The organism is Mycobacterium pseudokansasii (genome assembly GCF_900566075.1).
Taxonomy (GTDB): Bacteria; Actinomycetota; Actinomycetes; order Mycobacteriales; family Mycobacteriaceae; genus Mycobacterium; species Mycobacterium pseudokansasii.
Genome location: NZ_UPHU01000001.1, coordinates 5,011,694 through 5,127,036, shown reverse-complemented (window position 1 = coordinate 5,127,036; position 115,343 = coordinate 5,011,694). Strand labels below are relative to the sequence as shown.

General features: G+C 66.0%; 100 protein-coding genes, 2 tRNA genes and 3 pseudogenes (2 of these 105 running past the window's edge). 53 read left to right on the top strand and 52 right to left on the bottom strand.

The genetic code is table 11. The annotated features are described in order from the left end of the window. The 6 genes from EET10_RS22975 to EET10_RS22950 form a co-directional block, all read left to right on the top strand. Positions 1-7,041 carry the 3' portion of a PPE domain-containing protein gene (locus EET10_RS22975; RefSeq protein WP_122502526.1) on the top strand. It extends 1,968 nt beyond the left edge of the window, so 7,041 of the gene's 9,009 nt are visible here — the last part of the coding sequence; its start codon lies off the left edge, out of view; the stop codon is at positions 7,039-7,041. 93 nt (positions 7,042-7,134) lie between these two features. Next, positions 7,135-7,314 carry an antitoxin gene (locus tag EET10_RS22970; protein WP_036402112.1) on the top strand — a complete coding sequence of 60 codons (180 nt, stop codon included), beginning with the start codon at positions 7,135-7,137 and terminating at the stop codon, positions 7,312-7,314. A 4-nt stretch (positions 7,315-7,318) separates the two neighbouring features. After that, the gene (locus EET10_RS22965; RefSeq protein WP_063467925.1) at positions 7,319-7,756 is read left to right on the top strand and encodes a type II toxin-antitoxin system Rv0910 family toxin; all 438 of its coding nucleotides are present in this window, start codon (positions 7,319-7,321) and stop codon (positions 7,754-7,756) included. 106 nt (positions 7,757-7,862) lie between these two features. Beyond that, positions 7,863-8,645 carry a VOC family protein gene (locus tag EET10_RS22960; protein ID WP_036402313.1) on the top strand — a complete coding sequence of 261 codons (783 nt, stop codon included), beginning with the start codon at positions 7,863-7,865 and terminating at the stop codon, positions 8,643-8,645. A 36-nt stretch (positions 8,646-8,681) separates the two neighbouring features. Then, a complete protein-coding gene (locus EET10_RS22955) occupies positions 8,682-9,101 on the top strand; it encodes a hypothetical protein (protein WP_036402109.1) in 420 nt (139 codons plus the stop codon). A 41-nt stretch (positions 9,102-9,142) separates the two neighbouring features. Further along, positions 9,143-9,880, top strand: coding sequence for a trimeric intracellular cation channel family protein (locus tag EET10_RS22950; RefSeq protein ID WP_063467926.1), 738 nt, complete (start codon positions 9,143-9,145; stop codon positions 9,878-9,880). Between the two features lie 5 nt (positions 9,881-9,885). Here the strand turns inward: EET10_RS22950 and EET10_RS22945 are convergent, their stop codons facing one another. From EET10_RS22945 to EET10_RS22915, 7 genes are all read right to left on the bottom strand, one after another. Further along, positions 9,886-10,344, bottom strand: coding sequence for a VOC family protein (locus EET10_RS22945; protein WP_036402308.1), 459 nt, complete (start codon positions 10,342-10,344; stop codon positions 9,886-9,888). Between the two features lie 101 nt (positions 10,345-10,445). Then, positions 10,446-11,960 carry a carotenoid oxygenase family protein gene (locus tag EET10_RS22940; protein WP_036402107.1) on the bottom strand — a complete coding sequence of 505 codons (1,515 nt, stop codon included), beginning with the start codon at positions 11,958-11,960 and terminating at the stop codon, positions 10,446-10,448. Between the two features lies 1 nt (position 11,961). Beyond that, positions 11,962-13,197, bottom strand: coding sequence for an acetyl-CoA acetyltransferase (locus EET10_RS22935; protein ID WP_036402104.1), 1,236 nt, complete (start codon positions 13,195-13,197; stop codon positions 11,962-11,964). Positions 13,198-13,471: 274 nt separating this feature from the next. Then, a complete protein-coding gene (locus EET10_RS22930) occupies positions 13,472-14,731 on the bottom strand; it encodes a PPE family protein (protein ID WP_122502525.1) in 1,260 nt (419 codons plus the stop codon). Between the two features lie 24 nt (positions 14,732-14,755). After that, complete coding sequence (locus EET10_RS22925; RefSeq protein ID WP_036402100.1) at positions 14,756-15,055, bottom strand: PE family protein; 300 nt, start codon at positions 15,053-15,055, stop codon at positions 14,756-14,758. A gap of 196 nt (positions 15,056-15,251) precedes the next feature. Continuing rightward, entirely contained in the window at positions 15,252-16,676 is a 1,425-nt protein-coding gene (locus tag EET10_RS22920) for an MFS transporter (protein WP_081260714.1), read from the bottom strand. Between the two features lie 155 nt (positions 16,677-16,831). Continuing rightward, positions 16,832-17,113 (bottom strand): hypothetical protein, encoded by a 282-nt coding sequence (locus tag EET10_RS22915; RefSeq protein WP_036402097.1) that lies wholly within the window; start codon positions 17,111-17,113, stop codon positions 16,832-16,834. A 910-nt stretch (positions 17,114-18,023) separates the two neighbouring features. Here EET10_RS22915 and EET10_RS29745 point away from each other — a divergent pair. Beyond that, entirely contained in the window at positions 18,024-18,257 is a 234-nt protein-coding gene (locus EET10_RS29745) for a hypothetical protein (RefSeq protein ID WP_218028483.1), read from the top strand. Positions 18,258-18,410: 153 nt separating this feature from the next. Here the strand turns inward: EET10_RS29745 and EET10_RS22905 are convergent. The 8 genes from EET10_RS22905 to EET10_RS22875 all read right to left on the bottom strand — a co-directional run bounded on the left by EET10_RS22905 (position 18,411) and on the right by EET10_RS22875 (position 21,907). After that, a tRNA-Arg gene (locus EET10_RS22905) sits at positions 18,411-18,483 on the bottom strand. A 200-nt stretch (positions 18,484-18,683) separates the two neighbouring features. After that, entirely contained in the window at positions 18,684-19,079 is a 396-nt protein-coding gene (locus EET10_RS22900; protein ID WP_036402091.1) for a type II toxin-antitoxin system VapC family toxin, read from the bottom strand. A 1-nt stretch (position 19,080) separates the two neighbouring features. Beyond that, positions 19,081-19,329 carry a type II toxin-antitoxin system Phd/YefM family antitoxin gene (locus tag EET10_RS22895; protein ID WP_036402089.1) on the bottom strand — a complete coding sequence of 83 codons (249 nt, stop codon included), beginning with the start codon at positions 19,327-19,329 and terminating at the stop codon, positions 19,081-19,083. Then, positions 19,271-19,588, bottom strand: coding sequence for a maleylpyruvate isomerase N-terminal domain-containing protein (locus tag EET10_RS32430; RefSeq protein ID WP_122502523.1), 318 nt, complete (start codon positions 19,586-19,588; stop codon positions 19,271-19,273). Before EET10_RS32430 ends, EET10_RS22895 begins: the two co-directional genes overlap by 59 nt. Before the next feature lie 18 nt (positions 19,589-19,606). Next, on the bottom strand, positions 19,607-20,398 hold the full coding sequence (locus EET10_RS22885; protein WP_122502522.1) for an SDR family NAD(P)-dependent oxidoreductase: 792 nt from the start codon (positions 20,396-20,398) through the stop codon (positions 19,607-19,609). A 51-nt stretch (positions 20,399-20,449) separates the two neighbouring features. Beyond that, positions 20,450-20,938 carry a Rossmann-fold NAD(P)-binding domain-containing protein gene (locus EET10_RS22880; RefSeq protein ID WP_246013679.1) on the bottom strand — a complete coding sequence of 163 codons (489 nt, stop codon included), beginning with the start codon at positions 20,936-20,938 and terminating at the stop codon, positions 20,450-20,452. Beyond that, entirely contained in the window at positions 20,935-21,144 is a 210-nt protein-coding gene (locus EET10_RS31160; protein ID WP_246013678.1) for a Rossmann-fold NAD(P)-binding domain-containing protein, read from the bottom strand. The genes EET10_RS22880 and EET10_RS31160 overlap by 4 nt, the downstream gene beginning before the upstream one ends. Positions 21,145-21,211: 67 nt before the next feature. After that, the gene (locus EET10_RS22875; RefSeq protein WP_246013677.1) at positions 21,212-21,907 is read right to left on the bottom strand and encodes an SDR family NAD(P)-dependent oxidoreductase; all 696 of its coding nucleotides are present in this window, start codon (positions 21,905-21,907) and stop codon (positions 21,212-21,214) included. On the opposite strand from EET10_RS22875, the gene EET10_RS31155 reads away from it, so the two are divergent. From EET10_RS31155 to EET10_RS22860, 4 genes and pseudogenes are all read left to right on the top strand, one after another. Further along, positions 21,806-22,207: a sigma factor-like helix-turn-helix DNA-binding protein gene (locus EET10_RS31155; RefSeq protein WP_246013676.1), complete on the top strand. Its 402-nt coding sequence runs from the start codon at positions 21,806-21,808 to the stop codon at positions 22,205-22,207. The genes EET10_RS22875 and EET10_RS31155 overlap by 102 nt on opposite strands. Continuing rightward, a pseudogene (locus tag EET10_RS31150) lies at positions 22,147-22,335 on the top strand (nuclear transport factor 2 family protein); the annotation flags it as partial. The gene EET10_RS31155 and the pseudogene EET10_RS31150, both read left to right, overlap by 61 nt. Before the next feature lie 212 nt (positions 22,336-22,547). Further along, on the top strand, positions 22,548-22,793 hold the full coding sequence (locus EET10_RS22865; protein ID WP_036402301.1) for an antitoxin VapB family protein: 246 nt from the start codon (positions 22,548-22,550) through the stop codon (positions 22,791-22,793). Next, entirely contained in the window at positions 22,778-23,182 is a 405-nt protein-coding gene (locus EET10_RS22860) for a type II toxin-antitoxin system VapC family toxin (protein ID WP_036402082.1), read from the top strand. Before EET10_RS22865 ends, EET10_RS22860 begins: the two co-directional genes overlap by 16 nt. A gap of 40 nt (positions 23,183-23,222) precedes the next feature. Here the strand turns inward: EET10_RS22860 and EET10_RS22855 are convergent, their stop codons facing one another. The 5 genes from EET10_RS22855 to EET10_RS22835 all read right to left on the bottom strand — a co-directional run bounded on the left by EET10_RS22855 (position 23,223) and on the right by EET10_RS22835 (position 28,545). Further along, positions 23,223-24,047 carry an LLM class F420-dependent oxidoreductase gene (locus EET10_RS22855; RefSeq protein ID WP_081260715.1) on the bottom strand — a complete coding sequence of 275 codons (825 nt, stop codon included), beginning with the start codon at positions 24,045-24,047 and terminating at the stop codon, positions 23,223-23,225. A 26-nt stretch (positions 24,048-24,073) separates the two neighbouring features. Then, positions 24,074-25,135 (bottom strand): poly-gamma-glutamate hydrolase family protein, encoded by a 1,062-nt coding sequence (locus tag EET10_RS22850; protein ID WP_122502521.1) that lies wholly within the window; start codon positions 25,133-25,135, stop codon positions 24,074-24,076. 133 nt (positions 25,136-25,268) lie between these two features. Next, entirely contained in the window at positions 25,269-26,525 is a 1,257-nt protein-coding gene (locus EET10_RS22845) for an Nramp family divalent metal transporter (RefSeq protein ID WP_244602063.1), read from the bottom strand. Between the two features lie 54 nt (positions 26,526-26,579). Then, complete coding sequence (locus EET10_RS22840; RefSeq protein WP_036402077.1) at positions 26,580-27,659, bottom strand: NAD(P)H-dependent amine dehydrogenase family protein; 1,080 nt, start codon at positions 27,657-27,659, stop codon at positions 26,580-26,582. A gap of 94 nt (positions 27,660-27,753) precedes the next feature. Beyond that, positions 27,754-28,545, bottom strand: a complete 792-nt coding sequence (locus tag EET10_RS22835; protein ID WP_036402074.1) for an SDR family oxidoreductase — start codon at positions 28,543-28,545, stop codon at positions 27,754-27,756. A gap of 292 nt (positions 28,546-28,837) precedes the next feature. Here EET10_RS22835 and pstS (EET10_RS22830) point away from each other — a divergent pair, with 292 nt between their 5' ends. The 3 genes from pstS (EET10_RS22830) to pstA are packed head-to-tail and all read left to right on the top strand — an operon-like array spanning position 28,838 to position 31,884. Next, positions 28,838-29,953, top strand: coding sequence for a phosphate ABC transporter substrate-binding protein PstS (gene pstS, locus EET10_RS22830; protein WP_036402072.1), 1,116 nt, complete (start codon positions 28,838-28,840; stop codon positions 29,951-29,953). Positions 29,954-29,965: 12 nt separating this feature from the next. Next, on the top strand, positions 29,966-30,940 hold the full coding sequence (gene pstC, locus EET10_RS22825; protein WP_036402069.1) for a phosphate ABC transporter permease subunit PstC: 975 nt from the start codon (positions 29,966-29,968) through the stop codon (positions 30,938-30,940). After that, positions 30,937-31,884, top strand: a complete 948-nt coding sequence (gene pstA / locus EET10_RS22820) for a phosphate ABC transporter permease PstA (protein ID WP_051490439.1) — start codon at positions 30,937-30,939, stop codon at positions 31,882-31,884. Before pstC ends, pstA begins: the two co-directional genes overlap by 4 nt. A gap of 24 nt (positions 31,885-31,908) precedes the next feature. Here pstA and EET10_RS22815 read toward each other — a convergent pair whose 3' ends face one another. From EET10_RS22815 to EET10_RS22800, 4 genes are all read right to left on the bottom strand, one after another. Continuing rightward, positions 31,909-34,029, bottom strand: coding sequence for a serine/threonine-protein kinase PknD (locus tag EET10_RS22815; RefSeq protein ID WP_099187674.1), 2,121 nt, complete (start codon positions 34,027-34,029; stop codon positions 31,909-31,911). 269 nt (positions 34,030-34,298) lie between these two features. After that, positions 34,299-35,426: a phosphate ABC transporter substrate-binding protein PstS gene (gene pstS / locus EET10_RS22810; protein ID WP_036402064.1), complete on the bottom strand. Its 1,128-nt coding sequence runs from the start codon at positions 35,424-35,426 to the stop codon at positions 34,299-34,301. Positions 35,427-35,474: 48 nt separating this feature from the next. Next, on the bottom strand, positions 35,475-36,365 hold the full coding sequence (gene ku, locus EET10_RS22805) for a non-homologous end joining protein Ku (RefSeq protein ID WP_036402062.1): 891 nt from the start codon (positions 36,363-36,365) through the stop codon (positions 35,475-35,477). Positions 36,366-36,519: 154 nt separating this feature from the next. After that, entirely contained in the window at positions 36,520-37,443 is a 924-nt protein-coding gene (locus EET10_RS22800) for a carbohydrate kinase family protein (RefSeq protein ID WP_036402049.1), read from the bottom strand. 22 nt (positions 37,444-37,465) lie between these two features. On the opposite strand from EET10_RS22800, the gene EET10_RS22795 reads away from it, so the two are divergent. From EET10_RS22795 to EET10_RS32025, 6 genes are all read left to right on the top strand, one after another. Then, positions 37,466-39,781, top strand: a complete 2,316-nt coding sequence (locus EET10_RS22795) for an ATP-dependent DNA ligase (RefSeq protein ID WP_036402047.1) — start codon at positions 37,466-37,468, stop codon at positions 39,779-39,781. After that, positions 39,778-41,706 carry a fumarylacetoacetate hydrolase family protein gene (locus EET10_RS22790; protein WP_063467936.1) on the top strand — a complete coding sequence of 643 codons (1,929 nt, stop codon included), beginning with the start codon at positions 39,778-39,780 and terminating at the stop codon, positions 41,704-41,706. Before EET10_RS22795 ends, EET10_RS22790 begins: the two co-directional genes overlap by 4 nt. 261 nt (positions 41,707-41,967) lie before the next feature. Further along, on the top strand, positions 41,968-43,887 hold the full coding sequence (locus tag EET10_RS22785) for a PE family protein (RefSeq protein ID WP_063467937.1): 1,920 nt from the start codon (positions 41,968-41,970) through the stop codon (positions 43,885-43,887). Between the two features lie 319 nt (positions 43,888-44,206). Then, positions 44,207-44,476: a PE family protein gene (locus EET10_RS32035; RefSeq protein ID WP_321191461.1), complete on the top strand. Its 270-nt coding sequence runs from the start codon at positions 44,207-44,209 to the stop codon at positions 44,474-44,476. Beyond that, positions 44,418-45,308 (top strand): PE-PPE domain-containing protein, encoded by an 891-nt coding sequence (locus tag EET10_RS32030; protein ID WP_321191460.1) that lies wholly within the window; start codon positions 44,418-44,420, stop codon positions 45,306-45,308. Before EET10_RS32035 ends, EET10_RS32030 begins: the two co-directional genes overlap by 59 nt. Then, positions 45,305-46,012 carry a PE-PPE domain-containing protein gene (locus tag EET10_RS32025; RefSeq protein ID WP_321191459.1) on the top strand — a complete coding sequence of 236 codons (708 nt, stop codon included), beginning with the start codon at positions 45,305-45,307 and terminating at the stop codon, positions 46,010-46,012. The genes EET10_RS32030 and EET10_RS32025 overlap by 4 nt, the downstream gene beginning before the upstream one ends. 118 nt (positions 46,013-46,130) lie before the next feature. Here EET10_RS32025 and EET10_RS22770 read toward each other — a convergent pair whose 3' ends face one another. Further along, positions 46,131-47,504 carry an HNH endonuclease signature motif containing protein gene (locus EET10_RS22770; RefSeq protein WP_122502520.1) on the bottom strand — a complete coding sequence of 458 codons (1,374 nt, stop codon included), beginning with the start codon at positions 47,502-47,504 and terminating at the stop codon, positions 46,131-46,133. A 266-nt stretch (positions 47,505-47,770) separates the two neighbouring features. Between EET10_RS22770 and EET10_RS22765 the strand changes: the two genes are divergently transcribed. After that, the gene (locus tag EET10_RS22765) at positions 47,771-48,577 is read left to right on the top strand and encodes an enoyl-CoA hydratase/isomerase family protein (RefSeq protein WP_063468186.1); all 807 of its coding nucleotides are present in this window, start codon (positions 47,771-47,773) and stop codon (positions 48,575-48,577) included. A 3-nt stretch (positions 48,578-48,580) separates the two neighbouring features. On the opposite strand, the gene EET10_RS22760 is transcribed toward EET10_RS22765, so the two are convergent. Further along, positions 48,581-49,450, bottom strand: a complete 870-nt coding sequence (locus EET10_RS22760) for an LLM class flavin-dependent oxidoreductase (RefSeq protein WP_036402044.1) — start codon at positions 49,448-49,450, stop codon at positions 48,581-48,583. Positions 49,451-49,640: 190 nt separating this feature from the next. Next, positions 49,641-50,405 carry an STAS domain-containing protein gene (locus EET10_RS22755; RefSeq protein WP_036402041.1) on the bottom strand — a complete coding sequence of 255 codons (765 nt, stop codon included), beginning with the start codon at positions 50,403-50,405 and terminating at the stop codon, positions 49,641-49,643. A gap of 84 nt (positions 50,406-50,489) precedes the next feature. On the opposite strand from EET10_RS22755, the gene EET10_RS32605 reads away from it, so the two are divergent. Beyond that, positions 50,490-50,825, top strand: a complete 336-nt coding sequence (locus tag EET10_RS32605; RefSeq protein WP_484201334.1) for a hypothetical protein — start codon at positions 50,490-50,492, stop codon at positions 50,823-50,825. A gap of 78 nt (positions 50,826-50,903) precedes the next feature. Here EET10_RS32605 and EET10_RS22750 read toward each other — a convergent pair whose 3' ends face one another. Then, entirely contained in the window at positions 50,904-51,890 is a 987-nt protein-coding gene (locus EET10_RS22750) for a DUF4873 domain-containing protein (protein WP_246013748.1), read from the bottom strand. 251 nt (positions 51,891-52,141) lie between these two features. Further along, positions 52,142-53,062, bottom strand: a complete 921-nt coding sequence (locus tag EET10_RS22745; protein WP_036402039.1) for an AurF N-oxygenase family protein — start codon at positions 53,060-53,062, stop codon at positions 52,142-52,144. 124 nt (positions 53,063-53,186) lie between these two features. Between EET10_RS22745 and cobF the strand changes: the two genes are divergently transcribed. The 6 genes and pseudogenes from cobF to EET10_RS22720 all read left to right on the top strand — a co-directional run bounded on the left by cobF (position 53,187) and on the right by EET10_RS22720 (position 58,615). Further along, positions 53,187-53,930 (top strand): precorrin-6A synthase (deacetylating), encoded by a 744-nt coding sequence (gene cobF, locus EET10_RS22740; protein WP_036402037.1) that lies wholly within the window; start codon positions 53,187-53,189, stop codon positions 53,928-53,930. Between the two features lie 136 nt (positions 53,931-54,066). Next, on the top strand, positions 54,067-55,776 hold the full coding sequence (locus tag EET10_RS22735) for a PE family protein (protein ID WP_099187672.1): 1,710 nt from the start codon (positions 54,067-54,069) through the stop codon (positions 55,774-55,776). A gap of 109 nt (positions 55,777-55,885) precedes the next feature. Then, positions 55,886-56,631: pseudogene (locus EET10_RS31795) on the top strand (PE family protein); the annotation flags it as partial. A gap of 354 nt (positions 56,632-56,985) precedes the next feature. Continuing rightward, positions 56,986-57,228 (top strand): annotated as a pseudogene (locus EET10_RS31790) (DNA-formamidopyrimidine glycosylase family protein); the annotation flags it as partial. 132 nt (positions 57,229-57,360) lie between these two features. After that, positions 57,361-57,849, top strand: a complete 489-nt coding sequence (locus EET10_RS31135) for a zinc finger domain-containing protein (RefSeq protein ID WP_244602057.1) — start codon at positions 57,361-57,363, stop codon at positions 57,847-57,849. Between the two features lie 16 nt (positions 57,850-57,865). Beyond that, entirely contained in the window at positions 57,866-58,615 is a 750-nt protein-coding gene (locus EET10_RS22720) for an SDR family oxidoreductase (protein WP_036402033.1), read from the top strand. Between the two features lie 89 nt (positions 58,616-58,704). On the opposite strand, the gene pgi is transcribed toward EET10_RS22720, so the two are convergent. The 3 genes from pgi to EET10_RS22705 are packed head-to-tail and all read right to left on the bottom strand — an operon-like array spanning position 58,705 to position 61,765. Continuing rightward, positions 58,705-60,369 (bottom strand): glucose-6-phosphate isomerase, encoded by a 1,665-nt coding sequence (gene pgi, locus EET10_RS22715; protein WP_122502519.1) that lies wholly within the window; start codon positions 60,367-60,369, stop codon positions 58,705-58,707. A gap of 55 nt (positions 60,370-60,424) precedes the next feature. Next, the gene (locus tag EET10_RS22710; protein ID WP_122502518.1) at positions 60,425-61,396 is read right to left on the bottom strand and encodes an esterase family protein; all 972 of its coding nucleotides are present in this window, start codon (positions 61,394-61,396) and stop codon (positions 60,425-60,427) included. A gap of 60 nt (positions 61,397-61,456) precedes the next feature. Then, the gene (locus EET10_RS22705) at positions 61,457-61,765 is read right to left on the bottom strand and encodes a chorismate mutase (RefSeq protein ID WP_051490458.1); all 309 of its coding nucleotides are present in this window, start codon (positions 61,763-61,765) and stop codon (positions 61,457-61,459) included. Between the two features lie 399 nt (positions 61,766-62,164). On the opposite strand from EET10_RS22705, the gene EET10_RS22700 reads away from it, so the two are divergent. Continuing rightward, entirely contained in the window at positions 62,165-64,195 is a 2,031-nt protein-coding gene (locus EET10_RS22700; protein WP_036402291.1) for a PPE family protein, read from the top strand. A gap of 76 nt (positions 64,196-64,271) precedes the next feature. After that, complete coding sequence (pcrA, locus tag EET10_RS22695; protein ID WP_036402022.1) at positions 64,272-66,599, top strand: DNA helicase PcrA; 2,328 nt, start codon at positions 64,272-64,274, stop codon at positions 66,597-66,599. Between the two features lie 111 nt (positions 66,600-66,710). On the opposite strand, the gene EET10_RS29740 is transcribed toward pcrA, so the two are convergent. Continuing rightward, the gene (locus tag EET10_RS29740) at positions 66,711-67,295 is read right to left on the bottom strand and encodes a hypothetical protein (RefSeq protein WP_036402019.1); all 585 of its coding nucleotides are present in this window, start codon (positions 67,293-67,295) and stop codon (positions 66,711-66,713) included. Between the two features lie 3 nt (positions 67,296-67,298). Continuing rightward, a complete protein-coding gene (locus tag EET10_RS22685; RefSeq protein ID WP_246013746.1) occupies positions 67,299-68,276 on the bottom strand; it encodes a M23 family metallopeptidase in 978 nt (325 codons plus the stop codon). A 379-nt stretch (positions 68,277-68,655) separates the two neighbouring features. Between EET10_RS22685 and sucC the strand changes: the two genes are divergently transcribed. After that, the gene (sucC, locus tag EET10_RS22680; protein ID WP_036402013.1) at positions 68,656-69,819 is read left to right on the top strand and encodes an ADP-forming succinate--CoA ligase subunit beta; all 1,164 of its coding nucleotides are present in this window, start codon (positions 68,656-68,658) and stop codon (positions 69,817-69,819) included. Positions 69,820-69,833: 14 nt separating this feature from the next. After that, entirely contained in the window at positions 69,834-70,736 is a 903-nt protein-coding gene (gene sucD, locus EET10_RS22675) for a succinate--CoA ligase subunit alpha (RefSeq protein ID WP_036402010.1), read from the top strand. 63 nt (positions 70,737-70,799) lie between these two features. On the opposite strand, the gene EET10_RS22670 is transcribed toward sucD, so the two are convergent. Further along, complete coding sequence (locus tag EET10_RS22670; protein WP_099187670.1) at positions 70,800-71,648, bottom strand: LLM class F420-dependent oxidoreductase; 849 nt, start codon at positions 71,646-71,648, stop codon at positions 70,800-70,802. A 211-nt stretch (positions 71,649-71,859) separates the two neighbouring features. Here EET10_RS22670 and EET10_RS22665 point away from each other — a divergent pair, with 211 nt between their 5' ends. From EET10_RS22665 to EET10_RS22635, 7 genes are all read left to right on the top strand, one after another. After that, positions 71,860-72,774, top strand: a complete 915-nt coding sequence (locus tag EET10_RS22665) for a DUF5336 domain-containing protein (protein WP_063468190.1) — start codon at positions 71,860-71,862, stop codon at positions 72,772-72,774. Positions 72,775-72,812: 38 nt separating this feature from the next. After that, on the top strand, positions 72,813-74,165 hold the full coding sequence (locus tag EET10_RS22660) for a cell division protein PerM (RefSeq protein WP_081260764.1): 1,353 nt from the start codon (positions 72,813-72,815) through the stop codon (positions 74,163-74,165). Between the two features lie 185 nt (positions 74,166-74,350). Continuing rightward, on the top strand, positions 74,351-75,751 hold the full coding sequence (locus tag EET10_RS22655; protein WP_122502310.1) for an IS1380 family transposase: 1,401 nt from the start codon (positions 74,351-74,353) through the stop codon (positions 75,749-75,751). 463 nt (positions 75,752-76,214) lie between these two features. Beyond that, complete coding sequence (purN, locus tag EET10_RS22650; RefSeq protein ID WP_036402008.1) at positions 76,215-76,844, top strand: phosphoribosylglycinamide formyltransferase; 630 nt, start codon at positions 76,215-76,217, stop codon at positions 76,842-76,844. A 7-nt stretch (positions 76,845-76,851) separates the two neighbouring features. Beyond that, positions 76,852-78,435 carry a bifunctional phosphoribosylaminoimidazolecarboxamide formyltransferase/IMP cyclohydrolase gene (gene purH / locus EET10_RS22645; protein WP_122502516.1) on the top strand — a complete coding sequence of 528 codons (1,584 nt, stop codon included), beginning with the start codon at positions 76,852-76,854 and terminating at the stop codon, positions 78,433-78,435. Positions 78,436-78,511: 76 nt separating this feature from the next. Then, a complete protein-coding gene (locus EET10_RS22640; RefSeq protein ID WP_063468191.1) occupies positions 78,512-79,906 on the top strand; it encodes a sigma 54-interacting transcriptional regulator in 1,395 nt (464 codons plus the stop codon). After that, positions 79,899-81,887: a VWA domain-containing protein gene (locus tag EET10_RS22635; protein ID WP_036402004.1), complete on the top strand. Its 1,989-nt coding sequence runs from the start codon at positions 79,899-79,901 to the stop codon at positions 81,885-81,887. The genes EET10_RS22640 and EET10_RS22635 overlap by 8 nt, the downstream gene beginning before the upstream one ends. Before the next feature lie 471 nt (positions 81,888-82,358). On the opposite strand, the gene EET10_RS22630 is transcribed toward EET10_RS22635, so the two are convergent. Next, a complete protein-coding gene (locus EET10_RS22630) occupies positions 82,359-84,200 on the bottom strand; it encodes a glycoside hydrolase family 15 protein (RefSeq protein WP_122502515.1) in 1,842 nt (613 codons plus the stop codon). 399 nt (positions 84,201-84,599) lie between these two features. Here EET10_RS22630 and EET10_RS22625 point away from each other — a divergent pair, with 399 nt between their 5' ends. Then, positions 84,600-85,535, top strand: coding sequence for a DUF5996 family protein (locus tag EET10_RS22625; RefSeq protein ID WP_036402000.1), 936 nt, complete (start codon positions 84,600-84,602; stop codon positions 85,533-85,535). A gap of 115 nt (positions 85,536-85,650) precedes the next feature. Here the strand turns inward: EET10_RS22625 and EET10_RS22620 are convergent, their stop codons facing one another. The 11 genes from EET10_RS22620 to EET10_RS22570 all read right to left on the bottom strand — a co-directional run bounded on the left by EET10_RS22620 (position 85,651) and on the right by EET10_RS22570 (position 98,463). After that, positions 85,651-86,316 carry an LppA family lipoprotein gene (locus EET10_RS22620; protein WP_036401997.1) on the bottom strand — a complete coding sequence of 222 codons (666 nt, stop codon included), beginning with the start codon at positions 86,314-86,316 and terminating at the stop codon, positions 85,651-85,653. 236 nt (positions 86,317-86,552) lie between these two features. Continuing rightward, positions 86,553-87,224 carry an LppA family lipoprotein gene (locus EET10_RS22615; RefSeq protein ID WP_122502514.1) on the bottom strand — a complete coding sequence of 224 codons (672 nt, stop codon included), beginning with the start codon at positions 87,222-87,224 and terminating at the stop codon, positions 86,553-86,555. Then, positions 87,221-88,921, bottom strand: coding sequence for an alpha/beta hydrolase family protein (locus EET10_RS22610; RefSeq protein WP_122502513.1), 1,701 nt, complete (start codon positions 88,919-88,921; stop codon positions 87,221-87,223). The genes EET10_RS22615 and EET10_RS22610 overlap by 4 nt, the downstream gene beginning before the upstream one ends. Then, positions 88,912-89,244: a WXG100 family type VII secretion target gene (locus EET10_RS22605; RefSeq protein WP_244602051.1), complete on the bottom strand. Its 333-nt coding sequence runs from the start codon at positions 89,242-89,244 to the stop codon at positions 88,912-88,914. The genes EET10_RS22610 and EET10_RS22605 overlap by 10 nt, the downstream gene beginning before the upstream one ends. Positions 89,245-89,332: 88 nt before the next feature. Beyond that, positions 89,333-89,935, bottom strand: a complete 603-nt coding sequence (locus EET10_RS22600; RefSeq protein WP_036401992.1) for a DUF1707 SHOCT-like domain-containing protein — start codon at positions 89,933-89,935, stop codon at positions 89,333-89,335. A 103-nt stretch (positions 89,936-90,038) separates the two neighbouring features. Then, positions 90,039-90,890, bottom strand: coding sequence for an enoyl-CoA hydratase family protein (locus EET10_RS22595; RefSeq protein ID WP_122502512.1), 852 nt, complete (start codon positions 90,888-90,890; stop codon positions 90,039-90,041). Then, entirely contained in the window at positions 90,890-92,056 is a 1,167-nt protein-coding gene (locus EET10_RS22590; protein ID WP_036401988.1) for an acyl-CoA dehydrogenase family protein, read from the bottom strand. Before EET10_RS22590 ends, EET10_RS22595 begins: the two co-directional genes overlap by 1 nt. Next, a complete protein-coding gene (locus EET10_RS22585; protein ID WP_036402279.1) occupies positions 92,053-94,038 on the bottom strand; it encodes an acetyl/propionyl/methylcrotonyl-CoA carboxylase subunit alpha in 1,986 nt (661 codons plus the stop codon). Before EET10_RS22585 ends, EET10_RS22590 begins: the two co-directional genes overlap by 4 nt. Before the next feature lie 5 nt (positions 94,039-94,043). Next, positions 94,044-95,639, bottom strand: coding sequence for an acyl-CoA carboxylase subunit beta (locus EET10_RS22580; protein WP_122502511.1), 1,596 nt, complete (start codon positions 95,637-95,639; stop codon positions 94,044-94,046). Continuing rightward, positions 95,636-96,784, bottom strand: coding sequence for an acyl-CoA dehydrogenase family protein (locus tag EET10_RS22575; RefSeq protein WP_122502510.1), 1,149 nt, complete (start codon positions 96,782-96,784; stop codon positions 95,636-95,638). The genes EET10_RS22580 and EET10_RS22575 overlap by 4 nt, the downstream gene beginning before the upstream one ends. Then, positions 96,781-98,463, bottom strand: a complete 1,683-nt coding sequence (locus EET10_RS22570; protein ID WP_122502509.1) for an acyclic terpene utilization AtuA family protein — start codon at positions 98,461-98,463, stop codon at positions 96,781-96,783. Before EET10_RS22570 ends, EET10_RS22575 begins: the two co-directional genes overlap by 4 nt. Before the next feature lie 299 nt (positions 98,464-98,762). Here EET10_RS22570 and rpmF point away from each other — a divergent pair, with 299 nt between their 5' ends. The 5 genes from rpmF (at position 98,763) to EET10_RS22540 (ending at position 103,362) form a co-directional block, all read left to right on the top strand. Beyond that, positions 98,763-98,936, top strand: a complete 174-nt coding sequence (rpmF, locus tag EET10_RS22565; protein WP_023367231.1) for a 50S ribosomal protein L32 — start codon at positions 98,763-98,765, stop codon at positions 98,934-98,936. A 113-nt stretch (positions 98,937-99,049) separates the two neighbouring features. Beyond that, positions 99,050-99,736 (top strand): two-component system response regulator MprA, encoded by a 687-nt coding sequence (gene mprA / locus EET10_RS22560; protein ID WP_036393573.1) that lies wholly within the window; start codon positions 99,050-99,052, stop codon positions 99,734-99,736. Continuing rightward, positions 99,736-101,283: a HAMP domain-containing sensor histidine kinase gene (locus EET10_RS22555; protein ID WP_122502508.1), complete on the top strand. Its 1,548-nt coding sequence runs from the start codon at positions 99,736-99,738 to the stop codon at positions 101,281-101,283. Before mprA ends, EET10_RS22555 begins: the two co-directional genes overlap by 1 nt. Positions 101,284-101,377: 94 nt before the next feature. Continuing rightward, entirely contained in the window at positions 101,378-102,817 is a 1,440-nt protein-coding gene (locus tag EET10_RS22545; RefSeq protein WP_122502507.1) for a S1C family serine protease, read from the top strand. Then, entirely contained in the window at positions 102,817-103,362 is a 546-nt protein-coding gene (locus EET10_RS22540; RefSeq protein WP_036401978.1) for a MogA/MoaB family molybdenum cofactor biosynthesis protein, read from the top strand. Before EET10_RS22545 ends, EET10_RS22540 begins: the two co-directional genes overlap by 1 nt. Positions 103,363-103,383: 21 nt before the next feature. Here the strand turns inward: EET10_RS22540 and mscL are convergent, their stop codons facing one another. The 4 genes from mscL to EET10_RS22520 form a co-directional block, all read right to left on the bottom strand. Beyond that, the gene (mscL, locus tag EET10_RS22535; protein WP_063468400.1) at positions 103,384-103,842 is read right to left on the bottom strand and encodes a large-conductance mechanosensitive channel protein MscL; all 459 of its coding nucleotides are present in this window, start codon (positions 103,840-103,842) and stop codon (positions 103,384-103,386) included. Between the two features lie 150 nt (positions 103,843-103,992). Next, positions 103,993-104,655 carry an SAF domain-containing protein gene (locus EET10_RS22530; RefSeq protein WP_036402277.1) on the bottom strand — a complete coding sequence of 221 codons (663 nt, stop codon included), beginning with the start codon at positions 104,653-104,655 and terminating at the stop codon, positions 103,993-103,995. A gap of 65 nt (positions 104,656-104,720) precedes the next feature. Beyond that, positions 104,721-105,032: an FmdB family zinc ribbon protein gene (locus EET10_RS22525; protein WP_036401973.1), complete on the bottom strand. Its 312-nt coding sequence runs from the start codon at positions 105,030-105,032 to the stop codon at positions 104,721-104,723. 69 nt (positions 105,033-105,101) lie between these two features. Next, positions 105,102-105,698 carry a 5-formyltetrahydrofolate cyclo-ligase gene (locus EET10_RS22520; RefSeq protein ID WP_036402274.1) on the bottom strand — a complete coding sequence of 199 codons (597 nt, stop codon included), beginning with the start codon at positions 105,696-105,698 and terminating at the stop codon, positions 105,102-105,104. 77 nt (positions 105,699-105,775) lie between these two features. Here EET10_RS22520 and EET10_RS22515 point away from each other — a divergent pair, with 77 nt between their 5' ends. The 5 genes from EET10_RS22515 to EET10_RS22495 all read left to right on the top strand — a co-directional run bounded on the left by EET10_RS22515 (position 105,776) and on the right by EET10_RS22495 (position 110,212). Then, positions 105,776-106,684, top strand: coding sequence for a UTP--glucose-1-phosphate uridylyltransferase (locus tag EET10_RS22515; RefSeq protein WP_063468401.1), 909 nt, complete (start codon positions 105,776-105,778; stop codon positions 106,682-106,684). Positions 106,685-106,769: 85 nt separating this feature from the next. Then, the gene (gene glp, locus EET10_RS22510) at positions 106,770-108,059 is read left to right on the top strand and encodes a molybdotransferase-like divisome protein Glp (RefSeq protein WP_063468402.1); all 1,290 of its coding nucleotides are present in this window, start codon (positions 106,770-106,772) and stop codon (positions 108,057-108,059) included. Positions 108,060-108,080: 21 nt separating this feature from the next. Continuing rightward, positions 108,081-108,734, top strand: coding sequence for a GNAT family N-acetyltransferase (locus tag EET10_RS22505; RefSeq protein ID WP_218028481.1), 654 nt, complete (start codon positions 108,081-108,083; stop codon positions 108,732-108,734). Positions 108,735-108,933: 199 nt separating this feature from the next. Beyond that, entirely contained in the window at positions 108,934-110,088 is a 1,155-nt protein-coding gene (sepX, locus tag EET10_RS22500) for a divisome protein SepX/GlpR (protein ID WP_122502505.1), read from the top strand. A gap of 51 nt (positions 110,089-110,139) precedes the next feature. Beyond that, positions 110,140-110,212: transfer RNA gene (locus EET10_RS22495), tRNA-Ala, on the top strand. A 25-nt stretch (positions 110,213-110,237) separates the two neighbouring features. Here the strand turns inward: EET10_RS22495 and EET10_RS22490 are convergent. After that, positions 110,238-111,032, bottom strand: coding sequence for an FkbM family methyltransferase (locus EET10_RS22490; protein WP_063468405.1), 795 nt, complete (start codon positions 111,030-111,032; stop codon positions 110,238-110,240). A gap of 417 nt (positions 111,033-111,449) precedes the next feature. Between EET10_RS22490 and EET10_RS22485 the strand changes: the two genes are divergently transcribed. The 3 genes in view from EET10_RS22485 to EET10_RS22475 are tightly spaced (each overlapping or abutting the next) and all read left to right on the top strand, a layout consistent with a single transcriptional unit that may run on beyond the window. Beyond that, entirely contained in the window at positions 111,450-112,844 is a 1,395-nt protein-coding gene (locus tag EET10_RS22485) for a tyrosine-protein kinase domain-containing protein (protein ID WP_063468406.1), read from the top strand. Then, positions 112,841-114,313 carry an O-antigen ligase family protein gene (locus EET10_RS22480; RefSeq protein ID WP_122502504.1) on the top strand — a complete coding sequence of 491 codons (1,473 nt, stop codon included), beginning with the start codon at positions 112,841-112,843 and terminating at the stop codon, positions 114,311-114,313. Before EET10_RS22485 ends, EET10_RS22480 begins: the two co-directional genes overlap by 4 nt. Next, on the top strand, positions 114,310-115,343 hold the 5' portion of the coding sequence (locus tag EET10_RS22475; RefSeq protein WP_122502503.1) for a glycosyltransferase family 4 protein. It continues 88 nt past the right edge of the window; 1,034 of the gene's 1,122 nt are visible here — the first part of the coding sequence; it begins with the start codon at positions 114,310-114,312; its stop codon lies off the right edge, out of view. Before EET10_RS22480 ends, EET10_RS22475 begins: the two co-directional genes overlap by 4 nt.

Here is a 115,343-nt window from a genome sequence, read left to right as displayed (position 1 = left end):
GGTGGGTTGAACCTGGGTCATGCCAATGTGGGTGATTTCAACCTGGGTGGCGGCAATGTGGGTGATCACAATGTGGGTGGGGCCAATGTGGGTGATGCCAATGTGGGGGTGGGCAACATTGGTGATCACAATGTGGGTGGCGGCAACGTCGGTAATGTGAATGTGGGGGGTGGCAATGCCGGGGATGGGAACCGGGGGTGGGGTAATACCGGCAGTTTCAACGTCGGGTTCGGTAATACCGGTGTCGGGAATTTCGGGTTGGCGAACCAGGGCAGCAATAATATTGGGATCGGGCTGAGTGGGGATAACCAGATCGGGTTCGGCGGGTTCAACAGTGGTGCCGGTAATGTGGGGTTGTTCAACTCGGGCAGCAACAATATCGGGTTCTTCAACTCCGGCACCGGTAATTTCGGGGTCGGTAACTCGGGCAGTTTCAACACCGGGATCGCCAGCACCGGGAGCACCAACACCGGGGTGTTCAACACCGGGCTGGGCAATACCGGGTGGGCCAATGCCGGCGACTTCAACTCCGGTGGGTTTAACGCCGGTGCCTTCAATACCGGCTCGTTTAACCCCGGCGACACCAATACCGGCTGGTTCAACATCGGTGACCTCAACACCGGAGCGTTCAACACCGGCGATATCAACACCGGCGCGTTCATCTCCGGCGACGCCAACAACGGCTTCTTCTGGCGCGGCACCGGCCAGGGCCTCATCGCCGCCGACTACACCCTCACCATCCCCCACATCCCCCTCACCCTCGGCGGAGGCGGCTTCTTCGAATTGCCCATCACCGGCTCCATCACCGGAATGACCGTGCAGTCTTTCATGGTGCATGGGATCGGCGACAGCAATACCGGCATACCGCTGAACCTCCAGCTCAACGTGCTTGGACAACAGACCGATGAGATCGGCGTCCAAGTCCACATCCCGGTGATCGACAAGGACGTCACCATACCGCTACCGGCCCTGCCGATCAGTTTGGGCATAACTGTCGACAATCAGATAGGCGCAATCCTCGTCCCGCCAATCACCATTAATCCGATTACGTTTAACAATGTTATGGTGGGCAATAACACGACGTCGTTGTCGGCGGATGTGGCGGGTGGTATTGGGCCGGTGACGATTCCGGTGTTCCAGCTGGCGGCGGCTCCGGGTTTTGGGAACATTACGGGTGTGCCGTCGTCGGGTTTCTTTAATTCTGGTGTGGGTGGCGGATCGGGTTTCGGCAATAGTGGTAGTGGCGTGTCGGGTTGGTGGAATGTTGCGTCGCTGAGTTCGGGTTATCAGAATTTGGGTAATCTGGTGTCGGGTTTCATCAACAAGGGTGAGCTGCTGTCGGGGATCAACAACAGCAATATGTTGGGTCTGTCGACCTCGGGTGTGGGTAATGTCGGGGACAACGTGTCGGGATTGTTCTTCCAGGGCGCCGACCGGGTGAGTATTTTTAATGCGGGGTTGGCGGATGTGGGGGTGGGCAATGTTGGGTTTGGGAGTGTGGGTGATGGGAATGTGGGTGCGGGGAATGTGGGTGGTAGTAATGTGGGGTTCGGGAATCTGGGGAGTTTGAATTTTGGGTCGGGGAACCTGGGGAGTTTCAATGTGGGGTCGGGGAATATCGGATTGTATAACTTCGGGCCGGGGAATCTGGGGTCGTACAATGTCGGGTTGGGGAATGCCGGGGACTACAACTTTGGTTTCGGGAATACCGGGATCGGTAATATCGGGTTCGGGAACACGGGTAGCCATAATATTGGGATCGGGTTGACCGGTGATGGTCAGGTCGGGTTCGGGGGCTGGAATTCCGGTAGCGCCAATGTGGGGTTGTTCAACTCGGGTGCCGGCAATGTGGGGTTGTTCAACTCCGGGACCGGGAACTGGGGGGTGGGCAACTCCGGTGAGCTCAATACGGGGTTGTTCAACCCGGGTCGGTTGAACACCGGGGTGTTTAACACCGGGTTGCTCAACACCGGGGTGGGTAATGCGGGTTCCTACAACTCGGGCAGTTTCAATGTGGGGGCCTCCAACACCGGCTCGTGGAATGCCGGGGACACCAACACGGGCTGGTTTAACCCCGGGGATGTGAACACCGGGATCGGCAATACCGGTGATGTCAACACCGGCGGGTTCAACCAGGGCAACCTCAACAACGGCTTCTTCTGGCGCGGTGACGGCCAAGGCCACGCCGGCTTCGACTACACCCTGACCATCCCGGCGATCGCACTGAACCTGGGCGTCAACGTCCCCCTCAACATCCCCATCACCGGCCACCTCGGCGACATCGTGATCGGCAGCTTCACGATCCCGACCTTGCATCTGAACGGTAGTAATTTGACCGGCACGATTGGGCCGATTGTGGTGGATCCGATCACGATTACGGGTCCGTCATTGGATTTGCATGTTGGGGGTCCGGGTGAGTCGTTGCAGTTGGATATTTCGGGTCCGGCGCTGGGTCCGGTGGTGATTCCGGTGTTGCAGGTGGCGGCGGGGCCGGGGGTGGGGAATTCGACGGGTGTGCCGTCGTCGGGGTTCTTTAATAGTGGTGTTGGTGGTGCGTCGGGGTTTGGGAATGTGGGTGGGGGTTCGGGGTGGTGGAATTTTGGTGGGTATTCGGGTGTGGGGAATGTGGGGGTGTTGGGTTCGGGGGTGTTGAACCTCGGTGATGGGGTGTCGGGGTGGTTTAACACGGTTCCGAGCATGGGTTCGGGTGTGGGGAATGTGGGGGAGCAGCTGGCGGGGTTGTTCTCGGCGGGTCCGGGTGGGCCGAGTGTGTTCAATCTTGGTTTGGGTAATCAGGGTGGGTTGAACCTGGGTCATGCCAATGTGGGTGATTTCAACCTGGGTGGCGGCAATGTGGGTGATCACAATGTGGGTGGGGCCAATGTGGGTGATGCCAATGTGGGGGTGGGCAACATTGGTGATCACAATGTGGGTGGCGGCAACGTCGGTAATGTGAATGTGGGGGGTAGCAATGCCGGGGATGGGAACCGGGGGTGGGGTAATACCGGCAGTTTCAACGTCGGGTTCGGTAATACCGGTGTCGGGAATTTCGGGTTGGCGAACCAGGGCAGCAATAATATTGGGATCGGGCTGAGTGGGGATAACCAGATCGGGTTCGGCGGGTTCAACAGTGGTGCCGGTAATGTGGGGTTGTTCAACTCGGGCAGCAACAATATCGGGTTCTTCAACTCCGGCACCGGTAATTTCGGGGTCGGTAACTCGGGCAGTTTCAACACCGGGATCGCCAGCACCGGGAGCACCAACACCGGGGTGTTCAACACCGGGCTGGGCAATACCGGGTGGGCCAATGCCGGCGACTTCAATTCGGGTGGGTTTAACGCCGGTGCCTTCAATACCGGCTCGTTTAACCCCGGCGACACCAATACCGGCTGGTTCAACATCGGTGACCTCAACACCGGAGCGTTCAACACCGGCGATATCAACACCGGCGCGTTCATCTCCGGCGACGCCAACAACGGCTTCTTCTGGCGCGGCACCGGCCAGGGCCTCATCGCCGCCGACTACACCCTCACCATCCCCCACATCCCCCTCACCCTCGGCCTGGGCGGCAAACTCGACATCCCCATCACCGGCCAGATCGCGGGCCTGACCGTCAACCCCATCACCCTGCACGGCATTGGGGGCAGCACCACCGGCATACCGGTGAATGCCCACTTCACCCTCCTCGGCTCCACCGGTGGCACCACCATCCACTTCAACATCCCGGGCACCGACCTAGGTTTCAGCTTCGACCTACCGTCCCTGCCGATTTCCATCGGAGTGGACATTGGTGATCAAATAGGTGCAATCACTATTCCGCAGATCACCATTAATCCGATTACGTTTAACAATGTTGTCGTGGGCGGTGATACGACGTCGTTGTCGGCGGATGTGGCGGGTGGTATTGGGCCGGTGACGATTCCGGTGTTCCAGCTGGCGGCGGCTCCGGGTTTTGGGAACATTACGGGTGTGCCGTCGTCGGGTTTCTTTAATTCTGGTGTGGGTGGCGGATCGGGTTTCGGCAATAGTGGTAGTGGCGTGTCGGGTTGGTGGAATGTTGCGTCGCTGAGTTCGGGTTATCAGAATTTGGGTAATCTGGTGTCGGGTTTCATCAACAAGGGTGAGCTGCTGTCGGGGATCAACAACAGCAATATGTTGGGTCTGTCGACCTCGGGTGTGGGTAATGTCGGGGACAACGTGTCGGGATTGTTCTTCCAGGGCGCCGACCGGGTGAGTATTTTTAATGCGGGGTTGGCGGATGTGGGGGTGGGCAATGTTGGGTTTGGGAGTGTGGGTGATGGGAATGTGGGTGCGGGGAATGTGGGTGGTAGTAATGTGGGGTTCGGGAATCTGGGGAGTTTGAATTTTGGGTCGGGGAACCTGGGGAGTTTCAATGTGGGGTCGGGGAATATCGGATTGTATAACTTCGGGCCGGGGAATCTGGGGTCGTACAATGTCGGGTTGGGGAATGCCGGGGACTACAACTTTGGTTTCGGGAATACCGGGATCGGTAATATCGGGTTCGGGAACACGGGTAGCCATAATATTGGGATCGGGTTGACCGGTGATGGTCAGGTCGGGTTCGGGGGCTGGAATTCCGGTAGCGCCAATGTGGGGTTGTTCAACTCGGGTGCCGGCAATGTGGGGTTGTTCAACTCCGGGACCGGGAACTGGGGGGTGGGCAACTCCGGTGAGCTCAATACGGGGTTGTTCAACCCGGGTCGGTTGAACACCGGGGTGTTTAACACCGGGTTGCTCAACACCGGGGTGGGTAATGCGGGTTCCTACAACTCGGGCAGTTTCAATGTGGGGGCCTCCAACACCGGCTCGTGGAATGCCGGGGACACCAACACCGGCTGGTTTAACCCCGGGGATGTGAACACCGGGATCGGCAATACCGGTGATGTCAACACCGGCGGGTTCAACCAGGGCAACCTCAACAACGGCTTCTTCTGGCGCGGTGACGGCCAAGGCCACGCCGGCTTCGACTACACCCTGACCATCCCGGCGATCGCACTGAACCTGGGCGTCAACGTCCCCCTCAACATCCCCATCACCGGCCACCTCGGCGACATCGTGGTGGACCCATTCACCATCCCGGTGTTGCATCTGACCGGGACCGGCGGGAATAGTCTGACGGGCACTATTGGGCCGATTGTGTCCGACCAGATCACGATTACCGGGCCGTCGTTGAACCTAACCCTCGGGGGTCCGGGTGAGTCGTTGCAGTTGGGTTTTTCGGGTCCGGCGCTGGGTCCGGTGGTGATTCCGGTGTTGCAGGTGGCGGCGGGGCCGGGGGTGGGGAATTCGACGGGTGTGCCGTCGTCGGGGTTCTTTAATAGTGGTGTTGGTGGTGCGTCGGGGTTTGGGAATGTGGGTGGGGGTTCGGGGTGGTGGAATTTTGGTGGGTATTCGGGTGTGGGGAATGTGGGGGTGTTGGGTTCGGGGGTGTTGAACCTCGGTGATGGGGTGTCGGGGTGGTTTAACACGGTTCCGAGCATGGGTTCGGGTGTGGGGAATGTGGGGGAGCAGCTGGCGGGGTTGTTCTCGGCGGGTCCGGGTGGGCCGAGTGTGTTCAATCTTGGTTTGGGTAATCAGGGTGGGTTGAACCTGGGTCATGCCAATGTGGGTGATTTCAACCTGGGTGGCGGCAATGTGGGTGATCACAATGTGGGTGGGGCCAATGTGGGTGATGCCAATGTGGGGGTGGGCAACATTGGTGATCACAATGTGGGTGGCGGCAACGTCGGTAATGTGAATGTGGGGGGTGGCAATGCCGGGGATGGGAACCGGGGGTGGGGTAATACCGGCAGTTTCAACGTCGGGTTCGGTAATACCGGTGTCGGGAATTTCGGGTTGGCGAACCAGGGCAGCAATAATATTGGGATCGGGCTGAGTGGGGATAACCAGATCGGGTTCGGCGGGTTCAACAGTGGTGCCGGTAATGTGGGGTTGTTCAACTCGGGCAGCAACAATATCGGGTTCTTCAACTCCGGCACCGGTAATTTCGGGGTCGGTAACTCGGGCAGTTTCAACACCGGGATCGCCAGCACCGGGAGCACCAACACCGGGGTGTTCAACACCGGGCTGGGCAATACCGGGTGGGCCAATGCCGGCGACTTCAACTCCGGTGGGTTTAACGCCGGTGCCTTCAATACCGGCTCGTTTAACCCCGGCGACACCAATACCGGCTGGTTCAACATCGGTGACCTCAACACCGGAGCGTTCAACACCGGCGATATCAACACCGGCGCGTTCATCTCCGGCGACGCCAACAACGGCTTCTTCTGGCGCGGCACCGGCCAGGGCCTCATCGCCGCCGACTACACCCTCACCATCCCCCACATCCCCCTCACCCTCGGCCTGGGCGGCAAACTCGACATCCCCATCACCGGCCAGATCGCGGGCCTGACCGTCAATCAATTCACCCTGCACGGGGAAAACGGCCCGGGAATTCCGCTGAACCTGTTGCTCGCTATTGACGCGGACTCGGGCGGAACGAGTATTCACGTCGGCATCCCGGACACCGATATCGGCTTCGACATACCTATAGACGGTCTCCCGATTACGTTGACCCTCCCCTTGAACTCTGAACTGAGCCCGATCGTCATTGAGCCAATCACTATCGGCGCAATCCCGCTCGACCTCACGGTCGGCGGCGACACCACACAGCTCGGCACAGCTCTGGCTGCCGGCATCGGACCCATTACCGCCACCCTCTTCCACGTGTCGCCCGTTCCCGGCTTCGGCAACTCCACCGGTAGCCCGTCGTCGGGCTTCTTCAACTCCGGTGCAGGTGGTTCGTCAGGCTTCGGCAATATCGGCGACACCCTCTCGGGCTTCTGGAACGTCGGCTCTGAGGGCTCGGGGTTCGAGAACTACGGCGGCAGCCTGCTGTCCGGCATCACCAACCTGGGTGGCTCGTTGTCCGGCATCGACAACACCAGCAGTCTCGGCCTCGCGCTGGCCGGCGTTGTCTCGGGTCTCGGCAACATCGGCAGCCAGCTCTCCGGCCTCTTCCTCAGCGGCTCGGTGCCATAACCGCAGGCCGAAGCTGGTTTGGGTGCCACCGGCACCGGCAAGTAGGGTTCCTGCAAGACGTTAAGGATCCCCCGCGGAAGGAAACGGTTGCGCATGGGAATCATGGACAAGGCAAAAGACCTGCTGTCACAAAACGCCGACAAGGTCGAGACGGTGATCGACAAGGCGGGCAAATTCGTCGACGACAAGACGCAGGGCAAGTACTCCGACGCCATCCACAAGGTGCAGGAGCAGGCCAAGAAAGTTGTCGACACGGGCGACCAGCAGAACTGAAGCCATGGCGAAACTCTCCGGATCCATCGATGTCCCGTTGCCCCCGGAGGAGGCGTGGCTGCACGCCTCGAATCTGTCCCGCTACCGGGAGTGGCTGACGATTCACCGGGTCTGGCGCAGCAAGTTGCCCGAGACGCTGGAAAGGGGCGCGGTTGTCGAGTCGATCGTCGAGGTCAAGGGGATGCCCAACCGGATCAGATGGACGATCGTGCGCTACAAGCCGCCGGAAGGCATGACGCTCAACGGCGACGGAGTCGGCGGTGTCAAAGTCAAGCTCATGGCCAAGGTCGCGCCCAAAGACGAAGGCTCCGTCGTGAGCTTCGATGTCCACCTCGGCGGACCCGCCCTGTTCGGGCCGATCGGCATGATCGTCGCCGCCGCGCTGCGCAGCGACATCAGCGAATCCCTGCAGAACTTCGTCGACGTGTTCGCCTCTGCCTGACGCCGACCCGCAACGGCGCCCGTCGCGGAACAGCTGACCTATCAGCCGATGAGTTTCCGGGCCGACCGCGGTCCATAACGGTGAAACCACACGGCAAGGAGGAATCATGCCCATCCGTCACGGCGCGCCACTGGGCGCCCCCTGCTGGATCGACTTGACCACATCAGACGTCGACCGCGCCCAAGATTTCTACGCCACCGTATTCGGCTGGACCTTCGAATCCGCCGGACCCGAGTACGGCGAATACGTCAATGCCGCCAAGGACGGTCATCCCGTCGCCGGGCTGATGGCCAACAACCCGCAGTGGCAGTCGCCGGACACCTGGACCATCTATTTCCACACCGCCGACGTCGCCGCGACCGCCGCCAAGGCCGGCGCCGCGGGCGGCTCGGTCTGCCTGGATCCCATGGAGGTACCCGCCAAGGGCTTCATGAGCCTGGCGAGCGATCCGACGGGTGCCGTCTTCGGCTTGTGGCAGCCGCTGGAGCATCGCGGCTTCGAGGTGATCGGTGAAGCCGGCTCACCCGTCTGGCATCAACTGACTACCCGCGATCACCGTGCGGCCGTCGACTTCTACCGCGAGGTCCTCGGGTGGCGGACCGAAGACGTTTCTGACACCGACGAATTCCGCTACACCACAGCGTGGTTCGGTGACGAGCGATTACTCGGCGTCATGGATGGCTCCGGTTGTCTGCCCGACGGCGTGCCATCGAACTGGACCACCTTCTTCGGCGCCCACGACGTCGACAAGACACTGCGGCTGATCACCGACAACGGCGGAGCCGTGCTGCGGGCGGCCGAGGACACCCCGTACGGGCGGCTTGCCGCGGCCACCGACCCGACGGGCGTCGCCTTCAATCTGTCTTCGTTGCAGACAAGCGTGGCGTGACTCGATGCGCGTTGGGGCCCTATTACGCTCGCATGCATGATTCGCCGGCTGCGCCCGGGTTGGCTGGTGGCGCTATTTGCCGTAATCGTGTCGGTCAGCACGTGGCTGCCGTGGTTGACGACGACGGTCGGCGGCGGAGGCTGGGCAAACGCGATCGGCGGCACTCACGGCAACCTGGCACTGCCGCGGGGGTTCGGCGCGGGCCAACTGATCGTGTTGCTGTCGTCGACGTTGCTGGTGGCCGGCGCGATGGTGGGACGGGATTTGTCGGCCAAGCTGTCTTCGATTGCCGCGCTACTGGTTTCGCTGCTCATCGTCGCGCTCACCATCTGGTACTACACGATCAACGTCAACCCGCAGGTGTCGGCCGAGTACGGCCTGTACGTGGGTGCGGGAGCGGCCGCGTGCGCGGTGGTTTGCTCGCTTTGGGCGGTGGTGTCGGCGACCCTGCAATAGACTTCACCATTCGTGGCGGACTGTGTTGAAAGCGATGCCCCGTGAGTCCGACGCTCGGCGAAGTATTCCGGGTCATCGATCTCGCCGGTGTCTTCGGCAATGCGGTGCTCGGTGGCATTGTCGCCACCGAGGAACGTCTGGACCCCATCGGGTTTGCGGCGTTGGCTATTCTGTCTGGCCTGGGCGGCGGGCTGATCCGGGACACCCTGTTGCAACACGGACCTCCGGTCGCGCTGACCGACTACCTGTATCTGGTGACGGCTATCGCCGGGGGCGTCGTGGCCTTTCTGGTACCGGTGTACGGCCGCACGTGGAACCTGGCGTTCCCCGCTATCGACGCGATCGCGCTGGGAACCTGGGCGGTCGCGGGAGCGCAAAAGACACTCGGGATAGGTCTGGGCTGGGCGGCGGCACTGCTGATGGGCACCATCACCGCAGTGGGAGGTGGGACACTGCGTGATATCGCGGTCCGCCGAACTCCGCAGATCTTCGGCGGTAACACGCTTTACGCGACCTGTGCGGTCATCGCCAGCGCTATGGTGGTGCTCTTCGCCCGCTGCGGGCAAGCCACCGTGGGGGCGGTGGTTGCCACCGTCGTCGGCGCTGTCCTATGCCTTGTCGCCCGCTGGCGGGGCTGGCAGCTGACAGAGGGGCCGGCGTGGCACTACGCCCTGCGAAGACAGCCGGGTAAGCGACTGCCCCGGGTTACGTTGCGGGTCAACAGCGACGACTCACCTCTTCCGCTGGTCAGCAAAAAACGCGCGCCGCGCAAGCGCTGACGGTCTCAGCTCGACGGGAACTCGTGGGTGCCCGAGGCGGAACTGTCGGCGGGCTCGTTGACCCCGTACACGAAGGGCGCGAACACGACTTCCCGGCCGTCCGGGTCGCGGAAGGTGACCGCTCCCATCGCTTCCCAGTACGGGTGCTGCTCGGCGGGCTCGACTCCAGCCTTCCGGAGCCGTGCCAATGCCTCCTGCTGCGCCGCATTGTCCGGGAAGTACAGGCACAGCTGTTCGTGGTGGTCCACGGCGACGTCGTCGACCGCCTCGACAATCTCGAGGGTGAGGTTCCAGCTTGGCAGACCGAAGATCGCACCGTTGCTCCCGTAGCTTTCCGCGAACGTCTCGTAGAGCGGAAGCCCGACCAGGTCACGGTAAAAGCGCACCGTCTCCTCGAAATTCGAGGAGCGACGGGCGAAGCGGATACAGCCGATCGATGCCAACTCCTTGGGCCAGTGTGTCATCCGGCGGCGCTTGTTGTTGTTCACTGCTCCTCCGTTTCACCGAGCCTGTAAACGGAGGCCGCCACTCGAAGTCTTCCTGCCGTATTACAGCCTCGCGAGCATCACAGCCCGACAGCGCCCGCCGACGACTCGTCGTGATGCCAGCGCCGCAACTCGGCGCCGGGTACCCACGTCGAATGGGTGCCGCTGGAAATACGTTCGGGCAGCTGTAGTTTGCACACCGGGCCGTCACCGACGCGGGCCGCGTCGAAGACCAGGCAGTAGGAGGTGTCGTCGTTCATGTCGGTGGTGAGCGTGACCAGATAGCCGTCGTCCTCAGCGGTGCCACCAACCCGTGGCGCCATCTGGGTTTCGCTTCCATAGACACCGTCACCGAACGAGTAGCCCTCCTGGTTTCCGGTGAGCAGGTCGTGTTTGACCAGTCCGTCGAACAGGAACCAGCCCGGTTTGCCGGTCGCGGCATAGGCGTAGCGGTACTGGCGCGTGGCGTAGCCGTCGTTGATCGTCCCGAACTCGGTGATGGACTCCGACAGCTGTTCTTCTTTCACCGCGCCGGTGACCAGGTTGAGCCGCCACCGGTGCAGCCGGGTTTGCAGGCGATCCAGGGCCAGGAAGCGAAACAGCTTCTCCCATTTGCTCCCGCCGGTGTCCAGCGGCTGGGGGTCGCCCTCGTAGAAGCCGTCGAGCACGATCTCGTCGCCGTCTTCGTAGGCGTTGGTGAAGTGCAGCACAAACGTCGGATCCGCCTCGAACCAGCGGATATCGGCGCTAGATCCCCGGCGCGGGATCACCGCGAACCGCGACGGCATGTCCGGATAGAAGCGCGGCAGGTGCACGTTGTGCTCGAGCAGCCGGGGATCCCAGAACAGCGGGAAATCGTTGAGAATGGCATAGTTTTCGGTGAACGCCATATCGTGGGGCAATCGCGGGCCGGGCAGCGGGATGTCGACGTAGTGTGCCAGCTCGTTGTTCTGGTCGACGACGCCGTAATGCATATACGGGTCTTGCTTGCTGTAATTGAAGAACAACAGCTCGCCGGTCTTGCCGTCGACCTTGGGATGAGCCGATACGCCCCAGCCGGACGGAAAGTGCCCGTTCCAGGTCTCCTTGCCCAGGGTGTTGCCCGAGTAGGGATCCAGCCGGTAGAGGTCGCCGCACTGGTAGAAGCTGGTCAGCGCGATGCCGCGGTGCACGATGACGTCGGTGCTCGACGCGTCCTTCATCAGGGTGCGAGCCCCCCAGCCGGTATCCCGCTTGGCGAATTGCACCGGCTCGGCCAGTCCCGGCCACAGCGGTCCACCCGCCTCGTTTTCGGCCAGGAAGCCCTCGGTCTGGACAAAACGGTTGCGGTAGAAGGCCTTTCCGTCGCGGAAGCCGACGACGTGCACCATGCCGTCGCCGTCGAACGGGTGGTAGGTCTTGAACGCCGGATGCAGCGGGTTCTCGGTGTTGCGCAGGTAGATGCCGTCCAGGTCGCGGGGGATCTCGCCCTCGACGGCGGTCAGCGCGTCGGCGTCCCACTCGGTGGTCTGTGGTCGCCACGGACCGGTGCGATAGGGGTGGTCGTCATCCTCGGGCAGGGTGGACAGGTATTTGCCGACGATCTCGACATTCATGTCATGCCCCTTCGCCAGTGCTCACGACGAAACTGACGGTGGTAGCGGTGCTGCCGCCGAAGTTCAGGGTGCCGAATCTTCGTGCGCCCTCGACCTGATAGTCACCGGCCGTGCCGCTGACCTGCTTGGCCGCGTCGAGAAGCATCCGCACGCCGGAGGCCCCGACCGGATGTCCGCCGCCGATGAGTCCACCGCTGGGGTTGATCGGAAGCCGCCCGCCGATCTCGATCTCGCCGTTTTCGATGGCTTTCCAGGATTCGCCCGGGCCGGTCAGTCCGATGTGGTCGATGGCCAGGTACTCGCTGGGGGTGAAGCAGTCGTGCACCTCGAACCCGTCGACGTCGTCGAGGCTCACCTGTGCACGGCGCAATGCGTCGAGCACGGCCGACCGCACATGGGGCAGCACGTAGGGGTCGTGAGCGGCGCGCTCGAGCTTCTGGCGCAAACCCAGCCCGACGGTGCGATGCCCCCAGCCGTCGATCCGGCCGATCGGGCGTGCGTCGGGATGGGCCCGCAGATAGGCGTCGTTGACCAGCACCACTCCCGCGCCGCCATCGGTCATCTGGCTGCAGTCCAGGCGGCGCAGCCGTCCTTCGGTGATCGGGTTGGTGGTGTCGTCGTCGGTGATCGGGTCGGGAATCGTCCAGCCCCGAGTCTGGGCGTTGGGATTGCGGCGGGCGTTGGCGTAGTTGACCGCGGCGATGGCCCGCAGGTGCGTGTCGTCCAAGCCGTAGCGCCGGTCGTATTCGTCGGCGACTTCGGCGAACATCGAAGGCCACAGGTAACGCGCCTCGGCACCCTCGTGGCCGGTCCACGCCGCCGCGCCCAAGTATTGCGCCGCGGTGTCACCGGGCACGGTCTTTTCCAATTCGAGGCCGACGACGAGCGCGCTGTCGTATGCGCCTGAGCGTAGGTCGGCCATCGCCGCCAGTGTGGCCACGCTGCCGGACGCGCACGCGGCCTCATGCCGGGAGGCCGGGGTGTCCCAGAGGCCGTCACACATGGTCGCCGGCATCGCTCCCAGATGGCCCTGAGCGGCGAACATCTCGCCGAAGGCATTAGCGACATGGACGACGCCGGTAGCGGCAATGTCGGCGGCGTCGACCCGGGCTTCAGTCAGCGTGCCGGCGACGACCTCTGCCGTCAGGTCGGCAAAGTCACGGCGTTCCTTGGTGAGGTTGCGAGCGAAATCGCTTTGGTAGCCGCCGAGAATCCACACGCCTGCAGTGCCGTCCATATGCGGCACGGTACCCCAGGTTGGTGCGTGCCTTCGGTGATATCGGTGAGCCGCGCAACCCCGCCCGTGAGGTGGGCGGCCCCATCGGCTCTCGGGCTGAACCGACGGGACCTGGGAAGGCGTAAAGGCCGGCCGATACGCCCCCCTCTTGTGGGACATTGCCATCGGCGGCGATTGACAAACATCTTCGCCAACACGGGCCTCAAGACTCGACGAATGGTGCTGAGCTGCTGCAACTCCGCAGATCGCGGGTGCAGCAGTACCGCCGGCTCAGCTAGTGCGGACGGTTGCCCGGTGTTCCTCCGGCGGGCGGCGGCTGCTGGATCACCACGACGGTGGGTTTGCGCCTGGGTTCCCCGTCCTCCTCCGCGGCAGCTTCGTTGGGGACGCGTGGCCCCGTGCCGCCGGCGCCGCGTCCGGCCAAACCCGCCAGCGCCATCCCGCTCAGCAGGCCCACCGGAGCCCCTCCCAGGTCTGTGGGTGCGGCGGTCAGGCCGGCGCTGGGCAGCGACTCGACCGCCAGCTTGATCTCTGGGGCGGCCATGGTCCAGCCGTGCGGCACCGACAACCCCCCTACCAGGGCCGCCTGGCCGGTACCCGCGGACACGGGTGCGCCAGCGACGCTTCGCTGCGACGACGCCAACACCTCGCGCTCCGAACTGATGGGCTCACCCTGCGTGGGTTGTATAGCGCCGGGGCTCGGGGCGGGACGAAATCCGTTGTAGCCGTAGTACCACGGTCTCGCGGTGTTCACCACTGATAGGGACAGGCTGGTAGTCCCGATGGCCGCGATGTAGAGGGCCAGCACATCCAGCTCCCCGATCGGGGTGGGGATGGTGATGCTGGCCGCCGGCGCGGGCAGCTGTGACGTCAGCGGAGACGACGCGGCCGCCGCGAGTAGTTGCAGCGTTTCGGGACCGATGGACGCTGCCGGTCCCGCGACGGCTGACGCGTCGGCACCCCCGGGGACCTGTGCGGCCTGGGACGCCGACGCCGTCGGGTCGGCGGTGTGCGCCGGTTGGCTGAAGGGCATCAGCGTCGACGCGGTCTCGGACGCTTCGGCGTACTGGTACATGACGGCGGCGTCCTGCGCCCACATCTCGGCATAGTCGGCCTGGATGGTCTCGATCGCCGGGGTGTTTTGGCCGAAGGTGTTCGTCGTGACCAGCAACGCCAATTGGCTGCGATTGGCAGCGATCACCGGCGGCGGCACCGCTGCGGCCCGCGCCGTTTCGTATGCCGCCGCCGCTGCCGATGCTTGGGCGGCGGTCTGCCGGGCCTGCTCCGCCGCGGCGCTCAACCATTCCGCATAGGGCGCGGCCGCAGCTGCCATCGATGCCGACGCGGGACCCAGCCACGACTCGAGCGTCAGCGCCGAGACCACCGAGGCATAGGAAACCGCTGCGGAGTTCAACACCGCGGTAAGGCTTTCCCACGCGGTGGCGGCCGTCAGCATGGGTCCAGACCCTGGACCCTCGTACAACAAGGCGGAATTCACCTCCGGCGGCAGCGCACCGAAGTCCGTGGCTAACACCCTTCTTGGCCAGTCTTGGCCGGGCTAACCGGCCGCGATGGCATTGGCGGCCTCGGTCGCCTCATATGAGTTGGCACTGGCGGCCAGGGCGGCAACGAAGGCCTGGTGAATCGCGGCAGCCTGGGTACTGATCGCCTGGTACAGCTGCGCGTGTGCGCTGAACCGCGCTGCCGTCAGCGCCGACACCTGGTCGGCCGCCGCGGGGGCGACGCTTGTCGTGTGGGCCGACGCGGCGACGTTTTGAGCGCTGACTGCCGATCCGATCTCCTGCAAATTCCCGGCCGCCGCCGCTAGTGTCTCCGGCTGGGTGACCACAAACGTCATCACATTCTCCTAACTCGCAGAAGCGCCGGATTGCCTGTCCGATAGGTGAATTAGATGGGCAGGTGCCCCGCAAACCGCGCAGGAAGGCACTCCGTAGCTGCAGAGTACTTCGTCGGGTGCTCGCTGAACCCCGGTTTGGCCGAGATCCATAGCTGATGGATAGGGAGGCTTGTGCTAGTCGAGCGCTATTCGAGCGCTATTCGGTGTCGGCGACGAGGGCGATCGGCTCGGGTCCGTGGTGATGCTCCTGCGGTAGCACGGGATTTCGTTCGGCAAACAGCCGCTGGGCGTCGGCGCGATCGACGTCGGCCAGGTCAACGCCGTTGGTCTCGCGGGCCACGAGGACGGCCAGGGCGCTGACCGAGGCGGCAGCCGCCAGGTACCAGGCAATGGGTGTGGCGGACTTGTAGGTGTCGAGCAGGCGAACGGCAATGATCGGCGCCAGCGAACCGGCCACGATGGAGGTGACCTGATAACCCAGCGAGACTCCGGAATAGCGCATCCGGGTCGGGAACATCTCGGCCATGGCTGCGGGCTGGGTTGCATACATCAGGCCATGGAAGACCAATCCGATAACCACGGCTGACACGATGATTGCGTTGCGACCGCTGTCCATCATCGGAAAAGCGAAGAAACCCCACGTGGCGGCGGTGACCGTACCGACGAAATAGATTGGGCGCCTGCCGAATCGGTCACTGAGATGTCCGGCCAGTGGGATGACGACGAAGTGTGCGGCATGGGCGGCCAGGAGCCACCACAGGATGGCCACGGTGTTGGCGTGCGCATGCACCTTGAGATAGGTGATGGAGAAAGTGACCACCAGGTAGTACATGGCGTTCTCCCCGAAGCGCATCCCCATCGCGGTGAAAACGGCACGCGGGTAACGCTTTAACACCTCGGTGAGGCCGAAAGACGCGGCGTTGGCGCGCTCGCTTTGCTGTTGCGCCGCCAGGAAGATCGGTGCGTCGGTGACCTTGGTGCGGATGTAGTAGCCGATCAGGACGACAACCGCCGACAACCAGAACGCCACGCGCCAGCCCCAGCTCAGGAACGCTGCATCCGACAATGTGGACGTGAGGACCAGCAGCACCACGGTGGCCAGCATGTTGCCGCCGGGGACTCCGGCCTGCGGCCAGCTCGCCCAGAAGCCACGGCTGGCATTGGGGCTGTGCTCGGCGACGAGCAGCACCGCACCGCCCCATTCGCCGCCGACGGCGAAACCTTGGATGAACCGCAGCGTCACCAGCAGCGCGGGAGCCCAGTAGCCGATCTGGGTGAAGGTCGGCAGGCAGCCCATGAGGAACGTGGCGGCGCCCACCAGCAACAGGCTCAGCTGCAGCAGCTTCTTGCGTCCGAACCGGTCCCCCAATTGACCGAAGACGATGCCACCGAGCGGGCGGGCGGCGAAGCCCACGGCATAGGTCACGAAGGCAGCGAGGATGGCGTCCAGGTCATTGCCGCTCTGGGCGAAGAACACCTTGCTGAACACCAGCGTCGCGGCGGTGCCGTAGAGGAAGAACTCATACCATTCGACGACGGTGCCGGCCATGGACGCCGCAACCACCCTGCGCAGGTACGTTCTTGGGAAACCGTCGGGCGGCAGACCCTCACTCACAGTCACCCGGCTTTCCTCCTCGCCGACCGCCCACCAAGGGGGGCCTGCGGCAGCGTAACCGGTCAGGAGTGATCGCGCAGCGCGGCGAGGTGATGAGGATGGCTGCTGTTTGCCGTGCGTTTTTGGACAGCACGGCAGTGTCTCGGCCCCCCGCGCGGTAACTACGGAGCCGGCGGGGCGGGCGGCAACGGGGGTGCTGAAGACGGCGACTGGAGCGTGGTCAGCGTGGGCGGCGGCGTGGTCGGGGTGGTTACGTCGACGGTGGCGGTCACGGTGTCCGTGCCCTCGGTTGCCGTGATGGTTGCGGGAGCCTGTTTGAAGTCGGTGTCCGCACTCGAGGTGCCGGTCATCCCGTAGCTCATGAGGGCCGCGGCTGCGACGCCGATGCTGGCCACGCCCAGTCCGGCGCCGATCGGCTTGAGCCGGATTGTGCGATCTGTCACGTGAAACTCCTGTCTTCTCGTTTGCGAACGGTCATTGCCGATTCCAGAAAAGGGCGGGGCGAGCTCCTTCTCGGGGGGCCGCTTCCAGTTGTTCGGCCCGCGGTCAATGGGCGTTACAAGTCACTCGCCCCGCTTGCGGTAGGCGGATGATGGGTTTGCCAGCTCGCGTAGCCAACCCGATCCGAGCGTGTCACCTCCTGCCTGTCACGTATGAAGTGCGATCCGTAATGCGACTCATTGTAAACCGTAATACGGATCTTTGAGAAGGACGTGGTTGGCCGCGGGCGGTCGGGGGAGTTGTGCGAGCTGCCCGCGGCTGGCGACGTCACCGGCCCAGGGTGGCGGTGAGCTGGGTGCGGCTGGGCGGGCGCGTCGTCGCCTCGCAGTGGCTGGCCACCGACGGGCCACAGGTCCCGACAACACGCCCGAAAGCGCCAACGCCTGGACGACACGCCGGTGCAATTTCGAGCCCGGGCGGTTGCAGCCAACCCTGAAACCGACTACCAGCGGATTAACTTCGATAACTGCCCTGCCGGGTGTGTCTTCCACAGCTTTGTCCACATGATCATTCACAGACCGGGTCGGCTCATCCCCAGGTTATTGACCGATTCATCCACACGACGTCCTTGTGCGGTGTCTAGTCGGTCGTAGCTTTCTAGGCATGACCACCTCGGCGGACCAATGCGAACAACACGCGATACGCGAGCCGTGTCCGAGGTGCGGCTGCCCAAACGGCACCATCACCACGCGCAACGGTCAAGACATCGTGAGATGCGCCCAGTGCCAAGGGTATTGCTACAACGCGCCACGGTCCGAGACAGGGCGGGAACGTCGATCGCTGAGCACTAGGCCGGGTACCAGGCCACGGCAGCGCAGCCGAATCTTCTTGCGCGACAACTTCGCCTGCGTCATGTGCCATCGCAGCGACGTTCCCCTGGAAGTGGGTCATCTCGTTTCCGTCCATGACGGCCACGTGGCGGGTCTGTCGGACGCCGACCTGACCAGTGACGAGAACCTGGCCACCATGTGCGCTGAATGCAACTCGGGCTTATCCAAGCGTTCGCTGCCGCCGCACCTGATCGCAGCAGCGATCTGGGCACACCGCCGGTTGCACCAGGGCCAACGTAGCCCACATCCCGCTTGACCAGATGGTGCTTGGACTTATGTCACAACTATGCACACACCTCGGGGCGGAATTTGCTGACCGCATACCACGCCGCCAACGGAGCGCACGGCATTCGGACCGGCATTCTGACCCCGGCCTCAATACCGCCCCTGAATTGCAAAAACATCTTCGTGCCCCCGGCAGGATTCGAACCTGCGACACCGGCTTTAGGAGAGCCGTGCTCTATCCCCTGAGCTACGAGGGCGGGGGACGTCTTAACTGACTAAACCTAGCTGAACCTTTCCCACGGTGTTCGGCGCGTCCTGATGCACGACGGAAGACGACAGCAGACGACGACAGGGATCGCCAAACGCAAGACCATCCCGGTTCGGCGTGGTCGCGTCCTGGTCGTCGGGCCGCCAAACCACCGCCGGCGCAGGGCAACCCAACCTACTGCATCGGTAGTCACACCGCCACGACGCGGATCAGCTTCTCCAGCCCCGCGAAGTCCTCGGCGTTTCGACTGTAGAGATCTAGGCCATTGGCGTGCGCCGTCGCGCCAATGAGCAGGTCCGCGAACCGGCTTCGCGGCTTTCGTCCTTCGTGCACCACGGCGGCAACGATGAGCCCGTAGCTGCGCACGGCGGCCCCGTCGAACGGAAGCGGCTCCAGCCGCGATTCCACCTCTTGCAACCGGGCCTGGCGTCTGGCCGCCTCGATCGGCGTCGTCGCCAGCAGCGGACCGGCGGCCAACTCGGCAACCGTAATGGCCGAAATCGCCATCTCGTCGGGCAGTGCGGCAACGATCGCCGGGTCGTGCCAGTCGACGACGACCGACGTGTCCAACAAGCCGGAGGTCACCTCACAGACCCTGGTCGATCAACCGGTCGAGGTCGGCACGGAACTGACGATGATCAATGCGCACCGCTGTGCTGGCCAGTGCGGCGACTTCGTCGCGAGTGATGAATCTGCGGCGGACGGCCCGCAGCGGGCGAAGTTCGGCCACCGGTTCGCCGTTGCGCGTCACCACGAACGTCTCACCCGCGGCCACCTCATCGATCACCTTGGCATTGTTGTTGCGGAGGTCGCGCTGGGGGATTGTCTTCGCCACGTAGCGAATCGTAGCATATTCTGCTACAGTGCGCTACGCCGGACCCCGCGCTGCCACCAGCCGATCGGTCGAACGCCGTGCGGACGTCGGAATCGATTGCGACAGTGCCCAACAGCGGCTTGAGGATCGCCTCGTATTCGTCGTTCATATGAGCGATCAGATCTTTGACGCTCCAACCGGCACAACGCGTGGGCAATCCGAGGTCGGCGTCGGTGACGCGGCCCGCTGCAACGGCATCCAATGCGTGAAAGTCAGTCATTAACAAAGCAATTCGACCCTAGTCGACGATGACTCCGCCAGTCAGGTTGGCAACCGTACCGGTCATTGCGGCGGCATGGTCGGAAGCCAGGAACACCGCCGCCTGCGCGAGTTCGGCCAGGGTAGTTGCGCGTTTGCGATGGCTATTGGCGGCCATGGTCGCCGCGAATTCCTCGCTGGTGACGTGATAAGCGTTGGCGTGCAATCCGAAGACGACGTCGATCGTCGGGGTTTTCTCGATGCCCGTGGTTCGCAGGCACACCGCACGCACCCCATAGGACGCCCACTCCGCCGAAAAGGCACGGTTGAGCGCTTCCATGGCCGCCCAGGCCGGGCTCATGCCGCCCAGCAGCGGTATGCCCAACCGCGCCGGTTCCGGGGTGTGCATCAAGACCACGCCCGATTTCTGGTCGATCATGTGCCGGGCGGCGGCTCGACCGGTCACAAAGTGCGCCCGCGCATAGGTGGTGATCGGCAGCGAGAAGCTCTCCACCGCCAGGTCGGTGAGCGGGATCCCCTGCATGCCCTGTTGCGGAATACCGATGGCGTTGAACGAAATATCGATCGTCGCCGCCTCGTCGACGACGGCGTCGAGGTGGCTGGTCACCGCCCGCTCGTCGAGCGCGTCGACCCGAGCCGCTTGCGCCGACCCGCCGGCAGCGCGAATCTCGTTGGCGAGCGCGTCGATACCGTCGAGGTGACGTCCGGTCACAAAGACGCGGGCCCCCTCGCGGGCGAACGCGCGGGCCACCGTGCTTCCCACGGCTCCGCCGGCCCCGTAGATGACCGCGTTCTTGTCGTCGAGCAACATGGGTGTTCTCCTTTCGCCGCCGCGGCGGCAGTGGTGTGGATCTGGAAAAGTTCAGGGCGCCGGCGTCAGCCCGGCGCCGGTGAGCAGGTAGGCCGGCGCAACGGTCGACGGGTCCGCCACGACGAGGCCCACCAGGGCCGAACCGGCGATCTCCGGGGTCAACACGTTCCCCAGTTGCCGCACGAAGGCCGCTTCGGGCTGGCCGCTGCGGGCCGCGTACGCCCGGATCCCGCGGCGGCCGACGTCACCGAACGGGGTCATCCGGGGCAGCACCGTCGTGATGCTGATGTCCAGGTCAGCCCGGCGGGCCTCCTCCTGGGCGTATCCGGCGATGAACCGCTGGGTGGCCTTGGCCCCCGCGTAGCCTCCACTGGCCGGTGACCCGTTGATGGCCGCTCCGCTGCTGACCACCACCACCCGGCTGCCCGGCGGCAGCGGCTGCAGCAGCGCTTCACGCAGCCAGATGAACGCGATCTTGACGTCGGTATGCCAGTTGACCGAAAAGGTCTCCCACGTCTGGTGGTGCAGCGGACGCATCACCGGGCGGCTCCCGCGACCAGGACCAGACTGTGTGGCCGGTAGCGGTCCAGCAGGCTGCATGCCAGCGTCGCGTCGGCCGCGTCGGCGACCTCGACGCGAATGTTCGGGCTTGTCTGCGATAGCTCGGTAAGCGCCCGGTCATTCCTGGCGACGGCAACCACCTGGGCGCCCGCGTCGGCGAACGCACCAGCGATCCCGCGTCCCAAGCCGCGGCTTGCCCCACCACCACGGCCGTCGTGCCGGATAGGTCACTCATCGTTGTGCTCTCTTCTGCTACTGGACCGGCTGGGGATCCAGCAATTCCGCGTATTGGCGCTCGAGCATTTTGGCCGCACCGATGCGCCAGCTATGGGCCACCGACTCCGACATCGGATCCGGGAATATCTCGTCTTCTGCGCGCTGTACCCCGTCAAAGATGGCTCTCGCCAACGACTTTGGGGCGGCCTTGGGGATGTCGAAGCCGCGGGTCATGTCGGTGTCCACCGGGCCGGTCAGCACGGCGTGGACCCGAACGCCGCGCCCGGCCAGCAGGACGCGCAACGACTGCGTCAGGTTGAACGCGGCCGCCTTGGAGATCGAATACGCGGGGATGACCGGCAACGGCGCGACCGCGTTGACCGACAGGTTGTTGACGACGGCTCCGCGCGACCGCATCAGCAACGGCAGGAACGCCTGCGTCACGTCAAAGGTGCCGACCAGGTTCACCGCGAGATGGCGCTCCAGCACCGATCGGTCGCTGAGGTCGTCGTAATCGGCGACGCCCGCGTTGTTGACCAGAATGTCGAGAGCCTTGACCTGGTCGACTGCGCGCTGGATCTGCGCGGCATCGGTCACGTCCAGGGTCAACGGCGTGGCACGGGCATCCGGGTGCGTCCCGGGCCGGCGCGCCGCGGCGTACACGCGCCGCGCGCCTCTGTTCAGGGCCTCGTGGACCAGTGCCTGACCGATTCCGCGGTTGGCCCCGGTCACAAACACCGCCTTGTCGCCTTCGTGACCGCGCTGCAGCTGCCGCCCGCTCGTCAGCGCGCCGTGCTCATCCTGCGCGAGGTGCTCGGATACCACGCCAACGAAGTTGCCGAAATGCTCGACAGCACAGTCGAATCGGTGAACAGTGCCCTCAAACGGGCCCGCGCCGCGTTGCAGCGCGGCATGGCGCCAGCGGGCGACGCGGGGCCTCCTGTGCCGACTCACCGGCCGAACGGGCGCTGGTGGCGAAGTTCGTCCACGCTTACCAGTCCGGTGATGTCGATGCACTCGTCGAGCTGCTGACCGACGATGTCCGGGTGTCCATGCCGCCGATTCCACTGGAATACCACGGCCGCGACACCGTCGCCCGCTTCTACGCCACCGTCTTCCAAGCCGGCCGCGCTTATGATCTGGTGCCCACTCGGGCCAACGGTCAGCTGGCGTTCGGGGCCTACCTTCGATCGGGCAGCGGTGTCCGCCACGGCGCCGGCCTGCTCGTGCTCACCCTGGCAGGCGAGCGGATCCGCGCGCTCACCCGGTTCGACTGCGACGTACTCCCGTCGCTCGGGCTGCCGCGATCGCTTCCCGGCCGACGGGGGATCGCCGCGTTGCATGCACAGATCCATGCATGTATACATGCATTGTGGCCACCAAGACGATATCGATCGATCTCGACGCGTACGAGCGTCTTCGGGCGGCTCGGCGTTCGCCGAACGAATCGTTCTCCCAGGTCATCAAGCGGGCACACTGGCGCAACGAAATGCCCACGGCAGCAGCCCTTCTCGATGCACTCGCTGAGCTACCGACGGTTACCGGCGACGTTCTCATGCGCCTCGATGACGCACAGCACGCCGATGCGCCACCTGAGGATCCATGGCTCTGCGGGTGAGCGTCGACACGACGTTTCTGATCGACCTGCAGCGCGAACGATCCACTGGCGACGACGACGGTGCTGCGCATCGATTCCTCAAACGCTCGCCGGACGCCGAGCTTTACCTGTCCACGATCGCGCTCGGCGAGTTCGCCGAAGGGTTCGACGGGGAGCAGCACCCAATCCTCAACACCATGCGCGACGGGCATGTCCTCGTTCCGGTGGATGATCAGATCGCGTTTACCTACGCGAGAATAGTGCGTGAGTTGCGTCGCCGCGGCGAACTGATCGGCACCAACGACCTCTGGATCGGTTGTACGAGTTTGCGTTTGGGCATCCCGATCGTCACCGCCAACGTGGCGGATTTCCGGTGTATCGACGGCCTTGGCATCGTGCAGTACCGCTGACCCGGTTGCGTCTGCCAGTCCGAGGCTCGCCACCAACCGTTCAACGCAGCTCGGCGATCACCTTCGCGAAGTTGTCCATGTGACTGTCCTGCACGGTGAACGACGTCACGCCGTATCTGTCGCGGTATCCGGACAACGTGTCGGCGATCTCCCGCGGCGACCCGCTGAGCACCGAGTGCAGCGCCAGTATTTCCTTGTCGGACAAATCGGGCGTGTACCTGCGGGTCAGCGCCAGATTCGGGATGCGCTGACCCTCGGCCGGCACCGCCGTGATCGCCAGGTTCAGCTCGAGCGCCTCGAACCGCTCGCCCGCGGCTCTGCGGACGAACTCGACCCGCTCGGCCAGCGGGTCTTCGGCGTCGTGCACCCTGGCGCCGGTCAGTCCGATGATGTCGGCGTGCCGGGCGGCCAGCGTCATCACCCGGTCGCCGTTTCCGGCGATCAGAATCGGCACCTCAGGATGATGCTCTTTGAGGTAGGCCGTCATGTGTTCGAGATAGTCGACCCGCGCTCCGGCGCTGGGGTAGGGCAACTCGGCGGCGTCGAACTCCTCGCGGACGTAACCGGTGCCCAGGCCCACCTCGAGCCGGTGGTTGCTGAGCAGGTCCAGCGCCTCGACCTCGCGACTGAGCAGGGCCGGCTTGTAGAACCCGGCATTGAGCACGTACATGCTCAGCCGGATTCTCGTAGTGACCATGGCCGCCGCGGTCAGCGTCGGAAAGGGCGCCGCCGCGCCGAGATGATCGGGCACGCACAAGATGTCGAACCCGAGATCTTCGGCCCGCCGCACCTTCGCGTGCAGCGCGGTCCGCGATTTGATGAAGCGAACACTGACTCCGAAGCGAAAGTCCTTGGCCACCAACAACCTCCGTTCACTCGCCGCGACGACACTTACCAGGAACGCGCCGTGGCCACCAGTCCTACCACCAGTGCGGCGGTGACCGGGGACAGGCCGTCGGGTCCCGGCAGGGGACTGCGTGGGCTGAGCCCCCGCACGCGCGCCGACAGCTCCAGTTGGGTTCCGCCGCTACGTACCCGGTTGACCGGATTGCCGGGGTGCAGGCCACGCAGCTCCAGCGGAATGGCCTCCAGATCAGTGACGACCTGGTAGCCGGGCAGCTGGAGGTGTCGGGCAAGGTGGGCGGCCAGCGCGCGGTTGCCGCCCCCGGCCAGCAGCTGTGTTCCCCGTCCGATGCGGCCGTAGCCGTGCAGGGAGACCGCGACGTCGACGTGGTCCAGGAACTCCGCGAGCCGCGCCGACTCGGCGGGGTCGAACCGGGCCGAGGGCAGGTGGTGCGGATATCGGTCGGGATGCCGAACGAGATACACCGATGCGTCGGCGGCCTCGGCGGCGCGTTCGGCGATCACATCGGTCATCTTTTCCAGGTCGCCGCCGTGGATGGCAAGAAAGCCGAAACGCGACCGCAGCCTGCTGATCTCGCGTACTCCGGGTTCGCGCAACAGCGCTGAAAGTGATTGCGGCGCGGGCTCCGACGTGGCTTGCGGGTTGGGACTGGGCCAGCGCGCGGGATCCCAGCGGTGCAGAAAGTCGATCCAGCGTTGCGGTAGCCCGTGGTGGACGGCGCCGTCGATGACGCGGGGCAGATAGCCGGGCCGGGGCGGGCCAGCAGTGACCCGGTGGTCGATGTACACCCAGGCCGGCGTCGGTCCGGTGTCGGTGTGCACGCTGCACCGGTAGCGCCGGTAGCGCACGGGCACCCCCTCGGCGCTGTCCAGGGTGGCCAGGTCGTGGTCGGAGACCTGCCAGAGCACCCCGTGCACCTGGCTTCCGGTGAACGGCGCGACGGTGGCTACCCCGCGCTGGTTGATCAGCCAGTCGTGGTCCGACAGCACCGCGGGCCGCGGATCAGTCGCGTCCGGGCAGCGCGCCGCCATCTGGCGGACGCACAGGTTGGAGCCGTATGCGAAGTAGGGCTGGTGACCGGTCACCATGAGATCGCGACGCGGATGCCGGGTAGCAAAGCTGACCTCCCGCGGGCTCAGGGACGACGACGTTACTCATCTTGCCCTACCTGCGGAAATAGCCGTCCCGAATCCGGTGACGCAGGCCGGACAAACGATCCGATTACCCCACCACCGTCAGGCAAATCAGCACCGCGTTGAGCAGGCTGATCATCACTGCGACGACCCAGCCGACGGCGGTGGTGGCGCGGTGGTTGGTATCGCTACCCATCACCTGCGGGTCGCTGGTCAGCCGCACCAGCGGCAGCACCGCGAACGGTATGCCGAACGACAGCACCACCTGCGAAAGCACCAGCGTGCGGGTCGGGTCGACACCGATCGCCAGGAGCGCCACCGCAGGGCACAACGTGACCAACCGGCGCACCGCCATCGGGACAGACCAGTGCAGCAGTCCCTGCATGATCGTCGCCCCGGCGTAGGCGCCCACCGAAGCCGACGCCAGACCCGACGCCAGCAATCCGATCGCGAACAGCGCCGCGATCGTCGCACCCAACGTGGCGTGCACGGCGGCGTAGGCGCCTTCGATCGACGCGGTATCGCCGCGACCGCGCATGTTGAGGGCGGCGACCAGCAGCATGGCGGCGTTCACCCCGCCGGCCAGCACCATCGCCAGGCCGACGTCCCAGCGGGTGACCCGCAGCAGCCGCCGCCGGAACGGCCCCGGTTCGGGGTGCCCGTGCCGGTCGCGGGCCAGACCCGAATGCAGATACACCGCGTGCGGCATGACGGTGGCACCCAGGATGGCGGCGGCCAGAAGCACGCTCTCGGTTCCGCGGAACCGCGGGATCAAGCCGGCCAGGACGGCATCGGATGGTGGTGTCGCAACGAAGAAGCTGGCGGTGAAGCCGACGGCGATGACCATCAGCAAACCGGTGATTACCCGTTCGAACAGGCGCTGGCCGCGGCGGTCCTGCACCGTCAACAGCAGCAGCGAGATGACCCCGGTGATGATCCCGCCGATGGGCAGCGGCACGTCGAACAGGATGCGCAGCGCGATAGCCCCGCCGATGACCTCGGCCACGTCCGTTGCCATCGCGACGGCCTCGGCCTGCGCCCAGTAGGCGAGCCGGGCCGGACGGCCCATCCGCTTGCCGATCGCTTCGGGCAGGGAGTCGCCCGTCACCAGCCCCAGCTTCGCCGACAGGTACTGGACCAGTCCGGCCATCACGTTGGCGACGACGATCACCCACAGAAGGAGATAACCGAACTGGGTGCCGGAGCTGACGTTGGCGGCGACGTTTCCGGGGTCGACGTAGGCGATTGCCGCGACAAAGGCCGGTCCCAGCAGGTACCAGCTGGCCTTGAACGAAGCCTGGGTGTCCTGCGCCAACTCACCGACCTTTGATCCACGGCACCTAATAGAAAAGTGAGGCTAGCCGAAACCTGTCCGGCGGGGCCACCGCGCGCGGTCCGATCAGTCACCCGCGGCGTATAGGCCCTTACCGGTGATCAAGGGCAGGTCGAGCGTCGTGCGGATACCCGGTTCGGCGGCCACCACCGCCGGGATCGCGTTGACCAGCCGCATCGCCGTGGCGACCAGTCCGGCATGGTTGTGGTCGCCGTGGCGGCTGCTCAGACAGATGTCCACGGCGTAGGAAGGTTCGCCGGTGATCTCGATGCGATACGAGCCGCCCGGCTGTGCGGGCTGCGGCCAATCCGGGCACAGGTCTTCGCGCAGCCGGGTGACGTGTTCGAGTACCACGGCGGGTGCGCCGTCGACCAGACCCAACACCTCGAACCGCAGGGCGGCGGCACTGCCTTGGGGAATGTGACCCGCGGCGATGTCGAAGGCCTCCGGAGCCGGTTCCCGGACGTACATCTCCTCGACGACGCCGACCGAAAGGCCAAGGCCGGCAGCAAGCTGGCGCACCACCGAACCCCACGCCAAACTCAGCACACCGGGCTGCAGCAGCATCGGAATCTCGTCGATCGGCTTGCCGAATCCCATCACGTCGAACATGACCACGGCACTGTCATAGGTGGCGTAGTCGACGATCTCCATGCAACGGATTTGCTCGATGCTCTGGCAGGTGCCGGCCAGTGCCAGCGGCAGCAGGTCGTTGGCGAAACCCGGGTCGATGCCGCTGACATAGAGGCTCGAATTACCTTCGCGCGCAGCATCTTCCAGGGGCTTGACGAGCTCGTCGGGAATTACCTGCCACGGGTACTGCAGGAAAACCGGTCCACTGCCGACGACGTTCACCCCGGCCGCCAGGACCCGCCGATAGTCGTCCAGCGCCTCGGAGAGCCGGTTGTCGGCCATCGCGTTGTAGACGGCGCACTGCGGTCCGCTCGCCAGTACCGCGTCCAGGTCGGTGCTGGCCTTGACGCCGGTGGCTTGGGTGAATCCGGCGAGCTCGGCGGCGTCCTTTCCCGCCTTCGCTTCCGACGACACCCACACCCCGGTGAGCTCGTAGGCCGGGTTGGTGATGAGCGCCCGCAGCGAATGAATGCCGACGTTGCCGGTGCCGAGCTGGACGACGGGTATGGGCATGCTGGCTCCTTACGGGTTGGACCGCGAGCAGCCGCAAAAGCGCTCGACACGCCGGGCGTGTCGGGGCTTTTGCGGCTGCTCGCGGGTCACGGGCTTACAGGTCCGGGACGGGGATGTCCAGGTTGGGGCGAGTGAGGCCGCCGTCGACCTCCAACGTCTTGCCGGTCAGAAAGCTGCTCGCGGGCGATGCCAAATACACTGCGGCAGCGGCGATGTCGACGGGATCGCCGAGCCGGCGCAGCGGTGTGGCCTGCTCCATCGGCGCGCGCAGCTCGTCGTTGGCGGCCACCACGTCCAGCGCGGAGGTGAGGATCGACCCCGGGGCGATCGCGTTGACCCGGATGCGTGGACACAGATCCAAGGCCGCCAGCCGGGTGTAGTGGGCCAGGGCGGCCTTGGCGGTGCCGTAGGCGGCGAAACCACGTCCGGCGAGCCGGCCCATGGTCGAGGTGATGTTGATGATGCTGCCGCCGCCCGAGTGCTCCAGCATCAGCGGCACGGCCGCGACGGTGAGCGCGTGGGCGGTGGCGACGTTGAAGGTGAAAGCGTCCCTGAGGTCCTTGGTGGAGGTGGTCAGCAACGTGTTGGGCATGGTGCCGCCGACGTTGTTGACGACGATGTCCAGTCTTCCGAACGCCTCGACCGCCTGACCGGCCAGCTCCGCGGTGACCTCGGGATGGGCCAGGTCGGCCGCAACGACGTGGGCGCGCCGCCCGATGGCGCGCACCCCTTCGGCGACCTCGTCCAGCTGGGATCGCGTTCGCGAGGCGATGACCACGTCGGCGCCGGCCTCGGCGAAAGCCAACGCGATAGCCGCGCCCAGGCCGCGGCCACCTCCGGTGATGACGGCGACTTTGCCGTCGAGACGAAACCTGTCGAGGATCACTGCGGCCTCGCTTCAGTTGTCGGCCGAGACGGCAGCGACCCTCGCCGTCTGGGCTGCAGGTATTTCTGGAACGGGTTCTACTTTCTCACAGCGGCGCAAAGATGTAACGGCTCCGGATACCCCGATCGGCCCGGTCGGGTTAGACGAACGCCATGTGTCTGCACGGCGGCTGACTGATGAACTGGTTTAAGACTGCCGATTGTTACGGTAGCCTCGTGGCTGCGAGGAAAGCGGCTGGTTTGCGGGCCGTGGCCAAGTGCGGTCCGGCGAATGTCTACCGTTAGGAATTGAATTGAAACTCAACGGATTTGGCGCCACGCTGAGTATCCTGGCTTCGGGCGCTCTGCTCTTGTCGGGGTGCGGCAGCGACAACAACCCGAGCGGGGGCGGCTCGGCGGCAGGCCAATCGTCGGGCAACGTGAACTGCGGCGGGAAGAAGACACTCAAGGCCAGCGGGTCCACGGCCCAGGCCAACGCGATGACGCGCTTTGTCAAGGCATTCGAGCAGGCCTGCCCGGGTCAGACGCTCAACTACACGGGCAATGGTTCGGGTGCCGGAATCAGCGAATTCAACGGGAACCAAACCGATTTCGGTGGTTCGGATTCACCGCTGAGCAAGGACGAGGCCGCGGCGGCGCAACAGCGCTGCGGCGGCTCGCCGGCGTGGAATCTGCCGGTGGTGTTCGGTCCGATCGCGGTCACCTACAACATCAGCGGTGTCAGCTCGTTGAACCTGGACGGTCCCACCCTGGCAAAGATCTTCAACGGCACCATCACCACCTGGAACGATCCGGCGATCCAGGCCCTCAACTCGGGCACCAACCTGCCCGCGACCCCCATCCACGTGGTGTTCCGTAGCGACGAGTCCGGCACCACGGACAACTTCCAGCGCTACCTTGACGCCGCCTCCAACGGCGCGTGGGGCAAGGGCGCCGGAAAGGCATTCGCAGGCGGTGTCGGCGAGGGCGCCAAGGGCAACGACGGCACATCGGCCGCGGTGAAGGGCACCGAAGGGTCCATCACCTACAACGAGTGGTCGTTCGCTCAGGCGCAGCGCCTGAACATGGCCAAGATCGTCACCACGGCCGGTCCCGAAGCGGTGTCGATCAGCGCCGAGTCGGTAGGAAAGACGATCGCGGGAGCCACGATCAAGGGACAGGGCAACGACCTGGTGCTGGACACGGTGTCGTTCTACCGGCCGACGCAGCCCGGTTCTTACCCGATCGTGCTGGCTACCTACGAAATTGTCTGTTCCAAGTACCCTGACTCCCAAGTCGGTACCGCGGTGAAAGCGTTCCTGCAGTCGACCATCGGCGCCGGTCAGAATGGGCTGGCCGACAACGGCTATATCCCTATTCCGGACGGGTTCAAGTCGAGGTTGTCGACCGCGGTGAACGCCATCGCCTGATCTGGGGTCGACGTGGTCCGAGGCCCGCTGGCCAAGCCTGCGCTGGTAGAGGTCGACGCGCGCGCGTCGCGGCGGGCGGACCGGCTGTTCAGGTTGGCGGCATCGGCCGCCGGATTGACGATCGTGATCGCAATCCTGCTGATCGCGGTATTCCTGTTGCTTCGTGCCGTCCCATCGTTGCGCGCCAACCACGTGAATTTCTTCACCAGCGCCGAATTCAACACGGCCGACGACGAGAAGTTGGCGTTCGGCATCCGTGACCTGTTCATGGTCACGGTGCTCAGTTCGATAACCGCGCTGGTGCTGGCCGTACCGGTTGCGGTCGGGATCGCGGTGTTCCTGACTCAATATGCGCCCAGAAGGTTGTCGCGTCCGTTCGGCGCGATCGTGGATCTGCTGGCCGCGGTGCCGTCGATCGTGTTCGGGTTGTGGGGAATCTTTGTGCTGGCGCCAAAGTTGGAGCCGGTCGCAGATTTTCTCAACCGTAACCTTGGCTGGCTGTTCTTGTTCAAGAAGGGAAACGTTTCGCTGGCCGGTGGGGGCACCATCTTCACGGCGGGGATCGTGTTGGCGGTGATGATCCTGCCGATCGTCACCTCGGTATCCCGGGAAGTGTTCCGGCAGACGCCGCTTATCCAGATCGAAGCGGCCCAGGCATTGGGCGCGACGAAATGGGAGGTGGTGCGGATGACCGTGCTGCCGTTCGGCCGCAGCGGCGTGATCGCCGCGTCGATGCTGGGGTTGGGGCGTGCGCTGGGCGAAACCGTGGCGGTGCTGATCATCTTGCGGTCGGCGGCCCGGCCCGGAAACTGGTCGCTGTTCGACGGCGGTTACACGTTTGCGTCCAAGATCGCCTCCGCGGCGTCCGAGTTCAGCGAGCCGCTGCCGACCGGCGCCTACATCTCGGCCGGGTTTGCGCTGTTCGTCCTGACCTTCGTGGTCAACGCCGCCGCGCGTGCCGTGGCCGGCGGAAAGGTCAACGGATGAGCATCGACGCCCTCGACCGGCCGGTCAAAGCGGTGGTGTTCCGTCCGCTGAGCCTGGCGCGGCGGATCAAGAACAGCCTGGCGACCGTGGTGTTCTTCAGCTCGTTCGCCATCGCGTTGGTGCCACTGGTCTGGTTGTTGTGGGTGGTGATCGAGCGCGGCTGGTATGCCATTATCCGGCTGGACTGGTGGACTCATTCGCTGCGCGGCGTGCTGCCGGAGGAGTTCGCCGGGGGCGTGTACCACGCGCTGTACGGGACATTGGTGCAGGCCGGGGTGGCGGCCGTGCTGGCCGTGCCGCTGGGCCTGATGACCGCGATCTACCTGGTCGAATACGGCACCGGCCGGATGGCGCGGGTGACCACGTTCATGGTCGACGTCCTTGCCGGGGTCCCTTCGATTGTGGCGGCGCTGTTCATCTTCAGTCTGTGGATCGCCACCCTGGGATTTCAGCAGAGCGCCTTCGCGGTGTCGTTGGCGCTGGTCTTGTTGATGCTGCCGGTGGTGGTGCGCTCTACCGAGGAGATGCTGCGGTTGGTTCCCGACGAGCTGCGCGAAGCCAGTTATGCGTTGGGCGTTCCGAAATGGAAGACGATCGTGCGCATCGTCGTTCCGATCGCAATGCCGGGCATTGTGTCCGGTGTGCTGCTGGCGCTGGCGCGCATCATCGGCGAGACCGCCCCGGTGCTGGTGCTGGTCGGCTACAGCCGCTCGATCAACCTCGACATCTTCAACGGCAACATGGCCTCGCTGCCGTTGCTGATCTACACCGAACTCACCAACCCCGAACACGCCGGCTTCCTGCGAGTGTGGGGTGCCGCGCTGACGCTGATCATCCTGGTGGCGGTAATCAACGTGGTCGCGGCGGGGATCCGCTTCGTGTCCACCCGAGCGTCGACGATCGGCGTGATCCGGGCGGGGATTCGCCTCATGGTCGGTCGGTAGCGGCCATCGGCGCGCCCGGCCTGCCTACGAACCCTGGGCGAGTTTCAGCACCCTGCCGTTGCCGCGGTCGGCAACGTAGACGTTGCCATTCTTGTCGACCGCAACCGACAGCGGCGTGTTGAGTCCGGTGAACGGCAGCTCGGTGGAAGCGGTTGCCCCGGCCGGCAACTTCGCCACCGCGTTGTTGTCGTGTTCGGTGACGTAGACGTTGCCGGCACCGTCCACGGTGATACCCCACGGAGCGGTCAGGCCGGTGAACGGCAATACGGATTGATTGCTGGTGCCCGCTTCCAGCTTTACCACCCGATTGTTGTCGGTGTCGGTGACATATACATTCCCGTCGGTGTCCACGGCCACACCGTCGGGGTTCTTCAGACCGTTGAACGGCAGCACCGTCTGGCTGGTCGAGCCGGCCGCCAACTTCACCACCCTGTTGTTGCCCCGGTCGGCGACGTATACGCCGCCCTGGGCATCCACTGCGATGCCCTCGGGATAGTTCAGTCCGCTGAAGGGCAGCTCGACCTGGCGATTCGACCCGGCCGCCAACGACACCACCCGGTTGTTGAAATCGCTGACGTAGATGGTGCCGGAGCCGTCGACGGCCAGGCCCTGCGGCTCGTACAGCCCGTTGAACGGTTTCACGGTCGGCGTGCTGGAGCCCGCCGGCAGCGTCACCACCCGGCCGTACATGGTTTGGTTGGTGACGTACACGGTGCCCTGGTCGTCGACCGCGACCCCGCCCGGGGAGAAGCGGAAGTTGAGCCCGTTGAACGGCAGCACCACCTGACCCTGCGGTGGTGTCGAGCCTTTCGGTCTGGTGGCCACGAACTCGCTGATGCCGGCCGCCACCAGGATGACGGCCGCGATGACGGCCGCGACGGTCCACGTCTTGCGCTTGTTGCGTGGCTGGCTCGTGGGTTGAGGTTGCGACGGCTGGCTGAACGACGGTAAGCCCGCGGAACCGGCACCCTGGCCGGCGGGCCCCGGGCCGACGGGGGACAGCCCGGGCTGGCTGGGCCAACCGGTGCCGGTGACGACGGGGGCAGCCTGGGTCCGTTGGTCGGAAGTGTGTGGTTTGGATCGCCATCCCTGGAGGCTGGGCGGCACCGGCCGGACCGCGGTCTCGTCTTCGGTGGGGTACCGCGGTCGAGGAGCGATCGGCGGCGGGGGCTGTAGTTGGGGTTGAGGCTGGGGCTGGGGACCCGCACCGGTGTAGTTGGTCCACGCGCCGCCGAAACCCGCATTGGCGATCAGCGTCGCGTTGTCGCCCCGCTCCAGGATGGTGGCTTCCTGGCGCTGTTCGGGCATGGTGAGCGCATCGTGTGCGGCGATCGCCAGGTCGCCCGCGCTCATATAGCGCTCCTGGGGATTCTTCGCCATGCCCTTGGCGATCACCTCGTCCAGAGCCGGCGGTACTCGGCCGGGTCGTAGCACGCTGGGCCGTGGCGGCGGCTCCATGAGATGTGCGGCGATCAACCGTTCGACGCTGTCGGTCCGGTAGGGGGGCGCCCCGGTCAGACATTCCCCCAAAACGCAAGCCAGCGCGTAGATGTCGGCGCGGTAGGTGATGTCGTCGGCGGTGAATCGTTCCGGGGCCATGTAGTTGTAGGTGCCCACGGCCATACCGCTCTGGGTCAGCCCGGGGTCGTGGGCGGCACGTGCGATGCCGAAATCAACCAGATAGGCGAAGTCGTTGGCGGCGACGAGGATGTTTTCGGGCTTGACGTCGCGGTGGGTAACCCCGCTGGTGTGTGCGGCGTCGAGTGCGGCGGCGACCTGCCGCACGATGGCCACTGCCCGTGCCGGGGCGAGCGGACCGTACTGGGTGAGCAACGTGCGCAGGGATACTCCGTCGATGAGCCGCATCTCCACATAGAACTGGCCGTCGATCTCGCCGTAGTCGTGGATCGGCACGATGTGCGGTTCCGTCAGCCGTCCCGCGGTGTCGGCCTCGCGCTGCATTCGCGCGCGAAACACCGGGTTTTCGGAGTACTGCGTCGAAATCAGCTTCAACGCCACGATCCGGTTCTTGCGGGTGTCCTCGGCCTCGTAAACCTCGCCCATGCCGCCGCGACCGATCAACCGCACCAACTGGTAAGGCCCGAAGCGCGACCCAACCCGCGAACCCGGCTCGGTCTCGCTCACCGTCGACGCTCCCTTCGTTCGGCCCGCCGATCCACCGGACATCGTTGGTTAACACACGGTAAATCCTCAAAGACCGGGGACACAACAAAATCGGGCGTACTCTCAGTGATTTCTGACCCGCGGCTCAGGATAAAATTCGGGTTGCATTACCACGGCGAAACCGGATGCCGGCCGAGACCGTTGCGACACTTGGTGATTCGTGCCGCGATCGGCATAATTCCGCCTGGCCGGACCGGCGCCGCAATCGCCCCGCCACGGGTGACGGCCGATCAGGCAATGGCGTTGACCACCGGGATCAATTTCGATTGGAAAGAACTGGGCAGCGGAATATACCCGTACTCGTCCAAGCCGATCTGGCCGTCGCCAATTGTCGCCTGCATAAACGCTTTTACGGCGGCACCGGTGGGCGCGTCGGGATATTTCGAGCAGACGATCTCGTACGTCACCAGCACGATCGGATAGGCACCGGTCTTGGTCGGCCGATAGAACGAGGACGTGTCCACCACCAAGTCGTTGCCCTGACCCTTGAACGTGGCCCCGGCAATGGTCTTGCCGACGGTCTCGGCGGTGATCGTCACCGGATCGGGGCCGGCCGAGGTGATGATCTGAGCCATGTCCAGTTGATGACCCACCGCGTAGGACCACTCGTTGTAGGTGATCGAGCCGTCGGTTCGCTTCAGCGCCTGGGACGTGCCGTCATTGCCCGCGGCGCCTTCGCCGACACCTCCGTTGAATGTTTGGCCGGTGCCTTTGCCCCACGCGCCGTTGGACGCGGCGTCGAGGTATTTCTGGAAGTTGTCCGTGGTGCCGGACTGGTCGCTGCGGAAGACGACGTGGATGGGTGTCGATGGCAGGCTGGTACCTGAGTTGAGGGCGGTGATCGCCGGGTCGTCCCACCTGCTGATGGCGCCGTTGAAGATCCTCGCCAAGGTGGGGCCGTCCAATTTGAGCGTGCTGACGCCGTTGATGTTGTAGGTGACCGCGATCGGGCCGAACACCACCGGCAGATCCCACGCTTCCGACCCGCAGCGCGCCGCGGCTTTGTCCGGCTCGCCTTTCGCCGGATCCATCGGGGAATCGGAGCCCGCCAGATCGGTCTGGTTGCCCAGGAAGAGCTTCATGCCGGCGCCCGAGCCATTCGCGTTGTAGTCCAGCGTGTGCCCGGGGCAGGCATGAATGTAGGCATACACGAACTGTTCGATCGCGTTCTTTTGTGCTGTCGAACCCGCCGCCAGGAGCTTCTTCTTGCCGCCGCAGTCCACCGGGACGCTGGGGGTGCTGGATCCGGTCGACGACGACGTGTTACCGGAATGACCGCCGCAGGCTGCCAAGACCAGAGTGCTGACCAGTAGCACGCTCAGCGCGGCTCGAGTTCGTCCAGGTCGGGGGAACTTCACGGAATACTCCTCTCGGCAGCACGACGAGCATAGGCCAACAGCCCGGGGTCAGGACGTGGACGCTTGTGTCGCGGGGGCCTTCTTTGCCGCCGGTGTCTTCTTGGCCGGTGTCTTCTTGGCCGCCTTGTCGGCCGGTGGTTTCTTGTCGTCCGAGCGCGCCTTGACGCTGGCTTCCAGTTTGGCGAGCAGATCGGAGACGTCTTCGGTCTCGTCCAGTTCGGCCGGTTGCTCCTCGGTGGTAAACGCCTCTCCGCCTTCGAGTTTGGCGTCGATCAATTCCCGCAGCTGCTCCTGGTAGGTATCGCGGTAGCGGTCCGGGTTGAAGTCTTCGGCCATGGACTGCACCACTTGGCCGGCCATCTTGAGCTCCGCCGGTTTGATCTCGACCTTCTTGTCCAGTATCGGGAAGTCGGGGTCGCGAATCTCGTCCGGCCACAACAACGTATGCACCACCATGACGTCGCGCTTGCCGAAATCCTTGACCCGCAACGCCGCCAGCCGGGTCTTGTTGCGCAGGGAGAAATGCACGATCGCCATCCGTTCTGTCTCTGCAAGCGTCTTAGCCAGCAGCACATAGGATTTCGACGACTTCGAGTCCGGTTCCAGAAAGTAGCTGCGGTCGAACATCATCGGGTCGACTTCGTTAGCGGGCACGAATTCGAGGACTTCGATTTCGCGGCTGCGTTCCTCGGGCAACGTGGCGATGTCGTCGTCGGTGATGATCACCATCTGGCCGTCGTCGGATTCGTAGGCCCGCGCCAGGTCGCCGTATTCGACCACCTCGCCACACACCTCGCACACCCGCTTGTACCGGATGCGTCCGTTGTCCTTGGCGTGGACCTGGTGAAACTTGATGTCATGGTCTTCGGTGGCGCTGTACACCTTGACCGGCACGTTCACCAGCCCAAAGGCGATCGAGCCCTTCCAGATGGAGCGCATGGAGTCAGTATGCCCACAACGCGGGGCGGTTAACAGCGACGCCACGGCGACTCGGCGCCTGGCGCGATCCCCGCCGGCCTGCGTCGAGCCGGTTGCGTCCGGAGCCTTCGCTGCGAAAACACCGTCCCGATGACGTCTGCGTCCTGCTGAAAAGCTAAGGCAGCAAATCTAGTTGAGCGTGCAGCGCCGCTCGATCGGGCAGGTCGGCGCCGGCGCGGGTCACGGTCAGCGCCGACGCTACAGACGCCACCTCGAGCGCAGCCGTCAGCTCGTCGACGCCGATCCGGCGCAGTCGTGCGCGCCGGTCGGCACCCAGCAGGCCCCGGTCCCATAGCGTGTCGAGCAGGCCGGCCATGTAAGCGTCGCCGGCGCCGACGGTGTCGATCACTTGAACCGGCCGGGCCGCCGCGCGGGCCTCGCCGGCCGCGCAGAACGCGACCGACCCCTGCTCGCCCCTGGTGAGTGCGACGATCGCCGGTCCCGACGCCAGCCAGGTCCGGGCGGTGTGCTCCGGCGAGCGGGTGGGATGGATCCAGCGCAGATCCTCGTCGCTGGCCTTGACGATGTCACTGCGCTCCACCAGGCGTTCGATGCGTTCGCGGGCCAGGTCCGCCTCGGCGGTCAGCGACGGGCGCACGTTGGGGTCAAAGGTGACCGTGGCCGACACCCGATAAGCGTCGAGCAGCGCCGCGACCGCCAGGCACCCGGGCTCGCGTACGGCGGCGATGGATCCGGTGTGCACGAACAGCGGCGGTGGGACGGGCGGTATACCGGAAAGCTGCCATTCCAGATCGAACACATAGCTGGCCGTGCCGTCCGCGGCGATCGTCACCACCCCGGTGGGCGTTCGTTGCGCGCAGATGCTTCCCGGAACAAGCTGTGCCCCAGCAGCTTTGACGTAGTCGGCAATCTGCCGTCCGTGCGCGTCGTCACCGAAGTGGGTCAGCAGATCGACATCGCGGCCCAGCCTTGCCAGTCCGACGGCGACGTTCAACGGGCTGCCACCGACGTGCTCCGTGGCAACCGGACCGCCGACGATGTCGACCAGTGCTTCGCCGATCACCAGACCGCGCGCCATGTCGACAGGTTACGTTGACAGTATGGAGCAGCCGGTCAAGCTGACCAACGCGGACAAGGTGCTCTATCCGGCGACCGGCACCACCAAGCGCGACGTCTTCGACTACTACACCCGCATCGCCGAGGTGATGGTGCCGCATATCGCCGGGCGTCCGGCGACCCGCAAGCGCTGGCCCAACGGAGTCGACCAACCTTCGTTCTTCGAAAAGCAACTGGCGTCGTCAGCGCCGGACTGGCTGCCGCGGGCAAGCGTCGTGCACCGGTCCGGAACCACGATCTATCCGATCATCGACAGCGCGACGGGGCTTGCCTGGATAGCCCAGCAGGCGGCACTCGAGGTGCATGTGCCGCAGTGGCGGTTTGTCGCCGAATGGACGCGACGTGGCGCGCAAGAGCTGAAGCCCGGACCGGCTACCCGATTGGTGTTCGACCTGGACCCGGGCGAGGGCGTGACCATGGCCCAGCTAGTCGAGGTCGCACATGCGGTCCGGGAGCTGATCGCCGATATCGGGCTGACCGTCTTCCCGCTGACCAGCGGCAGCAAGGGCCTGCATCTCTACGCACCGCTGGATGAGCCGGTGAGCAGCAGGGGTGCCACGGTGCTGGCCAAACGCGTTGCGCAACAGCTGGAGAAGGCGATGCCCACGCTGGTCACCGCCACCATGACCAAGAGCCTGCGGGCGGGCAAGGTGTTCTTGGACTGGAGCCAGAACAACGGATCCAAGACCACCATCGCCCCGTATTCGCTGCGCGGGCGCGACCAGCCGACGGTCGCCGCACCCCGCACCTGGGACGAACTGGACGACCCCGGGCTGCGCCAGCTGCGCTATGACGAGGTGCTGCCCCGGGTAGCCCGCGACGGGGACCTGCTCGCGTCGCTGGATGCCGACCTGCCCGCCGTAGCGGACCGGTTGACCAAATACCGCAGCATGCGCGACGCGTCGAAGACCCCCGAACCGGTTCCTCGGTCCAAACCGGTTGTCGGCCAGGGCAATACATTTGTCATCCAGGAGCATCACGCCCGCCGGCTGCACTACGACTTCCGGCTGGAACGCGATGGCGTGCTGGTGTCGTGGGCGGTGCCGAAGAACCTGCCGGAAACCGCCTCGGTGAACCATCTTGCGGTGCGCACCGAAGATCATCCGCTGGAATATGCGGCATTCGAGGGCACGATCCCGAGGGGTGAGTACGGCGCCGGGAAGGTGATCATCTGGGACACCGGCACGTACGACACCGAGAAGTTCCGCGACTCCGGCGACGGGGCCGAAAAAGGGTCCGAAAAAGGACCCGAAAAAGGACCCGAAAAAGGAGAAGTGATCGTCAACCTGCACGGCAGGCGAATCTCCGGGCGGTACGCGCTGATCCAGACCAGCGGTGACCAGTGGCTGGCGCATCGCATGAAGGACCAGCAGGCCTTCGACTTCGACACCCTGGCTCCGATGCTCACCACACACGGTTCGGTGGACCGTCTCAAAGCGGGCCAGTGGGCCTTCGAAGGCAAGTGGGACGGCTACCGGTTGCTGGTGGAGGCCGACCACGGCGCCGTGCGGCTGCGCTCCCGTAGTGGCCGTGACGTCACCAAGGAATATCCGCAATTGCGTTCGCTGGCAGCAGACCTCGCCGATCACCACGTGGTGCTCGACGGGGAGGTGGTCGCACTCGACGCCGCCGGCGTGCCCAGCTTCAACGAAATGCAGAACCGGGTTCGGGCCACCCGCATCGAGTTCTGGGCGTTCGACCTGCTCTACCTCGATGGCCGCTCGCTGTTGCGTGCCAAGTACCAGGACCGGCGCAAGCTGCTGGAAACCCTCGCCAGCGCAAGTGAACTCATCGTTCCGGAGCTGCTGCCCGGCGACGGAGCCGAGGCCATGGCTTACTCGCGCAAACGTGGCTGGGAGGGTGTGATCGCCAAGCGCCGGGATTCCGGTTATCAGCCGGGCCGGCGTTCGGCAGCGTGGGTCAAGGACAAGCACTGGAACACCCAGGACGTCGTCATCGGCGGCTGGCGCGCCGGGGAGGGGGGCCGCAGCAGTGGCATCGGCTCGCTGCTGATGGGCATCCCCGGACCTTCCGGGCTGCTTTTCGCCGGGCGGGTCGGAACGGGCTTCACCGAACGCGACCTGGACAACCTGAAAAGGACGTTGGCGCCGCTGCACACCGACGAAAATCCTTTCGGAGCTTCGCTTCCGGCGCGAGAGGCCAAGGGCGTCACGTTCGTTGAGCCGCGGCTGGTGGGCGAGGTGCGCTATAGCGAATGGACCCCCGACAATCGGCTGCGTCAAACGAGTTGGCGTGGGCTGCGGCCGGACAAGGACCCGAATGAGGTGGTGCGGGAATGAAGTGGGTGACCTACCGCAGCGACGACGGCGAACGGGCCGGCGTGCTCTCCGGCGACACGATCTATGCGCTGCCACCGGGATCGGCGCTGCTCGACCTGCTCGGCGGGGGCGCCGACGGGCTGCGCGCGGCCGGCGAGGCTGCGTTGCGCTCACCGGCGGCGGTGGTCGGCCTCGATGACGTGTCGCTGGCGCCGCCGATCCCGCGTCCGCCGTCGATCCGAGACTCGCTGTGCTTCCTGGACCATATGCGCAATTGCCAGCAGGCCCTGGGCGGGGGCCGGGTGCTCGCCGACACCTGGTATCGCATCCCGGCGTTCTACTTCGCTTGTCCGGCAACGGTTCTGGGACCTTGCGACGACGCGCCGACGGCACCGGGAAGTGTCTGGCAGGACTTCGAGTTGGAAATCGCGGCGGTGATCGGAACCGGCGGCAAGGACCTGACGGTCGAGCAGGCCGAACAGTCGATCGTCGGCTACACGATTTTCAACGACTGGTCGGCACGCGACCTGCAGATGCTGGAGGGCCAGCTGCGGATCGGACAGGCCAAGGGAAAAGACAGCGGAGTCACCCTCGGCCCGTATCTGGTCACCCCGGACGAGCTGGAGCCGTACCGCCGCGACGGCAGGCTGCACCTGCAGGTCACCGCGTGGGTCAACGACACGGTGATCGGCTCGGGTTCGACCGGGGCGATGGACTGGACGTTCGGCGAGGTGATTTCCTATGCCTCCCGCGGGGTGCTGCTGCGACCCGGCGACGTGTTCGGCTCCGGCACGGTGCCCACCTGCACGCTGGTGGAGCACCTGGGTGCCCTTGAGTCGTTCCCGGGTTGGCTGCACGACGGCGACGTGGTGACCCTGCGCGCCGAGGGACTTGGCGAGACGCGCCAGACCGTGCGTGTCAGTAAAGCGCCGCATCCGCTGACGCCCCGGCGCAACCCCGACGCGCCGACGGCGCCGGCCCGGGTCAATCGGGCCCCGGCGCGGGTGCCCTACACGCGGGGCCTCCATGAAGTCGCCGACCTGGTATGGGCGTGGACGCTGCCGGACGGGGGGTACGGCTGGAGCAACGCCGGGCTGGTCGCCGGCGACGGGGCATCGCTGTTGGTGGACACGCTGTTCGACCTCGCGCTGACCCGCGAGATGCTGGACGCGATGAAGCCGATCACCGATCGTGCGCCCATCACCGACGCGCTGATCACCCACTCCAACGGTGACCACACCCACGGCAACCAACTGTTGGATCCCTCGGTACGGATCATCGCCGCCCAAGGCACGGCCGAGGAGATCGCGCACGGCATGCACCCGGAGATGCTGGCCCGGCTGCAAACCGCCGACCTCGGCCCGGTCGCCACCGGCTATGCGCGAGACCGCTTCGGGCACTTCGACTTCGGTGGCATCACGGTACGCAACGCCGACCAGACCTTCGACCGTCAGTTGACTATCGAGGTCGGCGGGCGGCGAGTCGAACTGCTGAACCTCGGACCCGCCCACACCGCAGCCGACTCGGTGGTGCACGTGCCCGACGCCGGTGTGCTCTTCGCCGGGGACCTGCTGTTCATCGGCTGCACGCCGATTGTCTGGGCCGGCCCGATCGCCAACTGGATCGCGGCCTGCGACGCGATGATCGCGCTGGAGCCGTCCGTCGTGGTGCCCGGCCACGGCCCAATCACCGACTCCGACGGAATCCGTGCTGTCCGTGGCTATCTCGTACACATCAGCGAACAAGCCGAAGCCGCCTACCGCAAGGGGTTGTCGTTCGTCGAGGCCGTCGACACCATCGACCTCGGCGAGTACGCGACCTGGCTGGACTCCGAACGGGTGGTCGTGAACATCTATCAGCGATACCGCGAACTCGATCCGGCCACCCCGCGGCAGGAGTTGCTGGGGCTGCTGACCATGCAGGCCGAGTGGTTGGCCAACCGATAGCGTTGCGCGCGAAAAGAACTGGGCCGCCACGATCACGCGGCGCCCCGGTTCGGAACGCTGGCCGCGCGTGGGCGCACTCGGTCGGCCAGCGGCCGGGCGGAAGCGTCACGCCCGCGGCGGGCTTCGTTGTTCTGGCGAACAATCATGTCCGAAAGTGCGAAACCCGCCGCACAGTCGCGTTACTGTCCCCTAACGTCAGGTTGTCACCAGATCCGACCGAGTGACACCAGCCGGAAGCCGCTCGATTTGGGGAGGACACAGATGTCATTCGTAGTCGCAAGTACGGAGATGCTGGAGGCGGCGGTTTCAGATCTGGCCAATATCGGTTCAACCATCCACGTGGCGAATGCGGCGGCAGCGTTCCCGACGACGTCGGTGCTGGCCGCCGGCGCCGATGAGGTATCTGCGGCCGTTTCGGCACTGTTCAACACGCACGCCCAGGCCTACCAGGCCCTCAGCGCTCAAGCCGCGAGCTTTCACGCCCAATTCATGCAGACCCTGAACGCCGGAGCGGGCGCGTACGCGGCCGCCGAGGCCGCCAATGCATCGCCGATTCAGGCCCTGTTCAACGCGATCAATGAGCCCACCCAGGTGCTGCTGGGGCGCCCGCTGATCGGCAACGGAGCCGATGGTACGGCGGCGAACCCCAACGGCGGGGCCGGCGGCTGGCTTCTCGGCGACGGCGGCAAAGGCTACAGCCAAGCGGCGGGCAGCGGGCTGGCGGGCGGTGACGGCGGCGCTGCCGGATTGATCGGCAACGGCGGTCACGGCGGGGCCGGCGGTAGTAGTGCCACCGGCGCTGGCGGCGCTGGCGGCAACGCCGGCGCCGGCGGGCTGTTCTTAGGCAACGGGGGGACCGGCGGTGGGGGCGGTGCGACCACCTTCGCCGGCAGCAACGGCGGTCACGGCGGGGCCGCCGGCAACGCCGGGCTGTTCGGCAGCGCCGGTTCTGGCGGCGGCGGCGGGAGCGCCACCACCGGCACCGGCGGACACGGCGGGCTCGCCGGCAACGCCGGGCTGTTCGGCAGCGGCGGTTCTGGTGGCGAGGGGGGGAGCGCCACCACCGGCACTGGTGGCGCGGGCGGCAATGGCGGAACCGGAGGCTGGCTGAACGGCTATGGCGGGCTTGGTGGGTTTGGCGGGGACTCCGCCAGCGGCACCGGCGGCCGCGCCGGGGCCGGTGGCGACGCCGGGCTGATTGGCTACGGCGGTGTCGGCGGAAGCGGTGGAAACTGGGACACCGGGGGCTCTGGCGGTAACGGTGGGGCCGGTGGCCGCGGCGGGTGGCTGATGGGCGACGGCGGGATTGGCGGCGCCAGCGTTGGCGAAGGCGGAAACGGCGGCAACGCCGTACTGATCGGCAGGGGCGGACCCGGCGGATTCGGTGGTATCGGCGGCTACGGCGGCAACGGCGGGTGGCTGTTCGGCGACGGTGGCAGCGGCGGCGGCGGCAGCGACATTATCCCCAACAGCATCGGCGGCAATGGCGGAAATGCCGGGTGGCTCTTCGGCAGCGGCGGTGACGGTGGCTCCGCCGTCACAGGTGGCCACGGCGGCACACCCGGCAGGGCAGGGCTGCTGATCGGCAACGGCGGCAACGCCGGCGCGGGGTCGCAAAATGGAATGTTGGTGAACGGAGCTGACGGCGGATGGCTGTTCGGCAACGGCGGAGACGGCGCGACCAGCCTCAACTCGGCGGGTGCTGACGGCGGTAACGGCGGGCTATTCGGCAACGGCGGCAACGGCGGGGCCGGCGCAAGCGGGACGGTAGCCGGCGAGAGCGGAAGCAACGGCGGCAACGGTGGCAACGGTGGGTGGCTGATCGGCCATGGTGGGCACGGTGGAGCAGGTGGCAGCGGTAGCTTCTTCAACGTGGGCACCACTCCGGCCGGTAACGGCGGTAACGGCGGCAACGGCGGAGCCGGCGGCCTGCTGTACGGCGACGGCGGGGCAGGCGGGACCGGCGGCACCGGCGGAGTCGGATCCTTGGTGCCCGGCGGCACCGGCGGTAACGGCGGCAACGGCGGCAACGCGAAGTTCATCGGCGACGGCGGTAATGGCGGTAACGGCGGTAACGGCGGGTTTGGAACTACTTCCGGGGCCGGCGGTGGCGGCGGCAAAGGCGGCAGTGGTGGGTCATTGGTCGGCGTCGACGGAACGTCCGGCAAGGCCGGCATGTGACCTATCGAGTGCGCAAGCCTGTCGCTAGCCGGCAGCGGTTTGACCACGTGTTGTGACCGATGCATAACGGCCTGGCACCGGGCTTGGTGACCACCACCTGGGTGCGGGTTTGGTCAAGGTAGCGCTTGCCCGGTGCCGAGCCGTCGGTGAGGGGTCTCGTTGGCTCGATCGTTGGGCCCCGATCGCCACCATCGACGCACCCCCGCAAATGCCGGACAGAGCGCGCAGCCTCGCTCTACGCTGTCGCGGTGGTGCGTTGACGTCGGTATGACCGCACCGGTTCGAGGCGGCAGGACACGAGGGCGGGAGGAATCAGCCGATGGCTTACGTGCTCACGCCCCCGGAGTCGACGGCAGCGGTGGCCGCGGATGTCGTGGATTTGGGTTCGGTGATCAACGAAGCCAATGCGGCCGCGGCGAGCCGGACATCCGGTGTGCTGGCCGCAGCGGCCGACGAGGTGCCTGCAGCCACAGCGACGCTGTTCAACGAAGACACTGTTCAACGAATACGCCCAGGGATACCAGGCGGTGATGCGGCAGGTCGAGGCCTTCCACGGCGTGTTTGCCCAGGCACTGGCGGCCGCCGGTAACGCCTACACACAGGCCGAGGCCGCGGCCGCGGGCGCACTCGCCGGCAACCTGGCCGGCCCGACGGGCGGCGGCGCGATGCCGTTGAGTGCAACGGCCGCGGCCACGCCTCCGTTTGTGTTCCCCGCCAACTACGTGACGGCGTTCATCTCGGGCAGCGGCATCCCGGTGCCCAGCGCGGACTACATGAAGACCGTTTTCGGAAGCTATGTCGTGCCGAACTTTCCCGGCGGCAACCTAGCCAACGCGCTGGGTCTGTGGACCCCCGCGGGCTTGTACCCGCTGACCGGGGCCACCGTGCTGACACTGGACGAGTCGGTAGCACAGGGAGTTTCAATTCTGCACGACACCCTGGTGGGGACCGGTGTGGGGCAGCATGGGTTGATCCAGCCAGGTGGAACTCCCGTTGTGGTTCAAGGTATCTCGCAGGGCGCCATCATCGCGTCGCTGGAAATGCAGAAGCTCGCAGCAATGCCTATCCCGCCGACGGCAAGCGAACTAGGCTTCGTACTCCTGGGTGATCCGATGAATCCCAATGGCGGTCTGTTCGAGCGTTTCGCGGGTCTGACACTGCCGAGCCTGGGTCAGACGTTCTACGGCGCGACACCCTCGAACACGGTCCGGCCGACACACATTTACACGCTCGAATACGACGGCATCGCCGATTGGCCGCGGTATCCGATCAACATCCTGTCCGACATCAACGCCTTCGCGGGCCTGTACTACGTGCACGGCCTGTATCCATTCCTGGACCCGTCGGCGCTTCCCCTGGGTACAACCTGGTTCAGCTGCCGACCTCTCAGGGCTATACCGGCAATACCGCCTACTCGATGATCACCATCCCGCATCTGCCCATGTTGAAGCCGGTCCGCCAAATTCCGTTGCTGGGCAACACGATTGCGGATCTGGTCGAACCGGATCTGCGCGTGCTGGTCAACCTCGGCTACGGCGACCCGGCCCACGGCTACTCGACCGGTCCGGCCGATGTGCCCACCCCGTTCGGCCTGTTTCCGCCCGTCGATCCGCAGACTGTCCTGGCGCATCTGGTCACCGGTACGCAGCAGGGAATCACCGGCGCCGGCAGCGACCTCGGCGCCCTGGCAACCCAGGGATGGGCGTCGCTGTCCGGGTTGTCGCTGCTGGATGTCTCCCAGGCGCTTTCGTCAAATCCGCTGTCGGGGCTCGAATCCTTAGCCACCGCAATATCCTCGGGATCGCCGATCGACAAATTCATCATGGCTCTGCAAGCGGCGAACACCGATATCACCAACGCCTTCACCAACGCGGTAACCAACGCCTACGCGACGGTGCAGCCGACAATTGGGATTGGAACCGCCCTGCTCACCTCCCTGCCGTCCTACGACGTCAACCTATTCTTGAACGGAATCCTGCAGGCTGCCAACGGCGCTCCCATCGAGGGGCTTATCAACGCGATCGGAATGCCGATCGCCGCTACCGCGGGACTGGTGACGCTGTTAGCGGGTTACGAACTCCTGGTCCTCACCGGAGCGTGGCATCCACCACCTACTCCGTTGTAACCGCTGGTAGCGCGATCACGTTGGCGAACAACATGATTGGATGCATCGCAACGTATCGGCACTGGCGAGGCGATTTCTGCGTTCCTGCCGAATGGCTGAGCCCCCAAGGTCGACAAAGCTACTCCGTCTCGTCGTCTTCGTCTGCGTGGAGGAGTTTTTCGGGATGGTGCATGGTGTTGGTGCGGGGTTGGCCGCGGTCGAGATGTGGTGGGGGTGTCCATTCGGTGTCGCCGTGGGTGTTTTTGCGGGTGCTCCAGCCTTTGTCGGCTAGTGGGTGGTGGCCGCCGCAGGCGAAGGTGAGTTGGTTGACGTCGGTGGTGGGTGATTGGGCGTAGGGGATGACGTGGTGGACCTCGCAGAAGTAGCCCTTGACGTCACAACCCGGCGCGCTGCACCCGCGCTCCTTGCCATACAACACGATTCGCTGCCCCGGTGAGGCCAGCCGTTTGCTGTGATACAGCGCCAACGCCTTACCGCCGTCGAAAACCGCGAGATAATGCCGGGCGTGGCGGGCCAGCCGGATCACATCGCTCATCGGCAGCAGGGTGCCGGCGCCGGTGAGTCCTTGTCCGGCAGCGGCTTCCAGTTCGGCCAGTGTGGTGGACACGATGATCGTCGCGGGTAGGCCGTTGTGCTGACCCAACTCCCCCGACGCCAGCAGGCCGCGCAGCCCGGCCAGCAGCCCGTCGTGGTTGCGTTGGGCCGCTGAGCGGGTGTCGGTGTCGATGGCGGCTTGACTGGGGGTGCCCTCCACACAGGGGGTTTTCGATTCGGGGTTGCACATGCCGGGGGCACCCAGTGTGGCCAGCACGGCTTCGACGGTGGCGCGCAGCTCGGGGGTGATCAGCCCACGCAGCTCCGACATGCCATCGGCTTGCTGGCTGCCTAAGGTCAGGCCGCGGCGGCGGGCGCGGTCCTCGTCGCGGTAGGTGCCGTCGGGATTGAGACAATCAGCGAGGGTGTCGGCCAACCCCGCTAACTGTTCGGGGCGAAACTGGCTGCCTTGGCGGGCCAGCTGGGCTTCGGCGCGCTCGCGGGTGGCTTGATCGACCCAGCCCGGCAGCTGGTGGTAGAAACGTCGGATCACGTGGATGCTTTCGCCGCCCAATTTTCCGTCGCGTTGGGCGGCGACGGCCCCGGCCAGTACCGGGGCGATCGGTTCTCCGGTCAGCCCGCGCCGCGGCCCCAGATCGGCGGCGGCTTTGATGCGCCGGCTGGCCTCGGTGCGGCTGATCAGCGCCCAGTCGGCGATCGCATGCGACAGCTTGCCGCCTAGCTCTTCGGTGCTGGCTTGGCGGGCCAGGTTGTTGATCAGCTGATGCTCAGCCACCGGCAGCCGCCGGCGCACCTTTTCACACCGCTCCACCAACGCCAACCACTCCGGGGTGGTCAAGGCATCAAAGTTCAAATCCACCAACCTATCCACCGCGGCATCGAGTGCACCAAAGACCGCCGTGACCGTCTGCCGATCCACGACACCGCCCGAGCTCATACCCGCAATCTATCGACCGACACCGACAAGAATCGGGCAGAAAGTGACTGCCAAACAACAGATTTCACGTGTTCTCTCACAGCGAACAGCCATCCATTTTCGCCGGGCCTACCGCGGCGCGGCGATACCTCGGGTAGCAACGGGTTGCAAACGCACCAATGCCGCCGACCGCCGACCCCACACGGACAGCGTCCCTACACCAGGCCCCGGGCGATCACCTCACCGCGCCAGCGCCATAACTGCAAGGCTCGGGATACGGTGCGGGTATGGCCGCAGTCGAATTGCAGACGCTCGAAGAGGACATCGCGCTGGTCACGTTGAACCGGCCCGGGCTGTTGAACGCCATTGACGGCTCGCTGATCGACGCGATGGATGACGTGCTGGACGTGCTCAACCGGGCCGAATTCCGGGTGGCGATCCTCACCGGAGCCGGACGGGGATTCTGCGCCGGCGCCGACCTCAGCGGCACCGGCGAGCCGTGGGTCAAGGCCAAGCCGGCCAGTCCCGCATTCAAGACCCATTACGACTCCCAGGTGCGGCTGGCCGATCTGTACGTGAGGCTCTACGAGCTGCCCATACCGGTGATCGCCGCGGTCAACGGTGCCGCCGTCGGGGGCGGGCTGGCGTTCGCGCTGCACTGCGACATCCGCATCGCTTCCGAGCAAGCCCGGTTCGGCTCGGCGTTCATCAAGGCCGGCTTCTCGTCGATGGACATGGGCGCCAGCTACCTGCTACCGAAGATCGTCGGCGCCGGAGTGGCGCGGGAACTCATGCTGACCGGACGCATCATCGACGCGGCCGAGGCCTACCGCATCAAGCTGGTCCACGAGGTGGTGGCGCCGGGCGACCTGATGCCGGCGACGCTGACCAAGGCTCGCGAGATCGCCGAGAATAACGCTTTCGGTGTGTGGCAGACCAAGATCGGACTCAATACTGCACTGGACGCGCCCAGCTTGCGGCATGCCATCGAAATCGAGAACCGCACCCAAATGCTCACCGGCTTCACCGATAATCCGGCCGAAGCCGCCAAAGCGCATCGGGAGAAGCGCGCACCCAAATGGGATCCCCTGTGATGCCTAGACTTTCGCGATCACCTTATCCGCATACCGTTCCAGGTGACGGATCTTTTTCTCCAGGGGCTCGGTGTCGGGCCCCTTGACGTAGGGCCAGCGGAAACCCACGATGACGTCGGTGACGCCCTTGTCCTCGAGCCGCTTGACACCGTCCGCGGTGTAGGCGTCCATCGAGATCACATGGATCTCAAACGGGCCGGTCGTACCCTGCTCGTCTCGAAACATCTTGACACGGGCGATAAGTCGGTCGAGTTCTTCGGCGCTGGTGCCGCCGCCGTGCATCCAGCCGTCCAGGCGTGCCGCGCGCCGCAGGGCGGCATCGGCGTGGCCGCCCACCAGGATCGGGATCGGCTGGGTGGGAGCCGGGCTCATCTTCGTCTTCGGGATGTCGTAGAACTCGCCGTGGAATTCGAAGTAGTCTCCGGTGGTGAGCCCTTTGACGATTTCGATGCATTCGTCAATTCGCTTGCCCCGCTTGGCAAACGGCACGCCCATCAGCTCGTAGTCCTCCGGCCACGGGCTGGTGCCCACGCCGAGCCCCACCCGGTTGCCGATCAGCGCTGCCAGCGAACCCGCTTGCTTGGCCACCAGTGCCGGCGGCCGGACGGGTAGCTTGAGCACGAAGAAGTTGAACCTCAGCGTCGTGGTCACCGCACCCAACGCGGCGGTCAGGACGAAGGTTTCGATGACCTCCTTGTCCTCCAAGAATTCCCGGTTGCCGTCCGGAGTGTAGGGGTACTTCGAGTCGGACTCGTACGGGTAGGCCAGGCTGTCGGCGATCGTCATGCTGCTGTAGCCGGCTGCTTCGGCCGCCTGGGCCAGCGGAATATAGAACGCCGGGTCTGTCATTGCCTCTGCGTAGCTGAACCGCACGTCATCCGTACCTTCTGTGAGCGGGCCTCATGCCCGAATACTAGGACGCGTTCTCATTTCGCCGTATCTGCGGTGAGTTGACCGGGTCGCCAGGGCCGACGAACCGTGAAACACCTGCCCGGCTAGCACAGCCAAAACCGCCGGCGCACACTCGCTGCCCCGCGCGCCGTGTCCCGGCAGGCGGATTCCGCTACAGCTGGTTTTCCGGGCCGATGATCGCCCAGACCGTCTTGCCGGACGATGTGGGAGTGCTGCCCCACGCGCGGCACAACGCATCGACAATGGCCAGGCCGGACACGTCGATGCCCTTGGGCGGAGATTTCAGCTGTATGGCCGGAGCAGTGCTGCCGTCGGAGACCGCGATCGTCGCCGTCGGACCGTCGCTGAACACCCGTACCACCGGCTCACTGCTGGTGTGTTTGAGCACGTTCTCCACGAATACGTTGACGACCACCAACGCGACGGGGATCAGCCCGGGCTTGGACCAGGAGGTGAGCCATTCGCGAACCAGTTGCCGCGACTCGCGAAGGCTGTTCAAATGCGCGGGCAGTTGCGCCTGGGCATGCCGGACGTTGCGGCGCGCGAGCCGTCCGACCGCCTTCATCGCACCCTTCTCGGTGGGATAGACCGGCATGAATGCCGCGACTCCGCAGCGGGTGACCGCGTCGCGGCCGGCGCGATTGGCGCACACGAGCACGATCGGAACGTTCGGTCGGGTGTCGGCCTGCCAGCGTGCGCCGACAAAGGCCGACCACGCCGCGTCGTCGGGAACCTGCAGCCCGCTCACGTTGACGATCACGGCGGTCGGCTCGTCCAGCGTCGCCTTCATGATGCTGTCGCGCAGCGCCGCCGAGTTGGCCGCGCCGAGCACCCCTTCGACTGCCAGGACGACGGCCGACTGCTCGAGTCGTGTCGCAACGGCCAGCGAGCTCGACGACTTGGCCACCGCGCTCACCGCAGCCGACCTTCCGGGGCCGTCCCACTCAACCGCGGCCTGGGCGGTGCGGGGGTAAGCCCGGTTGCATGACGGCGGGACGTCATGAACCGGCCTGCCAGGTCCGTCCTGTGGTCCGGTTCCATGTCCTGCTCCTCGAACTGCTACCCGTGCAATTGCTTGAGGATGCCGCCCGCGGGAGCGGCGGAGATTTCCATCTTCGGTCAAGTATCGCGAATTGCCTACGGCCGCTGGCGTCACCCGACCGTGGGGTCCGCTCGTCGGCCCATCGGCCGGCGCGGGCCGGGTCAATCCCCGGACCCCGCTCCCAAGAGCCGAACGCTACCTCGCCGACCATGCCGCTCTCGTTTGTGTCGTCGTCTGCCGCAGCACCAGCCACCCAGGGCGGTTACCCGCAATAGGCACGCGGTCAACCTCTAGTCTGGCAGGCACTCAGCCTATCGGGAACTGCCCGGTCGAGCGGGAGGAATCGGCGCAACGATGGCGGGGAAGCTGCTGCTACCGGCCGCTTGACGGGTAGGGTGGTGCCCCCACTCCGGCGACGGAGTGCGTGCCCCAGGGCGTTTGTTCGACGATGCGGGCAGGCGCGCTACGTTCACCGACTGTCAATGTCGCGCTCCTTGATTGGGTGAGCGGGGCCTGCGGCAGCGGATCGAGGACGGTCCCTTGCCAGTGGTAATTGCCGTCGATCGGATCGAGGCGACCGGTCAAGTGGACACGCACCGGGAGGCGGGTTCCGCCTACTTCCAACGTCGCGGTCCCGTCGTAGGTGTCGTCACCGGGCGCGCTGGCGGACAGATCGAACGCCCCGGACACCCGCTGCGCCCGGACGGGCTGCAATTGGGCGCGCTCGTTGAACACCTGCTGACTGCTGCACAGCACCTCGATGCGGGAGCTGGCGGTGCGGTTCATCAGGTCCAGGCACTCGGCGGTGTAGCGGGTTTGCGTGGCCACGTCGACGTTATCGGGACCGGAGATGAAGAAGTAGTTGGGGAAGCCGTGCACGGCGATGCCGAGGAAGGGCTCCATGCCGTCGTGCCAGGCCTGCCGGATGGTCACACCACGTGCGCCAACCAGCGCCCGGTCGGGCAGCTGATCGGGGATGGCGAAGCCGGTGCCGTAGATGATCGCGTCGGTGCCGTATTCGACACCGTCGTGGGTGCGGACGCCCGACGGCGTCAGCGCCGCGATCGCCGAACCGGCCACTGTGGCTGATCGTCGCGGCTGCTCGCCGCGAAGGCGGCGACGCAGCCAGCGTCGGGCTCGGGTTGTCATCAGCGGCAGGTCAGAGACCACGCGGCGCGGTGGCTGGGCAACAACGGTGACCGAGGCCGCCGAGTCCACCAGCCGGTCGAGGTGCCGGGCGACGGCGGCGTCGGTGCCCACCGCGACAATGCGTTTGCCGGCCGCCTCGAAGGCCGGATCCCAGGCCGCCGCATGAAACGATTCGCCGCCAAAGTCGTTGCGCCCGGGCAGGTCCGGTATCCACGGAACATACGGCGGCGGGTGTGCGGCAATGACGACGCGGCCACGGACAACGTCGCCGCCAGCGGTGGTCAGCCCCCAGGCGTCGGTGTCGTCGTCGAACACCGCAGCGAGCACGTCCAGCGCCGGGTCGGCGGCGCTGTCGACGACGACAACGTCACTGACACCGGCCGCCGCCAATGTGGCCCGGGCGACCCGGCCGCGGGCACCCGCACCGACGATGATCACGTGGTGCAGGCCGGGCGCCTCGATCACAGAAACTTGCTGCGCTTCCAGGCGCGGCGCGCGATGGGGCCCATCAGACCCACCTCGGTCAAAAACGCTGCCAGCGGCGCGAATCCGGCCACCTGCATCTGGTAGCGGTGCGGGCTGTTGCGCGCAATCATGCGGGCCCGCCTCGGGTCAAGGCCGGTGCGCGCGTATGGGATCGGATTGCTGAACAGGTACCGGAAGAAGTATCCGCCGAGTCCGTTGATGTTGGCCATGAACCATCGGTTGAGCCGCGGCATTTCGGCTACCCGCCTGCGTGCGCCATCACGGGCGAACTGGATATGGCGGGCCTCTTCAGTGACGTGAATCCGCATGAGCCGCTGGATAATCGGTTGCAGTTCCGGGTCGTCCATCATCTGTCGCTGCAGCGAGTCGAAGATCTCCTCGCCGATCAGGGCGGCCACCCACAGCATCGAACCTCGCTGGAAAGCCAGCGGCAGCGTGTTGATCACCATCCGGTGCACCCTCCGGGGCCGCACCGGCTTGGCGCCGATGCGCTCGATGGCTTTGCCGAACATCACCATGTGGCGGGTCTCGTCGCCCAGTTCGGTCAGCTTGTAATGCGTCGAGCGACTGGTGGGGTCCTCGTGCAAGATGGTGCGCAACAGCGATTGGTTGAGCATGTTCTCGAACCAGATCCCGGCCGACAGCGTGTTGACCAGTTCCTGTTTGGACAACTCGATTTGCTGCTCGCGGGTCATTTCGTCCCACACCGGGGTGCCGTAGAGCGAGACGAGTTTGGGCGGCAGGTAGAACTTATCCGGATCCAGCGGGGCATCCCAGTCGATGTCGACGACGGGCTCATAGGACTTCTTGACCGAACCCTTGAGCAGACGCTCGGAGAACTCCTCACGACTGGGTCCACTTGATGTGGGCCCACTTGGTTTCACCGCGGTGGTCATCGTTGGTGTCCCTTCATCAGGCGGTTCAGACGTTAGGGAGATCACACTCGATAGTCAATACTCAGGGTACTAGGTACCGGAGGTCTCGGATAGGCATTCCGAGATCTGAATTACGTTGTGTTGCATGGGCCGGCACATCCACGTCATCGGCATCGGCGCCGGAGACCCCGACTACCTGACTGTGCAGGCGATCAACGCGCTCAACGACACGCAGGTGTTCTTCGCGATGGACAAGGGTGAGACCAAAAGCGACCTGGTGGCATTGCGGCGCACGATCTGCGAGCGGTTCATCCGGGAGCCGGGATACCGATTCGTCGAGCTGCCCGACCCCGAGCGCGCGACCGACACCGACTACCAGAAGGCGGTCTTTGACTGGCATGCGGCGCGCGCACGCATCTGGGCGGCGGCCATCGCCGCCGAACTGGGTCCCGACGGTGTGGGCGCCTTTCTGGCGTGGGGCGACCCGTCGCTGTACGACAGCACGCTGCGCATTCTGGAAGCGGTGTCCGCCGAGGTCGACATCAGCTATGACGTCATCCCGGGTATCACCGCGGTCCAGGCGTTGACCGCCCGGCACCGCATCCCGCTCAACGACGTCGGCGCTCCCGTGCTCATCACCACCGGCAGGCAGTTGCGTGCGCGGGGACTCACCGGTTCGGCGGTGGTGATGCTGGACGCCGAATGTTCGTTCCAGAGCTGCCCGCCGCAAACCCGCATCTGGTGGGGCGCGTACCTGGGTACTGCCGACGAATTGCTGGTTGCGGGCACCGTCGGCGAGGTCGGGGCACGTATCGCGGCATTGCGCGCCGAGAAGCGGGCGCGGCATGGCTGGATTATGGATACCTACCTTGTGCGAGCGCCAGTCTAAGCACGGCATGAGTTTCTTGACGGTTTGTCAAGAAGCGTGCGATTGACCCTCCAGTTCGCGATAACATCGGTATTCCGCATTGTGTCGCACGTCACTTCGCGATTGCGGGACTCTGCAGTGACGGGGAGGTTCGAACATGTCGTGGGTGATCGCCGCGCCCGAGTACGTGGCTGCAGCGGCCAACGATCTGGCAGGCATTGGTTCGACGCTCGGTCAGGCCAACATGGCGGCGCTGGCCCCGATATCGGGTGTGCTGCCCGCCGGCGCCGACGAGGTGTCGGCTGCGATTTCGGCGTTGTTCAGCGCCCACGCTCAGGCATATCAGGCGCTCAGCGCGCAGGCGGCCTCGTTTCACCAGCAGTTCGTGCAGCTCATGAGCGGCGGTGCCGGGCAGTACGCGGCCGCGGAGGCGGCCAACGTGCTGCCGATGCAGGTTGCGGCTGACGCGATCAACAGTCCCGTGCAGGCGCTCACCGGGCGCCCGCTGATCGGTAACGGCGCCAACGGCGCACCGGGCACCGGGCAAAGCGGCGGGCCCGGCGGGTGGTTGTACGGCAACGGCGGCAACGGCGGCTCCGGCGCATTGGGCCAGAACGGTGGCAGCGGCGGGTCGGCCGGGTTGTGGGGCAACGGCGGCAACGGCGGGGCCGGCGGAGCGGGCCCTGTCGTCCCTAGTGGAGCCGGCATGGCGGGCGGCAACGGCGGCAACGGCGGCAACGGCGGGTGGCTGTACGGGCTCGGCGGACAAGGCGGTGTCGGTGGCAATGGCAGCAGTGCCGTGGCCATCCCCAGCGGCGTTGGCCTTAACGGCGGTGGCGGCGGCAACGGAGGTCTCGGCGGCAACGGCGGTGTGCTCTTCGGGCAGGGCGGTACCGGTGGGCTCGGCGGCAACGGTGGCGACGCCACCGGCAGCAGCAACGCCTCTTCTGTCGGCGGGACCGGCGGGCAGGCCGGAAACGGCGGCGACGGCGGGCATAGTGGCTGGATCTACGGCGACGGTGGCGCCGGCGGCAACACCGGCAACGGCGGGTCCTTCGTGGCCGGCAGCGGCATTATCGCCGGCGCCAGCGGCGGCAGCTTCGGCGCAATCGGGGGCAGCGGCGGCAACTCCGGGTTCTTCGGCAACGGCGGTCCTGGTGGCAACGGCGGATTGGGCGGCGCTGGCCAGGCGGCAACCGGCGACTTTACGACTGCTGGTCAGGGCGGCGGCGGCGGCTTCGGCGGCAACGGCGGCAACGGCGGCCTCCTTTACGGCAACGGCGGTACCGGCGGCGTCGGCGGGAACGGCGCCGACGGCGGCGGCAACAGCGGCACGACCCTGTCCTTCAACGGCGGCGGCGGCTTCGGTGGGTTCGGTGGCTGGGGCGGCCAGAGCGGGCTGATCGGTAGCGGGGGTAACGGCGGCGCCGGTGGCAACGGCGGCAACGGCGGCAGCGGCGGCAATCACGGCGGTAACGCCGGTCCGGGCGCGCTTGGCGGCTTCGGCGGCGACGCCCAGCTGTGGGGCAACGGCGGCGCCGGCGCCAACGGCGGCAATACCGGTAATCCCGGCAACCTGAACGGCGGCGGCACCGGCTCGGTGTACCAGACCAGCGACGGCGGCAACGGCGGCCAGGGCGGCTTGTTCGCCGGCAACGGCGGCAACGGCGGCAACGCCGGCAGCATCCCCGCGGGCTTCATGGCCCCGGCGGGGAACGGCATCGGCGGCAACGGCGGCGGTGCCCAGTTGGTCGGCAACGGCGGCAACGGCGGTGCCGGAGCCGGTGCCAGCCAGGGCGGTACCGGCGGCACCGGTGGCCGTGGCGGCGAGCTCTTCGGCCAGCCCGGCGCCGACGGACCCCCATAGCCGGTCGGCTCAGCGGGTTTGCTGTAACGCCCGCCCCGGGCGCTGAGAGCGCATGCCATCTGCTGTTAGAGGTTGCGACGAGCGTGGCCATTCTCTGGAGGGCTGCCGGATGTCGTTCGTGACCGCATCGTCGGAGTTAATGGTTTCTGCAGCAACGGATTTGGCAAGCATTAGCTCCTCGATCGCGCAGGCCAATACGGCGGCGGCGGTGCCGACCGCCGGGGTCCTGGCGGCCGGCGCCGATGAAGTCTCGGCAGCTGTCGCGGCCTGGTTCGGCGCGCACGCGCAGGCCTGCCAAGCGCTGAGCACCCAAGCGGCGACCTTCCATCAGCAGTTCGTACAGCTCATGAGTGCCGGCGCGGCGCAATACGCCGCAGCCGAAGCGGTCAACGCCACGCCGCTGCAGCAGGTCGCGGCCCTGATCAACGACCCGGTACTGGCGCTGACCGGGCGCCCCCTGTTCGGCGATGGTGCCAACGGCGCCGCGGGCACCGGCGCGGCCGGCGGCAACGGCGGGTGGCTGTTCGGCAACGGCGGTAACGGCGGGTCCGGGGCGCTCGGCCAGGCCGGCGGTAATGGCGGGTCGGCGGGGTTCTTGGGTCACGGCGGTCAGGGCGGCGCCGGTGGCGTGGGGGCAACGGAGGCGCCAACCAAGCCGGTTTTGCGGGTGCCCGGGGCGGCGACGGTGGTGCGGGCGGCTGGATCTACGGCAACGGCGGCAGCGGCGGAGTGGGCGGCATGGGCGGCAACGCCACGGGGAACGCTCTTGGTGGCAGTGGCCTGAATGGCGGCGTCGGGGGCAGTGGCGGTCTCGGCGGCGCCGGCGGGCACGGCGGGCAGTTGTTCGGTAGCGGTGGAAGGTGCGGTGACGGCGGCGCGACCGGGACCGTCGGCGCCGTGGTTCAGACCAGCAACGGCGGAGCCTGCGGCAACGGCGGGTTCTTCTACGGCAATGGCGGCGACGCTGGCAACGCCGGTGCGACGCCCGCGCTTCCGCCTTCCCCAGTCACGGGTATCGGCGGTGCCGGCGGGAGTGCGCAGTGGATCGGTAACGGCGGCAACGGCGGCGCCGGTGTCCTTGGGCAGCCCGGCGGCGCCGGCGGTGGCGCCGGGAAGATATTCGGCCTGCCAGGCGCCGACGGGCCTTCATCGCAGGCCGGCTCAGCAGGCCGATGGACACCTGACTGAAGCGGTCGGCAGACTGAACAGGTGCCCGAACTGCCCGAGATCGAAGCGCTGGTCGACCATGTGCGCCGGCACGCCGTCGGTTTGCCGATCGGCCGCGTCGACGTCGCCGCGCTCTCGGTGCTGAAAACCTTCGATCCGCCGGTCGGCGCTCTGCACGGTCGCACTGTCACGGCGGCCGAGCGGTGGGGAAAATACCTGGGCCTGCGGGCGGGCCCGCTGTGGTTGATCGCTCACCTGTCGCGGGCGGGCTGGCTGCGATGGTCGGACAAGCTCGCCGCGGCACCGCTGCGGCCGGGCAAGGGGCCGATCGCGCTGCGCGTGCATCTCGGTACTCCCGGCGATGCACCGGGTTTCGATCTCACCGAGGCCGGCACGCAGAAGCGTCTGGCCGTCTGGCTGGTCGACGATCCGAAGCAAGTCCCGGGTGTCGCCGCGCTCGGGCCGGATGCTCTCGAACTCAGTACCGAGGACCTGGCCGGGCTACTGGCCGGCAACACCGGCCGCATCAAGACCGTCATCACCGACCAGAAGGTGATCGCCGGCATCGGCAATGCCTACAGCGACGAAATCCTGCATGTTGCCCAGATCTCGCCGTTTGCCACCGCCGGCAAGCTCTCGGCCGGACAGCTGGCCACCCTGCATGACGCGATGGTGTCGGTGCTGTCGGACGCGGTGCACCGATCTGTCGGGCAGGGCGCGGCAATGCTCAAGGGGGAGAAGCGCTCCGGGTTACGGGTGCACGCCCGCACCGGCTTGCCCTGCCCGGTGTGTGCAGACACCGTGCGGGAAGTGTCGTTCGCGGACAAGTCTTTCCAGTACTGTCCGACGTGCCAGACCGGCGGCAAGGTGCTGGCCGACCGGCGCATGTCGCGGCTGCTGAAGTAGTCGATATGCTGCCCGGATGACCCGTCGGAAAATCCTCATCACCGGCGCCAGCTCCGGCCTGGGGGCCGGGATGGCCCGGGCGTTCGCCGCCAAGGGCCGCGACCTGGCCCTGTGCGCTCGTCGTATCGATCGGCTCGACGAGCTGAAAGATGAACTTTCCCAACGGTATCCGAACATAAAGATCGCCGTGGCGGGCCTGGACGTCACCGACCACGCGCAGGTGCCCAAGGTGTTCGCCGAACTGAGCGACGAGCTTGGAGGTACCGACCGCGTCATCGTCAACGCTGGTATCGGCAAGGGCGCCAGGCTGGGGTCGGGCAAGTTGTGGGCTAACAAGGCAACCATCGAAACCAATCTCGTGGCCGCCCTGGTGCAGATCGAAACGGCGCTGGAGATGTTCGCCGACAGCGGCTCGGGACATCTGGTGCTCATTTCCTCGGTGCTGGGCAACACCGGCGTGCCGGGCGTCAAAGCCGCCTATGCCGCAAGCAAAGCCGGGCTGAGTTCGCTGGGCGAATCGCTGCGCACCGAGTACGCCAGAGGTCCCATCAAGATCTCGGTGATCGAGCCGGGCTACATCGAGTCGGAGATGACAGCCAAGTCGAACAGCACGATGTTCATGGTGGACAACGAAACCGGCGTCAAGGCACTCGTGGACGCCATCGAACGCGAGCCCGGCCGGGCCGCAGTGCCGTGGTGGCCGTGGGCGCCGCTGGTGCAGCTCATGCGGGTGCTGCCGCCGCCGCTGACGAAGCTCTTCGCTTAGCTGGCCGCGCATGCACGCGTCCGCGCGAGCAGGCGCAAAAGCCCCTCGACACGCCGCGTAAGAGGGCACTTTGCGTCTGCTCGCCGAGGTTAGCCCGCACGCCCCCGTTCGGTGCGGTAGCGACGCACCAGCGCGTCGGTCGAGCTGTCCGACTGCGGCGCGGGCGCGGCGTCGCCGGTGATCACCGGAAGCAGGGCCTTGGCCTGCGTCTTGCCCAGCTCCACCCCCCACTGGTCGAACGAGTCGATCCCCCACACCACACCCTCGGTGAACACCTGGTGCTCATACAAAGCGATCAGCTGTCCCAGCACCGACGGCGTCAGCCGGTTGGCCAGAATCGAGGTGGACGGCCGGTTGCCGGGCATCACCTTGTGTGGCACCACCTCGGCCGGGGTGCCCTCGGCCGCGATCTCCTCGGCGGTCTTTCCGAACGCCAGCACCTGGGTTTGGGCGAAGAAGTTGCTCATCAACAGGTCGTGCATGCTGCCGGTGCCCTCGACGGTCGGCAGGTCGTCGAGCGGTTGGCTGAAGCCGATGAAATCGGCCGGCACCAGCCGGGTGCCTTGATGCAGTAATTGGTAGAAGGCATGCTGGCCGTTGGTTCCCGGTTCGCCCCAAAAGATTTCGCCGGTGTCGGTGGTCACCGGTGTGCCGTCGGCACGGGTCGACTTGCCGTTGGATTCCATGGTCAGCTGCTGCAGATAAGCCGCGAAGCGGGCGAGGTCATTGGAATACGGCAACACCGCGCGCGATTGCGCACCCATGAAGTTGGAGTACCAGAGGCCGATAAGACCAAGCAGCGCAGGCGCATTGGACTCCAGCGGCGAGGTGCGGAAGTGCTCGTCGACAATGTGGAACCCGGATAGAAAGTCGGCGAAGGCTTCTCGGCCGATGGCGGCCATCACCGACAGCCCGATCGCCGAATCGACCGAATACCGTCCGCCCACCCAATCCCAGAAGCCGAACATGTTGTCGGTGTTGATGCCGAAGTCGTCGACCAGGCGCTTGTTGGTGGAGACCGCGACGAAATGCCTGGACACCGCGGCGTCGCCGAGCGCTTCTGTCAGCCAGCGCCGCGCGGCGGTCGCGTTGGTCAGCGTCTCCAGCGTGGAGAACGTCTTCGACGCGACAACGAAAAGCGTTGTGGCAGGCTCTAAATCGGTCATTTTGGCAATGAGGTCGGCCGGGTCGACATTGGAGACGAAACGCGCCGAAATCCCGGCGTCGGCGTAGTGGCGCAGGGCCTGGTATACCATCACCGGGCCGAGGTCCGAGCCGCCGATGCCGATGTTGACGACGGTGGTGATCCGCTTGCCGGTGGCTCCGGTCCAGTCACCACTGCGCAGCCGGTCGGTGAAGTCACCCATGGCATCCAGCACGGCATGCACGTCCTGCACCACGTTGCGGCCGTCGACAACCAGCTCGGCGTCGCGGGGCAGTCGCAGCGCGGTGTGCAGCACGGCGCGATCTTCAGAGGTGTTGATGTGCACACCGGAGAACATCTGGTCGCGGCGCTCCTCGAGCCGTGCCACGCGGGCCAGCTCGATCAGCAGCCGTAGCGTCTCGCGGGTGACGCGGTGCTTGCTGTAGTCGATGTAGAGGTCGCCGACGGTGACCGTGAGATCGCGGCCGCGATCGGGGTCGTCCGCGAACAACTGCCGAAGGTGAGTTTCTCCGATCTGATCGTGGTGCTTGCGCAAGGCGTCCCAGGCCGGCGTGGCGGTGATGTTGGGAATTGGTGGTTCGGCGGTCATGATTTGACCCTAGTGCTCCGGGACCGGGGGCCGCCGGTGCGTCAGCCGCGTCTGTCTACGCCGTGCCCAACACTTGCTGAAGATCGGGCAGCATGGCTTGTAATTGTGCGCCCCAATATGACCAGGTATGGGTGCCGTTAGCCGGGAAATTGAATACGCCGTTGTGCCCGCCCTTGGCTTTGTACCTGGCCTGGAAAATCTTGTTGCTGATCCGCGTGGCGGATTCCAGCAGGCTGGCATCCAGCTTGGTGGCGGCCTCCATGTCCGATTGCCCGCCGTTGCCGGTATACACCCAGATTCGGGTGTTGTTGGCGACGAGTGTCGCCGCATTGGCCGTCGGGTCGTTGGCCGCCCAGGCCGGGTCGGTGGGCGGGCCCCACATCGCCTCCGAGCGAAAACCGCCGGCGCCCAGTTGCGCGGCACTGACCAATGAGGGCCATTGCCCGGCGGACAGGTTGAGAAAGCCCGACATCGAGGCCGCGTAGCCGAAGTTCTGCGGATGTTTGGCCGCCAGGATCAGTGCCGCCGATCCGGACATCGACGCACCGACCACCGCGTTTCCCGAAGTGCCGACCGCTTTGTTCGTCGCCAGCCACTGCGGCAGCTCTTCGGTCAGGAAGGTTTCCCACTTGTACGTCCAGACCCCGCCGTTGCCGGCCGCGGGCTGATACCAGTTGGAGTAGAAGCTGGCCATGCCGCCGACCGGCATGACGAGCGACAGGCCGGATTGGTCGAACCATTCGAAGACCGGCAGGTGCATGTCCCAGCCGTTGTAGTCGTCGCGGGCGAGCATGCCGTCGAGCAAATACACCGCATGGGGGCCGCCGCCCTGAAATTCCACCTTGATCTGGCGGTGCATCGACGGCGAGGGCACCATCAGATACTCGATCGGCAGGCCGCGCCGCGACCACGCGGACGAGGTGGCCGAGCCGGCGGCCAGTGCTGCCAGCAGGGTGAGTACTGCCGTTGCCGAAACGACCATCGCACGGCGCAGTCGCAGAACCCCAGCTGACTTTGCTGTAACCATTTCGGCGGAATGTACCGCACAAACCAGGATATCGGCGATAAGCAGCGGAAATGTAACCTATTAGTGACCGAGACGACCTCGGCCCAGCCGCAAAAGTAGCATTGCCAGCTGCTTGCCGTCGGGTCCGAGTTCGCTGTAGCGCTCGATGACCTGCATCTCGCGATTGTGCACCAGCCGGGTGCCTCCGGAGGCCATTCGGACTCTGCCGATGGCCTGCGACACTTCGGCGCGCCGTTTGACCGCGGCCAGGATTTCGCGGTCTAAGCGGTCGATCTCTTCGCGCAACTCCTCGATGCTGGGTAGCTGTTGGGTATCGGTGTTCATCTCCGCTGACTCCGCGTTCTCGTGATGTGGGGATTCTGGTCTCATCCGGTATCGGGCTTCACACAAGAAGACGAGCCCCGAATCGCCGAAGCGGACCACGGGGCTCTGCGAAAGCAGCTAGACCACGGGCACCGCTGGCCGGTACCCGTAGAAAAATCGGCGCTGCCTGTTAAGCACCAACCGAGTGTGCCACCAAGGGCCGCGGCTGCGCAAAGCCGGCGACCTGTTGGCCGGAAATCGTCGCGGGCGGGTTGCGGCCGATGGACCGTGTCCGGTTCTGCGGTTTTGCCGTATGCGGCGAAGCGTCGATTCGGTTGGCGAAAAGTAGCGCGAAACGCCCATCACGCCGCAATGCCGGTCGTAAGCTCTACGCGCTGTGCCGAGGGCGGCACTGGTACAAGGGGAGCCGGCTGGGTCGGGCCCAGGGGCGGAAGGACTGTGGTGATGAATTATTCGATGTTGCCTCCGGAGATCAACTCTTCGCTGATGTTTGCGGGTGCGGGTGCGGCTCCCATGCTCGACGCCGCGGTGGCCTGGGAAGGGTTGGCTGAGGAGCTGAGTTCGGCGGCGTCGTCGTTCGGCTCGCTGACTTCGGGGCTGGCCGCCCAGGCGTGGCAGGGGCCCGCGTCGACCGCGATGGTGGCAGCGGCCGCACCGTACGCAAGTTGGCTGAGCGCGGCGGCAACCCAGGCCGCGGCGGCGGCCGGACAGGCCCGAACGGTCGCCGGCGTGTTCGAGGCGGCGCGGGCCGCGACGGTGGTACCGGCGGCGGTGGCGGCCAACCGAAATGCACTGGTGCAGATGGTGCTGTCGAACTGGTTCGGGCTGAACGCGCCGGCGATCGCGCACATCGAAGGCCTGTACGAACAGATGTGGGCCCAGGATGTGGCCGCGATGGCGGGTTATCACGGTGGAGCTTCGGCAGCCGCCGCCGGGTTGGCCCCGTGGCAGCAGCTACTGCAGAACATCCCGGGCCTGAGCGCGCTTTCGGCCGTCGGCAATATCGGCGCCGGGAACCTGGGCTTGGGAAACATCGGCAGCGGAAACCTGGGCAGCGGCAATACCGGTAATGCAAACTTCGGCAGCGGGAACAATGGCAATCTCAACTTCGGCGACGGAAACCTGAGCGGAATCCTCAACTTCGGCAGCGGAAACACCGGCAGTTTCAACATGGGTAGTGGAAACAGGGGCAGCAGAAACTTCGGCGCCGGTAATCGTGGCAATGGAAACTTTGGCTTCGGAAACTCTCAGGCCACCGGTGGTGGAAACGTCGGGAGCGGAAACAGCGGCAGCGGGAATATTGGCAACGGAAATACCGGAAATCTCAATATAGGCAGTGGAAATTTCGGTAACGCCAACTTCGGCTTCGGCAATAGCGGTCCCGGAGTCATGCCCACGGCAGGGAACTCGAATGTCGGGTTTGGCAATACCGGCAACTCCAACATCGGCATAGGTAACTTCGGCAATTTCAACATCGGGCTGGGCAATAGTGGCGAGTTCAACATCGGCTTCGGCAACTCGGGGAACAACAATTTCGGCATCGGTCTGACCGGCGACAATCAGTTTGGCATCAACTTCAACGGCCTGAACTCCGGTAGCGGCAACATCGGCTTATTCAATTCCGGCGACAACAATGTCGGATTCTTCAATTCAGGCCAGGGAAACTGGGGCATCGGCAACTCCGGTGACATAAACACCGGAATCGCGAACTCTGGCAACACGAACACCGGCATCATGAACTCTGGTAACCACAATACGGGCTGGGTTAACACGACCAACACCAATGTCGGCTTCGGAAACTCTGGTCACGGAAATGTCGGTTTCTGGAACGCTGGAAGCGATAATGTGGGCGTCGGCAATGGAGGCGGCTTTGCGGTGGGCGCCTTCAACTCGGGTTCGAGCGGGACCGTGGGCTTCTTCAACTCGGGTGCGAGCAGCGTAGGCTTCTACAACTCCGGCTCCGGCAACACCGGTTTTGGAAATTCGGGCAACACCAACACCGGATTTTGGAACTCGGGCAACGTAAACACAGGCGCCGGCAATGCCGGCGATGTGAATACCGGCTACGGAAGCGCAACCGACACCGGAGCCACAAATTCCGGCTTCGGCAACACCGGCACCGGAACCTCGGGCTTCAATAACCATGGGAACAGTACTTCGGGATGGGAGAACACCGGCAATTCGAGCGAGGGGTACGGGAACGTCGGTAACTTCCAGACGGGCTTCCAAAACACAAATAGTCGCAATACCGGCTTCTTCAACTCGGGCGTCAACTCCGTCGGATTCTCGAATACGAGTGGCTTTGGAATTGGCTTTGCGAACGGCGGCGTTACCGGCAACGTGGGCTTCATGAACGTCGGCACCGACAATTCGGGCTTCGGCCAGTCCGGGACATTGAACTCGGGCTGGGGCAACTCGGGTACAAATAGCTCGGGCAGCAATCACACGGGCAACGACCAGTCCGGGTTCGAGTAACAGCACCGTCCCAGACGCTCAGCCCGACGGCCTGGCCCGGCGAGTCGTCAGTGGGCGGCGGTAAGTTTGGACCGACATGAGTGTGCACGCGACCGATGCGAAGTCCGAAACCGATCAGCTGCTCGACGGCCTCAACCCGCAACAGCGCCAGGCGGTGTTGCATGAGGGCTCGCCGCTGCTGATCGTCGCGGGCGCGGGTTCGGGTAAGACGGCGGTGTTGACCCGGCGGATCGCTTACCTGATCGCCGCGCGTGGTGTCGCGGTCGGTCAGATCCTGGCCATCACCTTCACCAACAAGGCCGCCGCCGAGATGCGGGAACGTGTGGTGCGCCTGGTCGGCGCCCGGGCCCGGTACATGTGGGTGTCCACGTTTCACTCGACCTGTGTGCGCATCCTGCGCAACCAGGCGTCGCTGGTCGACGGCCTGAACTCGAATTTCTCCATCTACGACGCCGACGATTCGCGTCGGCTGCTGCAGATGATCGGCCGCGACATGGGCCTGGACATCAAGCGGTATTCACCCCGGTTATTGGCGAACGCGATCTCGAACCTGAAGAACGAGCTGATCGACTTCCATCGGGCGCTGGCAGACCTGACCGACGACTCAGATGACTTGGCACGTACCGTCGCATCCGTCTACGCCGAGTACCAGCGGCGGCTACGGGCGGCCAATGCGCTGGATTTCGACGACCTCATCGGCGAAACCGTCGCGGTATTGCAGAGCTTCCCGGACATCGCCCAGTACTACCGGCGACGGTTCCGGCACGTCCTGGTCGACGAGTACCAGGACACCAATCACGCGCAGTACGTATTGGTGCGCGAACTGGTCGGCCACGGCACGCAAGACGGCCCCGATAACCCGGTGCCGGCCGCGGAGCTGTGCGTCGTCGGCGACGCCGACCAGTCGATCTATGCCTTCCGCGGCGCGACCATCCGCAACATCGAAGACTTCGAGCGCGACTACCCCGACGCGACAACCATTCTGCTGGAACAGAATTACCGCTCCACACAGAACATCCTGTCGGCGGCCAACTCCGTGATCGCCCGCAACGCCGGGCGCCGGGAGAAGCGACTGTGGACCGACGCCGGCGAAGGGGAGTTGATCGTCGGCTACGTCGCCGACAACGAACACGACGAGGCCAGGTTCGTCGCAGAAGAGATCGACGCACTGGCCGAGCGTGGCGAGATCACCTATAACGACGTCGCCGTCTTCTATCGCACCAACAACTCGTCGCGGTCCCTGGAAGAGGTGTTCATCCGCGCCGGAATCCCGTACAAGGTCGTTGGGGGCGTGCGCTTTTACGAGCGCAAGGAGATCCGCGACATCATCGCCTACCTGCGGGTGCTGGACAATCCCGGCGACGCGGTCAGCATGCGGCGCATCCTCAACACGCCGCGCCGCGGCATCGGGGATCGCGCCGAGGCGTGCGTGGCCGTCTACGCCGAGAACACCGGCGCCAGTTTCGCCGACGCGCTACAAGCCGCGGCCGAGGGCAAAGTGCCGATGCTCAACACCCGCGCGGAGAAGGCGATCGCGGGCTTTGTGGAGATGCTCGACGGCCTGCGGGGTCGCCTCGACTCATCTCAAGGGGACCTCGGTGAGCTGGTCGAGGCGGTGCTGGAACGCACCGGATACCGCCGGGAGCTGGAATCGTCTACCGACCCGCAGGAGCTGGCGCGGCTGGACAACCTCAACGAACTCGTCAGCGTCGCACACGAATTCAGCGCCGACCAGGCGAATACCGCTGCGCTAGAACCGGACAACGAAGACGTGCCGGACACCGGCGTGTTGGCGGCGTTTCTGGAACGGGTGTCGCTGATCGCCGACTCTGACGAGATTCCCGAGCACGGTGCCGGTGTCGTCACGCTGATGACGTTGCATACCGCCAAGGGCCTGGAATTCCCGGTCGTGTTCGTGACCGGCTGGGAGGACGGGATGTTCCCGCACATGCGGGCGCTGGACGACCCGACCGAACTGTCCGAGGAGCGGCGGCTGGCCTACGTCGGCATCACGCGGGCCCGGCAACGGCTTTATGTCAGCCGGGCCATGGTGCGGTCTTCCTGGGGACAGCCGATGCTGAATCCGGAATCGCGCTTCCTGCGTGAGATCCCGCAGGAGCTCATCAACTGGCGCCGCACCGCGCCGAAGCCGTCGTTCAGTGCGCCGGTGAGCGGAGCCGGCCGGTTCGGCGCCCCGCGGTCGGCGCCCACCCGTTCTGCAGGGGCGAGCAAGCGCCCGCTGCTGGTGCTACAGCCCGGCGATCGGGTCACCCACGACAAGTACGGCTTAGGCCGGGTCGAGGAAGTCTCCGGCGTGGGGGAGTCCGCGATGTCGCTGATCGACTTCGGCAGTTCGGGGCGCGTCAAGCTGATGCACAACCACGCCCCGGTCACCAAGCTGTAGCGCTCTTGCGCCGACCGTGAACTCGCCGCGAAAATGCGTGGGATCCTCGCAGTAGCAACACGTTCGGCAAAAGGCACTAGCCCAGCTAGCCCAGCTACCCCAGCTACCCAGCTACTCCACGAGCCAGCGTTTGGTCGCCGGATGCAGGGCCAGCACCGCGCTGGCGATCGGCAGCAGTGGCAGGGTGTGCACGACCCACCCGACGCGCGCACCGGCGATGAACACGCCGCCGTAGGTCAACACCGCGACCACCGCACCCGCCGCGATGAGATAGCGCCCCAGAGGCCGGCGAAGCAGCAACATGATCACGCCGGTGACGGTGGCGGCGGCGAAGACCAGGGCCAGAAAGCCCACTGCGATGCAGAACAGTCGGTCGGTCCGCCACCATCCGGCAATCAGGTCGGTGGCCACCACCGAGGTGGCCCATCCGCTGACGATGCTGACCGCCGCGGCCGCGACGGCCGTCCAGGGGCTCGGCTCGTGGCCGATCGCGGCCGGTAGGGGCGGAAAGTGGTCCACCCGGCCGGTCGCGTCCAACGCTGCTGGGTGGCGCGAGATCTGGGTGGCCGCAGAATCGGACATCGCGGGCAGTGGTCCGGTCGGCGCCCGGCGGATGATGCGGGTGCGCGGTTCCTCGAGAGATCCAGTGGGCTCGGACGGGTTCTCAGGCGCGGGGGGACGGCTCGCTGCGGTCACCGGTCAGCCGGCGTAGTTGCCTACAAAGATTCCGCGGTTGGCCAGCCACGGGACGGGGTCGATCCGTTCGGTGCCGCCCAGGAGCACTTCGAAATGGAGATGCGGGCCGGTGGAAAAGCCCCGGTTGCCCATGGTGGCGATCTGGTCGCCCGCCATCACGCGCTGTCCGACGCTGACCAGCGTGGTGTTGACATGACCGTACAGGGTCACGGTGTCGTCGGCATGGCGCAGCTTGACCCACATGCCGTAGCCGGCGGTAGGGCCGGCATCGATGACGACGCCGTCCGACACCGCGTAGATCGGCGTCCCGATGGAGTTGGCCAGATCGATCCCAGCGTGCAGCACACCCCAGCGATACCCGAAATTCGACGTGAATATGCCTTTGGCCGGCAAAACATACAGCGGCTGCTGCAGTCGTGCCTCACGCTGCGCGCGCTCCTGCGCGAACGCCACACCGTGGGCGAGTTCCGCGTTGTGCACTGCCGCGCTTGCCGCCGGCTGCGCGGCAATAACCTGCACACCCCGGGGAGTGCCGCCCGACCCTCCGGTGAGCGCCGACGCATTAGCGCTCAACACGGTGTCGGCCGTGGTGGTGTCGGTTTGATGAGTTGCCGTATGCGCTGCGGCGGCAGCCGCACCGGCGGCCATGGCCGAGATCAGCAGGCGTCCCTTGGCCGCGCTGGTCGGCTGCTTGCGGTGCTGCCCGCCTCGCCGGGGCACCGGGGTGACAGTCGCGGCGTGCGGGCGCGGGGCAGGTGCTTGGCCTCCGGACTCGATGCTCAGAGCGGCCAGCACCTCAGTCGGGCCGGCTAGCCACGCGGGGGTCAGGTCGTCGGTCTCATGCAGGTCGTCGAGCTCGGGGGCCTGCAGTAACTGCACATCAGTGCCGAACTCGGGATCGCCGAAGTCCAGCTCGTCGAGGTCGGCGTGTTCCAGCTCGTCGAACCCGTCGAATCCGTCCAACGGGATGATTTCGGTGATTTCGTTACGGTGGTGACGTTGAAGCCGACGATCGCGGGATGCATAAAGCCCGCCTGCCGCGGCAGGACGGGCGAATCGGTGCTGGGACAATGCTGAAATGTCCTCGTATCGTGACCATAACGTTATCTGGACCCTGAGACGGTATCCGCTCATCAATGGGGCTGGCAACCTCAGGACAATAACCCACGCACAAATGTGATCTGTATCACGTTTGGACGTCGATGGTGTTTGGCGGCGTGCGCCACACCGACGGGATGCGATCGCGGCGGTCGTTTGGCGCCTCGCTACAGTTCCAACCGTGCGGTGTGCCGAATCTGGCTTCGCCGCCTCTAGGCCTGCCTACAGGCCCAGCAGATAGCCCAGCGAAGACAGTGAGCACATGGACCTTTTCGAGTATCAAGCCAAGGAACTGTTCGCCAAGCACAACGTGCCCAGCACGCCCGGCCGAGTGACCGACAGCGCCGAGGGCGCTAAGGCGATCGCCACCGAGATCGGTCGTCCGGTGATGGTCAAAGCACAGGTCAAAATCGGTGGGCGGGGCAAGGCTGGCGGTGTCAAATACGCCGCAACCCCAGACGACGCGTACCAGCACGCTCAGAACATCCTCGGCCTGGACATCAAGGGCCATATCGTCAAGAAACTGCTGGTCGCCGAGGCCAGCGATATCGCCGAGGAGTACTACATCTCCTTCCTGCTGGACCGCGCCAACCGCACGTACCTCGCCATGTGCTCGGTCGAGGGCGGCATGGACATCGAAGAAGTGGCCGCTACCAAGCCGGCGCGGCTGGCCAAGGTTCCGGTGGACGCGGTCAAGGGCGTTGATGTGGCGTTTGCGCGTTCCATCGCCGAGCAGGGTCACCTGCCGGCCGAGGTGCTCGACGCCGCCGCGGTCACCATTTCCAAGCTGTGGGAGCTGTTCGTCGCCGAGGACGCCACCCTGGTCGAGGTCAACCCGCTGGTGCGCACCCCCGACAACCAGATCCTGGCGCTGGACGCCAAGATCACTCTCGACGCCAACGCCGATTTCCGTCATCCCGATCATGGCGAGTTCGAGGACCGCGCGGCCACCGATCCGCTGGAGCTGAAGGCCAAAGAGCACGACCTTAACTACGTCAAGCTGGACGGGCAGGTCGGCATCATCGGCAACGGCGCCGGCCTGGTGATGTCGACCCTCGATGTCGTCGCCTATGCAGGTGAGAAGCACGGCGGCGTCAAGCCGGCCAACTTCCTCGACATCGGTGGCGGCGCGTCGGCCGAGGTCATGGCCGCCGGACTGGACGTGGTGCTGGGTGACGAGGACGTCAAGAGCGTGTTCGTCAACGTCTTTGGCGGCATCACCTCGTGCGATGCCGTGGCCACCGGGATCGTCAAGGCGCTGGAGATCCTGGGCGGTGAGGCCAACAAGCCGTTGGTGGTGCGGCTGGACGGCAACAACGTCGACGAAGGCCGGCGCATCTTGGCCGAGGCCAACCACCCCCTGGTGACGTTGGTGCCGACGATGGACGAGGCCGCCGACAAAGCCGCCGAGCTGGCGAGCGCCTGAAAGGACCTGTACAGATGTCGATCTTCTTGAACAAGCACAACCAGGTCATCGTCCAGGGCATCACCGGCTCTGAGGCCACCGTCCACACCGCGCGGATGCTCAAGGCGGGCACCCACATCGTGGGTGGGGTGAACGCGCGCAAGGCGGGCACCACCGTCACCCATGAGGACAAGGGCGGCCGGTTGACCAAGTTGCCGGTGTTCGGCAGTGTCGCGGAGGCGATGGCGAAGACCGGCGCCGACGTCTCGATCATCTTTGTGCCGCCGCGATTCGCCAAGGACGCGATCATCGAGGCGATCGATGCGGAAATCCCGTTGCTGGTGGTCATCACCGAGGGCATACCGGTGCAGGACACCGCCTACGCCTGGGCCTACAACGTAGGCAAGGGCGGCAAGACCCGCATCATCGGCCCGAACTGTCCCGGCATCATCACGCCCGGCCAAGCGCTGGTGGGCATCACCCCGGCCAATATCACCGGACCTGGCCCGATCGGCCTGGTGTCCAAGTCCGGCACGCTGACCTACCAAATGATGTTCGAGCTGCGCGACCTCGGCTTTTCCACTGCCATCGGGATCGGCGGCGACCCGGTGATCGGCACCACCCATATCGACGCGATCGAGGCCTTCGAAAAGGATCCCGACACCAAGCTGATCGTGATGATCGGCGAGATCGGTGGTGACGCCGAAGAGCGCGCGGCCGACTTCATCAAGGCCAATGTGTCCAAGCCGGTCGTGGGCTACGTAGCGGGATTCACCGCGCCGGAGGGCAAAACCATGGGCCACGCGGGCGCTATCGTGTCCGGCTCGTCGGGCACCGCGGCCGCCAAGAAAGAGGCACTCGAGGCGGCCGGCGTGAAGGTCGGCAAGACGCCGTCGGAAACCGCGGCCCTCGCCCGGGAAATCCTGAAGACTCTTTAGCGCGAGCAGCCGCAAAAGCCCCCGACACGCCGAGCGTGCGGGGGCTTTTGCGGCTGCTCGCGCCTAGGCCGCGGCGGCCAGCTTGCCCGCCAGCCGCTCCACATAGGCGGCAACCGCATCTGCGGAGCGGTCCGGCAGGCCGAACAGCACCTCGGTCACTCCCAACTCGGCCCAGTGCGCCAGCTTCTCGGGCACCGGTTTGAAGTCCAGGGCCACGATCTGGGGACCCCCGTCGCGGCCGGCGGCCGCCCAGGTGTCCTGCAGCAACGTCACCGGCTCGTCGATGTCGACATCACGCGGCGTGGTGATCCAGCCGTCGGCGCTACGCGCAATCCACCTGAAGTTCTTCTCGGTACCGGCGGCGCCGACCAGTATCGGGATGTGTGGCTGCACGGGCTTGGGCCACGCCCAGCTGGGCCCGAACTTGACGAATTCGCCGTCGTAGGCGGCTTCTTCTTGGGTCCACAACGCCCGCATCGCTTCGAGGTATTCGCGCAACATGGTGCGCCGGCGTCCCGGCGGCACTCCATGGTCGGCGAGTTCGTCGGTGTTCCAGCCGAATCCGACGCCGACGCTGACCCGCCCTCCGGATAGATGGTCCAGCGTCGCAATGCTTTTGGCCAGCGTGATCGGGTCGTGCTCCACCGGCAGCGCAACCGCGGTTGACAGCCGGACCCGGGAGGTGACCGCTGAAGCCGCGCCCAGACTCACCCACGGGTCCAGCGTGCGCATATAGCGGTCGTCCGGCAGCGACGCGTCGCCCGTCGTGGGATGGGCGGCCTCCCGCTTGACCGGGATGTGCGTGTGTTCGGGCACGTAAAAAGTGCGAAAGCCATGGTCGTCGGCCAGTTTCGCGGCTGCGGCCGGGGAGATGCCACGGTCGCTGGTGAAAAGGACAAGCCCGTAATCCATGAACAGAATTAGAACGTGTTCTACCTCAGCCGGGCAAGCGGCTCATCCGGCGATCGTCGGAAGCGGTGACGGGGCCGGTATCGCGGGGGCAAGGTCGCCACGGCGCGAGTACCCGGCGGTGCGCTAGCGTGGGTCATCGAATCGTGTCGCAGGGAGCAATCGTCGCATTGCAGCAGGCGTAGCGACGGCACCGGAGGTAACAGGAGGAGCCATGACCTACTCACCAGGTAGTCCCGGATATCCGCCCGCGCAATCGGCCGGCTCCTACGGAGGCGCCACACCGTCGTTCGCCAAGGCTGACGACGGTGTCAGCAAGCTTCCGATGTACCTGAGCATGGCGGTTGCCGCGCTCGGGCTGCTGGCGTATCTCGCGAGCTTCGGACCGATGTTCACGGTCAGTTCAGAACTCGGCGGGGCCGGCAGCGAGGTTTCCGGCGATACCGGGTTAGCCGTCGGCCTGGCTCTGCTGGCCGCACTGCTTGCCGGGGTGAGTCTGCTGCCCAAGGCCAAGAGCTACGTGGCCATCGCCGCGGTGGTCTCGGTGTTGGGCGTGTTGCTGATGATCTCGGCGACCTTCAACAAGCCAAGCGCCTATTCGACCGGCTGGGCACTGTGGGTTGTGTTGGTGTTCATCGTGTTTGAGGCGGTTGCCGCGGTTGGCGCGCTGCTGTTGGATGCGGGTGTCATCTCGGCGCCGGCGCCGCGGCCCAAATTCGATGCTTACGGCCAGTATGGCCAGTACGGCCAATACGGACAGTACGGCGGTCAGCCCGGCGGGTATTACGGTCAACCGAGCGCGCAGCAGCAGGCCGCACCCAGCCCTGCGCAGCCGGCCGGATATGGATCGCAATATGGCGGTTATTCGTCCAGCGCCGGCTCCAGCCCGTCGACCGGCGGGTTCGGCGCCCAGCAACCCGCCCAGTCGGCGCCCCAGCCGATGCACCAGGGTCCGTCCACCCCACCCACCGGCTTCCCGAGCTTCGGCCCACCGCCGCCGGTCAGTGCCGGAACGGGATCCCAGGCCGGGTCGGCTCCGGTCAACTACTCAAACCCCGCCGGGGGGCCGCAGTCTTATGGGCAGGGGCACGGCCAGCAGTCGTCGTCACCCGGTTCGGCGCCGGTCTAATCGGGCGCTCTCGCGCTGAGTAGGCACGTGCGCGAAGAGTGAATAGGGTGTCGGCAAAAAACGAGGACAACCGAGCAGCGGGTGCTCGCCAGGCACGCGACCTCGTCAAGGTTGCGTTCGCTCCTGCCGTGATGGCGCTGGTCATCATCGCCGCCGTTACGCTGCTGCAGCTACTGATCGCCAACAGCGACATGACGGGGGCGCTGGGCGCGATCGCCAGTATGTGGCTGGGCGTGCACCAGGTGCCGATCTCGATCGGCGGTCGTGAACTCGCCGTGATGCCGCTGTTGCCGGTTCTGCTGATGGTATGGGGCACCGCGCGCACGACGGCCTTGGCCACCTCGCCCTATTCGTCTTGGCTTGTTGTGCGATGGGTTGTCGCGTCGGCGCTGGGCGGGCCGCTGCTGATCGCGGCGATCGCCCTGGCGGTCATCCACGACGCGTCGTCGGTCATCACCGAACTACAGACACCCAGCGCGCTGCGGGCATTCACCGGCGTGCTGGTAGTGCATGCCATCGGCGCGGCGATCGGGGTGTGGTCGCGGGTGGGCAGACGGGCTTTGGCGGCTTCGCGACTTCCGAATTGGCTGGGCGATTCGGTGCGAGCCGCTGCCGGCGGCGTGTTGGCGTTGCTGGGACTATCCGGCTTGGTGACGGCAGGGTCGCTGGTTGTTCACTGGGCGACGATGCAAGAGCTCTACGGGATCACCGACTCGATCTGGGGCCAATTCAATCTCACGCTGCTCTCGGTGCTGTATGCACCCAACGTCTTCGTCGGCGCCGCGGCGGTCGCGGTGGGGTCCAGTGCCCATATCGGCTTTGCGACGTTCAGCTCGTTCACCGTCTTCGGCGGCGACATTCCAGCCGTGCCGATCCTTGCCGCAGTACCCACGCCGCCGCTCGGGCCGGCGTGGGTCGTCTTGCTGATCATCGGAGCAGCATCTGGGGTCGCGCTGGGGCAGCAGTGCGCCCGCCGGCCGCTGCCGGTGCTTCCGGCGATGGCCAAGGTGTTGGTGGCCGCGGTGATCGGGGCGTTGGTGATGGCGCTGCTCGGTTACGCCGGCGGCGGCAAGCTGGGCAACTTCGGCGCTGTCGGCGTCGACGAGGGGGCCTTGCTGATCGGTGTGTTCTTTTGGTTCACCGTCATCGGCTGCCTCACGGTGGCGATGGCCGGCGGGATCACCAGGCGTCCGCGCTCGCCGAAACCGCGGCCCGTCCCGCCGGTGGCGGAAGAAACGCCTGCGGTCGCGTTCGACGAGTACGATCAGCCGCGTGATGTGGACGAAGATTCGCCGCATCTCGCGGACGCCGGCCTCGAGGTTCCCGGCGACGACGAAGGGTCCGCAGCAGATGAAGCCGGGTCGGACTCAGCCCCCCCGCGCGAGGATTAGCCGGCTGCACATGGTGCGCCGCCTGCTGCGGTAGCGTGGTGTCCTCGCAAGCGAGCCTGTACTTAGCCTGAATCCGTGGATCGGCTGGTGGTTTGATCGGCGTGTGAACAGCGAAAATGCCTTCTGGCCTGGGATAATACGAGTGCTGAAGTCGTCTTTTTCCAGTGTTCAGGAAGGCATTTTCGGTGCATTCATCGTATACGTTCACTCTCGGGTCGGCGGTGTTTGACGAGCCGAATCTGGTGTCGGCCGCGGGTTTGGTTCCGGTGCTGGAATTGGCTGAGCAGACCGGGCTTTCGGAATTGATCGGTGAGCATGTGGATCTGCCGTCGACACGGGTGGCCTCCGGTGCGGTCAACCCGGTCGGGAAGCTGACCTCGATCATCGCCGGGATGATGTGCGGCGCGGACTGCATCGACGACGTCGACGTGTTGCGTGCCGGCGGCACGCCACGGGTGTTCAACGAGGTGTATGCGCCCTCGACATTGGGGATCTTCTTGCGCGAGTTCACTTTCGGGCATGCCAACCAGCTCGCGGCCGTGGCTCGCGCGCATCTGGTGGCGCTCGCGCAGCGGGTGCCGCTGTTGCCCGGCATCGAAGAGCGCGCCTTTTTGGACATCGACTCGCTGCTGCGTCCGGTCTACGGGCGCCATAAGCAGGGTGCTTCGTTCGGGCACGCCAAGATCGCCAGCCGTGCGCTGCTGCGGTTGGGTCTGTCGCCGCAGATCACCACGATCTCGACCGCGCAGGCCCCACCGGTGATCGCCGAGGCGCGGCTGCGCAGCGGTAAGGCCGGCTCCGGCCGCGCCGCGGCCTGGCAGGTCAAACAAGCCATCACCACCGCCCGCGGGTGCGGGGCCGGCAAGATCATGCTGCGCGGCGACACCGCGTTCGGCAATAAAAAGGTGATCGGCGCCTGCATCGCCGAAGGCGTCGAGTTCTCCCTGTCGATGACCCGAAATCGGGCCATTACCACCGCGGTCGAGGGCATCGACGAGGCCGCCTACACCCCGGTGCACTACCCGGGCGCGGTCGAAGACCCTGACACCGGGGCGCTGATCTCCGATGCCGAGGTCGCCGAAACTCCCTACACCCTACGGCTGGGGCGGGGCAAGAAGATCACGGCCCGACTGGTAGTGCGCCGGGTCAAAGACGCCCGCTACCCGGATGCGTTGTTTCCGGTGTGGCGCTATCACCCATTTCTGACCAACTCCGAGCTGCCCACTGCCGAGGCCGACATCACCCACCGCCGCCACGCCATCATCGAGACCACCTTCGCCGACCTGATCGATGGCCCACTGGCTCGGATCCCTTCAGGGCTGTTCGCCGCGAACTGCGCCTGGTTGGCCTGCGCGGTGATCGCCCATAACCTGCTGCGCGCCACCGGGACCCTCGCCGGCGGTCACCACATCGTGGCCCGCGGTGCCACCCTGCGCCGCGACCTGGTCAACGTGCCCGCCCGCTTCGCCGCACCGGCCCGCAAACCGATGCTGCACCTACCCGTCCACTGGCCCCGACAAGTCGAGTGGAAAGCCCTGTGGGACAGCGTCATCGGCTACCCGACTGCGCAACCCCGCGCCGCTTGACCAAGCGGCCAGCCCCTGTCCACCCCGCCATCCAGGCCCGACCCGAGGAACCCCTAAAGGAAAAGCTGGTGCAGGCCAGCGGATCACATACACGCCAAAGTGTCCACGCCCCAGCGCCACTCGCCCGAACCCGCCGATGACCACCCGAAATCATCGATCCACGGATTCAGGCTTAGGTTGTCGAGGCTTGCGTACAGCGTGCCGACACGCCGGGTGGCACTAGCTGTGGATGCGGGTTCGACGCGCCTACACGGACGGCTCGATTGTCTGGCTCCTCCTCCGGCCGCTGGCGCGCCCGGCTCGGATATGGCGGGTCGCCAGACTGGGCCCGATTGTCTGGCTCCTCCTCCGGCCGCTGGCGCGCCCGGCTCGGATATGGCGGGTCGCCAGACTAGCCCCGATTGTCTGGCTCCTCCTCCGGCCGCTGGCGCGCCCGGCATCGTCGCCAGACTAGGCTCGCCGTGTGCAGGAACCGCTCCGGGTACCCCCGAGTGCACCGACGCGAGTGGTAGTGCTGGCATCGGGCACCGGATCGCTGCTGAACGCGCTGCTGGAAGCCGCCGCGGGCGACTATCCGGCGCGGATCGTCGCCGTCGGGGTGGATCGCGAGTGCCGGGCCGCCGAGATCGCGGCGCGGGCATCGGTGCCGAGCTTCACGGTCCGGGTCACCGACTACCCCGGCCGCGACGCCTGGGACGCGGCCATCACCGATGTCACCGCCGCCCATTCACCCGATCTGGTGGTATCGGCCGGATTTATGAGAATCCTTGGGCCGCAATTCCTGTCACGATTCAGCGGCCGCATCCTCAACACCCATCCCGCCCTGCTGCCGGCATTCCCGGGTGCCCACGGAGTGGCTGATGCGTTGTCCTACGGTGTAAAGGTCACCGGCTGTACGGTGCATCTGGTGGATGCCGGCGTGGACACCGGGCCGATACTGGCGCAGCAGGCCGTTCCGGTGCTCGAGGGTGACGACGAAGAGACATTGCACGAGCGCATCAAGGTCATCGAACGGCGACTACTCGTCGACGTGGTGGCCGCGATTGCCACCGGCGGCCTGACCTGCATCGGACGAAAGGCGACTCTGGGATGAGCACAGTATGACCGGCGACGGCGTAAGGAAGCCGATCCGCCGCGCGTTGATCAGCGTGTACGACAAAACGGGGCTGGTAGAACTGGCTCAGGGCTTGACGGCGGCCGGCGTCGAGATCGTCTCCACCGGATCAACGGCGAAGACCATTGCCGGCAAAGGCATTCCGGTAACCCGCGTCGAGGAGCTCACCGGCTTTCCGGAGGTGCTCGACGGCCGGGTTAAGACCTTGCACCCACGCGTGCACGCCGGGCTGCTGGCCGACCTGCGTAAGCCCGAACACCAGGCCGCGCTGGACAAACTCGGGGTCGCGGCGTTCGAACTGCTGGTGGTCAACCTGTATCCGTTCAGCCAGACGGTCGAATCCGGCGCGGGTATCGACGAATGCGTCGAACAGATCGACATCGGCGGGCCGTCGATGGTTCGGGCGGCGGCCAAGAATTTTCCCAGCGTGGCCGTGGTCACCGACCCACTCGGGTACGACGGGGTGCTTGCCGCGCTGCGCAGCGGCGGATTTAGCCTCGGCGAGCGTAAGAAGCTGGCGTCACTGGCATTTCAGCACACCGCCGAATACGACATCGCCGTCGCGAGCTGGATGCAGTCGACGCTGGCGCCAGAGCAGCCCGAAACGGCCTTCCCGCATTGGTTCGCCCGAAACTGGCGCCGTCAGGCGATCCTGCGCTACGGCGAGAACCCGCACCAGCAGGCCGCCCTCTACACCGACCCGGGCGCGTGGCCAGGGCTGGCACAAGCCGAGCAGCTGCACGGAAAAGAGATGTCTTACAACAACTTCACCGACGCGGATGCGGCCTGGCGGGCGGCCTTCGATCACGAACAAATCTGTGTGGCCGTCATCAAGCACGCTAACCCCTGCGGCATCGCAATCTCGTCGGTTTCCGTCGCCGACGCACATCGCAAGGCCCATGCCTGCGACCCGCTGAGCGCCTACGGCGGCGTGATCGCGGCCAACACCGAGGTCAGCGTCGAGATGGCGGAGTACGTCAGCACTATCTTCACCGAAGTCATCGTCGCGCCGGCGTACGAGCCGGGTGCCCTAGACCTATTGGCGCGCAAGAAGAACGTCCGGGTGCTGCTGGCGCCCGAACCGCAGAACAGCGGCGCCGAATTGCGTCCGATCAGCGGAGGGCTGCTGATGCAGCAGCGCGACCAGCTCGACGCACCCGGCGACAACCCGGCCAACTGGACGCTGGTAACCGGATCGCCGGCCGACCCGGCGACGTTGACCGATTTGGTGTTCGCCTGGCGCGCCTGCCGCGCGGTGAAGTCGAACGCGATCGTGATCGTCACCGACGGCGCCACCGTGGGGGTCGGCATGGGTCAGGTCAATCGGGTCGATGCCGCGCGGCTGGCCGTCGAACGAGGTAATGCACGCGGCGGCGAGCGAGTGCGCGGCGCCGTCGCGGCCTCCGATGCCTTCTTCCCGTTTCCCGACGGACTGCAGACGCTGACCGCTGCGGGGGTCGAGGCGATCGTGCATCCCGGCGGGTCGGTGCGCGACGACGAGGTAACTGCAGCGGCGGCCGAAGCCGGTGTCACCCTATATCTCACCGGAGCGCGCCACTTCGCCCACTGAGGGCAGGAAAGTGCCCGGAAAGTCAGCGTCGGCATCCACTCTCGTCGCCAGAAGAAAGTTGGCGTCGTAGCGTGGAGTGGTGACTTCACCGAGTAACCTGCCGCGTACCGTGGGCGAGCTGCGTGCCTCCGGTCATCGTGAGCGGGGGGTCAAGCAAGAAATCCGGGAAAACCTGCTGACTGCATTGGCCGAGGGGTCCGATATCACGGCCGTCTGGCCGGGGATCCTGGGCTTTGAGGACACGGTGTTGCCGCAAGTGGAGCGGGCCCTGATCGCAGGTCATGACTTCGTCCTGCTCGGCGAACGCGGCCAGGGCAAGACCCGGCTGCTGCGCGCGTTGACCGGGCTGCTCGACGAGTGGACGCCGGTGATCGCCGGAGCCGAACTGGGGGAGCACCCGTATCGGCCGATCACGCCGGAATCGATCCGGCGGGCCGCGCAACTGCGTGATGACCTGCCGGTGGCATGGAAGCATCGCAGCGAGCGCTATACGGAGAAGCTGGCCACCCCCGACACCAGCGTGGCTGACCTGGTCGGCGACATCGACCCGATCAAAGTCGCCGAGGGCCGCAGTCTCGGCGACCCCGAGACCATCGCTTACGGCCTGATCCCGCGGGCACATCGCGGTATCGTCGCGGTCAACGAATTGCCCGACCTGGCCGAGCGCATTCAGGTGTCGATGCTCAACGTCATGGAGGAGCGCGACATCCAGGTCCGCGGCTACACGCTGCGGCTGCCGTTGGACGTCCTGGTCGTCGCCAGCGCCAACCCCGAGGACTACACCAACCGCGGTCGCATCATCACGCCCCTCAAGGACCGGTTCGGCGCCGAAATCCGTACCCACTACCCGCTGGAGCTGGATGCGGAAGTGGGTGTGATCGTGCAGGAGGCGCACTTGAGCGCGCAGGTACCCGACTATCTGATGCAGGTGATCGCGCGATTCGCCCGGTACCTGCGGGAGTCGCACTCGATCGACCAACGGTCCGGGGTGTCGGCCCGATTCGCTATCGCAGCGGCGGAAACGGTCGCGGCCGCGGCGCGGCATCGGGGCGCGGTGCTGGGCGAGACGGATCCGGTGGCCCGCGTGGTCGATCTGGGAACGGTGATCGACGTGTTGCGGGGCAAGCTGGAGTTCGAGTCCGGCGAAGAAGGCCGCGAACAGGCCGTACTCGAGCATCTGTTGCGCCGTTCGACCGCCGACACCGCGTCCCGAGTGCTCGGCGGCATCGACGTCGCCCAATTGGTGACCGCCGTCGAGCGGGGTTCGTCCGTGACGACAGGCGAGCGGGTGTCGGCCAAGGACGTGCTGGCCGCGGTTCCGGGGCTGCCCGTCGTCGACAGGATCGCCAGAAAGCTGGGCGCGGAATCCGAGGGTGAGCGCGCCGCCGCGCTGGAACTCGCGTTGGAGGCGTTGTACCTTGCCAAGCGCATCGACAAGGTGTCCGGGGAAGGCCAAACCGTCTATGGCTAAGCCTTTTGGGGGACACTCTTCGCGCTACTCGGCATACACCGGCGGACCCGACCCGCTGGCGCCGCCGGTCGATTTGCGCGAGGCCCTCGAACAGATCGGCCACGACGTGATGGCCGGCGCCTCGCCGCGCCGGGCACTGTCCGAACTGCTGCGCCGCGGCACCAAGACCATGCCCGGCGCCGACCGGCTGGCCGCGGAGGCAAACCGGCGCCGACGGGAGCTGTTGCGCCGCAACAACTTAGACGGCACTTTGCAAGAGATCAAACGACTGCTCGACGAAGCGGTGCTGGCCGAACGCAAGCAACTGGCCCGCGCACTGGACGACGACGCCCGATTCTCGGAGCTGCAGCTGGATGCGTTACCGCCGTCACCGGCCAAAGCCGTTCAGGAGCTTTCCGAGTACCGCTGGCGCAGCGGTGAGGCCCGCGAAAAATACGGCCAGATCAAGGATTTGCTCGGCCGCGAGCTGCTCGACCAACGCTTCGCCGGGATGAAGCAAGCACTGGAAGGCGCGACCGACGAGGACCGGCGCCGGGTCAACGAGATGCTGGACGATCTCAACGACCTGTTGGACAAGCACGCCCGCGGCGAGGACACCCCGCAGGACTTCCAAGACTTCATGGACAAGCACGGCGAGTTCTTTCCGGAGAACCCGCGCAACGTCGAGGAGCTGCTGGACTCGCTGGCCAAGCGGGCAGCCGCGGCGCAGCGATTCCGCAACAGCCTGAGCCAGGAGCAGCGGGACGAGCTTGATGCGTTGGCGCAGCAGGCATTTGGCTCGCCGTCGCTGATGCAGGCGCTGAGCCGGCTCGATACCCATCTGCAAGCCGCGCGCCCCGGCGAGGATTGGACCGGATCGCAGCAGTTCTCCGGGGACAACCCGTTCGGTATGGGCGAGGGCACCCAGGCGCTGGCCGATATCGCTGAGCTGGAGCAGCTGGCCGAGCAATTGTCGCAGAGCTACCCGGGCGCCACCATGGACGACGTCGACCTCGACGCGCTGTCGCGCCAGCTCGGCGACCAGGCTGCCGTCGACGCCAGAACGCTCGCCGAATTGGAACGCGCACTGGTCAATCAGGGTTTCCTGGATCGTGGTTCCGACGGCCAGTGGCGCCTGTCGCCCAAGGCGATGCGCAGGCTGGGCGAGACCGCGTTACGTGATGTGGTGCAACAGCTTTCCGGACGTCGTGGCGAACGGGATCACCGGCGCGCCGGTGCCGCCGGAGAGCTGACCGGTGCGACCCGGCCCTGGCAGTTCGGTGACACCGAGCCGTGGAACATCTCCCGGACGCTGACCAATGCCGTACTGCGCCAGGCCGGGACGACGTCGATGCCCCGTTCGGGCATTCGGATCACCGTCGACGACGTTGAGGTTTCCGAGACCGAGACCCGTACCCAGGCCGCGGTTGCGTTGCTGGTCGACACCTCATTTTCGATGGTGATGGAAAATCGGTGGCTGCCGATGAAGCGAACGGCACTGGCGCTCAATCACTTGGTGTGCACGCGTTTCCGCTCAGATGCCCTGCAGATCATTGCGTTTGGCCGCTACGCCCGAACCGTGACGGCGGCCGAGCTGACGGGTTTGGAAGGTGTCTATGAGCAGGGCACCAACCTGCATCACGCACTGGCGCTGGCGGGACGTCACCTGCGCAAGCATCCCAACGCACAGCCGGTCGTGCTGGTGGTGACCGACGGTGAGCCCACCGCCCATTTGGAGGATTTCAGCGGCGACGGTTCTGCGACCGTGTTCTTCGACTACCCACCGCATCCGCGGACCATTGCCCACACGGTGCGGAGTTTCGACGATATGGCCCGGCTGGGTGCGCAGATCACGATCTTCCGGCTGGGCAGTGACCCGGGTCTGGCCCGGTTCATCGACCAGGTCGCACGACGGGTGGAGGGCCGGGTCGTGGAACCCGATCTCGACGGGCTGGGGGCGGCGGTAGTGGGCGACTACCTCCGGTCGCGGCGACGCAGGTAGCTGGCAACACCGTGGCGCGACGACGCACTGACGGATTCCATTGGCATAATTCGCCTTTAGCGTTGCGTGCGTAGTCCTCCTGGTTCGCCGCGTCTTGCGGCATCAGCCACACCAGCCACATCGGCCTCCTGTGCGTGAGGGGTCGCGTTGACTCACTAAAGGTGCCCGGCTAATAGCGACAAACCCTGCGCGACTTGGCTTGTCGCTGCGAGGCGGGCAAATCGTGTACCGACCGAACCCCCGGGCCTCCTGGGGCCGATGTGATTGCGGGCCAACCGAGTCGCTACCTCAAGGCAACGCATCCCAGAGTCGCTGCGGCCGTCGCTTCAAACGCGAATGCTACCGCCCGATATGCCGGCACCAGCCACGATAGGCCGGTTGCAGCGGGGCTGTTCAGACGAACGACTACGAAAGTGGGTTAGAAGTTTGGGATATACGCATTTCGCGGTGCCCGAACATAAGCCGCTTTGGTCAACCGAGAGCTTCGGCTTGGGCAATGGCCCAGGCCGCATTGACCAGCCCGATGTGACTGAACGCCTGCGGGAAGTTGCCCAACAGCTCGCCGGTGACGGGGTCGACCTCTTCGGAGAGCAGTCCTACGTCGTTGCGGTAACTGATGGCGCGCTCGAACACTTCGCGCGCCCGGTCGAGCTGGCCGGAGGCTGCCAGGGCTTGCGCCAACCAGAATGTACACAGCAGAAACGTGCCCTCTTGTCCGGTCAGGCCGTCGGCATTGGCGTCGACGCTGGTGCGATACCGATAGACCAAGCCGCGCGAGTCGACGAGCTGATCGGCGATAGCGTCGATGGTGGCCAGCACTCGAGGGTCGTCGGCGGGCAAGAAGCCGACCAGCGGAATCATCAGCGCTGAGGCGTCCAGGTCGTCGCTTTCGAATGCCTGGGTAAACGCGTTGGCCGCGTCGCTCCACCCGCGGGTAAGGATCTGATGCCGGATTTCGTCGGCCGCTTTGCGCCACCCGTCGACCCTGTCCCCGGCGCCGAGTGCATCGACCATGGCGATGGCGCGGTCGAGCGCGACCCAGCACATCAGCTTGGAGTAGAGAAAGTGTTGCGGCTCGCCACGCACTTCCCAGATACCCGAATCACGTTGCTGCCAAAGACGTGCGGCGGCATCGGCGGAGCCGACGAGAAACTCGCGTCCCGCAGCGGCGCAGGGGCGGTCCGGGTGCAGCTGTTTGGCCAGGCGGTGTGCCGCACCCAGCAGTTCGCCGTACACGTCGATCTGGCTTTGCCCCCAGGCGCCGTTGCCGACCCGCACCGGACGGCTGTCGCGCCAACCGCGGAGATGACTAAGCTCACGTTCGGACAGATCATGTTCGCCACCTATGCCGAACATGATCTGGAGAGGTTCGTCGGCGCGTAGTTGTCCGGCGGAGCTGACCGCGAGGTAGTCGAAAAACTGCTCCGCCTCGTCTGGACAAGCGGCTACCCAGAGGGCTTCCAACGTGAGGCTGGCGTCCCGGACCCACGAATACCGGTAATCCCAGTTACGTTCTCCACCAATCTCTTCCGGCAGGGACGTCGTGGGGGCGGCGACCACTGCCCATGTGGGTTGGTAGGTCAATGCCTGCAGAACTCTGCCGCTGTGATGCACCAGATCGTGCCACGGTCCGTCATAGCTCTGATGGACCTTCGACCACAACCGCCACGCGTCGATCGTCGCCGTGAGCGCTGCATCGAGCTCGGCCGCTGACATGGATTCAGGACACGCCTCCGAGGTGGTGCGATGTTGCAACCCGAGGGACATCCGCTCACCCTCTCGGATCCGGAATCGGCCGCCGGCGTCGGAATCGGTAATCCCCAGCGGAATTGGGCAACACAGGAGCAGGACATCGGCGCCGCCGCGTACCAGGATGCAGCCGTCGGCAGTGGACACCAACGGTGTGACCACCCCATATTCCGGGCGTGCCGAGAATTCGACGGTCACCTCCACCTCGCCCGCGGTACACGTTAGCGACCGCACTAGCAGCCGAGGTGCGGTCGCGCCCAACTGGTGCGGGTCATCCACGTACCCGGTGGCGAGCGCATCGCATAGCACCAGCGTGCCGGTGCCGGTGGTGAACGTCGTCTCGAGCACCATGGTCTGGTCGACGTAACGGCGTTTGACCTCCGCGCCGGGATCGGTGGGGTGCACCGAGAAAAACCCGGCGTCCGCGTCGAGCAGTCTGGCGAACACCGATGGCGAGTCGAACCGGGGCAAGCAGAGCCAGTCGACTGAACCGCTGCGACTGACCAGCGCTGCAGTGTGCCGGTCAGAGAGCAGGGCGTAGTCGGCGATTGCTGTGGTGCTCACCGGGTGCCTCCTAGGGTGCCGCGTAGTTCCTCGCTTGCCTACCACACAGTTGGCCGTGTCATGGCGATTCTCGCGGCGCGATTTCCGGGTTGCGGGTACACCGCCGTTGTGTCGTCGTGGCAGCCCGCGATTCGCGGCCCTTCCGCAACAGCCGGTTTCAGCGCATCGGCAGGCCGGGAACCATTGTTCGTCGCCGCAGTTGTGAATCGTCGAACCGAGTGGGCGGTGTGACCTCTACTTCGCCCAAAGGCGCTGACCTGGCGGCTGCCAACGACAACATGCCATGCATATCGCGCATGTATACCTAAGAGGAGGGTATCCCGTTTGCAGCAATCAGCATGGCCGGTGCCCACCGATTGCCGAGCCGATTCACTGTAATACTGAACCGAGGAGATCGATATGACTGCGCACCGAAGCACCAATGCCTGGCCCAGCCTGCGCGTCGACGAGTGGACGCCAACCCGGGAAACGCTGCATATGTGGACGCAGATCGTCGGTAAGATCCGGCTCGCTCACGCGCCCATGGTCAACCATTGGTGGCAGGTGACGTTGTACGTTACCCCCCGCGGTTTGACGACGTCCGCAATCCCTTATGGGAAAGAGGTCTTCGATATCGAATTCGATTTCGTTGACCATCAGTTGGTGATCCGCAGCAGCACCGGCGCTACCCGTACCGTCCGACTGGAACCGAAATCGGTCGCCGACTTCCACGCTGAAACCATGCAGGCATTGGCCGAATTGGGCTTCCCCACGCGCATTCAGTCACACCCCAACGAGGTCGACCCGGCTCCTCGGTTCGCCGAGGACGTCGCGCACGCCTCCTACGACCCGCACGCGGCGAACCTGTTCTGGCGCCAACTGATTCAGGCTCACCGTGTGTTGAGCCGGTTCCGGTCCCGGTTCGCCGGAAAGGTGAGTCCGGTACATTTCTTCTGGGGTGCAATGGATATCGCGTGTACCAGATTTTCCGGACGTGGCGCACCCCGGCATCCTGGCGGTGCCCCCAACTTGGGCGATTGGGTTATGGCGGAAGGATATTCGCGAGAGCTGAGCAGTTGCGGGTTCTGGCCAGGCGGTGGTGAGGAGGGCGCCTTCTATGCCTACGCCTATCCCGAACCTGACGGCTTCGCCGGTCACGCCGTCACTCCCGAGCAGGCCTACTACAGCAAAGACCACGGCGAGTATCTACTGCCCTACGAGATCGTGCGACAGGCAGCCGACCCGGATCAGGTGCTTCTGGGATTCTTGCAGGACACCTACGAAGCAGTGGCCACCAGAGCTGAGTGGGATCGCGCCCTGCTGGAAGAAGATCCGGATCGTTGGAAGGGGCGGTGAAACACGCTCCTGAGGAATGCCTTTGAACATCGGCGACGTGACGACGGGATGCGTTCTCGACGTGGTTCGCAACCACGGTGACTGGTGCCCGGCCTACCGCAGCGCCGATCACTGGTCAATAGGCGTCGCGGGTTCGGCCGCCGGGGGATCCGTACAGGTATGGGTAGTGGACATCGGGGTCGTTGGGGGGCCGCATGTTCGGTGGTGGCGGCGCGGTGCGCCAGGCGGCCGGGAGATGGCAACCGGTGTTGTAGGAGTAGGCCAGCAAATGCCCGTGGTTTACGAGATTGATCAGCGTGCCGTCATCTCGGATTTGCGAATCATTGGCCGATCCCAACGGCAGGGGTGGGTCACCGGGGGCGGAGTTGTTGGGCCGAAAACCGGCCGCTTTGAACACCGGTGCCAGCTCGGTGACAATTTGCAGCCATTGCTCTGGGGTGGGTGCAGGTTCGCCGAAGAAATGGTCGCTTTCCTCTTGCCGGCCGATGGTGCGGACGAACGGGTCGTTGCAGCCGTTAGTCGGATGACTCACTGGGGTGCTGGAGAACTTTGTCTGTGGGGCGTATTCGGCGATCGCCGCCCGGATGGTGGCGTCGAGGTTGGCTAGTTGCTGCTGGACCGTCTCTAAGTCGGGGCGTTGGTTGACGATTGTTTGTAGGCGGTCCAGCTCGTCGCGGCCGGGGTTGGCGTACGGATCCAACGTATTGGGTTTGAGGCAGCTGGTGAGAAGTAGCGTGATGCTGAGCAGTCCGGCCGTCAAGGGACGGCGTGCTCGATTCATGAGGTCCTCAGCGGGATTGGAGGCGGCATTTCGTGGGGGCCGGCGCCAGCCGGGAGCGCGTCCACGCCGACCGCGCGGGGGCGTGATGAGGTCGTCGGTTTCCGGCAAGCACCCACTGCCATGTTGTAGCCGCGCAGTTGGCCCCCTACGGTGCGGCGCGGAACGCACCGAACTCGGGAATCGCGTGGGACACATCACTATTGATTCGGTAGGTATGCCCTGGCTGCGATCGCTGGTCAAAAGGCGTCGCGGGTTCGGCCACCGGGCGATCCGTACAGGTATGGGTAGTGAACGTCGGGGTCGTTGGGGGGCCGCATGTTTGGTGGTGGTGGGGCGGTGCGCCAGGCGGCCGGGAGGTGACACCCGGTGTCGTAGGAGTAGGACAGTGGGCTGTTCGCGTCGCCGTTCACCAAATCGATCAACACGCCGTCATCGCGGATCTGCGAGTCGTTTGCCGATCCCAAAGGAAGTGGGGGATCGCCCGGGGTGGCGTTGTTAGGCCGAAAACCCGCTGCCTTGAACACCGGCGCTAGCTCGGTGACGATCTGCAGCCACTGCTGTGGGGTTGGTGCAGGTTCGCCGAAGAATATGTCGCTTGTGAATTGCCGTCCGATGGTCCGGACGAAAGGGTCGCTGCAACCGCCGGGTGGATGTCCGAGCTTGAGATTCGTGAATCTGGTCTGTGGCGAGTACTTCGCGATTGCTGACCTGATAGTTGTGTCGAGGTTGGCTAGTTGCTGCTGGACCGTCTCTAAGCCGGGGCGTTGGTTGACGATTGTTTGTAGGCGATCCAGCTCGTCGTGGCCGGGATTTGCATAAGGGTCGAAGGTATTGGGTTTGACGCAGCTGGTGAGCAGCATAGTGATTGCGAGCAGCCCGGCGGCACCGAACCGATGTGCTCGGTTCATTCGTGGTGCAGAGGGATCGGAGGTGGTACTTCATAAGGGCCAGCACCACCGGGAAGCCGGTCCACACCGACCGCGCGAGGTGTGATGAGGTCATCGGGGAGTCCGGCCAGCACCGCTGCCATGTTGTAGCCGCTCATCCGAAGTTCGCCGTTGCTTCCCATGCGGGCATACTCCGAATGGCCGTAGGCCCGCTCATGAAGGTTCCCGTCCCCATACTCACCCCCTAGGGCCAGTCCAGTACTGGTCGAAAGTTCAGTCATGCCGGGCACATCTTGCGGTGCGGCGCCAAAGGCGCCGAATTCGGGGATTATCTGGGACACATCATCATTGACGCCAATCATGTAGTAGGCATGCCCTGGCTGCACACCCAACTGTGATGCGCTGGTGAGTTCGGTGCCAGGCGAACCGTACAGCACGACGTCGCTTACTGGTGACCCCTGCTGCAACGCCAGACTTGTCACCAGGGACCCGTAGGAGTGCCCGAATGCGGTGATGCGTTGATCCGAAACATTGCTGCCAGCCGCGATGCCCTTGTAGAAGCGGTTCAATGGCCCTGCGGCATCGCGAGCCGACCAGTCATGCGTCACGTCCTTTAGGCTGTCCGGCGCGTCGTAACCTAACCAGGCAATGGATGCCACGGCATCAGGGTTCGGGACGTGAGCGCGTCGACGCAGGAGGCTCGCCTCACGTCGCTGAGCTTGGGCTTCGCCAACCATATCCTTGACGCTGGAGCTGACCCGCGTGTTTAAACCGCCCACAGTCACCCCGACTCGTTCCGCATTGTCAACATCACCAACACCAACCGCCGCCAATACTTTGCGGGGATTGCTGGTGGTGTCCAGCAGGAGCAGGCTGGCCCCCTCATTTGCTGGGTCAGTAAGCGCGTCGCGCAGCGCCTGCAGATCCGCCAGCTTCTCAGTGTCCGTATGCCACAAGCCATTTCCATCCAGCCAACCGCGCTGCAGCCGGTCGAGTTCGCGTTGCAGCACCGGCATATTGAGTTCGTTGCGAACTCCGGTCGGGATGCCGTCGAGGTTGCGAATGGCGTTCGGAAACCACTCTTTCACCCGATCCTGCTGTCCCGGTGTCAGCGAATGCCACCACTTACTCACCTCCGTGGGGTCGCTGTCCGGCGGCGGCATCTGCGGTATCTTGGGTGGCTCATGGCTGAGTTGGGTGTTGACCTGCTCAGGTGACAAGTCCCCGGCGGCGCCCCGAATCGCCGCGGCCAGATCCTCATCGGCGGTCTCGGCGTCAGCCAGCAGACGCTTGATGCTTTCCGTCAGCCTGATCGCGGCATTGAGAATCGACTGCTGATCAGCAGGGGAGTACGACGACAAGTCAGCAGCCGGCAACGCCGTACCGGTCGCATTGTCAATCGTCAGGTGGTAATCCCGGGCACTATCGCGAATGGCCTGCAGCCGCAACTTGATTGCGGTCACCTCTTCGGCCGATTTCTCCGCGGCACGTGCGACCGCCTCGCACGCATCGGCATGGTAGTCGAGAAGCATTGTCGTGCGGTGCGTCGCCGCCAGCGCGGCATCGGCGGCATCACCACCGAAGTCCAGCAACAGCATGGTGTCACTGAGCGCCGCCGATGTGGTTCGGGTGCCGTGTGCGCGGTCAATCGCCGCCTGAAACACCGTCCTGATTGCCGCAGGATCCCAGCGCTCAATATCCGCTAACGTCAGCGCCATTCGAATCGACCGCTGCTGCCAGCCTGCGTACGGACCGCGGCCAGCGCCGCGGCGTTGCTCTGGTCCATCTCAGCGAAGCCGACCGCCGCGAGATGCATGCCGCAGGAATGCTCACCGAATCGGTCGGCGTGGGTGGCGCTGACCGTCTCCCAGCTACCCAGCAACCCCGACAGCGCGCCAGCCGAGGAACCGACCCATCCCGACCGCGCGCCTTCGGCTGCACCGTGGCATGACTGGTGCAAGACCAGCAGTGACTCACCGTGATTGGCCAACTCAGATCCCACCCGGGACAGGACTTCAGGAACGACACGCAACGTCTTCATCGTCGACCCTCCCGATCGGCCAGCAAGCCTCCGGGGAGTATGGCACACACCCGCCAACCGGGCTATTCACCTTCGGCGGCCGTACCGGCTACTTGCGGGGCTTGCGCGCTTTACGCTTGATGCCCACGCCACCCCAGAACGAGAAGCCGCGGATCTTCACCCTGGGCGCACCCCGGCTGCCCTCGCCCACGACTTCACGGTCGAAGTTGCCCATCACACCGCGGCCGCGGATTTCGACGTGGACTTCGGGGGGCAGCAGGATCGTCTGCACACCCATGATCGAGTATGCGCGGATCTCGACCTCGGTTGAGGTGAAGTCGGCGTAGCGCAAATCCAGCACGCCGGTTCCCCACAGCGTGAAGGTGGTCAGCTTCTTCGGCACATTCCACCGGCCGCGCCGCTCGAACCCACTCAGCAGGGCGAGCAACAGGGTCGACGGTGCCGGGTTGCAGTTGCCGCCGCGACGGGGGCTTACCGACGCGCCGGGCAGGTCGGCTCGAAGCTGGTCCAGCTCTCGGTAGGTGGTCGCCGCGTAAGCCCTGGTAAGCCGATCTTCGTACTCGTTGAGTTGCAGGCGACCCTGTTCCGCCGCGTACGCCAGCAACTGCGCGATCTGAATGCGATCGGTGTCAGCCGCGAGCGACGAATCGTCACGCGTGTCCTTCGTGTCGCGCTGGGCCGGGTTGCTCATCACCCACGAGCGTACGACGTCCAGGATTTGCTGCAAGCTGGTTGGCTAAACTGCAACCTTGCCCCCGGCCAAGTCCGACTCGCCCGGCCGGCAATGGTGCTGCTCAGCGACTCGCCGGGTCGGATTTGACCCAAGTCGGTGGACGTTTCTGCAGGAATGCCAGCATGCCCTCGCGCGCTTCCTCCGAAACGAACAGCCGCGCCGACTCCTCGGTGAGCCGTTGGGCGTCGCGATCGAATCCTTCCAGTACCGCGGCGGTCGTCAGCGCCTTCGACGCCGCCAGACCCTGCGGTGACCCGCGACCCACCTCGGCGACCAGCCTGGCCACCGCGGCATCCACATCGTCAGCTGCCAAGGTGACCAAGCCGATCTCCGCGGCTTCGCTGGCGCCGAACGTCTCGCCCGTCAGGTAGTACCGGGCCGCCGCGCGCGGCAATAGCTTGGGCAGCAACGTCAGCGAAATGATGGCCGGGGCCACGCCGATCCGGGCCTCGGTCAGCGCAAAGGTACTGCGCGGGCCGGCGACCACCATGTCGCAGGCCCCGACCAGACCGAACCCGCCGGCTCGGACATGCCCGTTGACCGCGCCGATGACCGGCCGTGGGGACTCGACGATGGCGCGCAGCACCGTCGTCATCTCCCGGGCCCGCGCCACCGCCATGTCGTATGCCGATGGTGGCGACCCGCTTCGCTCGGCTGCGCCGCGCTCGCGATCGCCACGCGACCCGCTTCGCTCGGCCTCGCTCAGGTCCGCGCCCGCGCAGAAGGTGCCGCCGGTGTGGGTGAGCACCACCACCCGTACCGCCGGATCCGCCGCCGCGTCACGCAGTCCCTGATGCAGCTGGCTGACCAGGACGCTCGACAGTGCGTTGCGGTTGTGCGGCGAGTTGAGCGTCAACCGCGCCAGCGGACCGCCGCACTCGCCCGGCCCCGCGTACTCGACAAGCGCGTCCATCAGTAAGACCGGGGTAGGCCCAGCGATGTCTGCGCGACGAAGTTCAGCACCATCTCGCGGCTGATCGGGGCGATCCGGGCCAGCCGGGCCGACGTCATCATCGCGGCCACGCCGTATTCTTTGGTCAACCCGTTGCCGCCCATGGACTGCACGGCCTGGTCGACCGCCCGGGTCGAGGCTTCGGCCGCAGCGTATTTGGCCATGTTGGCCGCCTCGGCCGCGCCCACGTCGTCGCCGTGGTCGTAGAGCGTGGCTGCCTTCTGCATCATCAGCTTGGCCAGTTCAACCTCAATGTGGCACTGCGCCAGCGGATGTGCCAACCCCTGATGCGCGCCGATCGGCGTTGACCACACCTGGCGCGTTTTGACATAGTCGACGGCCTTGCCCAGCGCGAACCGGCCCATGCCGACCGCGCTGGCCGCGCCCATGATGCGCTCAGGGTTCAGGCCGGCGAAAAGCTGTGCGATCGCGGCGTCCTGGGCTCCGACCAGTGCATCGGCGGGCAGCCGGACGTCGTCGAGGAACACTTGGAACTGGCGTTCCGGGCTGATCAGCTCCATCTCGATCGGCGTATAGGTGAAGCCGGGCGCGTCGGTGGGCACCACGAATAACGCCGGGCGCAGCTTGCCGGTCTTGGCCTCCTCCGTGCGACCCACCACGAGTACCGCCTGCGCCTGGTCGATGCCGGAGATATAGACCTTCTGGCCCTTGAGAATCCAGTCGCTGCCGTCGCGGCGGGCGGTGGTGGTGATCTTGTGCGAATTGGACCCGGCGTCCGGCTCGGTGATCGCGAACGCCATCGTCAACGATCCGTCGGCGATGCCCGGCAGCCAGCGCCGCTTTTGTTCGTCGGTGCCGAACTTGGCGATGATGGTGCCGTTGATGGCCGGCGACACCACCATCAGCAGCAGTGCGGAGCCCGCTGCCGCCATCTCCTCCATCACCAGCGACAGTTCGTACATGCCCGCGCCGCCGCCGCCGTACTCCTCGGGCAGGTTCACTCCGATGAACCCGAGTTTTCCCGCCTCGGACCATAATTCGGTGGTGTGCTGATGCGCGCGGGCCTTTTTCAGGTAGTACTCGTGGCCGTAGTTGGACACCCATTCGGCCACCGCCTTGCGGAGTGCCTGGCGCTCTTCGCTTTCGATGAAGCTGGTGTCTGTCATTGTGAATCTCCTTGTGCTTCTGGCCCTTCCACGCGTGCCAGCACGGCACCGACGTCGACCTGCTGGCCGGTGTGGACGTTGAGCTGGGTGAGTACACCGTCAGTCGGCGCGCTGATGGTGTGTTCCATCTTCATGGCCTCCAGCCAGATCAATGGTTGACCCGCTGTGACGGCATCGCCGACCTCGGCGCCCAAGCGGATGACATTGCCGGGCATCGGCGCCACCAACGATCCCTGCTCGACGGTCGAACCCGGCTCGGGAAAGCGGGGTAGTGCGACCAGATGCACCGGTCCGCTGGCGGAATCGACGTAGACGTCCTGGCCGTAGCGTGCCACCGTGAAGCTGCGGTCCACGCCGCTGTCGTCGGCCAGCACCACCTGGTCCGGCGTGGCCGATACCAGTTGGACGGATTCATCGCCGGGAAGATCCAATCCCTTTCTGGTGAAGCGGTATTCGATGCGATGATCCTCGCCGCTGTCGTCGAGGTACGTCTTGACCTGATAGCCCGACGCCAGGTTGCGCCAGCCACTGGGGATGGAGCCGAACACCGCAGCAATCGTCCGATTGTGCGCGGCGTCGGCCAGGGCGGCGGCGATCACCGACAACCGGATCGTCGTCGCGTCGGCCAGCGGCGCCGACAGCTCCGCCAGGCCGTGCGTGTCGAAAAACGCGGTATCGGTTTCGCCATCGAGAAATGCCGGGTGACGCAGCACGTTGACCAACAGCTCGCGGTTGGTACGCAGGCCGTGCAGGCGGGTGCGGGCCAGCGCGTCGGCGAGCACCAACGCCGACTGCCGGCGCGTCGGAGCGTAGGAGATGACCTTGGCCAGCATCGGGTCGTAGTGGATCGACACCGTCGAGCCGGCAACGATCCCCGAGTCCAGCCGGATCCCGGTCCGGTGCCCCAGTGTGCCGAACTGCGCGCGGACCGACGGCACGTCGATGCTGTGCACCAGGCCGGCTTGCGGCTGCCAGCCGTGCGCCGGGTCCTCCGCGTAGAGCCGACACTCGATCGAATACCCTTGGGCCACAGGTGGTTCAGCATCCAACCGGCCGCCATCGGCAACCGCGATCTGCAGTTCGACCAGATCCAGTCCCGTGGTCTCCTCGGTGACTGGGTGCTCGACCTGCAGCCGGGTGTTCATTTCCAGGAAGTAGAACTCGCCGTCATCATCGGCAAGGAACTCCACGGTGCCGGCGCCGGCGTAGCCGATGGCGGAGGCGGCCAGCCGGGCCGCGTCAAAAAGCTTGGCACGCATGCCGGGTATACGCTCCACCAACGGTGAGGGCGCTTCTTCGATGATTTTCTGGTGCCGGCGCTGAATGGAGCATTCTCGTTCGCCGACGGCCCATACGGTGCCGTGCATGTCGGCCAGGACCTGTACCTCGACGTGGTGTCCGGTGGGCAGATAACGCTCACAGAACACCGTCGGATCACCGAACGCGGACTGCGCCTCGCGTCGGGCGGCCTCGACTTCGGCTGCCAGGGCGGACAATTCGCGAACAACCCGCATCCCGCGGCCACCACCGCCCGCGGACGCCTTCACCAGCACTGGCAGCTGGGCTTCGGTGACCGTGTCCGGGTCGAGCTCGTCGAGTACCGGCACCCCGGCGGCCGCCATCAGCTTCTTGGACTCGATCTTGGAGCCCATGGCCCGCACCGCGTCCACCGGTGGGCCGACCCAGGTCAGGCCTGCCTCCTGCACGGCGGCGGCGAAATCGGCGTTCTCCGAGAGGAACCCGTAGCCGGGGTGTACGGCATCGGCGCCTGCGGCCCGGGCGGCCACGATGATGGCCCCGGCGTTGAGGTAGTCGTTGGTCTTGGGCAGCCGCACCCGGGCGTCGGCCTCGGCGACATGCGGCGCGGTGGCGTCCGGTTCGGTGTAGACGGCGACGGTGCCCAGGCCCAGCCGTCGGCAGGTGGCGAACACCCGCCGCGCGATCTCGCCGCGATTGGCAACCAGAACTCGAGTGATCGGCATTTGCATCACATCCGGAAGACGCCGAAGTTCGACGTCCCCTTGATCGGGCCATTAGCGATGGCGGACAAACACATTCCCAGCACGGTGCGGGTGTCGCGCGGGTCGATCACCCCGTCGTCGTAGAGCATCCCGGACAACACCAGCGGCAACGACTCGGCTTCGATCTGGCCTTCGACAGCGGCACGCATCGCTGTGTCGGCCGCCTCATCGACCTGCTGGCCGCGGGCCTCGGCGGCGGCGCGGGCCACGATGGACAGCACCCCCGCCAGCTGCGCGCCGCCCATCACCGCGGACTTGGCGCTGGGCCAGGCGAACAGGAACCGCGGGTCATAGGCGCGTCCGCACATCCCATAGTGGCCCGCACCGTACGACGCGCCGATCAACAGCGAGATGTGCGGAACGGTCGAGTTGGACACGGCATTGATCATCATCGAGCCGTGCTTGATCATCCCGCCCTCTTCGTAGACCTTGCCCACCATATATCCGGTGGTGTTGTGCAAGAACAACAGTGGCGTGTCGTAGCGGTTGGCGAGCTCGATGAACTGGGTGGCCTTTTGCGACTCTTCGCTGAAGAGTATGCCGCGCGCGTTGGCCAGGATGCCCAGCGGATAGCCATGCAGCCGGGCCCACCCGGTCACCAGCGACGAGCCGTAGAGCGGCTTGAACTCGTCGAATTCGGAGCCGTCGACAATGCGGGTGATAACCTCCCGCGGGTCGAACGGAATGCGCAGGTCCGCCGGGACGATGCCGACCAGCTCCTCGGCGTCGAACAACGGCTCGGTGACCGGCCCGGGCGCGGGCCCCTGCTTGACCCAGTTCAGCCGGGCCACGATGCGACGTCCGATGCGGATGGCGTCGAGCTCGTCTTGCGCGAAGTAGTCGGCCAAACCCGAAATGCGGGCATGCATTTCGGCCCCACCCAGCGACTCGTCGTCGGACTCCTCGCCGGTGGCCATCTTCACCAGCGGCGGGCCCGCCAGGAACACCTTGGAGCGTTCCTTGATCATCACCACGTGATCGCACATGCCGGGAATGTAGGCGCCACCCGCGGTGGAGTTGCCGAATACCAGTGCGATTGTCGGAATCCCGGCTGCGGACAGCCGGGTGAGGTCGCGGAACATCGCTCCGCCGGGAATGAAGATCTCCTTCTGCGTCGGCAGGTCCGCCCCGCCGGATTCCACCAGAGAGATCACCGGAAGCCGGTTCTGGAAAGCGATCTGATTGGCACGCAGAATTTTTCGCAACGTCCACGGGTTGCTGGTGCCGCCTTTGACCGTCGGGTCGTTGGCGACGATCAAGCATTCCACGCCGGACACGGCGCCGATGCCGACGACCGTGCTGGCCCCGACCGTGAAGGCGCTGCCGTACGCCGCCAGCGGGCTCAGCTCGAGAAACGGCGAGTCCGGGTCGACGAGCAATTCGATGCGTTCCCGGGCCGTGAACTTGCCGCGGGCGTGATGACGGTCGACGTATTTGGGCCCGCCACCCGCCAGCGCTTTCGCCAGTTCGGCGGCGATCTCGTCCAGCTTTGCGGCCGTCGCCGCTGCCGCTTCGGCGTACGCGCCGGCACGCGGGTCGAGGGTGGACTGCAAAACGGTCACGATTGATACCCCAGCAGTTTGGCGGCAAGCGCGGTGAGGATTTCGGTGGTTCCGCCGCCGATGCCCAGTATCCTCATGTCCCGATACTGGCGTTCGACTTCGGATTCGGCCATGTAGCCCATCCCGCCGAAGAGCTGGACGGCCTGGTTGGCCACCCATTCGCCGGCCTCGACGGCGGTGTTCTTGGCGAAGCACACCTGCGTAATCAGGTTCGTCTCACCGGCAAGCTGACGCTCCACCACGTGGCGGGAATAGACCCGGGCGACGTCGATCCGACGGGCCATCTCGGCCAGGGTGTTCTGTACCGTCTGACGCGAGATCAGCGGACGCCCGAATGTCTCCCGGTCGCGACACCACAGCGCGGTGATGTCCAGACATCGCTGTGCGCTCGAATATGCCTGTGCCGCAAGGCCGATCCGTTCGGAGACGAAGGCCTGGGCGATCTGGGCGAATCCGGTGTTCTCGCCGCCCACAAGATTGGCCGCAGGCACTCGCACGTCGGTGTAGGACAGCTCGGCGGTGTCCGAGGAACGCCAGCCCATCTTGTCCAGCTTGCGGGTGACCTCAAAACCTGGAGTGCCCTTCTCGACCACCACCAGTGAAACCCCGGCTGCCCCCGGACCGCCGGTGCGTACCGCGGTGACGACGTAGTCGGCGCGTACCCCGGAGGTGATGTAGGTTTTGGCGCCGTTGATCACGTAGTGGTCGCCGTCTCGCACCGCGCTGGTGCGCAGGTGCCCGACGTCCGAACCGCCGCCGGGTTCGGTGATGGCCAGCGCGCCGATTTTCTCACCGGTCAGGGTGGGCCGAACGTAGGTGTCGATCAACCGTCGATCACCGGAAGCGATCATGTGCGGCACCGCGATGCCGCAGGTGAACAGCGACGCGAAGACCCCGCCGGGCGCCCCGGATTGGTGCATCTCCTCGCAGATGATCACCGAGTCGGCGCCGTCGCCCCCGCCACCGCCGACGGCTTCGGGAAAACCCGCTCCCAACAGGCCGGCGGCCCCGGCGCGCCGGTGCAAGTCACGCGGCAACTCGCCGACGCGCTCCCATGCGTCGATATGCGGCAGGACTTCTCGTTCGGCGAACGTGCGGACGGTCTTTCGCAGCTGCTCGCGCTCCGGTGTGGTCCAGATATTCACAACAGCCTCTCCGGAATGTCGACGTGGCGGCTGCGCAGCCATTCGCCCAGCCCCTTGGCTTGCGGATCGAAACGCGCCTGGTAGGCGACGCCCTGACCCAGGATCCCCTCGACCACGAAATTCAGCGCCCGCAGATTGGGTAGCACATGCCGGGTGACGTCGAGGTCCGCCGTCTCGGGCAACAGTTCGTTGAGAAACTCGACGGTCAACGTGTTGGCCAGCCAGCGCCACTGCTCGTCGGTGCGCACCCACAGCCCGACGTTGGCCGAACCGCCCTTGTCCCCGCTGCGGGCGCCGGCGATCAAACCCAGCGGCGCACGCCGGGTCGGTCCCGCTGGCAACGGCTCGGGAAGCGGCGTCGGAGCCGCCGGTGCCAGCTCCAAAGTCTCAGAAGCGCAGGCGATTTCACTGCGGGTGCCGTCGGGATGAACCGCGACGTGCGGCACCTGCCGGGCGTCGACGTAGCCCGGCGTGTACACGCCGTACACCTGACCGTCGCCGGGCGGAGCGGTCACGGTGAAGCCCGGATAGCTGGCTAACGCCAATTCGACTGCCGCCGAGGAGAATTGTCGCCCGACGTTGGCGGGATCGGGATCGCGGACCACACAGCGCAGCAAGGCACTGGCCGCTTCCTCGGTGTCGGCGTCGGGGTGATCGGTACGGGCCAGGGTCCACTCGAGTTCGGCGGGCTTGACGGTCAGCGCGGCTTCGAGCTGGCGTCGCACCAAATCCGCCTTGGCCTCGATGTCGAGGCCGGTCAGCACGAAAGTCATGGAGTTGCGGAAGCCGCCGATGCTGTTCAGCGACACCTTGAGGGTGGGCGGCGGCGGCTCGCCCACCACACCGCTGATGCGCACCCGGTCCGGGCCGTCCGCCGAGAGCGCGATGGTGTCCATCCGCGCCGTCACGTCCGGGTTGGCGTAGCGGGCGCCGGTGATCTCGTAGAGCAGCTGCGCGGTGACGGTGTCGGTGCTGACCAGACCGCCGGTGCCGGGGTGTTTGGTGATCGCCGAGGAGCCGTCGGCGTGGACCTCGGCCAGCGGGAAGCCGGCGTGAATAAGGCCCGGCACGTCGGTAAAGAAGGAGTAGTTGCCGCCGGTGGCCTGCACCCCGCATTCGATGACGTGACCGGCGACCACCGCTCCGGCCAGTTGGTCGTAGTCGGTGCGGCCCCAGCCGAAGTGCGCGGCCGCCGACCCGACGACCACCGAGGCGTCGGTGACCCGGCCGGTCACGACGACGTCGGCTCCGGCATTGAGGCAGTCGACGATGCCCCACGCACCCAGGTAGGCGTTGGCCGTCAGCGGTGTGCCGAGGCCGAGCTCGGCCGCCCGGGACAGCAGGTCGTCGCCTTCGACGTGGGCGACCCGGGCCGGGACGCCGAGGCGCTGAGCGAGGGCCCGGATCGCGTCGGCCAATCCGGCCGGGTTCAGGCCGCCGGCGTTGGCCACAATCCGCACCCCCCGGTCGCAGGCCAGCCCCAGACAGTCCTCGAGTTGGCTAAGGAACGTCTTGGCGTAGCCCCGGTCGGGATTTTTCATCCGGTCGCGGCCCAGGATGAGCATGGTCAGCTCGGCCAGGTAGTCGCCCGTGACGTAATCGACGTCTCCACCGGTGAGCATCTCACGCATGGCCGAGAGGCGGTCGCCGTAGAAACCCGAGCAGTTGGCAATCCGCACGGCTCCGGACGCGCCACCAACAGGGGCCATGCGCGCGTCCTCCCTTCATTGGGATTACCGACGGGGCCGAACCCGGCCAACCAACCGGTAGGTCAGCATAGCCGTAAGCCGCGACCGGTGTGATACCCGCCTCTCTCGCCGACGTCACGCTCCGTTTTGGCGAGCTGGAGGTCACCGACTACCCTTTTAACGACACCCTTTAAAAGGGTAGTGTCGCCGTCCGGCCGACGGGTCCCTGTCCACGGCTGTGCAACGCGATACGCACCGACCCGACCCCGATCGAGGAGTAAGGCCCCACCATGGCGGTACCCAAGCGCAGGACGTCGCGCGCGAATACCCGAAGCCGGCGCTCGCAGTGGAAGGCCACCTCGACCGAACTGGTCGGTGTCACCGTGGCCGGTCGGAAGCACAAAGTGCCCCGCAGGCTGCTCAAGGCGGCGCGTCTGGGCCTCGTCGACCTCGACCGGCGCTAGCTCCTGCAAGCGAGGGCTTCTGTGGCGCATGTGACGAGCCCGCCGGCCGAGCCCGTTCTCTCGACGGCGCGCCTCTCAGGCCAGTCTCAGGCGGTCGTACAAAACTAGTGTCCGTGCGAATTCTTGTCGTCGACGACGATCGTGCGGTACGCGAGTCGCTGCGCCGGTCGCTTTCCTTCAACGGCTACTCGGTCGAACTGGCCCACGACGGGCTCGAGGCTCTCGACATGATCGCCAGCGATCGGCCCGACGCACTCGTGCTGGATGTCATGATGCCGCGGCTGGACGGCTTGGAGGTGTGCCGTCAGCTGCGCAGCACCGGCGACGACCTGCCGATCCTGGTGCTCACCGCCCGTGACTCGGTTTCCGAGCGGGTGGCCGGCCTCGACGCCGGCGCCGACGACTACCTGCCGAAGCCGTTCGCTCTCGAAGAATTGCTGGCGCGGATGCGGGCATTGCTGCGCCGCACCAAGCCCGACGACACCGCCGAGTCGGTGGCCATGCGCTTCTCCGACCTCAGCCTGGACCCGGTAACCCGTGAGGTCACCCGCGGGCAGCGCCGCATCAGCCTCACCCGCACGGAATTCGCCTTGCTGGAGATGCTCATCGCCAATCCGCGACGGGTGCTCACCCGCAGCCGCATCCTCGAAGAGGTGTGGGGCTTCGACTTTCCCACGTCCGGCAATGCGCTGGAGGTCTACGTGGGGTATCTGCGCCGCAAGACCGAGGCCGATGGCGAGCCGCGGCTGATCCACACCGTCCGGGGAGTGGGTTACGTGCTACGCGAAACGCCACCCTGATGCTCGGGTTCCGCCGCCGGGCACGGGTACCGCTGCGAACCACCAGTTCGTTGTCCCTGCGGTGGCGGGTCATGCTGCTGGCAATGTCGATGGTGGCGATGGTCGTGGTTCTGATGTCGTTCGCGGTGTACGCGGTGATCTCGGCCGCCCTCTACAACGACATCGACAATCAGCTGCAGAGCCGCGCGCAGTTGCTGATCGCCAGTGGGTCGCTCGCCGCCGACCCGGGCAAAGCCATTGAGGGCACAGCGTATTCGGATGTCAATGCAATGCTGGTGAACCCGGGCCACTCGATCTACACCGCCAACCAGCCCGGACAGCACCTGCCCGTCGGAGCGCCGGAAAAGGCCGTCATCCGCGGCGAGTTGTTCATGTCGCGGCGGACAGCGGCCGATCAGCGGGTGCTTGCCATCCATTTGCCGAGCGGCAGTTCCCTGCTGATCTCCAAAAGTTTGAAACCCACCGAGGCGGTGATGACCAAACTTCGCGCGGTACTGCTGATCGTGGGCGGTGTCGGCGTGGCGGTCGCTGCGGTGGCCGGCGGGATGGTCACCCGGGCGGGGTTGCGCCCGGTGGGCCGCCTCACCGAGGCGGCCGAGCGGGTAGCGCGAACCGACGACCTGCGACCCATCCCGGTATTCGGCAGCGACGAATTGGCCAGGCTTACCGAGGCGTTCAACCTGATGTTGCGGGCGCTGGCCGAATCCCGGGAACGACAGGCCAGGTTGGTCACCGATGCCGGGCACGAGTTGCGCACCCCGTTGACCTCCCTCCGCACCAACGTCGAACTGCTGATGGCGTCGATGGAGCCCGGAGCGCCGCGACTGCCGGAGCAGGAGATGGTCGGCCTGCGTGCCGATGTGCTGGCCCAGATCGAGGAATTGTCCACTCTGGTAGGCGATTTGGTGGACCTGACGCGCGGCGACGCCGGTGAAGTGGTGCACGAGACGGTCGACATGGCCGACGTCATCGACCGCAGCCTGGAGCGGGTCAGGCGGCGGCGCAACGACATTCACTTCGATGTCCAGGTGATTCCCTGGCAGATCTACGGTGACGCCGCCGGGTTGTCACGGGCTGCGCTCAACCTCATGGACAACGCGGCCAAGTGGAGTCCACCCGGGGGCCACGTAGGCGTGACGCTGAGACAACTCGACCCGTCACACGCCGAGCTGGCGGTTTCGGACCGCGGTCCCGGCATTCCCGTGCAAGAACGGCGTCTGGTGTTCGAGCGGTTCTACCGGTCCGCATCGGCGCGGGCGATGCCGGGTTCGGGCCTGGGCCTGGCGATCGTCAAGCAGGTGGTGCTCAATCACGGTGGATCGCTGCGGGTTGAAGACACGGTTCCAGGTGGCCAGCCCCCGGGAACATCGATTTCTGTGCTGCTGCCCGGCCGCCCGATGCCGGGTCCGACCTACCCGGCGACCCCGGCCGATACCGGCGCCAGGGGCGAGGCCGGCCGTTTTGATGGGGGCGCCGGGGACTCTGCGAACTCACGGAGTTCGACGAACGTTATCTCAGTGGATTCTCAGTCCGCGCGCGCAAGGTAGTGGTGCAGTTACTGTTGACAACAAGCCCATGCCTGCAGCGCATGGCCAAGCACAGGGCTCCTAAGCCCCAATAGAGGAAGAGCAACTTAGCGACATGACGAATCACCCGAGGTATTCGCCACCGCCGCAGCAGCCGGAATATCGTGCGGTGCCGAACCAACCGGTGCCGCCGGCGTATGTGCAAGGGTCTGCGCAAACATACAGTCAGCAGTTCGACTGGCGCTACCAGCGATCGCAGCCGCAGTACGGTCGGCCCTACGACCCCTTCGCGGGTACCGGCCCGCGCCCGCTGCCGGGCGGTACCGGGGTGGGCCCCATCCCGGGCGGTACCGGACAGGGCACTGTTGGTGGCGGCGCCGGTCCCGGCCCGATAACCGGCATCCTTCCGCCGATGTCACCGCCTCCCACGGTGATTCACCAGCGACGTCCCCGCGCGGGCATGCTGGCGATCGGCGCGCTCACCATCGCCGTAGTGTCGGCCGGTATCGGTGGTGCGGCCGCGTCGGTCGTCGAATTGACCCGGTCACCGGCGAGCACCAACGGGGGCGGAGTGGTCGCCAGCGGCGCTCCCAGCATTCCGGCAGCAAACATGCCGGCGGGTTCGGTCGAGCAGGTGGCCGCCAAGGTGGTGCCCAGCGTCGTCATGCTGGAGACCGATCTGGGGCGTGCATCGGAGGAGGGCTCGGGCGTCATCCTGTCCAGCGACGGGCTGATCCTGACCAACAACCACGTCGTCGCGGCCGCCGCCAAGCCGCCCGCCGGTGCTCCGCCGCCCAAAACCACGGTGACCTTCTCTGACGGCCGGACGGCACCGTTCACGGTGGTCGGGGCCGATCCCACCAGTGACATCGCCGTGATCAGGGTCCAAGGTGTCAGCGGACTCACCCCCATATCGCTGGGATCGTCATCGGATCTGCGGGTCGGTCAGCCGGTCCTGGCGATCGGTTCACCGCTGGGTCTGGCCGGCACGGTGACCACGGGAATCGTCAGCGCCCTCAACCGGCCGGTGTCGACCACCGGCGAGTCCGGTAACCAGAACACCGTTTTGGACGCTATCCAGACCGACGCGGCCATCAACCCCGGCAACTCCGGTGGTGCGCTGGTGAACATGAACGGCCAGCTGGTCGGAATCAACTCGGCCATCGCCACGTTGGGAGCGGATTCCGGCGATGCCCAGAGCGGCTCGATCGGCCTGGGTTTTGCCATCCCGGTCGACCAGGCCAAGCGCATTGCCGACGAGCTGATCAGTACCGGCAAGGCGACACACGCCTCGCTGGGCGTGCAGGTGACCACTGACAAGGGCATTCCCGGCGCCAAGGTGGTCGAGGTGGTGCAAGGCGGTGCCGCCGCCACTGCCGGAGTGCCCAAGGGGGTCATCGTCACCAAAGTGGACGAGCGCCCCATCAACAGCGCTGACGCGCTGGTCGCCGCGGTGCGATCCAAGGCGCCAGGCGACAAGGTGGCGCTGACCTTCCAAGACCCCTCGGGTGGCAGCCGCACCGTGCAGGTAACGCTAGGCAAGGCGGAGCAGTGATGAAGGCAGGTCCTCCGTTGTCAGAGCTCGGATATACGGTTGCACCCATGGAACAGGGTGCGGAGTTGGTGGTGGGCCGGGCACTTGTCGTCGTCGTCGACGATCGCACTGCCCACGGCGACGAAGACCACAGCGGCCCGTTGGTCACCGAGCTGCTCACCGAGGCGGGGTTCGTGGTCGACGGTGTGGTCGCGGTGTCGGCCGACGAAGTTGAGATCCGCAACGCGCTGAACACCGCGGTGATCGGCGGGGTGGACCTGGTGGTGTCGGTCGGGGGGACCGGCGTCACGCCCCGCGACGTCACGCCGGAGGCCACCCGCGACATCCTGGACCGGGAAATCCTCGGGATCGCCGAAGCCATCCGCGCTTCAGGGCTGTCGGCAGGAATCATCGACGCGGGCCTGTCGCGCGGCTTGGCGGGAGTTTCGGGAAGCACGCTGGTGGTTAACCTCGCCGGCTCCCGCTACGCCGTGCGAGACGGCATGGCAACGCTGAATCCGTTGGCCGCTCAGATCATCGGGCAGTTGTCGAGTCTTGAAATCTGAGTTTCGGAAGTAACCCGCGGATCAGGTTTCCGCGCGAGGCCCGTGGTTGGGCGGCGGCGACACAGGCACGGCAGCGCCGCCATGCTTGCCCGACGGGCTGTCGCCGTTCGTTTGGGCCAGCAAGTCGCGGATCTCGGTGAGCAGGACCACCTGCGCGTCGTCCGCCTGCTCGACCTCGCCCTTATTGCGCAGCCTGTTGTACGGCAGCACGATCAAGAAGTACACCACGGCGGCGATCAGCACAAAGTTGATGGCCGCCGACAGCAGGATGTTCACGTCGATGGCCTGCCCGCCGCCGATGTCCAACCGCAAGATGCCGAAGCTGGTCTGCTGGTTGACACCGACCCGGGTTATCAACGGCGTGATGATGCTGTCGGTGAATTTGGTGACCAACGCCGTGAACGCGGTGCCGATGACCACCGCGACGGCCAGGTCGACGATATTGCCCCGCGCGAGAAACTCCTTGAACCCTTTGAGCATGGGTAGCGCCTTTCCACCGTTGATGTCGTCTGATCCTGTCCTGCATGCCGGGCCGTTGTCTGGGCACGTCGAAGGCAGACGGTATCTCAGATGCGGGTTGGCTCCAGGGGTGATGTGAGTATTCGTGGCCGGATCCTGGTTTGGGCCGGTTCAATGCAATGTCAGGGTCACCGTCTGCCCCAGCACCGCGCCTGCAACCGTATTCGCCAGGCGTGCCGGCAGGACGACCAACACGACGCGCTCATCGTGTGATTGAAGCTCCTGTTTTGCCGACACCAGCACGACGACGGCGTCGGTGGCCACGACTTTGCTGACCGGCGCAGCCGCCGGCGAATCGGTAACCGGCGCGGCAAGCACGTCCACCACGTCGCCGACCCGGACAAGGTCGATCAGCGCGCTATCGGCCAGATGGAGCGGGACGATGCGGGCGCCGGGACCGGCCGTCGACTCGGCCAGTCGGCTGCCCAGGATCCGCACATCGGTGAGCACCTCGCCGCGTCGCGCCGGGCCTGCCAGCGTCGAGCCGACGACTGCCCCCAGGTTGGTCTGTGATCCATCGGGAAGCGTTGCCGCCGAACGCGTTTCCAGCCGGATGTCGTCGTAGGTCAGGGCACTGCCCGGGCGCAGGTCCCGAGCGGCGACCACCACCTGCGAACCGTCGGCCTCGGTATTCGACCGCAGCGCTGCTACGCCGGCCAGCACGACGAGTCCACCGGCGGCGATGCGCCGCGCCAGGACGGTCCGGGTCCAGTCCGGGCGCAGCAGGATCGATAGGCGGCTGAACAGGGATGCGTTCAGCGATGGTTCGGCCACCGACACACCGTATGCGCGAATCAGCGCCGGCGATGCCGGTCAAGAAGCGACCTGTGGATAACCGATCAGCTTGCGGCGCCCGCGGTAACCGGGGCGGTGGTGCTGGTGGACTTCTCCGCCGGGCTCGACGACTTGGTCTCGCTCGACGCGGACTCGGTCGATGACGACCCATTGGTCGAACTCTTCGACTTCTTGTCGGTTTCGCGGCTGTCGGTGCGGTAAAAACCGCTGCCCTTGAATACGACGCCAACCGAGTTGAACAGCTTGCGCAGCCGACCGGAGCACTTCCCGCAAGTGGTCAGCGCTTCGTCGGTGAAGGCTTGCACAACGTCGAAGCGGTCGGCGCACTCGGTGCACGCGTAGCTGTAAGTCGGCACAAGGACCTCCGGATAATTCGGCTTGGGCTAGCACTCTACCTTCTCAAGTGCTAGAACCACCACGTGACATCAGTCATTCCCGCACGGGAGCGCGATCAATCCGCGTGCGGGAGTGATGACGTCGGTCATTCGCACGTCGTGTGCCTCCCCCGGCAGCTCGTCGACCAATTCCTCGTCGCGGATCAGCGCAATCAGCCGGGTGTGCGGGTGCATCCCAGCCAGTGAGCGGTCGTAGAAACCGAACCCCTTGCCCAGCCGCACGCCCCGCCGGTCGACGGCCAGGGCCGGCACGAGTACCAGGTCGGCCCCGGCTACAGCCGATTCCGGGAGCCAGGGTCCGGGCGGCTCGAGCAGTCCCCACCGGCCCCGCACCAGCTCGGCGGGGCGGTACTCACCCCACAGCAGCGGCAACGGAACCTTGTCAGCGGCCACCCGTGCCACCGGCAACAGCACCCGTGCCGCGCGGTGCCGCAATGACATGAGCATGTCCATCGACCCTGGCTCGTCACCCACCGGCACATAGGCGCAGACCGTGGTTCGGCCGCTCACCAAGGGCTCCAGGTGCCGGGTGAACAGCCCCGCCTCGGTGGCCCGGACGTCGTCGGCAACCAGGCGACGTGCGGCCAGCACCCGTCGCCGCAACGCTGCCTTGCCCGCGCTTGTCACGCCCACAACGATGACAGGCCGGGATTTCGCCGCTCCGAACCCACCCGGCAAATCCGGCGAGAGTTATCGTGTGAACGATGTCATCAGATGTTTCGGTCCCTTTCACGGCGATCGTCCCCGCAGCCGGCCTGGGCACGCGGTTCCTGCCCGCGACCAAGACGGTGCCCAAGGAGCTGCTGCCGGTGGTCGACACGCCCGGCATCGAGCTGGTGGCCGCCGAGGCGGCTGCCGCCGGTGCCGAGCGGCTGGTGATCGTCACCTCCGAGGGCAAGGACAGTGTGGTCGCCCATTTCGTCGAGGATCTGGTGCTCGAAGGCACCCTCGAGGCCCGCGGCAAGACGGCCATGCTGGCCAAGGTGCGCCGCGCTCCGGAGCTGATCAAGGTGGAGTCCGTGGTGCAGTCCGAGCCGCTGGGACTCGGACACGCCATCGGCTGCGTAGAGCCCGCGCTGTCAGCTGACGAGGACGCCGTCGCGGTACTGCTGCCCGATGACCTGGTGCTGCCGACCGGGGTGCTGAAGACCATGTCGAAGGTTCGAGCCCGGCTGGGCGGCACCGTGTTGTGCGCCATCGAAGTGACGCCCGAGGAGATCAGCGCCTACGGGGTCTTCGACGTCGAACCGGCCCCCGATGCCGCGATGACCGACGTGCTGAGGGTCAAGGGGATGGTCGAAAAGCCCAAGGCGCAGGACGCCCCGTCGATGTACGCGGCAGCCGGTCGCTATGTGCTCGACCGGGCGATCTTTGGTGCGTTGCGCCGCATCGACCGAGGAGCAGGCGGGGAAGTTCAGCTCACCGACGCCATTGCGCTGCTGATCGCCGAGGGCCATCCGGTGCACGTGGTCGTGCACCGGGGATCCCGACACGACTTGGGAAATCCCGGCGGCTACCTCAAGGCTGCGGTTGACTTTGCATTGGATCGTGACGATTACGGCCCGGAGTTGCGGCGATGGTTGGTGGCGCGATTGGGTCTGACCGAGCAGTAGCCGGGCGGAGTGGGGCGACCCGCCCTCGCGGCGACTCGGGTGATCGGGCCCAGCTCGCCCACCTGGCTCGACGGAAAGGCGCGCTGTGCGTTCTGTGGAGGAGCAGCAGGCCCGGATATCGGCCGCCGCGGTAGCCCCGAGACCGATCCGTGTTGCCATTGCCGAGGCGCAGGGCCTGATGTGCGCCGAAGAAGTGGTGACCGAGCGCCCGCTGCCCGGTTTCGACCAGGCCGCGATCGACGGCTACGCGGTGCGCAGCGTCGACGTGATGAGTGTCGGCCAACACCTTGGCCCGGGGGCCACCGAGCTCTTCGCCGACGACGCGAGCCTCGACGATCGCGACGTGGTGACCCTGCCGGTGATGGGCACCATCGAAGCGGGTGCGCGGACCCCGACGAGGTTGCAGCCGCGCCAGGCGGCCCGGGTGCAGACCGGGGCCCCGCTGCCCACCTTGGCCGATACCGTGCTGCCGTTGCGGTGGACCGACGGTGGGATGTCGCGGGTGCGGGTGCTGCGCGGTGCGCCGTCGGGTGCCTATGTGCGCCATGCCGGTGACGATGTGCAGCCCGGTGATGTTGCGGTTCGGGCCGGCACCATCATCGGCCCGGCGCAGGTGGGGCTGCTGGCCGCGGTCGGCCGGGAACGGGTGCTGGTGCACCCGCGTCCGCGACTGTCGGTCATGGCCGTCGGCGGCGAGCTGGTCGACATCTGTCGCACCCCGGGCAACGGGCAGGTGTATGACGTCAACTCCTACGCCCTTGCCGCCGCCGGCCGGGATGCCGGGGCCGAGGTGAACCGGGTCGGCATCGTCAGCAACAACCCCAAGGAACTCGGCGAGATTGTCGAGGGTCAGCTCAACCGCGCGGAGCTGGTGGTGATCGCCGGCGGGGTCGGCGGCGCGGCCGCCGAAGCGGTGCGCGCGGTGCTGTCCGAACTCGGCGAGATGGAAGTCGTCCGCGTTGCGATGCACCCCGGATCCGTGCAGGGGTTCGGGCAGCTGGGGCGGGATCGGGTTCCGACGTTTCTACTGCCGGCCAATCCGGTCAGCGCGCTGGTGGTTTTCGAGGTGATGGTCCGGCCGCTGATCCGGCTGTCGCTGGGCAAGCGACAGCCGATGCGCCGGATCGTGCAGGCCCGCACCTTGTCGCCGATTACCTCGGTGGCCGGGCGCAAGGGTTACCTGCGCGGTCAGCTGATGCGCGATCAGGACAGTGGCGAGTACCTGGTGCAGGCGCTGGGCGGAGCCGCGGGCGGATCGTCGCACCTGCTGGCCACCCTGGCCGAGGCCAACTGTCTGGTTGTGGTTCCCACCGGAGCAGAGCAGATTCGCACCGGCGAGATCGTCGACGTCGCCTTCCTGGCTCAGCACGGCTAGACGCAACCGCGGCACCTTCTTGTGAACCTGTTGCGCTCGAGTTACCGGCATCCCGGCTGGCCGATGAACATCGGGCCGCTGCGCGTCAGGGCGGGAGTGATCCGGTTGCGACCGGTCCGGATGCGCGACGGCGCGCAGTGGAGCCGGATCCGGATGGCCGATCGTGCCCACCTGGAGCCGTGGGAGCCCAGCGCGGAAGGTGACTGGGCGATCCGGCATTCGGTTGCCGCGTGGCCGGCGGTGTGTTCGGGTCTGCGTTCTGAGGCGCGCAAAGGCCGCATGCTGCCCTACGTCATCGAGCTCGACGGGAAGTTCTGCGGTCAACTGACCATTGGCAACGTCACTCACGGGGCGCTGCGATCGGCCTGGATCGGCTATTGGGTACCGAGCACGCACACCGGTGGCGGGGTTGCCACCGGTGCCTTGGCGCTGGGCCTCGACCACTGCTTCGGCCGGGTGGGACTGCATCGGGTCGAGGCCACCGTGCGTCCGGAGAATGCCGCCAGCCGTGCCGTTTTGGCAAAGGTCGGTTTTCGCGAGGAGGGTCTGCTGCGCCGTTACCTCGAGGTCGACTCGGCGTGGCGCGACCACCTGGTGGTGGCGATCACCATCGAAGAGGTCGATGGGTCGGTGGTGTCGAGGCTGATCCGCGCCGGCCGGGCGAGTTTGCCCTGACGCGGTGCCGCGGGGTGCGATCAGCAAGGCTCGGGCCGGCCGCCGTTAGTCGAGAAAAATGTGGCTGACGCGACACGTGTGACGAGTGGTGCTTGTGAGAGGCAAATTACAGGTGTGTAATTGCCTCAGACGCATGACCCGGCCGCGTTGGCCAACGATGGGGCCTCGCGGGGATCGGAACTGAAGAGAGCAGGTCACCATGCCAAGCATCCCGCAGTCGCTCTTGTGGATATCGCTCGTGGTGCTCTGGCTGTTCGTGCTGGTACCCATGCTCATCAGCAAACGCGACGCGGTGCGGCGCACCAGCGACGTCGCCTTGGCGACCCGGGTGCTCAACGGCGGTGCCAGCGCGCGGCTGCTCAAGCGCACGGGTCCCGCCGCCGGTCATCGCAGCGACCCCCACTGGAAGCCCGAGGAAGACTGGGGCACCGAGCCCGTCGGCCAGGCCGACGACGACGTGGATCAGGACACGGCTCCGGTCCATGACGTGGCGTCGGACGCCGACGTTGCCGACGAGGTCGATCGCCCGGGTGCGGTCGTCATGAAGGTCGGCGCCGCGGGCCAGGCTCGCGAAACCGAGGCCGACAGACCGGATTACCTGGACGTCGAGGTGGTCGAGGAGAACTCGGGGGCGCTTCCGGCCGGGGCCAGCGCGCGAACAGCCGAGCCGACGCCGTTGGCAGCCGATGGCCGATCCGCTGCGGACGAACCGGCCATCGAGGACGACGCCGCCGACGAGTCCGAACTCGACACCGCGGAGCTGTTCGCCGTGCGGACCGGCGACCAGGAGCATGCCGATCGTGTCGGCCGTGCTGACGACGAATACGAATACGTCGAGGACTCGTCCGGTTTGGAACCGCCGGAGGATCCCCAGGATGACCATGACGCGCCGGCGAGTTTCACCCCCGGTGCCTCACGGCGGCGCCGGTTCGACACCAAGACCGCCGCCGCGGTGAGCGCGCGCAAGTACGCGTTTCGCAAGCGCATGCTGATGGCGATGGCGCTGGTACTGGTGGCCTCGGCGGTTGCAGCCTTCGAGGTGACCCCGCTGGCATGGTGGTTGTGCGGTACCGCTATCACGGTCACGGTGCTCTACCTGGCCTATCTGCGCCGGCAGACCCGCATCGAGGAGAAGGTGCGTCGTCGCCGGATGCACCGGATGGCGCGGGCGCGGGTCGGCGTGGAGAACGCTCATGACCGCGACTACGACGTGGTGCCGTCCCGGCTGCGGCGTCCCGGCGCGGTGGTGCTGGAAATCGACGACGAGGACCCGATCTTCGAGCACCTGGACAACGCGGTACCGATGCGGCACTACGGGTGGTCACGCGATCTGCCGCGCGCCGTCGGTCAGTAGGGCCGGCAGTTCGGTCATCGGCTGCCGCGGCTGGTAGCCTGCTAGCGATCAGGGGCTATGGCGCAGTTGGTAGCGCGACTCGTTCGCATCGAGTAGGTCAGGGGTTCGAATCCCCTTAGCTCCACCGGTAGCTCCACAGAGATTGAGCCTCAACCCTGCGCAGGCACAAAGACGAAGTTGTTGACGTAGACGCCGTGGGCCGCCCACAGGTCCTCTCGGCCGCCGATGTTTGCCGGGTTCTGGTGTTGCGTCGGGTCGAACTCTTCGACCGGCCGCCGGGCGTCGTCGAGTTCGAAGTAGCCCGTGTAGCCCAGGCCGGTCAACAGCGTGGTGATTTCGGCGACGGCGCCGGGGCGATGGCGTTCCTCGGCTTCCACGAGAATCACCGGCCGGTTGCGCCGGAGCGTTTCCGCGGCGCCGCGCAACACGGCAAGTTCGTGGCCCTCGACATCGATCTTGATCAGGCCGACGTCGTCCAGCTGAAGATCGTCGAGGCGCTTGACCGGCACGTCGATCGTCTGGACGTCGCCGCCATCCACGTCGCTGAGGACGTTGTCGGTGTCGATGGTGCTCCGGCCGGGTTCGGATTCGACCACTCGCATGGCCGTCACGCCGGGCTTGTCCGACAGCGCCACCGCGTCCACCAGCACCGCGGCACCGACCGCCGCGAACATCGACGCCAGATCGCGAGCCTGGGCCGGGCGGGGTTCGAATGCCATGACCGACCGCGACGCCGCCAGCATCGCGATCGTGAACTCGCCGACGTCGGCTCCGATGTCCAGCGAAATGCGGTTCGGATCGCATAACGACGCCGCCAGCCGCACATCCGGGCGGGATTCGCCGAGGCGTTGTAGCAAACGGTATTTTCGCCGCCAGAACAAGCGTGGCGCCACAGCTTTCGCCGCCGGGGCGAGCCAATGTTTGACCGAGCGTGCTACACGCATGTGTCGTGTCTCCAGCAGAGTTTCCTCGCCATCACCGGCCGGCGTCAGATGGCACCCGCTACGGCTTTAACCGTGGTTGGGCGTGCAGAGGGGGCGGGGCCTTGGACCCCACGCTAACCGACTTGCAAGTCGTTGTCCCACGAAGATCCGCTGTCAGGCAGACGCACGGCAAGCGTTGGGCTTCTTCAGTGTGCCGCTGCGTGCATTCGTGGAAGCAAGCTCAATGCGAGACCTGCCGCCATGCCTCACCTGCAAGTGAATGGCGGCGCACACGGCGCCACCACAATGTTGCGGTGGGACGGCAGATTGTTTAGCGGCTACGGCGGGTAACGATGCTGCATAATGTCCAGTGCGGTTGGCGCGGTGGGAACATAATCGGCCCTATTCGTATGGCGTCGGGCCAAGAAAGGGCAGTGGATGGATTTCCGCACCTTCGTTCAGACCGTCCTCACGCGCTGGAAACTCGTCGCGGCCGCGTTGCTGGCGTGTCTGGCCGGTGCGGCGGCCGTCACGGTCTTCCAAAACAAGGCGTACCAGTCGTCGGCCACCATTCTCATCTCGATTGCCGGTGCGACCGACGTCACCGAGGTGTACTGGGGCGGGCAGGCTGCACAAGACCGGTTGTCGTCATACGCCGAGATTGCCGGTGGGCGTGCGGTAGCGGAGCGCGCCGTCAGTCGGCTGCAACTTCCGATCAGCGGCGACACCGTGGTGAGCAATACCCAGGTGAAGTACACCCCGAAGTCGATGCTGTTCACCATCACCGTCACCGATACCGATCCAAAGCGTGCCGCGCTGCTGGCGGGAGCGATGGCCGATTCGTTTGCCGCGCTGGTTCCCGCGCTGGACGTCAATTTGCGTCCGCAGGGCAGTCCGCAGGGCAGGGAGGTGCCCCAACCACCCAAATCAGCTCCGATGGCCACGGCGACCATCGTCAAGCAGCCCGAGGTGCCCAGCCGCCCGAGTAGGCCGATCCCGCTGCGCAACATGGCCATGGGTCTCACCGCCGGGGTACTGCTTGGCATCGCGGTTGCATTGACCCGGGAGGCCAGCGATCGTACCGTCCGCAGCCGCGGGAAGCTGGAACAACTTTCGGGTCTGCCGACCTTGGCCGAGTTGCCCGGAAAGCACGGCAGCACACCGCGATTCGGCACCGACGTGACATTCGACGACGCGGTGCGCGGGTTGCGCAGCCGACTGCTGCGGGCCATGGGATCCGAGGCCCGCCGGGTGCTGGTGGCTGCGCCGTTCGGCGGTGAAGGAGCCACGACGACAGCACTGAACTTGTCGCTGGCGCTCGCCGAACTCGGCGAAGACGTTCTGCTGGTCGAGGGCGATACCCGCCGGCCCGTGCTCGCCGGCTTGCTGCGAGTCGAGTCGGGGGAGGGCCTGGCCAACGCCCTGGCCAGTCCCGCCATTGCTGCCGAAGCCGTGAAGCCGACGCCGATTTCGAACCTGTTCCTTCTCGCGGCGCGATTCGTCCGCCGCGAGACCTCGCCCTGCAGTGCGTACCTCCCGGAAGTGATCGACACCGTGCTGGCGGACCTGTCGTCGCGTTTCGACCGAATGGTGGTCGACGGGCCGCCGGTGCTGGCGACAGCCGACAGTGCCCTATTGGCCGGCGCCGTTCAAGCCACGGTGGTGGTGGTGCGGGCGGGACGCACCACCGTCGATGAACTCAACGACGCGCTGACCGCGTTGCGCGCTGCCGGCGCGCAGATCGCCGGCACCGTGCTGACCGACGCCCGGGTGCCCCGGCACACCAGAGCCGCGGCGCGGATTTACCGGGCGAAGGTCGGCGGGACGCCGTGATTGTCTACCTACGGGATCGTCATCGTCTGGCGACGGCTGGAGTAGTGCTGGCCGTTTTCCTGTTCGGGTGCTTTCTGGTCGGCGTGTTCACGGTACGCCAGACCGGCCAGGGACTGATGCTGATCGCGGCGATATTCAGCCTGGTCGTGTACTGGGCCAAACCCGAAGCCATGATCTGGGTCGCGCTTTTCTGGGCATTTGCCGCGCTGCCGGCCGACTTGCACGTCGGCAAGGTGGTCGGCCCGGCGGTGATCTACGCCTACCAAGCGGCGCTGGTGCTGGCGATCTGTTACCTGATCCCGGTCGTGAAACCCCGATTCTCCGACTTCGTGTTGCCGGGGATCTTCGCGTTGGTGGTGGTGTTTTCCACCGTTGTCGGCTTCGCCGCCGGACACGCAACCTGGGTGGTGATCCGGGAATCGACGACCCTGCTCGAGATGGTCGCCGGGTTCACCCTGGCGTTGCTGATCGTGAAGGGCAATTACGTCAAAGGGTCGATCCGTGCGATGGTCGTGATTCTGTGGTTCTCGGCCGCGATGGCGATTGTGGGCTCGTTTCATGCCATCCGGCTCGCCGGCCGGGCGGAAAGCCTGCAGGGTACCGGCGCCGGCGAGGCGCTCCGCATCATCCTGTCGGCCCAGACGCCGGCCACGGCGGTGTTGACCGCGCTGATCGCCGCCACAATCGTAGGCCGGGTCCGGCCCGCTATGTATCTGGTGCTGGGGCCACCCGCGCTGATCATTGCGCTGCTGTCATTCAGCCGTAACCCATTGATCTCTTTTGCGGTGGCTGCCGTGGTCGCCTTACTTGCCGGTTTCAATTGGCCGACCCTGCGCCGGTCACTCGCCCTTACCGCGATTGGCGCGGTGGTCATTGCGGCGACGGTCGCGTGGTCGCTGTTTCTGCTGCGGGGTTCGTCGACCGGGACGTGGGTTGCCGAGCAGTTCGGCGCATTCACTCGCCGGGTGCTCGGCGGCGTTTCGACAGGGGCGCTCGCGGTTGACCCATCGACGCTGGACAGGCTGCGCGAAGTAGAAAACCTCGACCGCGCGATCGTCCAGGCGCCGGTGTTCGGCCACGGCCTGGGTTATGCCTATCAGCAGCCGTACGGGAGCGACCCAGACGAGTTCACCATGAAGTTCTATCCGACCTACTCGCACCTGTTCTATCTGTGGTGGCTCGCCAAAGCCGGGGTGGTGGGCATGGCGGGGTTTGCCGTGTTTGCTCTGACGCCGCTGTTCCGGGCGCTGCGCCGAGCGTCGGTTCCGGCAAAGGTCAGTGCGGCGGTCAGCGCCGGCCTGCTCGCGATGTCCACCGTGTGGCCGTTGCCGGAAATGCCGACGGACGCCGTTTCGCTTGGTCTGGCCCTGGGCGCGACGATGGGGTTCGCCGGTGTGCGGCCGGCGGCGCCTGCAGTAGACGAGATGGCCGGCACCGAGGCCCCGGCGCTGACCGGTGGGCTTGGGTGAATTCGGTGGGGGAGACTCCGGTGGACGACCCGCTGCGGGTGCTGGTGGTGGGTCCCGCCCCGAGCGCGGCGGACAGCCGGGGCGGCATGGCCACGGTGATTGCCCTCATGGCAGCACATCCCGACAAACGAATCCGCATCACGGTGGTGCCGACGTTCGTCGACGAGCGGGTAGGGCGGCGGCTGTGGGTCGGTGTCCAAGGAATGGTGCGTGCCAGCTGGCTGGTGCTGCGTGGCCACGCCGATGTGCTGCACGTGCACTTGGCGCACGGCGGCAGCGTGATCCGCAAGGCACTGCCATTGTGGGTGGCGCGGCTGACCGGCGTACCGACGGTGGTGCACGCACACAGCTACGACTTCGCCGGCTGGTTCGATCGGCTGCCGCGGCTGGCCCAGGCCGCGATGCGGCGCATGCTGTCCGCCGATCGCTGGCTGGTGCTGGGCGAGCGCCAGCTCGAGGAGTACGCCAGCCGGTTGCGGCTGACCGACAGCCAGATCAGCGTGTTGCACAACGCTGTCCGGATTCCGGAAGCCCCGGTGACCCAAGTCGGTGCCCAGCGGGTGCAGGCGGTGTCGGTGGGTCGGCTAGGGGCGCGCAAGGGCAGCTATGACGTGATCGCCGCCGTCGCCTCGCTCGATGCGGCGGTACGCAACCGGTTGCGGGTGACGCTGGCCGGCGACGGCGAGGTCGACGAGGTGCGTGCCGCGGTCGGCAGGGCCGGGCTCGGTGAGACCATCCGGGTGGCGGGCTGGCTGGACCCCGCGGCGCGCGACGCATTGCTTTGCAATGCACACGTTTTCGTGTTGCCCAGCTACAACGAAGGTCTGCCGGTGGCCCTGCTGGAGGCGATGGCATACGGGCTGGTGCCGGTGACCACGATGGTCGGCAGCATGGGCGAGGTGGTCAGTGATGGTGTCGACGGCCTGGTCGTCGAACCAGGCTCTCCGGGCCAGATCGCGAAGTCGCTGAGCGTCCTGGTGGCCGACGAACAGTTGCGGGCACGCCTCGGCGGCGTCGCACGCGACCGGGC

What these genes read in the sequence shown, in the direction of transcription:
- purH (WP_122502516.1), top strand. Translation starts at nt 76,852, where the DNA reads ATGACCGGCGACGGCGTAAGGAAGCCGATCCGCCGCGCGTTGATCAGC.
- sepX (WP_122502505.1), top strand. Translation starts at nt 108,934, where the DNA reads ATGCCAAGCATCCCGCAGTCGCTCTTGTGGATATCGCTCGTGGTGCTC.
- EET10_RS22710 (WP_122502518.1), bottom strand. Translation starts at nt 61,396, where the DNA reads ATGGTTACAGCAAAGTCAGCTGGGGTTCTGCGACTGCGCCGTGCGATG.
- EET10_RS32605 (WP_484201334.1), top strand. Translation starts at nt 50,490, where the DNA reads ATGAACCGGCCTGCCAGGTCCGTCCTGTGGTCCGGTTCCATGTCCTGC.
- EET10_RS22625 (WP_036402000.1), top strand. Translation starts at nt 84,600, where the DNA reads ATGACTGCGCACCGAAGCACCAATGCCTGGCCCAGCCTGCGCGTCGAC.
- EET10_RS22590 (WP_036401988.1), bottom strand. Translation starts at nt 92,056, where the DNA reads ATGACAGACACCAGCTTCATCGAAAGCGAAGAGCGCCAGGCACTCCGC.
- EET10_RS22925 (WP_036402100.1), bottom strand. Translation starts at nt 15,055, where the DNA reads ATGACGTTTGTGGTCACCCAGCCGGAGACACTAGCGGCGGCGGCCGGG.
- EET10_RS22615 (WP_122502514.1), bottom strand. Translation starts at nt 87,224, where the DNA reads ATGAACCGAGCACATCGGTTCGGTGCCGCCGGGCTGCTCGCAATCACT.
- EET10_RS22665 (WP_063468190.1), top strand. Translation starts at nt 71,860, where the DNA reads ATGACCTACTCACCAGGTAGTCCCGGATATCCGCCCGCGCAATCGGCC.
- ku (WP_036402062.1), bottom strand. Translation starts at nt 36,365, where the DNA reads ATGCGCTCCATCTGGAAGGGCTCGATCGCCTTTGGGCTGGTGAACGTG.
- EET10_RS22795 (WP_036402047.1), top strand. Translation starts at nt 37,466, where the DNA reads ATGGAGCAGCCGGTCAAGCTGACCAACGCGGACAAGGTGCTCTATCCG.
- EET10_RS22840 (WP_036402077.1), bottom strand. Translation starts at nt 27,659, where the DNA reads ATGCCCATACCCGTCGTCCAGCTCGGCACCGGCAACGTCGGCATTCAT.
- pcrA (WP_036402022.1), top strand. Translation starts at nt 64,272, where the DNA reads ATGAGTGTGCACGCGACCGATGCGAAGTCCGAAACCGATCAGCTGCTC.
- EET10_RS22860 (WP_036402082.1), top strand. Translation starts at nt 22,778, where the DNA reads ATGGCTCTGCGGGTGAGCGTCGACACGACGTTTCTGATCGACCTGCAG.
- EET10_RS22485 (WP_063468406.1), top strand. Translation starts at nt 111,450, where the DNA reads ATGGATTTCCGCACCTTCGTTCAGACCGTCCTCACGCGCTGGAAACTC.
- sucD (WP_036402010.1), top strand. Translation starts at nt 69,834, where the DNA reads ATGTCGATCTTCTTGAACAAGCACAACCAGGTCATCGTCCAGGGCATC.
- EET10_RS22700 (WP_036402291.1), top strand. Translation starts at nt 62,165, where the DNA reads ATGAATTATTCGATGTTGCCTCCGGAGATCAACTCTTCGCTGATGTTT.
- EET10_RS22945 (WP_036402308.1), bottom strand. Translation starts at nt 10,344, where the DNA reads ATGACACACTGGCCCAAGGAGTTGGCATCGATCGGCTGTATCCGCTTC.
- EET10_RS22545 (WP_122502507.1), top strand. Translation starts at nt 101,378, where the DNA reads ATGACGAATCACCCGAGGTATTCGCCACCGCCGCAGCAGCCGGAATAT.
- EET10_RS22555 (WP_122502508.1), top strand. Translation starts at nt 99,736, where the DNA reads ATGCTCGGGTTCCGCCGCCGGGCACGGGTACCGCTGCGAACCACCAGT.
- EET10_RS32035 (WP_321191461.1), top strand. Translation starts at nt 44,207, where the DNA reads ATGGCTTACGTGCTCACGCCCCCGGAGTCGACGGCAGCGGTGGCCGCG.
- EET10_RS22955 (WP_036402109.1), top strand. Translation starts at nt 8,682, where the DNA reads ATGATTCGCCGGCTGCGCCCGGGTTGGCTGGTGGCGCTATTTGCCGTA.
- EET10_RS22490 (WP_063468405.1), bottom strand. Translation starts at nt 111,032, where the DNA reads ATGCGTGTAGCACGCTCGGTCAAACATTGGCTCGCCCCGGCGGCGAAA.
- EET10_RS32025 (WP_321191459.1), top strand. Translation starts at nt 45,305, where the DNA reads ATGATCACCATCCCGCATCTGCCCATGTTGAAGCCGGTCCGCCAAATT.
- EET10_RS22705 (WP_051490458.1), bottom strand. Translation starts at nt 61,765, where the DNA reads ATGAGACCAGAATCCCCACATCACGAGAACGCGGAGTCAGCGGAGATG.
- EET10_RS22600 (WP_036401992.1), bottom strand. Translation starts at nt 89,935, where the DNA reads ATGAGCAACCCGGCCCAGCGCGACACGAAGGACACGCGTGACGATTCG.
- EET10_RS22960 (WP_036402313.1), top strand. Translation starts at nt 7,863, where the DNA reads ATGCCCATCCGTCACGGCGCGCCACTGGGCGCCCCCTGCTGGATCGAC.
- EET10_RS22770 (WP_122502520.1), bottom strand. Translation starts at nt 47,504, where the DNA reads ATGAGCTCGGGCGGTGTCGTGGATCGGCAGACGGTCACGGCGGTCTTT.
- pgi (WP_122502519.1), bottom strand. Translation starts at nt 60,369, where the DNA reads ATGACCGCCGAACCACCAATTCCCAACATCACCGCCACGCCGGCCTGG.
- EET10_RS22720 (WP_036402033.1), top strand. Translation starts at nt 57,866, where the DNA reads ATGACCCGTCGGAAAATCCTCATCACCGGCGCCAGCTCCGGCCTGGGG.
- EET10_RS22670 (WP_099187670.1), bottom strand. Translation starts at nt 71,648, where the DNA reads ATGGATTACGGGCTTGTCCTTTTCACCAGCGACCGTGGCATCTCCCCG.
- mscL (WP_063468400.1), bottom strand. Translation starts at nt 103,842, where the DNA reads ATGCTCAAAGGGTTCAAGGAGTTTCTCGCGCGGGGCAATATCGTCGAC.
- EET10_RS22585 (WP_036402279.1), bottom strand. Translation starts at nt 94,038, where the DNA reads ATGCCGATCACTCGAGTTCTGGTTGCCAATCGCGGCGAGATCGCGCGG.
- EET10_RS22885 (WP_122502522.1), bottom strand. Translation starts at nt 20,398, where the DNA reads ATGTTGCTCGACGACAAGAACGCGGTCATCTACGGGGCCGGCGGAGCC.
- EET10_RS22635 (WP_036402004.1), top strand. Translation starts at nt 79,899, where the DNA reads ATGGCTAAGCCTTTTGGGGGACACTCTTCGCGCTACTCGGCATACACC.
- pstA (WP_051490439.1), top strand. Translation starts at nt 30,937, where the DNA reads ATGAGCATCGACGCCCTCGACCGGCCGGTCAAAGCGGTGGTGTTCCGT.
- EET10_RS22935 (WP_036402104.1), bottom strand. Translation starts at nt 13,197, where the DNA reads ATGGACGGCACTGCAGGCGTGTGGATTCTCGGCGGCTACCAAAGCGAT.
- EET10_RS22610 (WP_122502513.1), bottom strand. Translation starts at nt 88,921, where the DNA reads ATGGCGCTGACGTTAGCGGATATTGAGCGCTGGGATCCTGCGGCAATC.
- cobF (WP_036402037.1), top strand. Translation starts at nt 53,187, where the DNA reads ATGGGCCGGCACATCCACGTCATCGGCATCGGCGCCGGAGACCCCGAC.
- EET10_RS22595 (WP_122502512.1), bottom strand. Translation starts at nt 90,890, where the DNA reads ATGGACGCGCTTGTCGAGTACGCGGGGCCGGGCGAGTGCGGCGGTCCG.
- EET10_RS22785 (WP_063467937.1), top strand. Translation starts at nt 41,968, where the DNA reads ATGTCATTCGTAGTCGCAAGTACGGAGATGCTGGAGGCGGCGGTTTCA.
- EET10_RS22515 (WP_063468401.1), top strand. Translation starts at nt 105,776, where the DNA reads ATGTCATCAGATGTTTCGGTCCCTTTCACGGCGATCGTCCCCGCAGCC.
- EET10_RS22620 (WP_036401997.1), bottom strand. Translation starts at nt 86,316, where the DNA reads ATGAATCGAGCACGCCGTCCCTTGACGGCCGGACTGCTCAGCATCACG.
- sucC (WP_036402013.1), top strand. Translation starts at nt 68,656, where the DNA reads ATGGACCTTTTCGAGTATCAAGCCAAGGAACTGTTCGCCAAGCACAAC.
- EET10_RS22800 (WP_036402049.1), bottom strand. Translation starts at nt 37,443, where the DNA reads ATGGCGCGCGGTCTGGTGATCGGCGAAGCACTGGTCGACATCGTCGGC.
- EET10_RS22850 (WP_122502521.1), bottom strand. Translation starts at nt 25,135, where the DNA reads ATGGTGACCGGTCACCAGCCCTACTTCGCATACGGCTCCAACCTGTGC.
- EET10_RS29745 (WP_218028483.1), top strand. Translation starts at nt 18,024, where the DNA reads ATGTGCCATCGCAGCGACGTTCCCCTGGAAGTGGGTCATCTCGTTTCC.
- rpmF (WP_023367231.1), top strand. Translation starts at nt 98,763, where the DNA reads ATGGCGGTACCCAAGCGCAGGACGTCGCGCGCGAATACCCGAAGCCGG.
- EET10_RS22735 (WP_099187672.1), top strand. Translation starts at nt 54,067, where the DNA reads ATGTCGTGGGTGATCGCCGCGCCCGAGTACGTGGCTGCAGCGGCCAAC.
- EET10_RS22540 (WP_036401978.1), top strand. Translation starts at nt 102,817, where the DNA reads ATGAAGGCAGGTCCTCCGTTGTCAGAGCTCGGATATACGGTTGCACCC.
- EET10_RS22745 (WP_036402039.1), bottom strand. Translation starts at nt 53,062, where the DNA reads ATGACCACCGCGGTGAAACCAAGTGGGCCCACATCAAGTGGACCCAGT.
- EET10_RS32030 (WP_321191460.1), top strand. Translation starts at nt 44,418, where the DNA reads ATGCGGCAGGTCGAGGCCTTCCACGGCGTGTTTGCCCAGGCACTGGCG.
- EET10_RS22940 (WP_036402107.1), bottom strand. Translation starts at nt 11,960, where the DNA reads ATGAATGTCGAGATCGTCGGCAAATACCTGTCCACCCTGCCCGAGGAT.
- EET10_RS22970 (WP_036402112.1), top strand. Translation starts at nt 7,135, where the DNA reads ATGGGAATCATGGACAAGGCAAAAGACCTGCTGTCACAAAACGCCGAC.
- EET10_RS22965 (WP_063467925.1), top strand. Translation starts at nt 7,319, where the DNA reads ATGGCGAAACTCTCCGGATCCATCGATGTCCCGTTGCCCCCGGAGGAG.
- EET10_RS22790 (WP_063467936.1), top strand. Translation starts at nt 39,778, where the DNA reads ATGAAGTGGGTGACCTACCGCAGCGACGACGGCGAACGGGCCGGCGTG.
- EET10_RS22605 (WP_244602051.1), bottom strand. Translation starts at nt 89,244, where the DNA reads ATGAAGACGTTGCGTGTCGTTCCTGAAGTCCTGTCCCGGGTGGGATCT.
- EET10_RS32430 (WP_122502523.1), bottom strand. Translation starts at nt 19,588, where the DNA reads ATGACTGACTTTCACGCATTGGATGCCGTTGCAGCGGGCCGCGTCACC.
- EET10_RS22765 (WP_063468186.1), top strand. Translation starts at nt 47,771, where the DNA reads ATGGCCGCAGTCGAATTGCAGACGCTCGAAGAGGACATCGCGCTGGTC.